This window comes from Orrella sp. JC864 (assembly GCF_037026685.1).
Taxonomy (GTDB): domain Bacteria; phylum Pseudomonadota; class Gammaproteobacteria; order Burkholderiales; family Burkholderiaceae_B; genus Orrella.
The window spans coordinates 1-112760 of the sequence record NZ_JBANET010000003.1; the positions used below are offsets into that span (position 1 = coordinate 1).

The window sequence follows — 112760 nt, forward strand, 5'->3', positions numbered from 1 at the left end:
AGCGATTTCCGTAAAAAAACCGTGCGGCCCAGCCGTAGCACCAGGACGACACGAAAGATGAAACGGCGGCGCCGGCGCCCTTGCGCCCGCGCCGCGAAGATCAGTAGGCAGCCGCGAACCGCAGGGCTGCCTCGTAGCCGAAGGGCCCAAGGCCCGCGATCACGCCCACCGCCTGGTCGGACAGGTAGGAGTGGTGGCGGAACGGCTCGCGCTTGTAGACGTTCGAGACGTGCACCTCGACGTAGGGGATGGCCACGCCCGCCAGCGCATCGCGCAGGGCCACGCTGGTATGCGTGTAGGCGCCGGCATTGATGATGATGAACTGCACCCCGTCGTGGCCGGCCCGCTGGATGCGGTCAACCAGTTCTCCTTCGTGGTTGGACTGGCCGGTTTCGACCGCAACGCCCAGCGTCCGCGCCAGCTCGGCCAGCCGCTCGTCGACCTGCGCGAGCGTCACGTTGCCGTAGACCTGCGGTTCGCGGGTGCCCAGGAGATTCAGGTTGGGCCCGTGCAGAACCAGGATGCGTTGCGCCATTTTGCCGGCAAAATTTGTGGACAGACCGCTTTTTTACGGCAAAAAGGCACTATTTGTCCATTAGCCCCGGCCGGCATAGGCCGACAGGGTGCGCGCGAGGTCATCGGGTTTGACTTGGCCCAAAATGCGCCGGTTTACCCGTCCATCTGCATCGAAAACGACGGTAAACGGCAGGCCGCCGGCGCTGTTGCCCAGGCTGCGGACAATATCAATACCCTGGTGCCCGGCCACCAGCAGGGGATAGCTTACCTGTACTTTTTCGGTAAAAGCGCGGATGTTCTCGGCAGTATCGATGCCGATGCCGACAAAACGCACTTGCGGGAATTTTTTTTGCAAGGCCTCCAGGTCGGGCATTTCCTTGACGCAGGGCGGGCACCAGGTGGCCCAGAAATTGACCAGCATGGGCTGTCCCGCGAAGCTGGACAGGGGCACCTGCCGCCCGGCCACGTCGGGCAGGGCCAGCTGCATGAACTGGCCGGCGTCGGCCTGCGCGGCGCCCTGCTGCCCTTGCGCGGGCGCGCTGCCGCCCGGGCCCTTGCGCGAGGACACGCGCCAGGCCATCCAGCCGCCGGCGGCCATGGCGGCCACCCCGGCGGCGCCGGAAAGAAAGACTCGTCGTTTCATGGGGCCATGATACCTGCTCCACTTACAATGCAGGCCGGAGGTTATCCATGCATCTGCACATACTGGGCATCTGCGGCACGTTCATGGGCGGGCTGGCCCTGATCGCCCGCGCGGCGGGCCACCGCGTCACGGGCTGCGACGCGGGCGTCTACCCGCCCATGAGCACCCAGCTGGCCGAACAAGGCATAGACCTGATCGAAGGCTTCGGGGCCGACCAGATGGCCCTGGCGCCCGACCTGTACGTGATCGGCAACGTGGTCTCGCGCGGCAACCCCCTGATGGAAGCCATCCTGGAGGCCGGCGCGCCCTATACCTCGGGACCGCAGTGGCTGGGCGAGCACGTGCTGCGGCAACGCCACGTGCTGGCGGTGGCCGGCACCCACGGCAAGACCACCACCGCCTCGATGCTGGCCTGGATCCTCGATCAGGCGGGCCTGGCGCCGGACTTCCTGATCGGCGGCGTGGCCCCGGGCCTGAAGGTGTCGGCCCGCCACGCGCGCCAGGCGCGCCATTTCGTGATCGAGGCCGACGAATACGACACGGCCTTCTTCGACAAGCGCTCCAAGTTCGTGCACTACCGGCCCCGCACGGCCATTTTGAACAATCTCGAATACGACCACGCCGACATCTTTCCCGACCTGGCCGCCATCGAAACCCAGTTCCATCACCTGGTGCGCACGGTGCCGGGCAGCGGGCTGCTGGTGCGTCCGCGCCAGAGCGCGGCGCTGGACCGCGTGCTGGCGCGCGGCTGCTGGTCGCAGCGGACCGAGTTCGGCGAGCAGGCCGCCTGGTCGGCCAGCGGCGGCGAGGACCGCTATACGGTGCTGCATGAAGGCCGGCCCGTGGGCGAGGTCGCCTGGGAACTGGCCGGCCAGCACAACCGGGACAACGCGCTGGCGGCCATCGCCGCGGCCAGCCACGTCGGCGTGCCCCCGGCCCAGGCGGCCCAGGCCCTGTCGCGCTTCGAGGGCGTCAAGCGGCGCCTGGAGCTGCGCGGGCAGGCCCGCGGGGTCAAGGTCTACGACGACTTCGCCCACCACCCCACCGCCATCCGCACGACGCTGGCGGGGCTGCGCAAGCGGGTGGGCCAGGATCGCATCATCGCGGTGCTCGAGCCGCGCTCGAACACCATGAAGCTGGGCACCATGGCCGCCCGGCTGCCCGAGGCGCTGGCGCAGGCCGACCTCGTGCTGTGCTTCGGGGCCCGCGAAGGCAGGCACGCGCTGGGCTGGGACCCCGCCCAGGTGCTGGCGCCGCTGGGCGCGCGGGCCAGCAGCCACGACGACCTGGACGAACTGGTGCGCAGCGTGGCCCGTCAGGCCCGGCCCGGCGACCACGTGCTGGTGATGAGCAACGGCGGCTTTGGCGGGGTGCACGGCAAGCTGCTGCAAGCCCTGGAACAGGAGCGTGGCCAGGGCCCGGAGCCCGGCGCGCAGCCCGCCGGGGCGTCCGCGCCATGATCCTGTACCTGCACGGCTTCGGCTCCTCGCCCGATTCCTACAAGGCCCGCCTGATGGCGCAGGCCATGCAGGCGCGCGGGCTGCAAGGATGCTGGCGCTGCCCGCAGCTGCCGGTCAGCCCGCGCGAGGCGGCCGGCCTGGCCTTGCGGCTGGCGCACGCGCTGCTGGCCCTGCCGCGTCCGGCGCACCTGCCCGAAGGCCCCGAGGCGCTGACCGTGGTCGGCTCCTCGCTGGGAGGCTACTACGCGGCCTGGCTGGCGCAGCAGACCGGCTGCAAGGCGGTGCTGCTCAACCCGGCCGTGCACGCGCCGCGCGAACTGGCGCGGCGCGTGGGGCCGCATCGCATGTATCATTCGGACGCCCCGTTCGTCTTCGAACCGCACTACGTGGACGAGCTGGCGGCGCTCGCCGTGCCGCCCCCGGGCGATGCGCGGCGCTTCTTGCTGCTGGCTGCCACCGGCGACGAGGTGCTGGATTGGCGCGAGATGCGCGATTTCTACCAGGGCTGCCGCCAGGTCATCATCGAAGGCAGCGACCACGGCCTGACCGGCTTCGAACGCTGGCTGCCCGAGGTGCTGGCCTTCGCGGGCGTGCCCGAACCCCCGGCGGCGGCGGCAGGCGCCGGCGCTCTCCCACTTTGATACGCCCGCGTGCCCGGCGGCGCGCGCGGCCTACCGACCTTTCAGACGATGTACCTGTTCTACGAAGAAGACGGCGGCTTCAAGGCCGGCCGCATCATGGCCGAAGCCGAAGCCAGCCTGCAGGTCGAGGCCGATTCGGGCAAGCGCAGCAAGATCAAGCGCGCCAACGCGCTGTTCACCTTCGAGTCGCCCGAGCCCGCGGCGCTGCTGGCCCAGGCCCAGGCCCTGGCCCAGACCGTGGACCTGCCCTTCCTGTGGGAATGCGCGCCGCAGGAGGAGTTCGACGCGCCCGCCCTGGCGCAGGACTATTTCGGCCATGCGCCCTCGGCGGTCGAGAAGGCCGGCCTGATCCTGGCCCTGCATGGCGCGCCGGTGTATTTCCACCGCCGCGGCCGCGGGCGCTACCGTCCGGCGCCGCCGGACGTGCTGGCCGCCGCGCTGGCCGCGCTGGAGAAAAAACGCCTGGCCGCCGAGCAGCAGCAGCGCTGGGTCGACGAGATGGCCGCCGGCCGGCTGCCCGACGAGATCGCCGCGGCGGCCGAGTCGCTGCTGGTGCGCCCGGACAAGAACGCCCTGACCTGGAAGGCGCTGGAGGCCGCCTGCGCGCAGCTGCAAAAATCCCCCGAGCGGCTGCTGCTTGAACTGGGCGCCTTTCCGCATGCGCTGGCCGTGCACAAGCGGCGTTTCCTGGCCACGCACTTTCCTCGCGGCACGGGCTTTGCGCCGGTCAAGCTGCCGGCCGTGGGCCAGGACCTGCCGCTGGCCGACGTGCAGGCCTACTCGGTGGACGACATCACCACCACCGAGATCGACGATGCGCTGTCGGTCGCGATGCTGCCCGAGGGCCGCATCCGCGTGGGCGTGCACGTGGCCGCGCCCGCGCTGGCCGTCACCCGCGACAGCGAGCTGGACAAGCTGGCGCGCGCGCGCATGTCCACGGTGTACATGCCCGGCGACAAGATCCCCATGCAGCCGGACGAGGTGATCCAGGCCTTTTCGCTGGATGCCGGACGTCCCGTGCCGGCGCTCTCGCTATACGTGACGGCCGATCCGCAGAGCGGCGAGATCTTCGCCTCGGAAACCCGCGTCGAGCGCATCGTGGTGCAGCAGAACCTGCGCCACAACGAATTGGACGACCAGGTGACCGAGGCGGCCCTGGCCGATCCGCAGGCCCCCCTGCCCCTTGCCGGCTGGCTGCGCCCGCTGTGGCAGCTGGCCCAGGCCCTGTCGGCCCAGCGCGACCTGGTGCGCGGCAAGCCCGAGAACAACAGCCGGGTGGAATACAGCTTCTACCTCGACGGCGATCCCGACGACCCGGAAACCCCGGTGCGGCTGGTGCCGCGCCAGCGCAACGCGCCGCTGGACCGCATGGTGGCCGAGTACATGATCCTGGCCAACCGCCAGTGGGGCGCGCTGCTGGACGAATGCGGCGTGCCGGGCATCTACCGCTCGCAGCAGGCCGGCCGGGTGCGCATGAGCACCCAGGCGCTGCCGCACGAGGCCATCGGCGTGCCGCAATACGCCTGGACCACCTCGCCCCTGCGCCGCTACGTCGACCTGGTGAACCAGCGCCAGCTGCTGGCCGCCGCCGAGCATGGCGTCTCGGCCCGCCTGGCCGCGCCCTACAAGCCGCGCGATGCGGACCTGTTCGCCATCATCGGCGCCTTCGACGCGCAATATGCCGCCTGGGCCGAGTTCCAGTCCAGCCTGGAGCGCTACTGGTGCCTGCGCTGGCTGCGCCAGCAGGGCGTCACCCGCACGGCCGCCCACGTGCTGCGCGAAGACCTGGTGCGCCTGGCCTGCGCGCCGCTGGTCACCCGGGTGGCAGGCCTGCCCGAGATGGAGCGCGGCCAGGAGATCACGCTGGACATCCTGGGCATGGACGAGCTGGCGCTGACGCTGGAGTGCCGCTGGGCGCCCTGAGGCGCGGGGCGCGCTCGGCCCATTAAAATGCGGGCGTGCCCTTTTCCCTGACCGACCTGCTCCTGTACCCGGCCCGCAAGGCGCGCTGGCTGGCCTCGCCGGCCCAGCGCAGGCTGCAGCTCGCCCTGGTGCTGTCGCTGGCGGCCCATACCGGCGTGCTATCGCTGCAAGGCGGCGCCGACGCGCCCCAGGCCCGCCAGGCCAGCCCGCTGGAAGTGGTGCTGGTCAACAGCCACACGCCGCATGCGCCGGCGCGCGCACAGGTGATCGCCCAGCAGCAGGTGGACGGCGGCGGCACCGATGCCCAGGGCCACGCGCAATCGCCCCTGCCGCACACCGGCGCGGCGGCCCAGACAGTGATCCTGCAGGCCCTGCGCGAACGGCAGCTGCAGCTCGAACAGGAACAGCAGCGGCTGCTGGTGCTGGCCGAAGGCGCGCCGCTGGATGCGGCCGAGCATCCCAAGGCCAGCCTGTGGGACCGCATGGGCGAGCCCGGCGACGATGCGCGCGAGCAGCCCGCCGTGCTGCAGAACGCCCAGATCGCCGCGCTGCGCGAGCGGATCCGCCAGTACAACGCGCAGCCGCGCAAGCACTTCTTCGCGCCCTCGGCCTCGGCCGCCCCGTATGCCCAATACGTGGACGACTGGCGCGTACGGGTCGAGACGGCCGGCACGCAGCACTTTCCGCCGCAGGCGCGCGGACGGATCTACGGTTCGCTGCGCGCCACGGTCGAGCTGCGCAGCGACGGCAGCGTGCTGGACGTGCGCATCGACCGCCCGTCGGAGCACGCGGTGCTGAACCAGGCGGTGCGCCGCATTGTCCAACTGGCCGCGCCCTTCCCGCCTTTTCCGCCGGAGATGTCGCGGCACACCGACGTGCTGTCGATCACCCGTACCTGGCATTTCACCAACGATACGCTCGATACCCAAGCGCCATGACCACAGCCTCGCCCGCCCGCCACGCCGTGATCGGCAATCCCATCGGCCATAGCCGCTCGCCGCGCATCCACACGCTGTTCGGCCAGCAGACCGGCGTGGCCGTACGCTACGAGGCGCTGCTCGCGCCGCTGGACGGCTTCGAGGAAACGGTGCGGCGCTTTTTCGCCGAGGGCGGGCAAGGCGCCAACGTGACCGTGCCTTTCAAGCTGCAGGCCTATGCGCTGGCCCAGGCCGGCCTGAGCGCGCGCGCGCGCGAGGCCGGCGCCGTCAACACGCTGTGGATGCAGGACGGCCGGCTGCACGGCTGCAATACCGACGGCGTAGGCCTGGTGCAGGACCTGCGCCGCCTGGGCGCGGCGCTGCAAGGCGCGCACGTGCTGCTGGTGGGCGCAGGCGGCGCGGCGCGCGGCGCGCTCGGTCCGCTGGCGCAGGCCGGCTGCGCGGCCATCCACGTGGTCAACCGCACCGAGCCGCGCGCCCATGCCCTGCTGGCCGAGTGGCGGGGCGATGCCGGCCGTGCGCGGCTGAGCGCCGGCGCGCTGGCCAGCGCCGCCCGCCCGCAAGGCTGGGACGTGGTCGTCAATGCCACGGCCAGCGGCCTGGCCGACCGCGCGCCCGAGCTGCCCGCCGGGCTGTACCGCCCGGGCGCGCTGGCCTACGACATGATGTATGGCGCGCAGCCCACCGCCTTCATGCGCCAGGCCCAGGCCGAGGGCGCCGCCCGCACGGCCGACGGCCTGGGCATGCTGGTGGCCCAGGCGGCCGAGAGCTTCCGCATCTGGCACGGCGTGCTGCCCGATACCGCCGCCGTGCTGCAGGCGGTGCGCGACGACCTGGCGCAGGAGGCCGGCGCGGCGGGGGCGGCACGATGAGGCGCGCCGGCCGCAGCCCGGACCGCAGGCGCGTGTCCTGGTTCAGGGTAACCAGCGCCATCGTGATGGCGGCGCTGTCGGTGGCCATCCTCTACCAGCTCTGGTACCTGTGCCTGGTGTTCTGGTATGCCCACCAGAATCCCTCCATGACCTCGGTGATGCGGCAGGAGCTGACCCGCCTGCAAGCGCAAGACCCCGACGCGCGGCTGCGCCACGAGTGGGTGCCCTACGACCGCATCAGCAACAGCCTCAAGCGCGCGGTGGTGGCCGCCGAGGACGCCAACTTCACCGGCCACGGCGGCGTCGAATGGGAGGCCATCCGCAAGGCCTGGGAATACAACCAGCGCCAGGCCGAACGCGACAGCGCGCGCCGGCGCGGCGGCTCGACCATCACGCAGCAGCTGGCCAAGAACCTGTTCCTGTCCAGCGAGCGCAGCTACCTGCGCAAAGGCCAGGAGCTGGTGCTGGCCTACATGATCGAGCACGTCATGGACAAGCAACGCATCCTGGAGTTGTATCTGAACGTGGCCGAGTGGGGCATAGGGGTTTTTGGCGCCGAAGCCGCCGCCCGCCACTACTATGGGGTCGGGGCGGGCCAGCTGGGCAACGCACAGGCCGCAAGGCTGGCCGCGATGCTGCCCAATCCGCGCTACTACGATAGAAACCGCAACACGTCTTACCTGAACGCGCGCACCGGCACCTTGCAGCGGCGCATGTCCATGGTGGATATTCCTTGAACCAGGACGCCGTGCGGCCGCTGGCCGGCACGGATCCGCAAAAAACCGCAAAATAGCGGATTGCCTCCACGCTTTCGCACCTACCCATGCGCACTGCCCGACGTTATCTGGCACGCGAGATCTACCGCTCCAGCACGGTCGTGATACTGGCCCTGCTGGGCCTGTTCACGTTCTTCGCGCTGGTCGAGGAGCTCGACGGCATCGGCGAGAACTTCACGCTGCTCTCGCTGTTCTACCTCGAGGCCCTGGCCCTGCCCACGCGCCTGTACGACCTGCTGCCCATCGGGCTGCTGATCGGCGCGGTGCTGGCGCTGGCCGGCCTGGCCCAGCGCAACGAGCTGGTGATCCTGCGGGTCTCGGGCGTCAGCGGCCTGCGGCTCATGGGCATGCTGTGGCTGGTGACCCTGCCGCTGATGGCGCTGGCGCTGCTGCTGTCCGAGGTGGTCACGCCGGCGGCCGAGCTGCGCTCGGGCGAGGCCAACCTGCTGCTGCGCGGCAAGGCCGGCGGGGGCGTGATGGCCAGCGGCTACTGGTTCAAGGAGCCGGTCGAGGGCGGCGGCTCGCGCATCATCAACGTCAGGCGGCTGCTGGCCAGCGGCAACGTGGCCGAGGTCACGCTTTACGAATTCGACCCGGGCCAGCAGCTGCGCGCGCTGTCCACCGCCAAGACCGGACACTTCGGCGCCGGCATCTTCACGCTGGAAGAAGTCACCGAGCACCGCATCAGCGAAGAGGCCTCGCAGGCCCTGGCCGACGCCACCGCGCCGCAGCAGCCGCTGATGGTGCTGCGCGAGCTGCCCAGCCGCGACCTGCGCACCACGCTCACGCCCGAGCGCCTGCTGGCGCGCGTGCTCACGCCCGAGCGCATGTCGCTGCTGAGCCTGTGGGACTACATCGACTACCTGCACGCCAACCAGCTGCAGGCCGACCGCCAGGTGGTGGCCATGTGGCGCAAGCTGGTCTATCCCTTCACCCTGCTGGTGATGATGACCATCGCCGCGCCCATCAGCTTCATGCAGACCCGGCGCGGGGGGGTGGGCGCCAAGGTGTTCGTCGGCATCCTGCTGGGCGTGGGCTTCTTCATGATCAACCAGCTGGCCCTGAACGTGGGCCTGCTGGGCCGCTGGCCGCCCTGGGTCACGGCCATCGTCCCCAACGCCGGCGCTTTGCTGCTGGCCCTGGGCTCGCTCCTTGTCATGGAGAACCGCCACGCGGTCTCGGGCTTCGCCCAGCACCGCTGGCCCTGGAGAAAAGCAAGCGTATGAGCAGTACCGACATCTGGATGATCGGCGACGTGCAGGGATGCTGCGCCTCGCTCGATGCCTTGTTGAATCATCCGGAGATCGCCGCCAATCCCGACGCCAGATTCTGGTTCGCCGGCGATCTGATCAACCGCGGGCCGCAATCGCTGCAAGCCCTGCGCCGGATCATCGGCCTGGGCGAGCGCGCGGTGTCGGTGCTGGGCAACCACGACCTGCATCTGCTGGCCGCCGCCGCCGGCGTGCGCAAGCCCAGCAAGAACGATACGCTGGACGAGATCCTGCAGGCCCCCGACCGCGACGCGCTGATCGACTGGCTCCGCTTTCGGCCGCTGGCGCATTTCGAGCACGGCCACCTGATGGTGCATGCCGGCGTGCTGGCCAAGTGGGACGTGGCCAAGACCCTGTCGCTGGCCGGCGAAGTCCAGGAGGCCTTGCGCGGCGCCAACTGGCAAAAACGCCTGCAGAAAATGTACGGCAACGAGCCGGTGGCCTGGAACGACGAATTCAAGGGCGGCAAGCGCCTGCGCGTGATCATCAACGCGCTGACGCGCATGCGGCTGTGCAACGCGCGCGGCCACATGGACTTCTCGGCCAAGCATGCCCCGGGCGAATGGCCCGACGGCCTGATGCCCTGGTTCGACGTGCCGCGCCGCGCCACGCGCGAGGTGACCGTGGTGTTCGGCCATTGGTCCACGCTGGGCCTGCAGCTGCGCCCGGACGTCATCTGCCTGGATACCGGCTGCGTCTGGGGCGGCACGCTGACCGCCGTGCGCCTGCGGGACCGGCAGGTGGTGCAGGTCCAGTGCGAGGCCGCGCTGGCGCCCGAAGAAGGCTGATCCGGCCGTTCAGCCCCGCGCCGCGATGGCCTGCGCCTGGGCCAGCAGGCGGCGCGCCTCCTGCACGTGCAGGTGCTCGACCAGCACGCCATCGACCACCACCACGCCCTGGCCCGCCCCGGCCTGCCAGGCCGCGAGCTGCTTGCGCGCCTGCGCGAGCTCGGGCTCGGTGGGGCCGAACGCCGCATTGGCCGCGGCGATCTGCGCGGGATGGATCACCGTCTTGCCATCGAAGCCCAGATCGCGTCCCTGGCGGCACGCCGCCGCCAGTCCGGCCTGGTCCTGCAGGACCAGGTGTACGCCGTCCAGGGCCGCCAGGCCATGCGCGCGCGCAGCCATGACCGTCAGGGACAGCGCCGCCAGGCACGCCAACCGGTCCGGCGTATGGCGGGCCTGCATGTCCTTGACGAGGTCGGAGGTGCCCATGACCAGGCATTCGAGGCGCGGATGACCGCCCGCGATCGCATCCAGCCGCAGGATGGCCAGCGGCGTCTCGATCATGGCCCACAGCGGCAGGCCGGCAGGCCCTCCCGCCGCATCCAGGGCGCCGGCGGCCTGCGCCAGCTGCGCCGCGTCCTGCACCTTGGGCAGCAGCACCGCATCGGCCCCGGCGCGGGCCACGGCGGCCAGGTCGTCCGGCCCCCAGGGGGTGTGCCAGCCGTTGACGCGCACGATGCGCTCGCGCCCGCCCCAATCGCCCTGCAAGGCCTGCATCACCTGCTCGCGCGCCTGCGCCTTGGCCTGGGGGGCCACGGCGTCTTCCAGGTCGAGGATGACGGCGTCGGCGGGCAGGCCGCGCGCCTTCTGGAGCGCGCGGGCATTGGCGCCGGCCACGTAGAGGACCGAACGGCGCGGCCGGGCGCGGCGCTGCTGGCGGGAATCGAAAGAGTCGGAATGGATCATGGCGGGAACGACAGGACAGGGTGGATGGAGGGCCCGCCGGCCTCAGGATACGGGCGGGACGTCCTGCCCCGCAGCCGGCGCGTGGGCAGGCTCGCGGATCTCGGCCAGGATGGCCCGGTGGGCCTGGGCCGAGAGGGCGCCGCGGTCCAGCACCTTGCCTTGGTCATCATGGCGCTGCAGGGGCGGCAGGAACACGGCCTCGACCGCCAGGCCGGTGGTGCGAAACACCTTCCAGGCGTTGCCCATCAAGGTTTGCTCGCCCACGAAGGCGGCATAGTCGCTGCGCTGGCCGCGATACAGGAAGCGCAGGGCCACTGGCTGGATCATCACCTCGACATGGCGCGCCGGCTCGAACAGGCTGCTGTGAAAGGGCCGCAGGTCAAAGCCCGGCGAGGTCGTGCCCTCTGGAAACAGGCCCACCGCTTCGCCGCGGGCAAAGCGTTCGCGCATGGCCTGGCTGGCCGTCTGCACGGCCTGGCGCTGCTTGCGGTCGATGAACACCGTGCCGGCCCCGGCCACCAGCCAGCCGATGACGGGCCAGCGGCGGATCTCGGCCTTGGCCACGAAGGAGGTGGCGCGCACGCTGTTGAGCACGTAGATGTCCAGCCAGGAGACATGGTTGGCGATCCACAGCACCGGCGCGTCCAGGCAGGGCTGGCCGCGCACCAGCACCTTGACGCCGATGACCGCCATCAGCGTGCGCGACCAGGTGCGGTTCGCCCAGGCGCGCGTCTTCACGCCCAGGAAAGGAAACACCGTGGCGATGATGAGCAGGCCCAGCACGACCATCACCGCGACGATGGCCAGCCGGACGATATAGCGCAGCAGGCTCACGCCGCTTCCCAGACGATGCGCCCGCCCACGACCGTCTTGCGCACGCGGCCGGGCAGGTCCATGCCGGCGAAGGGGGTGTGGCAGCTTTGGCTGAGCAGGGACTCGCGCCCGACAGTCCAGCGCGCATGCAGGTCGACCAGGCAGAAATCGGCCGGCGCGCCCGCCTCCAGGCGGCCGCAGGGCGGCAGGGCCGGCGCGCCGGCGGCCAGGATGGCGGCCGGCGCGCTGGTCACGCGCGCCAGGGCCTGCGCATAGGACAGCCCGGCCTCTTCGGCCCACTTGAGCGTGAGCGAGAGCAGCAGCTCCAGGCCCGTGGCGCCGGCTTCGGCCTCGGCAAAGGGCAGCAGCTTGCCGTCGTCGTCCACCGGGGTGTGGTCCGAGCAGATGGCGTCGATGGTGCCGTCCAGCAGGGCGGCGCGCAGCGCGTCGCGGTCGCGCTGGCCGCGCAAGGGCGGCTCGAGCCGGTAGTTGCTGTCGTAGTAGCCGATGTCCACGTCCGTCAGGTGCACGTGGTTGGCCGAGACGTCGCAGGTGACCGGCAGCCCTTCGCGCTTGGCCGCGCGCACCAGGTCGATGCCGGCGGCGCTGGACAGCCGGCACAGGTGCAGCCGGGCCCCGCTGGCGCGCTGCAGCTCGAACAGGGTATGCAGCGCGATGGTCTCGGCCTGCACCGGCACGCCGGCCAGGCCCAGGCGCGAGGCATAGGCGCCGCTGGCGGCCACGCCGCCGCGCGCCAGCCACGGGTCCTGCGGACGCAGCCACAGCACGTAGCCGAAGGTCTTGGCGTATTGCATGGTGCGCAGCAGCACGCTGCTGTCCTGGACCGGCTGGTCGGCCTGCGAGAAGGCCACGCAGCCGGCCTCGGTCAGCTCGGCCATCTCGGTGATCACCTCGCCCTTCAGGCCCACCGTCATCGCGCCCAGCGGGTACAGGTGGGCCTGGTTGAGCTGGCGGGCGCGATGCTTGAGCATCTCGACCAGGCCCGGCTCGTCCAGCGGCGGATCGGTGTCCGGCGGCAGCACCAGGCTGGTCACGCCCCCGGCCAGGGCCGCGCGCATTTCGGATTCGAGCGTGGCGCGGTATTCGAAGCCCGGCTCGCGCAGCCGCGCCGCCAGATCGACCAGGCCCGGCAGCACCGCCAGGCCCTCGGCATCGATGACGCGGTCCGGCGCGAACCCCTGGGGCGCCTGGCCGACCGCCACCACGCGCGCGCCGGCCACGTACAGATCGGCGCCCTGGTCCAGGCCCCTGGCCGGGTCGATCAGCCGGCCGCCCTTGATGTGCAATTTCATGTATGTGTCCTACGGAGATTGGCGCCGGCCGTCAGGCGCTTGCGCCGGCCACGATGCTCATCACCGCCATGCGCACCGCGATGCCGAAGGTGACCTGGTTGAGGATCACCGCCTGCTTGCCGTCGGCCACCGCCGAATCGATCTCGACGCCGCGGTTCATGGGCCCCGGGTGCATGACGATGGCATCGGGCTTGGCCCGGGCCAGCTTCTCGTTGGTCAGGCCGTAGTGCTTGAAGTACTCGTGGGCCGAGGGCAGCAGCGCGCCGCGCATGCGTTCGCTTTGCAGGCGCAGCATGATGACCACGTCCACGTCCTTGAGGCCTTCGTGCATGTCGGTGAAGACGCGCACGCCCATCTGCTCGAGCCCGCCGGGCAGCAGCGTGAGCGGGCCCACGGCGCGCACCTCGGCCACGCCCAGCGTGGTCAGCGCGTGGATGTCCGAGCGCGCCACCCGCGAATGCAGGATGTCGCCGACGATGGCCACCGTCAGGTTGGAGAAGTCTTTCTTGAAGTGCCGGATGGTGTACATGTCCAGCAGCGCCTGCGTGGGGTGCGCATGGCGGCCGTCGCCGGCGTTGACCACGTGCACGTGCGGCGCGACATGGCGGGCGATCAGGTGCGGCGCGCCGCTGGCCTGGTGGCGCACCACGAACAGGTCGGCCTGCATGGCCGACAGGTTGGCGATGGTGTCCAGCAGCGATTCGCCCTTGGCGGCCGAGGAGACGTTGATGTTCAGGTTGAAGACGTCGGCCGACAGGCGCTTGGCCGCGATCTCGAAGGTGGTGCGGGTGCGCGTGGAATTCTCGAAGAACAGGTTGAAGACGCTTTTGCCGCGCAGCAGCGGGACTTTCTTGACGTCGCGCTCGGCCAGCGGCACGAAGGTCTGCGCGGTGTCCAGGATGTGCGTGATCACGTCGCGCGGCAGGCCTTCGGTGGTCAGCAGGTGGGTCAGCTCGCCATGCCGGTTGAGCTGAGGATTATTCATCTTCGTTTTCCTTTTCGAGCGCAAGTTCGAAACCGCCGTCTTCGCGGCGCGACAGCACCAGGCTGCCCTGGGGCGCGGGCACCACGCGCGCGCCCACGGCGCCGGCCGCGATGGGCAGCTCGCGCCCGCCCCGGTCCAGCAGCACCGCCAGGCGGATGGACGCCGGGCGGCCGTAATCGAACAGTTCGTTCATGGCCGCGCGGATGGTCCGGCCGGTATAGAGCACGTCATCGACCAGGACCAGGTGCGCATCGGCGACGTCGAAGGGAATGTCGGAGGGCTGGACCTGCGAGTGCAGCCCGATGCGGTCGAAGTCGTCGCGGTAGAAGCTGATGTCCAGCGTCCCGGGCCGGCCGGGCAGGTCCAGGTCGCGCTGCAGCCGCTCGGCCAGCCAGGCGCCGCCCGAGTGGATGCCCACCAGCCGCACGGCCTGCCGGGGCAGGTCTTGCAGCATGCGGCGCACGGCCGCGAGCAGGGATTGGTAGAGGGTTTCGGCGTCGGGCAGCGAAGCCGGCGTGTATTCGGGCGGGGAGTTCGAGGACATGGTCAGTGAGCAGGCGCGGGCAGCGCATCCAGGTATCTTTGCAGAATGATAGCCGCTGCGACCGCGTCATCGTCGGCATGCGTGCCCAGTTTGTCCTGCGCCTGCAGGCTCGATCCCCGCTCGTCGACCAGCACTACCGGCAGGCCGTAGCGGCCGGCCAGCTGGTTGGCAAAGCGCCGGCCCTTCAGGCTGGCATGCTGCTCGCCGCCGTCGGGGGCCAGCGGCAGCCCCACCACCAGCCGCGCCGGCTGCCAGGCCTGCAGCAGCTGCCCGATGCGCGCAAAGCGGCCCTGGCGCGTGGGCGCCAGGATGATCTCCAGCGCGCGCGCCTGGCGCGTGACCGTGTTGCCCAGCGCCACGCCCAGCTTGCGCGTGCCGTAGTCGAAGGCCAGCAAGGTGGCCTGTCCCAGTGCGGCATCGCCGTCCTGCGTGCCGTCGCCCGGCTGGCCGAGCACGGTGACGCCGGCGCCGGCCCCGACCCGGGGCAGCGGCGCCGGCAGGCTGGGCTCAGGCATGCCCGGCGCCTCCGGCCAGCATGACGGGGTCGATGCCCAGCAGCTTGAGCGCCGCCGGATAGCGTTGCTCGGGCTCGACCTCGAAGATAATGGCGGTGTCCGCCGCCATGCTCAGCCAGGCGTTCTGCGAGAGCTCGCTTTCTAGCTGGCCGGCGCCCCAGCCCGCATAGCCCAGCGTGACCAGCAGGCGCGGCGGGCCCTTGCCGTCGGCCACCGCCTGCAGCACGTCGCGCGAGGTGGTCAGCGCCAGCTCGCCCAGCTTGATGCTGGAGGTGTAGTCGCCCGCCGGCGCATGCAGCACGAAACCCCGGTCGGTCTGCACCGGGCCGCCGAAGAACACCGGGGTGTCCTTGACCGGCGCGATCTCGAGCTTCATGTCGATGCGCTCGAACAGCGTGGCCAGCGTCAGGTCGGTGGGCCGGTTGATGACCAGGCCCAGCGCGCCGCGCTCGGTATGCTCGCAGACGTAGATGAGCGAACCGGCCAGGGCGCCCTCGACCATGCCGGGCATGGCCAGCAGGAACTGGTTGGACAGGTCGATGCCGCGCGCCCGGGTACCTTCGGGGCTGTTGTCCTTGTCATCTGTCATGGCTGGCCTCTCGAAAACAGGAGAAAACGGGATGCCCGGCGCCGCGCCGGGCCTGTGTCCCGCGGCTCAGATTTCCATCATCTCGAAATCTTCCTTGCGGGCGCCGCACTCGGGACAGACCCAGTTCGGCGGCACGTCTTCCCAGCGGGTACCGGGCGCGATGCCTTCTTCGGGCAGGCCGGCCTCTTCTTCATAGACCCACCCACAAATCAGACACATCCAGGTTTTCATCGGTTCTCTCGGAAATCAAAAAAAGCCCCCACGCTACGCCTTCGGCTTGCTGCCCCCCAAGGGGGCGCTTTTGCCTTGGGGCGGCCCGGCGGCAAAAAAGCCCCCACGCTGCGCCTTCGGCTTGCTCCCCCCGTGGGCACTTTTTGCCTTGGGGCGGCCAGGCCCGGGCGCCCGGGCCGCCGGACATGGCCAGGCTCGGGACAGGGGGCGTGCATCCCCTACAATGGGGTCAATCTTACCGAAACCCAACCCGGGCTGCCCGCCGGGCGGCCCTTCTTGCACATACGGACGCCAAGAACGTGGCAGATCCCCTTCTTCCCCCCCTGGTCCTGCTGTTCGGGCCCGTCGACCCGACCGGCGCCGACGGCCTGCCCGGCGATGCGGTCACCTGTGCGGCGCTGGGCGCGCACGGCCTGGCCGTGCCCACCGCCCTGACGGTGCAGGACAGCGCCAACGTGGAGGACGTCACCGCCCTGACGCCCGACCAGATCGACGACCAGGCCCGCTGCCTGCTCGAGGACATGGCCGTGCAGGCCATCAAGGTGGGCGCGCTGCACACGCCCGAGGCCGTCAGCGCGGTGGCGCAGATCGCCGCCGACTACAGCCACCTGCCGCTGGTGCTGCACCTGGGCGGCCAGGGCCGCCCGCCGGCCGGCGCGGCCGACCACGAACAGGCCGAGGACGTGCTGGGCGCCTGCTTCGAACTGCTGCTGCCCCAGGCCGACGTGGTGGTGGTCGAGCACACCCGGCTGGCGGGCTGGCACGCCGAAGGCCTGCTCGAAACCAACGAGCCCAGCGACGCCTACCTGGCGCTGCTGGCCGCCGGGGCCGACTGGGTGCTGACCCTGGGCCACGCGCTGCAGGCCGGGCACCGCAACACGCTGCTTAGCGGCCCGGACCAGCAGACCGCCACCTGGCCGTGGCAGGCCCCGGCCGAACGCACCGGCGATTCGGGCGGCGTGCTGGCCGCGGCGCTGGCCGCCTGGCTGGCGCACGGGCTGCCCATGCCCCAGGCTGCCGAGCGGGCCATCGCCTACGCCGACGCCGCGCTGGGCGCGGCCTTCCGGCCCGGAATGGGGCTGCACATCGCCCGCCGCATGATCCATCCCGATACAGCAGGAGGACGCGCATGAACGCCTCCCCGCCTTCCCCGCAGGGCCCGGCACGGCCCGGCGCCGGCCTGCGTTTTCCCCGCGGGCTTTACGGCATCACCCCCGAATGGGACGACACCGGCAGGCTGCTGCAGGCCATCCGCGCCGCCGCGCGCGGCGGCATGACGGCGCTGCAGCTGCGCCGCAAGACGGTCTCGCTGCCCTTCAAGCACCTGCAGGCCCGCGAAGTGCGCGACCTGTGCGCCGAGCTGGGCCTGGTCTTCATCCTGAACGACCATTGGCGCCTGGCCCAGGAACTGGGCGCGGACGGCGTGCACCTGGGACGCGACGACGGCGACCTGGCCGCCGTGCGCCAGAACCTCGGCCCGCAGATGCTGATCGGCGCCTCGTGCTATGGCGACCTGCAGCGCGCCCGCCAGGCGCTGGCCGACGGCGCCGACTACCTGGCCTTCGGCGCGATGTTCCCGTCCTCGTCCAAGCCGCAGGCCACGCCCGCGTCCCTGGACGTGCTGGGCCAGGCCAGGGCGCTGGTCCAGGAGCAGCCCGCCCCGCGTCCCGGCATCGTCGCCATCGGCGGCATCACGCCCGAGAACGCCGGCCAGGTGCTGCGCGCCGGGGCCGACAGCCTGGCGATGATCAGCGGACTGTTCGATGCGCCCGACATCGAGGCCGCGGCGCGCCGCTGCACGGCGCTGCTGTCCGGCCCCCAGGCGCCCTGAACCGCCCATCCCGCCCGCCGCGGCCCATGACGGGGCCGCGGCGGATTTTCCTACCCGCCGGCGCCGCGCCGGCCCACCGCAACGCAAGCAAGCCATGTCCCGCAACGAAGAACTTTTCCAGCGCGCCAACCGCAGCATCCCCGGCGGCGTGAACTCCCCCGTGCGCGCCTTCCGCTCCGTGGGCGGCACGCCGCGCTTCGTGGCGCGCGCCCAGGGGCCGTACATCTGGGATGCGGACGAGCGCCGCTACATCGACTACGTGGGCTCCTGGGGCCCGGCCATCCTGGGCCATGCGCATCCCGAAGTGGTGCGCGCGGTGCAGGAGGCGGCCGTGGGCGGCCTGTCCTTCGGCGCGCCCACCGAGGCGGAGGTGCAGATCGCCGAGCTGCTGATCGAGCGCCTGCCTTCGCTGGAGCAGGTGCGGCTGGTCAGCTCGGGCACCGAGGCGACCATGAGCGCGATCCGCCTGGCGCGCGGCGCCACTGGCCGCAACAAGATCGTCAAGTTCGAGGGCTGCTACCACGGCCATGCCGACAGCCTGCTGGTCAAGGCCGGATCGGGCCTGCTGACCTTCGGCAATCCGACCTCGGCCGGGGTGCCGGCCGAGTTCGTCAGCCACACCCTGGTGCTGGACTACAACGACAAGGCCGGCGTGCAAGCCGCCTTCGCCCAGCACGGCCGGGACATCGCCTGCGTGATCGTCGAACCGGTGGCCGGCAACATGAACCTGGTGCGCCCCCTGCCCGGCTTCCTGCAGGCCTTGCGCGAGCTGTGCACGCGGCACGGCGCGCTGCTGATCTTCGACGAGGTGATGACCGGTTTTCGGGTCGGTCCGCGCGGCGTGCAGGGCCTGACCGGCGTGACGCCGGACCTGACCACGCTGGCCAAGGTGATCGGCGGCGGCATGCCGGTCGGCGCCTTCGGCGGACGCGCCGACGTGATGGCCCACGTAGCGCCGCTGGGCGGCGTCTACCAGGCCGGCACGCTTTCGGGCAACCCGGTGGCGGTGGCCGCCGGCCTGGCCACGCTGCGGCTGATCGGCGAGCCCGGCTTCTACGAGCGCCTGTCGGCGCAGACCGAGCGGCTGGCCCGCGGCCTGCAGGCCAGCGCCCGCCGGGCCGGCGTGACCTTCTGCGCCGATGCGCTGGGCGGAATGTTCGGCCTTTATTTCAGCGCCAAGGTGCCCACCACCCTGGCCGAGGTCTCGGCCGGCGACATCGCGGCCTTCAAGCGATTCTTCCATGCCATGCTGGACGAGGGCGTGCATTTCGCGCCATCGGCGTTCGAGGCCGGATTCGTATCGGCCACGCATGACGATGCGGTGATCGATGCCACGGTCGAGGCGGCTGACAGGGTGTTTGGCAAGATGGCCAAGGAGGGGTGATCGCGGCGCCGCCTTCCGCTTGGGAAAGCTTGCTGTCTGACGGCCCTCCCCCTGCTTGGGGAGACCGATCTGCCTGGTTTTCCTTGCCCTGTTTGTAAAACGACCGCTGCCTGACCGCCGGCAAGGCCGGGCGGGGCGGCGGGCGATTCCCGGCGCCGGGCGCGGCGCGACCGGCCTCGGCGGACGTGTCCAAGCAGACCCAAGCGGACGCATTCCAACGAGCGCATGCCCAACGCCCCGCCGCCAGCTAGCCTAATGCGCCATCGTCGATTTCGACGCGGTCTCGACCCAACTGCTTGGCCCGGTAAAGGGCACGGTCGGCGCGATCGATGGCGGCGGAGAAATTCTCGCCGGGTTCGTAATGGGCCACCCCCACGCTGATGGTCAGCCACAACGACTGGTCGGCGATCGGCAGCGGCACGGTGCGCAGGTGGCTGCGCAGGTTCTCGGCCAGCGTGCGGGCGTCCTCCAGCGTGGTGGCCGGCAGGATCAGCACGAACTCCTCGCCGCCCCAACGGGCGCACAGCTCGTCGCCCTTCAGGCGCGCGGCCAGGGCCTGCGCGATCTCGACCAGCACCCGGTCGCCGGCCTCGTGGCCGTAGCGGTCGTTGACGCTCTTGAAATGGTCCACGTCGATCATGGCGATGGCATAGGCGCTGCCGCCGGCGGCCACCATGGCGGTTTCCTCGCGCAAGCGTTCCATCACCATGCGGCGGTTGTACAGGCCGGTCAGCGGATCGCGATGCGAGGCCTCGCGCAGCGCCTCGTTAAGGTCGCGCATCATCTCCTGGTAGCGGTCGGAAATGCGCGCAACCTTGCCGATGCGCTTGAGCTGGCGCTCGAAGCGCTCGTTGATGCTGAGCTCGCGCTCGCGCGCCATGGCCTGGTAGGCGTCCGAGATATAGGTAATCCGCTCGATGCGCGCCATCTGCTGGTGCGAGCGCTGCCACAGGCCATCGAGCGCTTCGCGCAACGGATGGCCCTGGTATTGGGGATCGGCCAGCAGGCGCTGGATGCGCGCGTCTAGCTCGTCCTCGTCCGATTTCATGACCGGCTCACGATCTCGAAAGGAAAGCTGCAGTCTTCCTTGAACTCCTCGGCCAGCTCGCCCACGCGCTCGTTGCGGCTGTCGTAGGACCATTGCAGCGTGACCGCGCGGCCCTGCCCATGGGCCTCCTCGAGCAGATCCAGGATGTCCATCATGGCCTTGACGCTGCTGGTGTTCAGGTACAGCAGTTCCAGGTCCAGGTGCAGCGGGCGGTCCTGGGTACGCAGGAATTCGTCGACCCACGCGATCACCGGGCCGAACAGTTCGAAGGAGTTCTCGGGATACGAGTCGCCTTGCATCTGCAGCAGGCCGCGCTGGAAATCGGCCTGGACGCCGGGCGTGGACTGCGTGGCGGAAATGGTCAGGTCTTTCATGTATGTCGTGCGAAGGGTTGGGATCAGATCACCACGCTCAGGCTGAAGAAGGCGCTTTGGCCCGAGGTATGGCTGAGCGTGGCGTTCATGGGCGCGCTGGCGCGGCGCGCGATATCGATCAGCCCCAGGCCCGCGCCGCTGGGCGCGTCGGGATCGCGCGGCTTGCGCAGCTGCTCCTTGTACAGGGCCTTGAGCTGGGTCTTGTCCAGCGCGGCCAGTTCCTCCACGCGCTTGAGCAGGACCTGCCCGTCCTCCGATTCGATGCGGTTGCCCGCCGACACCACATAGCGCCCCTGCTCGTCGCGCGCGATGACCACCGTGGCGCTGGCGTCCGCGTCGGTATAGCCGCGCGTGGCGGCATAGTGGCGGATGTTCTGCGTCATCTCGATATAGGCCGAGAACACGTCGGTGGCCGCGCGCGGCTGGGCCGCCTCGGTATCCAGGTAACGCCGCAGGGCGTTGCCGATTTCCTCGATCAGGCTGCGTGAAATCGGGCCATTGAAGCACAGGAGCGTGCGGTCCATATTGAACCGCTCGCGCAGCGCGTACAACTCGGGGGCGTTCATGATGCGTTTCCCTGTTCAGTCGAAGCGGAAAGCCAATATCGTAATGTCGTCGCGTTGCGGATTGCCGCCCTGGTAGCGTTGCAGCGTCGCCGCGAAGGCGCCGGACTGCTCGGACAAGGGCATTTTCGCGCACTCTTGCAACATTTGTGTAAACCGCGTGTTGCCAAAACCGTAGCCATGCTCGCCGCCGGCCTGGTCCAGGAAGCCGTCGGTGCTCAGGTAGAAGGTCCAGCCCGGGGTCAACGCCGCCTCGAGGTTCCGGACCTCGGGCGCGCGGCGGTCGAACAGCGCGCGCCGTCCGCCCTTGAACTCGCGCACCTGCTCGCCGTTGCTGGCATACAGCGAGATCTTGGCGCCGGCAAAGCGCAGCCGCGCGCCCTGGCGGTCGACGTAGACCAGCCCGGCGTCCAGGTTGGTGGCCAGGGCCGGCGGCAGCTGGGCATCGGCCACCATGGCGCGCAGGGCCTGGTCGGTGCGCTGCAGGATGGCCGCCGGATCGCTGCAGCCGCATTCGGAGATGGCCCCGTCGATGGCCGCCCGCGCCAGCATGGTCATCAGCGCGCCCGGCACGCCGTGCCCGGCGCAATCGATGACGCCCAGCAGGCAATTGGCGCCGTCGGCGCGGAACACGTAGAAGTCGCCGCCCACCACGTCGCGCGGCTTCCAGAGAACGAAGTGCCGCTCGCCCAGCGACTGGGTCAGCTGGCGGTCCGGCAAGATGGCGCGCTGGATCAGGCTGGCGTAGTCGATCGAATCGCCGATCTTCTTGTGCGCCACGGCCATCTCGGCATTGGCCTGCTCCAGCTTGTAGGTGCGTTCGCGGACCTTGGCCTCGAGCTCGGCCGTGTGGCTGCGCACCTTTTCGGCCATCAGGCCAAAGGCGCGGGTCAGCTCGCCGATCTCGTCCCTGCCCCGGTCCGACAGCGTGACCTCGTACCGGCCCTGCGCGATAGCGCGCGCCGATTGCTGCAGCCGGCGCAGCGGCGCCAGCACCAGCCGCTCGACCAGGTAGCCGAAACCGAGCAGCAGCGCGCCCAACAGCAGCAGCAGCGTGAGCAGCGCGGGCAGGATCCACTCCATGTCCAGGATCCTGGCGGCGCGCAAGTCCAGCGCGGTCACCACGTACCAGGACAGCTCGGGCACGTAGGCCAGCGCCACCAGGTGCGGCCGGCCCTCCATGACGGCGTTGAAAGCCTGCACCTGGCCGGCCTGGCCGCGCGCGCGCAGCAGCGCTTGCTGCAGGGCCTGGCGCCCGCTTGCATCGTCGATCAGGTCGGCCATGCGGCTGTCGCTGGTGGAAGGCCCGATGGCCGAGTTGAAGGCGATGCGCTGCGGATCCCGGTGCGCCTGGATGGCGCCGTTGCCGTCCAGGATCACAGGCATGATGCCCGGCTCGGCCGCGCCCAGGAACGCGTCCAGGAACCCGGCCAGGTCCAGGCTCGCACCGGCCGTGCCCAGCGGCGTGTCGCCGTCCTTGATGAGCACGTTCATCCAGATGCGGGTGATCCCCAGCGCGCGATCGGTGCTGACGTTCAGCGTATGATCGCCGCCCCGCTGCAAGGTGACGTAGAACCAGGCGTCCTTGGGGTTGCCCGGCTCCAGCCGGTAGCGGGGCGCGTCCGAGTAGGGCTTGGCCGTATCGTTGTAGTAGTAGTCGCCGCTGCCGGCGCTGACCAGGAAATAGGCGTGGTCGGCCAGGTCGCCGCGATAGCGCTCGGCCTCGCGAAAGAACTGGGCGCGCTTTTCGGGATCGCCCTCGTCGCGCATCCACTGCAGCGTGACCTCGGAGTTGGCCAGGCGCCGCGACAACGCCAGCTCGCGCGAGAGCGGGCCCTGGATGCGCTCGAGATTGAGCTGGGTGACGTTGCGGGCATAGCTGGCGCCGAAATGCTGGCGCACCCCGTCGACGGCGAGCCAGCCGGCCAACCCGGCCGGAATCAGGGCGAACAGGCAGGCAAGGACGAGCGCCAGCAGCGACTTGCCTCGCAATCCCAGATGGGCCATGGACGAACTATTCCCAAAAAGTACCGGAGCCGAAAGGGCCAAGGGGCTGGCATCGCCGCAAGGGCATGCGCATGCACGCGCGAGGCCCGGCACCTCGCTGCGTGCACCGGCGAAAGCGCGGCCGGGCGTGTAGTGTAGTGCCCCCGGCCCGCGCGCAGGCCGGCGCCGGCGATATCGCAGGGAAAAGCCGCCGCCCGGGCGGCGAAAGGATGTGCTAGTCCTGGGCCGGCGCCCGGCCTTCCCAGGCGTCGTGCAGCAGCCGGCGCAGGCGCTCGGGCTGCAGCGGCGCGGGATTCCAGTACGGCCGAGCCAGGGTCAGGTCCGCCGCCCGCTGCAGGTCGGCTTGGCGCAGGCCCAGTTCGCGCAGCGAACCCGGCGCGCCCAGCCCGCCGGCCAGGGCATGCAGCGCGGCAGGGGCCTGCGCGCCGGGCACGTCCAGCGCCTGCCCGATACGCTGCATGGCCAGGGGCGCGGCCAAGGCGTTGTACGCCAGGGCATGCGGCAGCACGACCGCATGCGTCTGCGCATGCGGCAGCCCGAAGCTGCCGCCCAGGGTATGGCACAGCTTGTGGTGCAAGGCCATGCCCACGCCGCCCAGCACCATGCCGGCCAGCCAGGCGCCTTGCAGGCAATCGGCCCGCGCGTGCAGGTCCGCCGGCGCGGCCGCCAGCCGCGCCAGGCCGCCTGCCAGGGCGCGGATCGCAGATTGCGCCATGATGTCCATGACCGGGTTGCCGTCGCGCGCATACAGCCCCTCGGCCGCATGGGCGATGGCGTTCAGGCCGCTGGCCACGGCCACCGGCACGGGCAGCGCCAGCGTCAGCGCCGGATCGTAGATGACCAGGCGCGGCACCACCCGCTCGTCCGAGCCGGTCTGCTTGCCGTCCGGGCCGGTGATGCCGTAGATGGCCGTCATCTCCGAGCCGGAATAGGTGGTCGGCACCGCCGCCACCGTCAAGGGGTGCCGCAGCGCCATCGCCTTGGCCAGGCCGATGGGCGAGCCGCCGCCCAGCGCCACGGCGCAGTCGGCGCCCGCCTGGCGCGCGGCGCGCGCCGCATCGTCGGCCACCTCGGCCGGCACGTGCATCTGCGCCTGGTCGTACACGCCGGCGGCCAGCGGCCCCAGCTCCCGGGCCAGCGCCAGCGCGGCGCCACGCTGGCGCGCGGTGCACACCAGCAAGGCCCGGCGCACGCCCAGCCGTTCGAGCTCCTGCGCCAGCGTGCGCAGCGCCCCGTTGCCGAACACCACGCGCGCGCTGCGGCCGGTATAGACGAAGTCGCGCATGCGAGTCCGCTCAGTTGACCTGCGCGCCGGACCTGGCCACCAGTTCGGACCACTTGGCGATCTCGGCCTGGTTAAAGCGCGCGACATCGCGCGTGGCCTCGTCGCCGGGCTCCACGCCTTGCTGCAGAAGGCGCCGGCGGATCTGCTCGTCCGCCAGCGTGGCGGCCGCCGCCTCGCGCAGCGCGGCCAGGACGGGCTCGGGGGTGGCGCGCGGCGCATACAGCATGAACCAGGCCACCAGGTCGAAATCGCTGCCGGTCTGCTCGGCGATGGAGGGCAGCTCGGGCGCGGCAACGCTGCGGCGCGCGCTGGAGACGCCCAGGGCGCGCATCTTGCCCGCCTGCACGTGCGGCATGACGGCGGCCGGATGGTAGAACATGAACTGCACCTGTCCCGACATGACGTCCGACACCGCCATGCCCCCTTCCTTGTAGGGCACGTGCAGCATTTCCCCGCCCAGCCTGGCCTTGAGCAGTTCGCCGGCCAGGTGGCCCGAGGTGCCGCTGCCGGCCGAGGCGAAGGCCACGCCCTGCTTGCTAGCCGCGGCCCGGGCCAGTTCCTCCAGCGACGTGATGGCCGATTGCCCGCCGACCACCAGGATGGTGGGCGTCTGGCCCACGAAGGCCACCGGCGCGAAATCGGCCATCGGGTCATAGCCGGGGTTGCGGTACAGCGCCTGGTTGATGGCATGGGTGCCCACCGTTCCCATTACCAGCGTATAGCCGTCGGCGGGCGCGCGCGCCACCAGGGCCGTGCCGATGGTGCCGCCTCCTCCGGCGCGGTTCTCGACGATCACCGTCTGGCCCAGGGCCTGGCCCATGCGTTCGGCGACGATGCGCGAGATGGTGTCGGTGGTCGTGCCCGGCCCGAAAGGCACGATCATCCTCACCGGACGCTCCGGGAAATCGGCAGCCGGCGCCCCGGCGGCTTGCGCGCCCAGCGCGGCAAGGCCCAGGCTGGCGGCCAGCGCCAAGCGGCGCAGGGTGACGGTCAGGCGTGAAGGGGTATCGCGGTGCATGGATGTCTCCTCAAAGTTTCTGGTTCTTGTCTTGTGTTCCGGCGCCGGGCGCCGGCCGGTCAATGGCCGGGGGCCGGCTCGAAACCCTCGGGCAGCTCGCCGTCGTAACGCACCGAACGGCTGGCCTGGTAGGACAGGGCAAAGCCGATCGAGGACTGCAGTTCCTCGCTCAAGTGCGCGATCAGGCCGGCGGTGCGCGCCAGGATAGGCACGCCCTTGAGCGCCTGCAGCGGAAAGCCGATGCCCAGCAGCACGGCCGGGATCGCCGCCGAGACGTTCAGCCGCAGGTCCTTGCCCAGCGCCGGGGCAATGGCGCGCTCGAGCGCCTCGGCGATGCGCACGTAGCGCAGGTCGATGCCCTGCTCCGCGGCCACCTCGAACAGCCTGGCCACCCGTGGATCACGGGCCTTGTGCTGGGGATGGCCATAGCCCGGGATCGCGCGCCCGGCCGCCACGTACTCGCCCAGCACCGCGGCCGCGGCCGCGTCCAGGTCCTGCCCGGCCGCGCGCGCCTGGACCTGATGGAACAGCTGCCCGGCGTTCTCCGAGGCGCCCAGGATCACCGAGCCGCAGCCCAGGATGCCGGCCGCCACCGCGCCTTGCAGCACTTCCGGCGAAGCCGCCAGCGTCATGCGGCTGGCTTGCACGCTGGGCACCAGGCCATGCTCTGCAATCGCCACCAGCGTGGCATCGAGCACCGCCACGGCGGCCGGCGAAGCCCGCCGGCCGGTCAGCAGGAAGTGAAAGTATTCGGTGAAGGACAGGTGTCCGATCAGGTCGCGGCACAGGTCCGCGCCGCGCACCACGATGGTGTCGGCGTTGGATGTGCAGATGGCGGTATGCGGTTGCGTGGCTTTGCCGATCTTCATCGGGCAGGTCTCCTCGGTGGTGTCTGGCGGGCGGGCTTAGCGCGCGGGGCGGCGCGCGGCCACGGCAGCCCGGATCTCGTCGTTGTGCTCGCCCAGTTCCGGGGGCGGGCGCACGCTGGTGGCACGCTGGCCGTCGAAGCTCAGCGGCGAGCGCACGGTGCGCCAGCGGCCGCGGCGCGGGTGCTCGCCCTCGACTTCGAGCTGCAGGTGGCGCGCCTGCGGGTCCTGCAGCGCCTCGCTGGCGTCGTACATGGGCGCGTGCGGCACGTCCTGCGCCTGCAGGCGTTCGCACCAGTCCGGGCGGGTGCGCCGCGAAAACGCCTCGCCCAGCAGGCCGATCAGCGCCTCCTGGTTGTCGATGCGGCCCTCGCGGCTGGCAAAGCGCGGATCGTCCAGCAGGCCCGGCTGCTCGATGGCCCGCGCCAGCCCGAGCCAGAACTTCTCGGGCGAGGACATGTGCAGCGCGATCCACTTGCCGTCGGCGCACCGCAGCACGTACGACTGCGAAACGCTGGGCCGGCTGTAGGGGCCCATGATCTCGCCTTCGGACAGATAGTGGGTGAAGGCGTCCAGGTTGAAATGGCACATGGCCTCGAGCATGGAAACCTCCACGCAGCGGCCCTGCCCGGTGCGGGCGCGCTCGACCAGCGCGCCCAGGATGCCGTAGGCGGCATAAAAGCCGGTCAGCGCATCGGCGATGGCCGGCCCCACCACGCGCGGGTTCTCGGGATTGACAAGCAGGTTCAGAAAACCGCTGGCCGCCTGCGCCACGGTGTCGTAGGCCGGCCGCCCGGCCGCCGGCCCGCTCTGGCCGAAGCCGCTGATGGCGCAATACACCAGGCGCGGGTTGAGCTCGCGCAGGCGCTGGGCGCCGGCGCCCAGCCGCTGGGCCGCGCCGGGCCGGAAATTCTGGATGTAGACGTCGGCATCGCGCACCAGCGCATCGAAGACCTCGGCGTCGGCCGGATCCTTGGTGTTCAGTTCGATGCTGCGCTTGTTGCGGTTGTAGGTCTGGTAGTGCGGGCTGTACAGGCCGCCCTTGAAGGCGCGGAACGGATCGCCCGTGCCCGGCTGCTCGATCTTGATGACGTCGGCGCCCAGATCGGCCAGCAGCACGCCGGCGGCCGGCCCCGTGATGAAGGTGCCTTGCTCGATGACGGTGATTCCCTCCAGCACTTTGGCCATCCCTGCCTCCTTGTTCTGATGCGGACGTAAGCCTAGTGCCTCGCGGTCAAAGACGGAAATGATAAATTTCTCAAAAAACCATCGATGTCATCGATTATTGGAGGCATGCATGGAGACGCGCCACCTGCGCTACTTCCTTGCCCTGGCGGGCTCGCTGAACTTCACGCGCGCGGCCGAACGGGTGCACGTGACGCAATCGACGCTGTCGCACCAGATCCGGCAAATGGAAGAGGCGCTGGGCCAGCCGCTGTTCGAGCGGGTCGGCAAGCGCGTGCTGATGACCGCCGCCGGGCAGGCGCTGCTGCCCTATGCGCGCCGCGCGCTGCAGGAGATCGACCAGGGCCTGGCCGAGCTCAAGCAGGGCCGCCAGGCGCTGACTGGCGAAGTCCGGATAGGCGCCACGCATACCTTCAACCAGGACTTCATCCCGCAGTGCGTGGCGGGCTTCCTGCAGCAGCATCCCACCGTGCGGGTCACCATCGAGGAGCTGGCCGCGGACGCCATCGCCCAAGGGCTGCAGGGCGGCACGCTGGACTTCGGCGTGGCCTACCGGCCCGAGACGCCCGGCGACCTGGTCTTCGAGCCGCTGCTGCACGAAGAGCTGATGCTGGCGGTGGGCGCGCACCATCCCCTGGCGCGCCGCCGGCGCCTGCGCATGGTCGAACTGCACCGCGAGCCGCTGGTGCTCCTGCCGGCCAGCTTTGCCACGCGCAGGATGCTGGACGAGTGCTTTCGCGCTGCCGGGGCCGAGCCGCTGGTCGTGGCCGAAATGAATACCGTGGCGGCCATGGCCGCGCTGGCGCTGCGCGCGCCCATCGGGGCCATCGTGGCGCCCAGCGCCGTGCGGTCGCAGGCCGGGCTCAAGCTGGTCCCGCTGGAGAACCCCACTCCCCTGCGCACGCCGGGGCTGCTGTTCAAGGCCTCGCGCGAGCGGACCCGGCCGGCCATCGCGTTCGCGGCGCTGCTGCGCCGCCTGGCCGTGCCGGCGATCGCGCGCCGCGGCGCACGGCCCGGGCGCGCTCAGACCCCCAGGTAGCGCGACCACAGGCCGCGGTCGGCGGCCAGTTCGCCGGAGCTGCCCTGCCAGGCGGTCCGGCCGCGCTCCAGGATGACGTGGCGGTCGGCCAGCGCCACCAGCCGCTCGACGTACTTGTCCACCACCAGGATGGTCTGGCCCTGGGCGCGCAAGGCCGCCAGGCATTGCCAGATCTCCTCGCGCACCTTGGGCGCCAGGCCTTCGGTGGCCTCGTCCAGGATCAGCAGCCTGGGGTTGGTGACCAGGGCCCGGCCGATGGCCAGCATCTGCTGCTCGCCGCCCGAGAGCTGGCAGCCCAGGTGGCGCGAGCGCTCGGCCAGGCGCGGGAACAGCGCGAAAACACGCCCGGGCGTCCAGGGTTCGCCGGCCTGCGGATTGCGGCGGGCCGCAAAGGCCGTCAGGTGCTCGCGCACGGTCAGGTTGGGGAAGCACTGCCGGCCCTCGGGCACCACCGCCATGCCGGCCCGGGCGATGCGGTCGGCGGACCAGCCGCCGATGTCGCGCCCGGCGAACCAGACGTGCCCGCGTGCCGGCGGCAGCACGCCCAGCAGGGTGCGCAGCAAGGTGGTCTTGCCCATGCCGTTGCGGCCCAGCAGCGCCAGCACCTCGCCGCCGCGCACGTCCAGGTCCACGCCGAACAGTACCTGCCCGGCGCCGTAGCCGGCCTCGATGCCGCGCGCCTGCAGCAGCGTCGTCATGCCAAGGCCCCCGTCTCGCCCAGGTAGGCCTGCTGCACCTGCGGGTCGGCCCGTATCTGGTCCGGCGTGCCGGTGGCGACGATGCGCCCGGACACCAGCACCGAAATGCGGTCGGCCAGGCTGAAGACCGCCTGCATGTCGTGTTCGACCAGCAGCATGCCCATGCGCGGGCGCATGGCCGAGATCAGCGCGGTCAGCCGCACGGTTTCTTCCGGGCCCATGCCGGCCATGGGCTCGTCCAGCAGCAGCACGCGCGGCCGGCTGGCCAGCGCCAGGGCGAACTCGAGCTTGCGCTGCTCGCCGTGCGGCAAGGTCTGGGCGGGCCGCTCCATCAGGCCGGCATCGAGCTCGCATTCGCGCGCCAGGCTGTCGGCGGCCTGGCGCAGGCCCTGGTCGGCCGCGCGCCGGCGCAGCACGCCGGCGCGCCCGGGCCGGCTTGCCTGCAAGGCCAGCATCAGGTTCTCGCGCACCGAAAGGCCGTGGAAAAGATTGCTGATCTGGAACGAGCGCGACAGCCCGGCGGCCACGCGCGCGGCCTGCCCGCGGCCGCTCAGGTCGCGCCCCATCAGGCGCAGCCGTCCGGCATCGGGCGCCAGCTGCCCCGAGAGCAGGTGGATCAGCGTGGACTTGCCCGCGCCGTTCGGTCCGATCAGCGCGTGGATCTCGCCGGGCATGACCGTCAGGCTGACGTGGTCGGTGGCCAGCAGCGCCCCGAAACGGCGCACCAGACCCTCGGCCTGCAGCAAGGGAGCCGGCCCGTTCATCGCGTCTCTCCGGCCTGCCTGCGGCGCCACGGCACGGGCAGCGCCGCCACGCCTTGCGGCGCCCACAGCACCACGGCCAGCAGCAGCAGGCCCAGCGGCAGGTGCCAATAATCGGTCCATTGGCGCAGGAACTCTTCGAGCGTCAGGATGATGGCCGCGCCGGCCACCCCGCCATAGCGCAGGCCGATGCCGCCCACGATCACCATGATCAGCAGGTTGGCCGATTGCGTCCAGTGCATCAGCCCCGGCGAGACGAACAGGTTGTGGTTGGCCAGCATACCGCCGGCCAGCCCCGCCAGGCAGCCCGACAGTACAAAGGCGGCCAGCTTCAAGCGATAGACCGGATAGCCCAGCGCCAGCATGCGCGATTCGTTGACGCGGATGCCGCGCAGCGCGGCGCCGTAGTGCGAATCGACCAGCCGGCCATGCGCCAGCATGCACAGCGCGAACACGGCAAGCACCACGTAGTAGAAAGTGGTGTCCTGGCCCAGGTCCAGGCCGAACAGCTGCGCCGGGGCATACAGGTTCAGGCCGTCCTCGCCGCCGTATTGGCGCAGCGAGATGAACACGTAGTAGAGCATCTGCGCAAAAGCCAGCGTGATCATGATGAAGTAGACCCCGTGGGTGCGCAGCGAGATGGCCCCGATCAGCAGCGCCAGCAGCCCCGCCAGCGCCGCGGCCGCGGGCCAGGCCAGCGCGGCCTGCGAAACGCCCGCCTGCGCCAGGATGCCGACCGCATAGGCGCCGGCGCCGAAGAAAGCGGCATGGCCCAGCGCCACCATGCCGCCATAGCCCAGGATGAAGTTCAGGCTGACGGCGGCCAGCGCGTAGATGAGCACGCGGCGCACGAAGGAGACGTAGAACTCCCAGCCGGCCAGCGGCGCCAGCAGCGGAAAAGCCGCCAATGCCAGCAGCGCGAGCAGCGGGAACCATGGGCGCCGCATCAGCGCCCCCTGGCCGGGAACAGGCCCGCCGGACGCAGCACCAGCACCGCCGCCATCAGCACGTAGATGGACACCGCCGCCAGGGTGGGCCCGACGCTGGCGGCGACGGAAGGCGAGAAGAGCTCGCGCAGCAGCGTGGGCAGGAAGGCCCGCCCGGCCGTATCGACCATGCCGACCAGCAGCGCGCCGACAAAGGCGCCGCGCACCGAACCGATGCCGCCGATGACGATGCACACCAGCACCAGGATGAGGATCTCCTCACCCATGCCGGCCTGCACCGCCGTCACCGGGCCCAGCAGCGCGCCGGCCAGCGCCGAGAGCATGGCGCCCAGCACGAATACGCCGGCAAACAGCACGGGCACGCGCACGCCCATCAGCATGGCCATCTGGCGGTTGGACGCACCGGCCCGCACCAGCACGCCGGCGCGCGTATGCGAGACGAACCCGTACAGGCCCAGCGCCAGCAGCAGCCCGACGGCGATGATGAGCAGCCGGTAGGCCGGATACATCAGGTCGGGCAGCAGGCGCACCGGCCCGGACAGGGCGGCGGGCAGGCTGTACATCATGGAGGCCGGCCCCCATATCATCTTGATCAGGTCGTTGGCGATCAGCACCACGGCGAAGGTCGCCAGCACCTGCGCCAGGTGGTCGCGGCCATAGAGCCGGCGCATCAGCAGCTTTTCGAGCACCAGCCCGGCCAGGCCCGCCACCAGCGCGGCCATCGCCACGGCCGCCAGGAACGAGCCCGAGCGCTGCATGGTCTCGGCGGCCACGTAGGCGCCGGCCATGTAGAGCGAACCATGCGCCAGGTTCAGCACGTCCATGATGCCGAACACCAGCGTCAGGCCCGCGGCGATCAGAAACAGCATCAGGCCGAACTGCAGGCCGTTGAGGAACTGCTCGAACAGCAGGGTGGCGCTCACCGGACTGCCCTCCTGCCGCCGCGCGGCATCCTCGCCGGGACGGGAAACGCCGCCGGCGCGCCGGCGGCCAGGCGCGTCACAGCTTGCATAATCCCGCGTACACGTCCTGGTAGGTCTCGTAGACCTTGCCCACCAGCTTGTTGGTGATGCGGCCCTGCTCGTCCTTGACCACCTCGCGCACGTAGTAATCCTGGATCGGATAGTTGTTGTTGCCGTAGCGGAAAGGCCCGCGCACCGATTCGAAATCGGCTTGCTTGAGCGCCGCGCGCACGGCCTCGCGGTCGCGGGCGCCGCCGGCCTGGCGCACCGCCGCGTCCATGGCCATGATGGCGTCGTAGGCCTGGGCGGCGTACATCGAGGGATTGCGCCCGCCGTATTCGGCGCGGAAAGCCTCGACAAAACGCCGGTTGGCCGGCACGTCCAGGTCGTGCGCCCACTGCGAGGTGTTGAGCATGCCGACCATGGGATCGCCCACGGCCTGGATCACGTCCTCGTCGGCCGAAAAGCCCGGGCCGATGAGCGTGATCGACTGGTTCAGCCCGGCGGCCACGAACTGCTTGACGAAGTTGATGCCCATGCCGCCGGGCAGGAAGATGTAGACCGCGTCGGGCGCGGCCGCGCGGATCTGCGCCAGCTCGGCGGCATAGTCGATCTGGCCCAGGCGGGTATAGAGCTCCTGCGCCACGGGCGCCTCGTAGCCTTGCTTGAAGCCGGTCAGCGCGTCCTTGCCGGCCGGGTAGTCCGGGGCGATGATGAAGGGCTTCTTGTGGCCGCGGTCGGCCGCCACCTTGCCGGCGGCCGAGTGGATGGCGTCGTTCTGGTAGGCCAGGCCGAACCAGTAGGCATTGCACTGCGCGCCGGCCAGCTGGCTGGGGCCCGGGTTGTTGGACAGGAACGGCACCTTGGCCGCGAACAGCGCCGGCCCCACGGCCAGCGCCACGTTCGAGCCGATCGGGCCGGTGAAGAAATCGATGCGCTCGCGCTGCAGATAGCGGTTGACCAGCTGGCGCGCCTGGTCGGGGCTGCCGCCCATGTCGGTCTGCAGGAACTGGGCTGGCTGCCCGCCCAGCTTGCCGCCCAGCTGCTTGATGGCGAGGTTGAAGCCGTCGCGGGCCTCGGCGCCCAGCGCCGAGAACGGGCCGGACAGGTCGTTGGCGATGCCGACCTTGATCGTGTCCTGCGCGGCCGCGCACAAGGGCAGCAGCAAGGCAAGGACGGCAGCAGGCTTGATGAAACGCATGGTCTTTCCGCTCCCTTGGGGACAATTCTTGTAAAGGCGTGGCCGCGCGGGCCCGCTGCGCGCGGGCCCCTGGCCGGCGCAACACACGCGCGGCACAGTACCCGACATTGCCGCCGGACTCAAGCCGCCGGCGCGCCCCCGCCGCCCCGGCACGCGCCTTCCAGGAAGCGCCAGAGCGCGGGCGCCTCGGTATAGGCGACGTTAAAACGCAGCCAGTCCACGTCGCGCTCCTGGGCATCGAAGTAGGAGCCGGGCGCCAGCCAGATGCCGTCGCGCAGCGCCGCCTCGGCCAGCCGGTTGGCGCCCTGCCCGGCCGGACCGGGGGCCCGGGCCCACAGGAACAGGCCGGCCTGCGGCTGGGCCAGCACTTGCATGCCCAGCGCCTGCATGCGCGCGGCCGCCTGGCCGTGGGCCAGCATCAGCCGCTCGCGCACCCGCTCGGTGTGGGCGCGGTACTGGCCTTCGCGCACCACGTGGTGCACCAGCCGCTCGATCACCTCCGAGGAAGTCAGCCCCACCGCCATCTTGGTGCGCACCAGGTCGCGCACCAGGTCGCGCTGCGCCGCCACGTAGCCCACCCGCATGGACGGGCTGATGCTCTTGGAATAGCCGCCCACGTAGATAACGCGGTTGCCGCCGTCCAGCGCGGCCAGCGCCGGCGCGGGGCCGGACAGCAAGGGCCGCGAGATGTCGTCCTCGACCACCCACAGGCGATGGTGCTCGGCCAGCTGCAGCAGCCGGAAGGCCTGGGCCATGCCCAGCGTCGTGCCGGTGGGATTGTGCAGCACCGTGTTGACGAACAGCGCGCGCGGGCGGCTGTCCTGGGCGGCCTGCGCCAGCGCGGCCAGGTCTACGCCCTGCGCGCCGCGCGGCACGGCGACGATGCGCATGCCGGCCAGGCGCAGCATCTGCAGCAGATTGGTATAGCAGGGCGATTCGACCAGCACCGCGTCGCCGGGCTTGAGCAGCGTGCGCACCACCAGGTCCAGGCCCTGCGTGGCCCCCTGGGTCATCAGCACCTGGTCGGGCTCGACCTGCATGCCCAGTTCGGCCAAGGCGCCGGCCACCTGCTCGCGCAGCGGCGCATAGCCATAGGGATGGCCGTAGCCGCCGACCTGCACCGCCGGCACGCGCGACTGGTGCCGCAAGGCCTGGTGCAGGCCGGTTTCGTTGACCCACTCGGGCGGCAGCCAGCCGCAGCCGGCCTTGATGGGGATGGAGTGGTCGGCGAAGATGTCCGACAGCAGCCAGCCCGCGCCCAGCTGCGGCGGCTGCCACGATTGCGGCACGCCGCGCCCGGGTGGCCGCCCGCGCGCGGCCACCCGGTAGCCCGAGCCGCGGCGCGCGTCCAGCCAGCCCTGGGCCACCAGCCGGCCGTAGGCGCTGGCCACCGTGAAGGTGCTGATGCCGTAGGCCCGCGCGAACTCGCGCACCGAGGGCAGGGCCATGCCCGGGCCCAGGGCGTGGCTCTCGATGGCGCGCACGACCGCATCCACCGCCTGCTCGACCAGGGTGGGCGCGCCGGCATCGCGGCGGGGCTGGAATTCGATCATGGTTGCCTGTACAGCAATGGCCAGGCGGCCTATACAGTTTGGGAAATATCCACAAATTGTATATTCCCGGCCGACAGTACCCGCCGCAGAATGGCCGTTCGCGCGTAAATCCCTCCGGAGCGCCGGCGCCCCCTCGCGCGCCCGCCGCCCCGGTCCGACCATGGCGCCATCGAACGCCAAGGAGACCTTCCGATGAATGCCCCCGTCAAGCTGCCGGACCTGTCGCATCTGTGGATGCCGTTCACGGCCAACAAACAATTCAAGGCCCAGCCCCGCCTGCTGGCCAGCGCCAAAGGCATGTACTACACGTCCGTAGACGGCCGCCAGATCCTGGACGGCACGGCCGGCCTGTGGTGCGTGAACGCCGGCCACGGCCGCGAGGAAATCGTGCAGGCCATCGCCCGCCAGGCCGCCCACCTGGACTACGCCCCGGGCTTTCAGCTCGGCCATCCCGACGCCTTCGACGCGGCCGGCGCGGTGGCCGGGCTGATGCCCGAGGGCCTGGACCGCATCTTCTTCACCAATTCGGGCTCCGAGTCGGTCGACACCGCCCTGAAGATCGCCCTGGCCTACCACCGCGCCCGCGGCGAAGGCCAGCGCACCCGCCTGATCGGCCGCGAGCGGGGCTACCACGGCGTGGGCTTTGGCGGCATCTCGGTCGGCGGCATCTCGCCCAACCGCAAGGCCTTCTCCGGCGCGCTGCTGCCGGCCGTGGACCACCTGCCGCACACCCACAACCTGGAGCACAACGCCTATACCCGCGGGCAGCCGCAATGGGGCGCGCACCTGGCCGACGAACTGGAGCGCCTGGTCGCCCTGCACGATCCCTCGACCATCGCCGCGGTCATCGTCGAGCCCATGGCCGGCTCGACCGGCGTGCTGATCCCGCCCAAGGGCTACCTGGAGAAACTGCGCGAGATCACCCGGCGCCACGGCATCCTGCTGATCTTCGACGAGGTCATCACCGCTTTCGGCCGCCTGGGCGGGGCCACCGCCAGCGAAGTGCTGGGCGTCACGCCCGACCTGATCACCATGGCCAAGGGCGTGAGCAACGCCGCCGTGCCGGCCGGGGCCGTGGCGGTGCGCCGCGAGGTGCACGACGCCGTGGTGGGCGCCACCGGGGCGGGCATCGAGTTCTTCCACGGCTACACCTACTCGGCCCACCCGCTGGCCACCGCCGCCATCCTGGCGACCCTGGACATCTACCGGCGCGATGGCCTGTTCGAACGCGCCCGCGGCCTGGCGCCGGCCTTCGAGGAAGCGGCCCACGGCCTGAAGGGTTCGCCCCACGTCATCGACGTGCGCAACCTGGGCCTGGTGGCCGGCATCGAGCTGCAGCCGCGCGAAGGCGCCCCGGGCGCGCGCGCGGCCGAAGTGTTCCAGAAGTGTTTCGACCACGGCCTGATGGTGCGCTATACCGGCGACATCCTGGCGGTCTCGCCGCCCCTGATCGTCGAGCCCGACCAGATCGGGCAGATCTTCTCCACCATCGCCCAGGTCCTCAAGGAAGTGCAATAACCATGAAGCAGATCCCGCATTACATCGACGGCCGGCACGTGCCCGGCGCAAGCAGCCGCCATACCGAATGCTTCAACCCGGCGCTGGGCGAGGTGGCCGCGCAGGTTCCGCTGGCCAACGCCGAAGAGGTCGGCCGCGCCGTGGCCGCCGCCCAGCAGGCTTTCCCCGCCTGGAGCGAGACGCCGCCGCTCAAGCGCGCGCGCATCATGTTCCGCTTCAAGCAGCTGCTGGACGAGCACATCGACGAGCTGGCCGAGATCATCACCCGCGAGCACGGCAAGGTGCTCTCGGATGCGCGCGGCGAGGTCACGCGCGGCATCGAGGTGGTCGAGTTCGCCTGCGGCATCCCCAACCTGCTCAAGGGCCAGTACACCGACCAGATCGGCGGGGGCATCGACAATTGGAGCATGCGCCAGCCGCTGGGCGTGGTGGCGGGCATCACGCCGTTCAATTTCCCGATGATGGTGCCGTGCTGGATGTTCCCGGTGGCCATCGCCTGCGGCAACACCTTCGTGCTCAAGCCTTCCGAGCGCGATCCCTCGGCGGCGGTGCGGCTGGCCGAACTGCTGGCCGAGGCCGGCCTGCCGCCCGGCGTGTTCAACGTGGTGCACGGCGACAAGGGCGCGGTCGATGCGCTGATCGAGCATCCCGACGTGCAAGCCCTGTCCTTCGTGGGCTCCACGCCCATCGCCGAATACATCTACGCCGAGGGCACGCGCCGCGGCAAGCGCGTGCAGGCCCTGGGCGGGGCCAAGAACCACCTGGTGGTCATGCCCGACGCCGACCTGGACCAGGTCGTGGACGCGCTGATCGGCGCGGGCTACGGCTCGGCCGGCGAGCGCTGCATGGCGATCTCGGTAGCGGTGGCCGTGGGCGAGGTGGCCGACGAGCTGGTGGCGCGCCTGGCGCCGCGCGTCCAGGCGCTCAAGGTCATGAACGGCATGGAGCCGGCGGCCGAGATGGGCCCGCTGGTGACCGCGCAGCACCGCAAGAAGGTGCTGGGCTACATCGAGGACGGCATCGCCGCGGGCGCCACGCTGGTGGTCGACGGGCGCGAGCTCACGGTGCCGGGCCACGAAAAGGGCTTTTTCCTGGGCGGCACGCTGTTCGACCATGTGAAGCCGGCCATGAACATCTACCGCGAGGAGATCTTCGGGCCGGTGCTGGCGGTGGTGCGCGTGCCCGACCTGAAAAGCGCGGTCGAGCTGATCAACGCGCACGAGTTCGGCAACGGCGTGGCCTGCTTCACTTCCGACGGCGGCGTGGCCCGCGCCTTCTCGCGCCAGATCAAGGTGGGCATGGTGGGCATCAACGTGCCCATCCCCGTGCCGATGGCCTGGCATTCCTTCGGCGGCTGGAAGCGTTCGCTGTTCGGCGACCACCATGCCTACGGCGAGGAAGGCGTGCGCTTCTACACCCGCTACAAGAGCATCATGCAGCGCTGGCCCGACAGCATCGCCAAGGGCGCGGAGTTCACGATGCCGGTGGCCAAGTGAACACCCAGGCCGGCCCGCTGCGCCTGGAAGGCGAACGCGAGATCCTGTCGCATTCGCTGTGGCTGGCAACAGCCCGGCCAGCCGCGCCCTGGCCAGCCCTGGCGGGCGAGGCGGCCTGCGACGTGGCCATCGTGGGCGGCGGCTACACCGGCCTTTCCGCGGCGCTTCACCTGGCCGAGCGTGGCATCAGCGCCACGGTGCTGGAATCGCGCTCCATCGGCTGGGGCGCTTCCGGGCGCAACGGCGGCCAGGTGCTGCCAGGGCTGAAGGAAGACCCCGACGGCCTGGAGAAACTATTTGGCCGCGAGCTGGGCCAGCGGATGACGCGGCTGGCGGGCGGCGCGCCGGATGCGGTTTTTGCGCTGATCGGCAAGCACGGCATCGAATGCGACCCGGTACGGCAGGGCTGGCTGCAGCCGGCACACACGCCCCAGACGCTCGCCCTGTCGGCGCGGCGCGTGGCGCAATGGCAGGCGCGAGGCGCGCCGGTACAGTCCTTGTCGCGCGAGGCCATGGCCGCCAGGCTGGGCACGGACGCCTACCTGGGCGGCATGCTCGACCTGCGCGCCGGTTCGGTGCAGCCGCTGGACTATGCGCGCGGGCTGGCCAGCGCGGCGGCCAGGTTGGGCGCAAGCATCCACGAGCACACGCCTGTGCAGGGCTGGCGCAGGCAGGCAGGCCGCTTCCTGCTGGATACCCCCAATGGCCGGCTGCAGGCCGGGCAGATACTGCTGTGCACCAATGCCTATACCCCGCCCTGGGCCGGTGCGCTGCATCGCAGCGTCGTGCCGGTCTACTCGGTGCAGGTGGCCACCGACCCCCTGCCCGAACCGGTGCGCGAACGCGTCCTGCCCGGCCGCCAGGTGGTGTCGGACATGCGGCGGCTGCTCGTTTACTACCGCTACGATCCCCACGGGCGGCTGCTGATGGGAGGCCGGGGCGCCTATGGCGAAGGCGGCATCCGCCGCCAAATGGCATGGCTGCGCGCGCGCGCGATGCGGCTGTTCGGACACCACCTGGGCAAAGTGGCCTGGCAATACCAGTGGGGCGGATACGTGGCCATGACGCAGGACCACTTCCCCCACGTGCACCGGCTGGAACAAGGCGTGCATGCCGCCCTGGGCTACAACGGCCGGGGCGTGGCCATGGCGACGGAACTGGGCCGCCTGCTGGCGCAAGCCGCCGCCGGCGCCCACCCGGACGAAATGGACTTCCCCTTCAGCGAGATACGTACCCTGCCTCTGTTTGCCTTGCACCGGCCCATGGTCGGGCTGGCCATTGCCTGGAACGGACTGCTGGACCGGCTCGAATAGACGGCTCGGCCTGGCGCCGGCCGCCTTGCGCGCGGCCTTGATGCAGGCAAATCGACCCCCGGGCATCGACTGGCCCCGATGCCGGGGGTCGTTTCCTTAAGGGGGCAAGCCATTTCTTGCCGAGCCAGCTACTTTTAACCTCTTCCATAAAAAACCGATTGGATTTATCATCCAATTGAAATTGCTTGCTTCTTATTTCACAACGAGGATGCCGGCAGCATCACGGGCCGGACGTCCTCTCCTAATAGCCAAGGGGAAGAAGTCATGCGCACCAAACCGTGGTTCCCGGCCCTCGTTCTGGCCTCCGTCCTCGCCTCCCAGCCGGTGTCGGCCACGACCCAGCTCAATGCCAGCATCTGGTTCCCGGATACCCAGCCCCTGACCCGGGTAGGCTATCTGCAATGGGCCAAGAAGGTCGACGAGGCTTCAGGCGGCGATCTCAAGATCAACGTTTTCACAGGCACCTCGCTGCTGCCGGTCAACGCCCACCTGAGCGGACTGCGCGACGGCATCGCGCACATCACATACCACGCCGGCACGTATACGCCATCGGACCTGCCCGAGGACAACGTGCTGGCCATCCTGGGCATCGCGCTGGACGACCCTATCGTCACCACTTTCGCGGTCGCCGACTTCTACATGAACGACCCGGCCATGCAGGCCCTGTGGAAACGCCACCGCATCGTGTTCCTTGGCGCCTATGCCAGCGTGGCCTACAACCTCATCTGCCGCTCGGAAGTCACCGACATCGCCAGCATCAAGGGCAAGCGGCTGCGCACGCCCGGTCCTATCCATGCCGATTGGGCCCGCTCGGTGGGCGCCACCCCGGTCAACGTGCCGTCCAGCGAAATGTTCACCGGCCTGGACAAGGGACAAATCGATTGCGTGGTCATGGGCGCCAACGAACTGAAGACCCGCTCGCTCTGGGACGTGGCCAAGTTCGTCAACACCGCCAATCTCGGCCCGTACTTCTCGGGCTGGCAATGGGCGATGAACGGGGCGGCATGGGCCAAGCTCAGCGACGAACAGCGGCGGGTACTGCTCGATACCATCGCCGACGCGACCGTGGAAACCGAAATCGCCTATATGCAGGCCGGCGTCGAGGCGCTGCAGGAAGCGCCCGCGCACAAGGTCAAGGTATCCGAACCGGCCGAGGACCTGAAGCAATCGCTGACCGCCTTCGCGGCACAGGCCAGGGAGACCGCGATCAAGGAAGGACAGTCGCGTTTCCGGATCAGCGATCCCGAGGGATTGGTCTCGCGCTTCGAGGCCACGCTGCAAAAGTGGGAGACGCTGCTCGAGGGCGTGGACCGCACGGATGCGCCGGCGCTCAAGAAGATCCTGCGCGAGAACCTCTACGACCGGATAGACGCGGCCACCTACGGCCGCTGACTTCTTCCCCGGCGGCGGCGCGCCTGCCGGGTCCCTCTTTCGTTCGGCAGACCTGCGCGTCTGCGGCTTTCATTCGGCCTCATCCTGGAAGACGGCAATCATGCGTATAGGCGTAGAAGTAGGCGGCACGTTCACCGACCTGGTGGCAATCGACGACAGCGGCATTCGCGTGCTCAAGGTACCCAGCACGCCCCAGAACCCCGACGAAGGCGCGTTCAACGCCTTGCTGGCCAGCGAAATCCCGCTCGAGACGGTGCAGGACCTGGCCCATGGCTCCACCGTGGCGACCAACGCCGTACTCGAACGCAAGGGTTTCTTGACGGCTTTCGTGACTACCGAGGGTTTTCGCGACGTGCTGGCGCTGCAGCGCCATGGCCGTTCGAACATCTACGACCTGAAGTACCGCAAACCCGAGCCGGTCGTGCGGCGCAGCGACAGCTTCGAGGTAAGCGAACGCATCCTGGGCGACGGCACGATACTCACCCCGCTGGACATGGACCGCGTCCAGGCCAGCCTGATCCCGGCGTTGCGCGATGGCAGCTACCAGGCTGTCGCCATCTGCCTGTTGAATGCCTATGTCAATCCCGAGCACGAACGGCGCTTGCGCGACTGCATCGCCCGGCACCTGCCTGACCTGAACATCACCCTGTCGTCGGACATCACGCGCGAGTTCCGGGAGTACGAGCGCGCCTCCACCACGACACTGTCGGCCTACGTGCAGCCGGTGATGGACCGATACATCTCGCGCTTCGAGCAGCGACTGGCCGAGGCCGGCTTCAAGGGGCGATTCAGCGTGATGCAGTCCAATGGCGGCAAGCTGCCCGCCAGCGCCATGCGCGCCAACGCCGTCACCGCGCTGCTTTCGGGACCGGCCGCCGGGGTCATGGGCGCAGCCCGCCAGGCTGCGCGATCCGGCTACGAGAACCTGATTACCCTGGATATCGGCGGCACCTCCACCGACGTCTGCGTAGTGATCGGCGGCAAGCCGCAATTGACCAACGAGTTCACGATCGACGGGCTGCCGGTGCGCATCCCCCTGCTCGATATCAACACCGTGGGCGCGGGCGGCGGCAGCATCATCTGGGTGGACGACGGCGGCATGCTGCGCGTGGGGCCGGAGTCGGCCGGCGCCTCGCCAGGGCCCGCATGCTACGCCAGGGGAGGCACGCGCCCCACCATCACCGACGCGCACGTGGTGCGCGGCTCCATCCTGCCCGAGGCATTCCTGGGCGGCCGCATGCAGATCGATCCGGCACTGGCCCGCCAGGCGCTGCAGCCCATCGCCGAGCGGTTCGGCATGAGCCTGGAAGAAGCCGCCGACAGCGCCATCCAGCTGGCCAACGCCAACATCGTACGGGCCATCCAGGTGATCTCCACCCAGCGCGGCCACGACCCGCGCGAAAGCGTGATGGTGCCCTACGGCGGCGCAGGGCCTTTGCATGCCGCGCAGGTCGCACGCGACCTGGGCATCCAGACCATTTCGGTGCCGCCCAACTCGGGCGTGATCTCGGCCTATGGCCTGCTGGCCAGCGACTTCATACAGTTCGAGAGCCTGACGCGCCGCGCGCGGCTGGACGACAAGGCGCCCCAGGTCGTGCGCGAGGTATTCGCGGAAATGCGCGAGCGCGCCTTCGCGCGCGCCCGGGACATGCAGCTGGGCGACGCCTTGCACCTGAACTTCGTGGCGGACATGCGCTTCGTGGGACAGGCCTTCGAGGTGCCGGTGGAGCTGCCCCATGAGCAGCTTGGGTCGTTGACCACGGAACAGTTGCGCGAGCTGTTCGGCGCCATGCACCAGAAGCTGTTCTTTTTTGGCGCGCACAGCGACAAGCCTATCGAAATCGTCTCGTTCCGGCTCGGCCTGACCGCACCGCTCAAGGAACTGCCGGTACTGGCCGAGCCGCAGGGCGGTTCCGTGGCCGAACGCGAGATAGACCTCTACGACGGCCGGGCCTGGCACAAGGCCCGCCTGCTCAGCCGGTCCGCCATGCGGCCGGGAATGACCGTTCCGGGGCCGGCCCTGCTGGACGACCCGACCTCCACGCTGCTGGTGCCGCAGGGCTGGAGCGCCCGCCGCGACGCCGCCGACAACATCATCCTGACCATGCAGGAGCAATGACATGCGCACTTCTCTTGATGTCTCCCCACGGCCCGGCCTGGATCCTGTCGACTACGCGGTGATCAGCCAGGGACTGATCGCCGCTGCCCGGGAGATGGGCGTCAAGCTGATCCGATCGGCCTATTCGACCATCATCCGCGAGGCCGCGGACGCTTCGGCGGCGCTGTTCGACCGCCACGGCAACGTAGTGGCCCAGGCCGAACTGATCCCCATGCAGCTGGGCCCGATGTCGGAGATCTTTCGCGCCTGCGCCGCCCGGCATCCGGTCGACAAGCTGGCCGAAGGAGACTTCTATATCACCAACGACCCCTATTCCGGCGGCCAGCACCTGCAGGACGTGTTCATCTATTCGCCCATTTTCTTCGAGGGCCAGCTGGTGGGGTTTGCCGGCACGGTCGCGCACCACCTGGACCTGGGCGGCGGCAATCCCGGCCTGACTACCGAAGCGGTCGACCTGCATGCCGAAGGCTTCGTATTTCCCCCGTCCTGCTACAACTACCGCCGCGACTGGGAAGACGACGGACCGCTCAAGCGGCTGCTGGCGGCCAACATCCGCGTGCCGGCCCAGACCATCGGCGACTTCGATGCGCAATTCGCGGCCAACGTGGTGGGCGGCGAACGCATCCGCCAACTTTGCCAGAAGTATGGCGCGGCAACCATCGCACAGGCGATGGCCCAGCTCATCGACTATTCGGAAACCCGGTTTCGCGCCGCGCTGGCCGCCCTGCCCGACGGCGTCTACCACGGCGAGGACGCCATAGACGACGACGGCATCACGGACGCGCCGCTGGTGGTCAAGGCCAAGGTCACCGTGGACGGCGACACCATCGGCATCGATTTCGACGGCACCTGCCCGCAGGTTACCCGCAACCTTAATTGCCCGTTCTCGTCCACCATCTCGGCGGCCCTTACCGCCGTGAAATCGGCGCTGACCAGTCCCGATATCCCCTTTAACGAAGGCCTGAAGAAGCCGGTGAACATTACCGCGCCGCGCGGCTGCCTGCTCAATCCGGAATATCCGGCGCCGGTACGCGCCCGCATGGAAGCCGGCTATCGCGCTTTCAACGCCGTACTGAAGGCGCTGGCGCAGGTCGCGCCGCAGCAGATCATCGCCGGCGGAAACGACGCCACCCTGGTGACTTCCATCTCGCACCAGGACAAGGGCAAGTACAAGGTCTACCTGGAAGTCTATGGCGGCGGCTTTGGCGCCGCGACCGATACGGACGGCTGCGATGCGGTGGATTCGCCGCTGTCGAACTGCACCAACACCCCGGTGGAAGCCACGGACATGGATTTCAGCCACTTTCGCATCACCGGCTATGCGCTGCTGCCGGACTCCTGCGGCCATGGCCGCCAGCGGGGAGGGCTGGGCTTCATGCGCCGCTTCGAAATCCTGGCCGACGACGTGAACTTCGCCATCTACGCCGACCGCTTCCGCATCGCCCCTTACGGGCTTTTCGGGGGCACGCAGGGGCGTTGCGGCCGGGCCGAAGTGCTGCGCAAGGGCGAAATCATCCCTATTCGCAGCAAGGACGGCATGACGCTCATGAAAGGGGACGTGCTGACGATCTATACGGCGGGCGGCGGTGGCTACGGCCCCGCCTCGGAACGCTCGCCGCAAGCCGTGCTGGAAGACGTGCGCCAGGGCTATGTCACGCCCGAAACGGCTCGCCGCATGTACGGCGCAGCGGTATGAAACCTGCCCGCGCCGGCGCTGCGCGGCGCGGGCCCCGATTCGCGTAACGGAGGGAACCGCCATGCGCGCCTTCGAGTCCTTTACCCGTTGGCTGGCCAACGGCCTGGCCCTGATCGCCGCCGCCGCGCTGCTGCTGATGATGCTGCAAACCGCCGCGGACGTATTCATGAACAACGCGATGGGCCGGCCGATCGAGGGCAACCTGGAGATCATCTCGGTCTACCACATGGTGCTGGTGGTATTCCTGCCGCTGGCCATGGTCGAGCTGCGCCACGAACACATCAACGCCGACCTGCTGGTACGCACCTTTGCACCGGCGCTGCAGCGCGCCGTGTATGTGTTCGGCGCGCTGGTCAGCATGGCATTTTTCGGCGCGCTGGCCTGGCAGACCTGGCAGGATGCCGTGGCCGCCTGGCGCATCGACGAGGTGATGATGGGCTCGATCTACGTACCCATCTGGCCGGCCAAGTTCGCGCTGCCGCTGGGCTTTGCGGCAATCACGCTGGCAACGCTCCTGCACATGCTGCAGGCGCTGCGCGACCCCGATTTCAGCCCGACACCGGCCGACCCCTCGATCGACGGCCCGCCCCCGGCCTGAGGAGCCCGACATGGACAATGTGACCATCGGCTTCATCGGCCTGGCCGCCGCCCTGGCGCTGGTGGCGCTGCGCGTGCAAATCGGCGTGGCGCTGGGCGCGGCTTCCTTCGTGGGCATCGCCTGCATCCTCAACCTGCAGGCGGCCTGGGGGATCGTCACCGCCGTTCCCTTCAATTTCGTCGGGGATTGGAACCTGACCGCCATCCCCATGTTCCTGCTGATGGGGTACATCGCCAGCGGCAGCGGCCTGACCTCGGGCCTGTTTCGCGCCATGCGCATATTCCTGTCGCGGCTGCCCGGCGGCTTGGCCGTAGCCAGCGTGGGCGCCTGCGGCATGCTCTCGTCGGCGGCGGGCTCCAGCGTCGCAGTCTCGGCGGCCTTCGCCCGGATCGCGACGCCCGAGATGCTTCGCTATCGCTACGATCCTGGACTGGCCGCCGGCGTCATCGCCTCGGCCGGGACACTGGGCTCGATGATCCCGCCCAGCGTGCTCATGCTCCTGTATGCCTACGTAGCGGAAATCTCGGTGGCCAAGGTCTTCATGGCCGGTTTTCTTCCCGGGCTGCTCTCGGCGCTGGTGTTCGTGGCGATGATCATCATCCGCGTCAAGCTCAAGCCTTCGCTTGCGCCGCCGGTGACCGAGCACTTCAGCCGGGCGGAAAAGATCGCGGCCGCCAAGGAGATCTGGCCCCTGCCGGTGCTGATCGTCGGCGTGCTGGCCGGCATCTTCGTGGGGCTGTTCACCCCTACCGAGGCCGGGGCCGTCGGCGCCCTGCTGTCGATGCTGCTGGCGCTGTCGCGCCGCAGCATGAGCTGGGCAGTGATGAAGAAATCGGTCTTCCTGACCCTGAGCGGAACGGCCGGCATCTTCATGGTGGTGATCGGCACCGTCCTGCTCGGCCGCTTCATGGCCTTGAGCGGCGTGCCGGGCGCGATCTCGTCGTGGTTCATGGAGCTGGGCACGAGCCAGCTGGGCGTCATCCTCGCCGTGGCCCTGCTGTATCTGGTGCTGGGCTGCTTCCTGGACTCCATCGGCCTGCTGCTGCTGACCCTGCCCATCGTGCTGCCCCTGGCGCGGGAAACCGGCATCGACCTGATCTACTTCGGCATTATCCTGATCAAGCTGCTCGAACTGGGCCTGGTGACTCCGCCCGTGGGATTGAACGTCTATGTCACCAAGAGCGCGCTGGGCAACCTGGTTCCGCTGCCGACCATCTTTCGCGGCGTGGGGTGGTTCATTGCAGCCGACCTGTTCACCCTGTCCCTGCTGATCGCCTTTCCCTGGATAGCGCTTGCCTTGCCGGGCATGATGGAATAATACGATGCCACCCGGACCGCTTACCCCCATGGGAAAAAACCCCGCCTCGACCTCAGCCCCACGCTCCAAGACCGCGGCGCGCAAGCCCGCCGCCGCCGCCCCGGCCCCCGCCGCGCCGCTGCACGAGGGCATAGGCCAGAAACTGCGCCAGCGCCGCAAGGTAAGGCAATTCTCGCTAAGCGAGGTGGCAGCGCGGGCCAACATTTCCATCGGCCTGCTCAGCCAGATCGAACGGGGCCTGTCCGCTCCGTCCCTGCGCTCGCTGCGCCAGATCTGCCAGGCCCTGGAAATGCCGCTGGGCTGGCTGTTCGAGTCGGAGGATCCCCAGCGGGCCGGCGAGGAGCAAGTGGTGGTGCGCAAGCCACGCCGCCGGCGCATGGTGCTGGGCGCGGCGGGCATGACCAAGGAGATCCTGTCGCCCGACACCGTGCCGCAGCTGCAGCTCATGCGCATGATCATCCATCCGGAAGGCCGCTCGGGGGACAGCCCGAACCAGCATGCCACCGGCGCCAAGACCGGGACGGTGCTGGCCGGGCGGCTGGGCCTGGAAATCGACGGCCGGCGCTACCTGCTGGACCAAGGCGACTCCTTCGCGTTCCACGCCACGTCGCAGTACCGCTTCTGGTGCGAAGGCGACGTGGATTGCGACGTACTGTGGGCGGTGACGCCGGCGCTCTACTGAGCCGCGCAGGCGCAGGGCCGGCCGGCTGGCTGGCTATAATCGCCAGCTTCGGTTTTCTCCCATACAAAGGCCCAGCATGGCGGTCAATCTGAGCATCCCCCCCGAATCCGAAGTCCTTGCCGTGGCCGGCGTCGAGATCGGCGTGGCCGAAGCGGGCGTGCGCAAGGCCAACCGGCGCGACCTGACCGTGTTCAGGCTGGCCGAGGGCAGCACGGTGGCCGGCGTCTTCACGCGCAACCGCTTTCGCGCCGCGCCCGTGCAGGTCTGCCTGGAACACCTGGCCGCCGGCGCGCCCATCCGCGCGCTGGTGGTCAACACCGGCAACGCCAACGCCGGCACCGGCGCCCAGGGCCTGGCCGATGCGCGCGCGGTGTGCGCGGCGCTGGCCCGGCTGATGGGCCTGCAGGACGGGCAGGTGCTGCCTTTTTCCACCGGCGTCATCATGGAGCCGCTGCCCGTGGACCGCATCGCCGCCGGCCTGCCTGCCGCGCTGGAGAACCTGTCGCCCGATAACTGGGTGCAGGCCGCGCACGGCATCATGACGACCGACACCCTGCCCAAGATCCACTCGGCGCGCGTGGCGACCGGCGGCAAGACCGTCACGGTCACCGGCGTGAGCAAGGGCGCGGGCATGATCCGCCCGAACATGGCCACCATGCTGGGCTACCTGGCCACCGACGCCGGCATCGCCCAGCCGCTGCTGGCCGAACTGGCGCACGAACTGGCCGACGTGTCGTTCAACCGCATCACCGTCGACGGCGACACCTCCACCAACGATTCGTTCGTGCTCATCGCCACCGGCCAAAGCGGCGTGGCGATCGACAGCCGCTCGCATCCGGACTTTCCCGCCGTGCGCGAGGCGCTTGCCCGCGCGGCCACCGACCTGGCGCAAAAGATCGTGCGCGATGCCGAAGGCGCGACCAAGTTCATCACCATCCGCGTGCAAGAAGCCGGCAGCACCGAGGAAGCCCTGAAGGTGGCCTATGCGGTGGCGCACTCGCCGCTGGTCAAGACCGCCTTCTATGCCTCGGATCCCAACCTGGGCCGCATCCTGGCGGCGGTGGGCTATGCCGGCATCGAGGACCTGGACACCGCCGGCATCCGCCTGTGGCTGGACGACGTGCTGGTGGCCGAGGGCGGCGGGCGCAATCCCGCCTACCGCGAAGAGGACGGCCAGCGCGTGATGAAGCAGGCGGAGATCCTCGTGCGCATCGCGCTGGGCCGCGGCCAGGCGTGCGACACCGTCTACACCTGCGACTTCTCGCACGACTACGTCAGCATCAACGCCGACTACCGTTCCTGAACCCCGGCCGGGCCGCGACCGCCGCGGCCCGGCGCTTGCGCCCGACCTGCCGTGACCGACTCCACCTCCCCCGACATCAAGGCCCTCATCGCCCAGGCCTCGCGCGTGCTCGCGCAGCTCGAAGCCTGGCTGCCGCCCGCCCCGCCCCGGATCGACTGGAGCGCCCATGCCTACCGCTGGCGCCGGCGCGGCTCGCGCGGCTGGCTGGACGCGGTGGGGCACGTGGCCAGCATCAACCTGGACGACCTGCAGCACATCGAGCGGCAAAAAGAGATCATCGAGCGCAACACCCTGCACTTCCTGCACGGCAAGCCGGCCAACAACGTGCTGATGACCGGCGCGCGCGGCACCGGCAAGAGCTCGCTGGTCAAGGCCATGCTGGCCGCGCACGGCAAGGACGGCCTGCGCCTGATCGAGGTCGACAAGGCGGACCTGGGCGACCTGCCCGAGATCGTCGAGCTGGTGGCCGGCCGCCCCGAGCGCTACCTGGTGTTCTGCGACGACCTGTCCTTCGAGGAAGGCGAGGCCGGCTACAAGGCGCTCAAGTCGGTGCTGGACGGCTCGGTGGCCTCGGCCGGCGAGAACGTGCTGATCTACGCCACGTCCAACCGCCGCCACCTCATGCCCGAATACATGAGCGAGAACCTGCAGGCGCGCCACCAGCCCGATGGCGAGATCCATCCGGGCGAGACCGTCGAGGAGAAGATCTCGCTGTCCGAGCGCTTCGGCCTGTGGCTCTCGTTCTATCCCTTCAAGCAGGACGATTACCTGGACATCGTGCGCTACTGGCTGGGCCAGCTGGGCTGCCCGCCCGAGGCCATCGAGGCCAGCCGCGCCGAGGCGCTGCAATGGGCCCTGGAGCGCGGCTCGCGCTCGGGCCGGGTGGCCAAGCAGTTCGCACGCGACTGGGCGGCGCGCCATGGCTGAGAAGATCGTCGACGTGGCGGTGGGGCTGATCCTGCGCGCCGACGGCCAGCTGCTGCTGGGCGACCGGCCCACCGACAAGTCCTGGCCGGGCTGGTGGGAGCTGCCCGGCGGCAAGATCGAGCCGGGCGAGACCGTCATGCAGGCGCTGGCGCGCGAGCTGGACGAGGAGCTGGGCATCCGCCTGACCGAGGCGCGGCCCTGGGTCACCTACGTGCACGCCTATCCCCACACCACGGTCAAGCTGTCCTTCTGCATCGTCACCGGCTGGGAAAACCAGCCGGTCGGCCGCGAAGGCCAGCAGCTGCGCTGGATCGCGCCGGCCCAGGCGCTGGCCATGGACAACCTGCTGCCGGCGGCCTATCCGCCGCTGCGCTGGCTGCTGCAGCCGGACCGCTACGGCATCACCGGGGTGGGCCAGGCGCAGCAGGCCGCGGCCTGGTTCGAACGGCTCGACCAGGCGCTGGCCCGCGGCCTGAAGCTGGTGCAGTTCCGCGAACCCGGCTGGCCCGGCGGCCCGGCCGACGAAGGCCTGCGCGCGCTGCTGCAGCAGGTGGTGGCGCGCTGCCATGCCCGCGGGGCCGGCGTGCTGCTCAACAGCGTGCATCCGCAGGCCTGGCTGTCCCTGGCCGACGGATTGCACCTGCGGGCGCAGGATGCGGCCCGGCTGGCCGAGCGCCCCGGGCTGCCCGAAGGCGCGTTGCTGGCGGTATCGGCGCACGATGCGGCGGATCTGGAGCACGCACGCCGGCTCAAGGCCGACTTCGCCGTGCTCGGCCCCGTGCTGCCCACCGACTCGCATCCGGAACGGCCCGCGCTGGGCTGGGACCGCTTCGCCCTGCTCAACGAGCAGGCCGGCCTGCCCGTACTGGCCCTGGGCGGCCAGTCCGAGGCCACCTTCGAGACCGCGCGCCGCCATGGCGCGCACGGCATCGCCGGCATCCGCGGGCTGATCTGAACAAAGCCGGCCCGCGCCGGTCCAAGCCCGCGCGCGCCGCCGTGCAACGGGCTGAAATCCCTATTCACCTCCCATGACCGATAGGCACGGCCGGCTGGGGCGATAATGCATCGCGCGCGGCGGGGAACCCGTCCCCGACTGCACCGCCGGCCCGCTCCTGCGCCCGTCCCTCCTGTGCGAGACTCTTCACACCCATGCGTCCACGCTCCAACCGCTCCCGCCGCGCCTTGATCGTGCTCAGCCTGCTGCTGGCCGGCCTGGCCATCTGGTACCTGTTCCTGCGCGGGCCCGCCACGCCGACGCCGCCGCCCGGCGGCCGCGGCCCCTCGTCCTGGGCCGGCCCGGTACCGGTACGCACCGTCGAGGCGACCCGGCAGGCGCTGACCGAGCGGGTGCGCGCCATCGGCACGGTCACGCCGCTGAACACCGTCACCGTGCGCAGCCGCGTGGCCGGCGAGCTGGTCGAAGTGCTGTTCGAGGAAGGCCAGCCGGTGCAGGCCGGCCAGCTGCTGGCGCGCATCGATCCGCGCGCCTACCAGGTGCAGCTGGACCAGGCGCTGGGCCAGCAGCAGCAGAACCTGGCGCTGCTGCGCAACGCCGAGCTCGATCTCAAGCGCTACCAGACCCTGTTCAAGCAGGACTCCATCGCCCGCCAGCAGCTCGATAGCCAGCAGGCGCTGGTGCGCCAGTACCAGGGCACGATCAAGATCGACCAGGCCCAGGTGGACGACGCGCGCCTGCAGCTGTCCTATACCCGCATCACCGCGCCCATCTCCGGACGCATCGGCCTGCGCCAGGTCGACGCCGGCAACCTGGTGACCGCCAACGAAACCGAAGGCCTGGCGGTGATCACCCAGACGCGCCCGATCTCGGTGGTGTTCGCCGTGCCCGAAGTGCAGCTGGCCAAGCTGCTGCCGCAGGTGCGGGCCGGCCGCACGCTGGCCGTGGAGGCCTGGAGCCGCGACGACGGCACCCTGCTGGCCACCGGCAGGCTGGCCACGCTGGATAACCGCATCGACACGGCCACCGGCACCTTGCGCCTGCGGGCCGAATTCGACAACCAGGACGAATCGCTGTTTCCCAACCAGTTCGTCAACGTGCGGCTGCAGCTGCGCACGATCGAGGATGCGCTGACCATTCCCTCGGACGCGGTGCAGTACGGCAATCGCGGCCCCTACGTCTATGTGGTGCAGCCCGGCGAAAAGCCCGTGGTCAACGTGCGGCTGCTTACCCTGGGCCCGGCCGACGGCGGGCAGGTGGCGGTCGAATCGGGCCTGCAAGCAGGCGAACAGGTGGTGCTCGAAGGCATCGACCGCCTGACCGAAGGCCGGCAGGTGCAGCCCGTGGCCGCCACGCAGGACGGCGCGCCCGATAGCGGCGTGACCGCGGCCGGCGTGTCGGGCCCCGCGGGCGCCTCGGGCGTGCCCGGCGCGCCGGGGTCCCCGGCACCCGGCAGGCAGCCCCGCCCATGAACTTTTCCGGCATCTTCATCCGCAGGCCCGTCGCCACCACGCTGCTGATGGTGGCGCTGCTGATCTCGGGCCTGATGGCCTGGCGCCTGCTGCCGGTGGCGGCCCTGCCGCAGGTGGACTATCCCATCATCCAGGTCTTCACCTATTACCCGGGGGCCAGCCCGCAGGTGACCACCAGCGCCATCACGGCGCCGCTGGAGCGCCGGCTGGGCCAGATCCCCGGCCTGCAGCAGATGTCCTCCACCAGCTCGGGCGGCGCCTCGGTGATCACGCTGCAGTTCCAGCTGGACCTGGACATGGCCATCGCCGAGCAGGAAGTGCAGGCGGCCATCAGCGCCGCCAACAGCCTGCTGCCCAACGACCTGCCCACCCCGCCGGTCTATCGCAAGGTCAACCCGGCCGACTCGCCCATCATGACGCTGGCGGTCACCTCGGCCACGCTGCCGCTGCCCCAGGTGTACGACCTGATCGACACCCGCATGGCGCAGCGCCTGGCGCAGGTCTCGGGCGTGGGCATGGTCAGCCTGGCCGGCGGCCAGCGGCCTGCCTTCCGGGTGCAGGCCAATCCCGGCGCGCTGGCCGCGCACGGGCTGACGCTCGAGGACGTGCGCAGCGCCATCGCCGCGGCCAACGTCAACCAGCCCACCGGCAGCTTCGACGGGCCGCTGCGCACGGTCATGATGAACGCCAACGACCAGCTGCGGTCGGTAGAGGACTACCGCAACCTGATCCTGCGCTGGCAGGACGGCGCGCCGCTGCGCCTGGGCGAGGTGGCCAGCATCGAGAACGGCGCCGAGGACAGCCGCCTGGCCGCCTGGTCGGGCGAGCTGCCCGCGGTGCTGGTCAACATCCAGCGCCAGCCCGGCGCCAACGTCATCGAAGTGGTCGACCGGGTGCAGGCCCTGCTGCCGCAGATCACCGCGGGCCTGCCGGCGGCCGTGCAGGTGCAGGTGCTGACCGACCGCACGCAGAGCATCCGCGCCTCGGTGCGCGACGTGCAGCACGAACTGCTCTTCGCCGTCTGCCTGGTGGTGCTGGTCACTTTCCTGTTCCTGCGCAACCTGCCGGCCACCATCATCCCCAGCATCGCCGTGCCCCTGTCGCTGGTGGGCACCTTCGGGGTGATGTACCTGGCGGGCTTCTCGGTCAATAACCTGACCCTGATGGCGCTGACCATCGCCACCGGCTTCGTGGTGGACGATGCCATCGTCATGCTGGAGAACATCGCGCGCCACCGCGAGATGGGCGCCACGCGCATGCAGGCCGCGCTCAAGGGCGCCGCGCAGATCGGCTTCACGCTGGTCTCGCTGACCCTGTCGCTGGTGGCGGTGCTGATCCCGCTGCTGTTCATGGGCGACGTGGTCGGGCGCCTGTTCCACGAATTCGCCGTCACGCTGGCCGTGGCCATCCTGATCTCGCTGGGCGTGTCGCTGACGCTCACGCCCATGATGTGCGCGCGCATGCTGCCCGAAACCCTGCACGAGGAAAAGCGCAAGCAGGGCCTGCTCGACCGGGTGATCGCCCGCTACGACCTGGCGCTGCAATGGGTGCTGAACCACCAGCGCCTGACGCTGCTGGCCACGGTGGCCACCATCGCGGCGACCGCGCTGCTGTACCTGGCCGTGCCCAAGGGCTTTTTCCCGGTGCAGGACAGCGGCGTGATCCAGGCCGTCACCGAGGCCCCGCAATCGGTCTCCTTCCCGGCCATGGCCGAGCGCCAGCAGGCGCTGGCCCAGCGCATCCTGCAGGATCCTGACGTGGCCAGCCTGTCGTCCTTCATCGGCGTGGACGGCACCAACGCCACGCTCAACAGCGGGCGCATGCTGATCAACCTGGTGCCGCACGGCCAGCGCACCGGCACCTTGCAGCAGACCATGGCCAGGCTGGCCGAGCGCACCCGCGACGTGCCCGGCATCGTGCTCTATACCCAGCCGGTGCAGGAGCTGACCATCGAGGACCGCGTCAGCCGCACGCAATACCAGTTCACCCTGACCTCGCCCGACACCGAGCTGCTGGCCGAATGGAACGCCAGGCTGGTCGAGCACCTGTCCACGCTGCCCGAACTGAGCGAGGTGGCCAGCGACCTGCAGCAGCAGGGCCAGCAGGCCTATATCGACGTGGACCGCGATGCGGCCGCCCGGCTGGGCGTGAGCATGTCCGACATCGACAACGCACTGTACAGCGCCTATGCGCAGCGCCAGATCGCCACCCTGTTCACGCAGTCCAACCAGTATCGCGTGGTGCTGGAGCTGGCGCCGCAGTACGCGCGCGAACCCGGCGACCTGCAGCGGCTGCACGTCAACACCGCCTCGGGCACGCCGGTGCCGCTGACCGCGCTGGCCACCGTGCGCGAGCTGCCGGCGCCGCTGGCGATCAGCCACGTCGGCCAGTTCCCCGCGGCCACGCTGTCGTTCAACCTCTCGCCCGGCACCTCGCTGGGCCAGGCGGTGGCGGCCATCGAGCGCGCCCAGGCGGAACTGGGCATGCCGGCAGCCATCGAAAGCCGCTTCCAGGGCGCGGCCGAGGCCTTTCGCGCCTCGCTCTCGAACACGCTGTGGCTGATCCTGGCGGCCGTGATCACCATGTACATCGTGCTGGGCATCCTGTACGAAAGCGCGATCCATCCGGTCACCATCCTCTCGACGCTGCCCTCGGCCGCCGTGGGCGCGCTGCTGGCGCTGCTGCTGACCGGCGGGCAGCTGGACCTGATCGCCGTCATCGGCATCATCCTGCTGATCGGTCTGGTCAAGAAGAACGGCATCATGATGATCGACTTCGCGCTGGAGGCCGAGCGCCGCGAGGGCCTGTCCCCGCGCCAAGCCATCCACCGGGCCGCGCTGCAGCGCTTTCGGCCCATCCTGATGACCACCCTGGCGGCGCTGTTCGGCGCGATCCCGCTGATGCTCAGCTCGGGCTCGGGCGCCGAGCTGCGCCAGCCGCTGGGGCTGGTGATGGTGGGCGGGCTGGCGGTCAGCCAGGTGCTGACGGTGTTCACCACGCCGGTGGTCTACCTGTTCTTCGACCGCCTGGGCAAGCGCCTGCGCCGCCGGCCCGCGCAGGCTGACGCGGCGGGCGGCCCGGCATGAACCTGTCGCGGCCCTTCGTGCGCCGGCCGGTGGCCAGCCTGCTGCTGGCGCTGGCCATCATGCTGCTGGGCGCGCTGTCCTGGCGGCTGCTGCCCGTCTCGCCGCTGCCCGAGGTCGACTTCCCCGCGATCATCGTGCGCGCCAACCTGCCCGGCGCCGACCCCGAGACCATGGCCTCGACGGTGGCCGCGCCGCTGGAACGGGCCATGGGCAGCATCGCCGGCATCACGCAGCTGGTGTCCTCGAGCAGCACCGGCTCGACCATGCTGCTGCTGACCTTCGACCTGGACCGCGACATCAACGACGCGGCGCGCGACGTGCAGGCGGCCATCAACGCGGCCCAGGGCACCCTGCCCTCGGGCATGCCCTCTGCGCCCAGCTACGACAAGATCAACCCGTCGCAAGCGCCCATCCTGGCCCTGGCGCTGAGCTCGCGCGACCTCTCGCCGGGCCAGCTCTACGACGCGGCCTCCACCATCCTGGCGCAGAAGCTGGCCCAGGTGGCCGGCGTGGGCGACGTGACGGTGGACGGCGCCTCGCTGCCGGCCGTGCGCGTGCAGCTCAACCCCAACGCCCTGGCCCACTACGGCATCGCGCTGGACGAGGTGCGCAACGCCATCACGGCGGCCAATCCGCTGCGCCCGCGCGGCGACCTCATGGGACCTGAGCTGCACTGGCAGATCCAGACGTCCGAACAGATGCGCCGGGCCGACCAGTACCGCGACCTGATCATCCGCCACCAGGACGGCGCCGCGGTGCGGCTGGGCGACGTGGCCATCGTCAGCGATTCGGTCGAGAACCGCTATTCCAGCGGCTTTCACAACCAGCGCCAGGCGGTCACCATCCTGGTCAGCCGCCAGCCTGGCGCCAACATCGTGCAGACCATCGACGCGATCAACGCGCAACTGCCCACGCTGGGGGCGCTGGCGCCGGCGGCGGCCGAGCTGACCGTGGTCATGGACCGCTCGCCGGTGATCCGCGCCACGCTGCGCGAGGCCCAGCTGACCCTGCTGATCGCCTCGGGCCTGGTGGTGCTGGTGGTGCTGGGCTTTCTGGGCAGCCTGCGCGCGGCGCTCATTCCCAGCCTGGCGATACCGGTCTCGCTGATCGGCACCTTCGCCATCATGTACCTGTACGGCTTTTCGCTGAACAACCTGTCGCTGATGGCTTTGATCGTGGCCGCCGGCCTGGTGGTGGACGACGCCATCGTGGTGATGGAGAACATCCAGCGCCACATCGAGAAAGGCATGCCGCCCATGCGCGCGGCCATGCGCGGCGCCGGCGAGGTCGGCTTCACGCTGCTGGCCATGAACCTGGCGCTGATCGTGGTGTTCGTCTCCATCCTGTTCATGGGCGGGCTGGTCGAGCGCCTGTTCCGCGAGTTCTCGATCACGCTGGCCGCCGCCATGCTGGTCTCGCTGCTGGTCTCGCTCACGCTCACGCCCAGCCTGTGCGCCCGGCTGCTGCCGGCGCGCGGCGCCCGCCAGCCCGGCCGGCTGCAGCGCATCAGCGAAGACCTGTTCCGGAAACTGCTGCGCGGCTATTCGAGCACGCTGCGCGCCAGCCTGCGGCACACGCCCTGGGTGCTGGCCGCGCTGCTGGCCGTGCTGGCGCTGAACGTGCACCTGTACATCGCCATCCCCAAGGGCTTCATGCCCGACCAGGACACCGGCCAGCTGCGCGGCTTCGTGCGCGGCGACGACGGCGCCTCGTACCAGTCCATGCAGCCCAAGCTGGAAGCGTTTCGCCAGGTGCTGCTGGCCGACCCGGCGGTGCAGGACGTGATAGGCACCAGCGGCGGGGACCGCGGCATCAGCAATGCCACCCTGTACGTGCGCCTGAAGCCGCGCAGCGAGCGCAGCGAATCGGCCAACGAGGTCATCAACCGCATCCGCGCCGCCCAGCCGCCGCTGCCGGCCGGCCGGCTGTTCCTGAGCGTGGACCAGGACCTGAACCCGCCGCGCATGCAGGGCAGCGCCGGCAGCTATGAACTCACCCTGCTGTCCAGCGACCTGGGGCTGCTGCGCCAGTGGGAAAGGCGCGTGGCCGAGGCCCTGCAGAACGTGCCCGAGATCACCGACGTGGACGGCGGGCCGGGCGAAGGCACGCAGCAATTGACCCTGCGCATCGACCGGCAGGCGGCCAAGCAGCTGGGCGTGGACATGGACACCGTGACGCAGGTGCTGAACAATTCCTTCAGCCAGCGGCAGGTCGCCACGCTGTACAGCGCCTTGAACCAGTACCGCGTGGTGATGGAGGTCGAGCCGCAATACACGCAATCGCCGCGCGTGCTGGACCAGCTGCTGATCCAGACCGCCGACGGCGCGCAAGTGCCGCTCTCGGCCATCGCCAGCTACAGCTACAGCCAGGCGGCCGACCGCGTGCGCCACACGCGCCAGTTCGCCTCGACCAGCGTATCGTATTCGCTGGCGCCGGGCGTCTCGCTGGACCAGGCGCTGGCCGCGGTCGACCGCGCCCTGGAGCAGCTCATGCTGCCCACCGACATCCAGGTGGAAAGCGGCGGCATGGCCTCGACCTTCCAGGCCGCCTCGCAGGACCAGCCCCTGCTTTTGCTGATGGTGCTGGTCGCGGTGTACCTGGTGCTGGGCATGCTCTATGAGAGCCTGCTGCATCCGGTCACCATCCTCTCGACCCTGCCCTCGGCCGGCGTGGGCGCGCTGCTGACGCTGCGCGCCACCGACACCCAGTTCACGCTGATCGCGCTGCTGGGCCTGTTCCTGCTGATCGGCATCGTCATGAAGAACGCCATCATGATGATCGACTTCGCGCTGGAGGCGCAGCGCAAGCGCGGCCTGTCGCCGGCGCAAGCCATCTATCACGCGGCGCGCCTGCGGCTGCGGCCGATCCTGATGACCAACCTGGCCGGCCTGCTGGGCGCTGTGCCGCTGGTGCTCAGCGTGGGCGACGGCGCCGAGATGCGCCAGCCGCTGGGCCTGGCCATCGTCGGCGGCCTGGCCGTCAGCCAGCTGCTTACGCTCTACACCACGCCGGCCATGTACCTTTTCCTGGACCGCCTGCGCCAGCGCCGGCAGGCGCGCCGCGCGGCGCGGACCGCCGCCCAGCCCCAAGGCTCTGCCCCATGACCCTGATTGCCGTTTTTGCCTCTTACGCGCAACGCCCCCTCAACCCGCCTGGCCGGGCCGCCGCCCTGTCCCGCGCCCTGTCCCGCGCCCGGGGCCGGCGGCCTGCCCTGGCCGCGCTGCTGGCCGCACTGGCGCTGGCCGGCTGCGCCGTGGGGCCTGACTACCAGCGCCCCCAGGCCCCGGTGCCGGCCGCCTTCAAGCAGCAGGACGGCTGGCGCACCGCACAGCCCGGCAGCGTGCCGTCCGATCCGCGCTGGTGGCGCCGCTATGGCGACGAAAACCTGAACCGGCTGGTCGACGAGATCGACATCTCCAACCAGAACCTGGCGCAGGCCGAGGCGCGCTACCGGCAGGCCCTGGCGCTGCTGCGCGGCGCGCAGGCCGGCCATGCGCCGACGCTGGGCGCCAATGTCTCGGCCACCCGCAGCGGCAGCGGCGGGGGCGGCAACGGCGGCAGCGACTATGACCTGGGCGGACGCGGCGGCGGCAGCAGCGGCACCCGCTACGAAGCCAGCCTGTCGGCCAGCTGGATGCCGGACATCTGGGGACGCGTGCGCCGCCAGGTCGAGGCCGGCCGCGCCGATGCCCAGGCCAGCGCCGCCGACCTGGCCGCGGCGCGGCTGGCCGCGCAATCCGAACTGGCCCTGGCCTATATCCGGCTGCGCGTATTCGACCGCCAGCAGATCCTGCTGGGCCAGACGGTAAAGGCCTACGAACGCTCGCTGACCCTGACCCGCAACCAGTACGAAGCCGGCCTGGCGGCCCGCGCCGACGTGGTGCTGGCCGAAACGCAGCTCGAACAGGTGCGGGTGCAGCTGCGCGACATCGACTGGCAGCGCGCCCAGCAGGAGAACGCCATTGCGGTGCTGGCCGGCCGCACGCCTTCGACCTTCTCGCTGCCGCCCGACGGCAGCCTGCCCACGCTGCCCGAGATCCCGCCCGTGCTGCCTGCCACGCTGCTGGAACGGCGCCCCGACGTCGCCTCGGCCGAACGCGCGGTGGCCGCCGCCAACGCGCGCATCGGCGTCGCCACGGCCGCCTGGTTTCCCGACCTGACCTTGAGCGTGTCCGGCGGCCTGCAGTCCGGCAGCTTCTCGGACTTCATCTCGGCCCCCTACCGCGTCTGGTCGCTGGGGCCGGCGCTGGCGGCCACGCTGTTCGACGGCGGCCTGCGCCGGGCCAACCTGGACCAGGCCGACGCCGCCTACGACGAGCAGGTGGCCCGCTATCGCCAGACGGTGCTGGACGCGCTGCGCGAAACCGAGGACGCGCTGGTGCTGCTGCGCGTGCTGCGCATCGAGATCGCGCAGCAGCGCCGCGTGGTGGCCCTGGCCGAGGAAAACGAGAACCTGGTCACCAACCGCTACCGCGAGGGGCTGGTGTCCTTCCTGGAAGTGGCCACGGCGCAGAACACCACCTTGCAGGCGCGCCGCAGCCTGCTGGACCTGCTAGGCACCCAGCTGCAGGCCACCGTGCAGCTGACGGCGGCGCTAGGCGGCGGCTGGGACGGCGACCTGTCGCCGGCGGTGACCGAGACGCACGGCCAGGATGGCTAGCTGCTGCACAGCGCCATCGTGAACGGGACGTCGCGCCCCACCTGCTGGGGCTTGAGCTCGCCGTCCTGGATCGAGAAGCGGATCCAGATCATGTACTTGTTGGCGCTGATCTCGGGAAACAGGCCTTGCGAGCCGTCCACCCAGACGCGCAGCAGCTGGTGCACGCGTCCGGCCAGCATTTCCTGGTAGGCGCCTTGCGGGGCCACGCATTCGATGCGCCGCCCGCCCTCGCGCAGCAGCTGCAGCACGATGTTCAGGGCCTCGCTCAGCGGCCGCAAGGGCGCGATCCAGCGCTGCAAGTCGGCCTGGCGCACCGACTCGGGCTTGCTTTGCCACGCAAAATAGGACGGCATGTCGACCTGGGTGGCGCCGCCGGGCACCGCCAGGCGCCCGCGCAGGCTGACCAGCCATTCGTTCTCGCGCAGGTTCTGGCCGATCTTGCCCTGCGCGGCCAGGGCCGCGGCGGCGCGCTCGATCTCGGCCAAGGTGGCCTGCAAGGCCTGCTGGGCCACTTCGGGATGGTCGCGCAAGGCGGCCAGCGTGGCGCGCTGGCGTTCGAGTTCTTGCAGGATGGCGCCCTTGAGGTCGGTGCGCTCGCATGCATCGAGCAGGTCGAACATGGCCGAGACCGCCGCCTGGTGCATGCGCGCATCGCCCGCCTGAGCAAAGAAGAACAGCCTGTCGAACAGATATTCCAGCCGCAGCAGCGACCGGATTCGTTCGTTGAAAGGATATTCGTAAAGAATCACGCTCGATACGGGCCCGTCGGGAACCGGCCCTGGGCCGGCGGTTTCAGGGGTTGCCGGCCCAGGCAGTCACATGGCGGTCCGGCGCGAAGTGGCGGCAAGCTGGCAATAACGCTCATGCAGGGCACGCACGCGCAGTTCGAGCTGCGCGGCATGGGTGTGGCCGTCGTTGACGATCACGTCGTCGGCAACGGCCAGACGCTCCTGCCGGCCAGCTTGCGCTGCCATGATACGCCGGATGGTCTCGGTAGTCAGCCCGCTGCGCCGCCGTACCCGCTCGACCTGGGTCTGGGGGTCGCAATCGACCACGCAGATGCGGTCCACCCGTTCGCGCCAGCGCCCCGACTCCACGAGCAGGGGCACGACGAAGACCAGGTACAGCCCCTGGGCCTGGCGGGCCTGGCGCAGGGTTTCTTGCGCGATCAAGGGATGCAGGATGGCCTCGAGCGCGCGGCGGGCCTGGGGATCGGCGAAGGCCGCCTCGCGCATGGCGGCCCGGTCCAGCGCGCCGTCGGGCGCCACGATGCCCGGGCCGAAGCGCTCGGCCAGCGCGGGCATGGCCGCCCCGCCCGGGGCGGTCAGCGCGTGGGCGATGCGGTCGGTATCGACCTGCGCCGCCCCCCAGCCCTGCAGCAGGTCGGCCACGCGGGTCTTGCCCGAGCCGATGCCGCCGGTCAGGCCGATGGCCAGGCGGGTATCGCCATGCCAGGTAGAGGGCTCAGCCATGCAGCGCCGGCGCATGGCCGCCCAGGAACAGCATGAGCATGCCGCCGGCCGCCAGGTAGGGGCCGAAGGGCAGCGCCTGCCCGCGCGACGCACGGCCCGTGGCCACCAGGGCCACGCCCACCACGATGCCGGCCAGCGAGGCGCCCAGCAAAAGCCAGGGCAGGGCCGCCGCGCCCAGCCAGGCGCCCAGCGCGGCCAGCAGCTTGAAGTCGCCATGGCCCATGCCCTCGCGCCCCGTGGCCAGGCGAAAGCCGTGGAACACCAGCCACAGGAACAGGTAGCCGCCGGCCGCGCCCAGCACGGCATCGTGCAGGCCCGTCAGCCCGTGGCCGCTGGCGTTGAGCAGCAGGCCGGCCCACAGCAGCGGCAGCGTCAGGCAGTCGGGCAGCAGGCCCGTGTGCAGGTCGATGGCCGCCAGCAGCAGCAGGACGGCCAGGAAGGCCATCAGGATCCATCCCAGCCAGCCTGCCCCGAAAACGTAGGCGCACAGGCCGAACAGCACGCCGCAGGCGGTTTCGGTCAGCGGGTAGCGCCACGAGATGGCCGCGCGGCAATAGGCGCAGCGCCGGCCCAGCATCAGCCAGCCGAGCACGGGCGCCTGCTGGCGCAGCGGCAGCCTGACCTGGCAATCGGGACAGGCGCTGGGGTCGCGCAGGCGGATCTGGGCGTCCGAGAGCGCCGCGTTGGGCAGGGCCAGCGGCTGGCCGGCGGACTGGCCCAGCCATTCGCGGCACTGCTCGGCCCAGGCGCGCTCCATCAGCAGCGGGATGCGATAGGCGAGCTTGGTCAGCCAGCCGCCGGCCAGCAGGCCCGCCAGCACGGCCAGCGCGGCGGCCGCCAGCGAACCGGGCTGGCCCAGGCCTTGCAGGGCCGTCATGCCGGGGCCCGGCCCGCGGGGAGGCGGACACGGGCGGTATGGGCGGCGTGCACGGGCATGCAAGGTCTCCTGCAAGACGGTCTGCCGGGATGATAGCAGTGCATCCGCAGGGGCAAATGCGTAGAATGGGCGCGCATATCGCTGAAAAACGTCGAAAAAAACGGACTGTTTCCATGCCGAGCCCGACCGCCGCACCCCGTGTTTCCCGTTTCCGCCTGCTGCCGCGCGGCGCGGCGGCCATCGTGCTGGCGGCGCTGAGCACGGCCTGCGCGCAGCAAAGCCGCGCGCCGGGCTACTACAACCCGCCCCCCGAAAGCAGCATCACCGATGCGCAGTCGCAATACCAGGACAGCCGCGGCCGTTCGCTGGTGCGCGCGCCCTCGCAGCTGCAACTGGAGCTGGACCGCAACCCGCCGCCGGCCGCCCTGGCCGCGGCCCCGGCCGAACCCTCGGGCCCGCCTTCGGGCGGCGCGCCCGCCGATGCGCGAGCCGAGCCGGCCGGCGAGCCGGCGCCCATCAACCCCATGGCCGCCCGCGTCATCCCGGCCCCGCGCACCTTCATGGGAACGGTGCCGTGCTTTACGCCCGAGCTGGCCTGCACCGCCCAGCGCGTGACGCTGACGCTCTCGCCCAATGGCCGTTGGCGCGCCCGCGCCACGCCGCTGGACGGCGCCGGGCAGGCCGCCCGCCAGCCGGTGGCCGAGCAAGGCTGCTGGCGCGGCATCCCCGAACGCCCGGCCCGGGTGATCCTGCAAGAGGCCGACGGCACCGTGCGCGCCGAATTCGTGATGCCCGCCAGCAACCAGCTGCGCGTGCGCTCGGTAGGCGGACAAGCCCCCACCCTGGACTACAACCTCGGCCGCCAGCCCGACCTGGACGGCATCGACGAACTGGGTGCGGCGCCCGCCCCGGCCTGCGACTGAGCGGACCACGGACGGCCGCTACGGCCGTGCGGCTTGGCCTGCGGCCGGCGCGCCGTCGGGACCGGGCTGCGGATCGGCCTGGGGCTCGGCCAGCCGCAAGGGCGCGTGGCCGCCGCCATAGAGCCAGCGCGCCAGTTCGGCGGCGTTGCGCACGCCGGTCTTGCGAAAGATGCGGGCCCGATGCGTCTCGACGGTGCGCATCGAAATGCCCAGGTCCAGGGCGATGACCTTGTTGGCACGGCCGGCGGCCACGTAGGGCAGCACTTCCCGCTCGCGCGGGGTCAGGGGGCGTGCCGGGGCGTCAGAGGGAAAATAGCGGAAAGTCATGCACAGCTCCGTCAGGACGACGGCGGCAGTGTGACAGTAAGCAAATGTCTCGGGAAGCTGTCAGTTTTTACAGAACGTCAGCCTGATATCAGCTGCACATCAGCTTTTCGTCGGCCGAAACGGCCGCGGCAAGGCCGCGCCGCCCGCTACAGTTCGAGATTGTCGATCAGCCGGGTCGTGCCCAGCTTGGCCGCGGCCAGCACCACCAGCGGTTCGCCGCCGCGCACCTGGTCCGGATCGGCGGTGCGCAGGTCGCGCTGGCGCCGCACCGATACGTAGTCCACCTGCCAGCCGCGCCCGGCCAGGCGCTCGATGGCCTCGCGCTCCAGGCGCGCGGTGTCGTGCTGCCCGCCGCGCAGGCTGTCCTGCACCTGGCGCAAGGTGGCGTACAGCTGCGGCGCCTCGGCACGCTCCTCGGGCGAGAGATAGACGTTGCGCGAGGAAAGCGCCAGGCCGTCCTCGTCGCGCACGGTCTCGTGCGCCAGGATCTCGACCGGCAGCTGGAACTGGCGGCACATGGCGCGCACGATCATCAGCTGCTGGTAGTCCTTCTTGCCGAACACCGCCACGCGCGGCTGCACACAGGAGAACAGCTTGAGCACCACCGTGCACACGCCCACGAAGAACCCGGGGCGGAACTCGCCTTCCAGGATGTCGGCCAGGTCGGCCGGGGGCTGCACGCGGTAGTTCTGCGGCTCGGGATACATCTCCTTGTCGTCCGGGGCAAAAACGACATAGACGGCGCGCTGGGCCTCCAGCTTCTGGCAGTCGGCCTCCAGCGAACGCGGATAGCGCTCGAAATCCTCGCCCGGCCCGAACTGCAGGCGGTTCACGAAGATGCTGGCCACCACCGGGTCGCCGTGCTGGCGCGCCATGTTCATCAGGGCCAGGTGGCCGGCATGCAGCTTGCCCATGGTGGGCACCATCGCCACGCGGTTCTGGCCGCGCAGCTGGTCACGCAGGTCGTCGATGGTATGGATGAGTTTCAATGGTGTCTCCTCAGGGAACCGCACGGGGCTCCTCGGCTTGCTGGTGTCGGCACCGCTCAGTGGGCCAGCGCCGTATACGCCAGGCGCACGTAGATGGGGGCGTAGGGCTCGGCCTGCGTGATCTCGAGCAGCGACTCGCGGGCCAGTTCGAGCATGGCCAGAAAGTGCACCACCACCACCGCCGCGGGCTCGCCCTCGTCGATGCGCTCGAGGAACAGGTCGCTGAACTCCATGAAGCGCACCGAGCCCAGCCGGCGCAGGATGTGCGTCATGTGGTCGCGCACCGAGAGCTGCTCGCGCGTGATGTGGTGGTGCGCGTTGAGCCGGGCGCGCTTCATGATGTCGGCCCAGGCCGCGCGCAGGTCGTCGACGTTCACGTCCGGCAGGATGCGCTCGGCCGTCAGGTCGGCGTGGGCCTGCGCGCGCAGGAAGTCGCGCCCCAGCTGCGGCAGCGCATCGAGCTTCTTGGCCGCCAGCTTCATCTGCTCGTATTCGAGCAGGCGGCGCACCAGCTCGGCGCGCGGGTCCTCGGGCTCTTCGCCGGTATCGGACTTGCGCACCGGCAGCAGCATGCGCGACTTGATCTCGATCAGCATGGCCGCCATCAGCAGGTATTCGGCGGCCAGCTCCAGGTTGTGCTCGCGGATCTGCTCGACGTAGGACAGGTACTGGCGGGTGACCTCCGCCATGGGGATGTCCAGCACGTTGAAGTTCTGCTTGCGGATGAGATAGAGCAGCAGGTCCAGCGGCCCCTCGAAGGTTTCGAGAAAGACCTCCAGCGCATCGGGCGGGATGTACAGGTCCTGCGGCAGCGCGAACAGCGGCTCGCCGTACAGGCGGGCCAGCGCCACGCTGTCGATCACGTCGGGCGTGCTGTCCTCGGCGGGCTGCACCAGGGCAGCCAGTTCATCGCCCGGCAGGGAAACCGCCATCGGCCCGGATCCGCTCAATCGTTCTGGTAGACGTAGGGGCGCTGGGGCACGCGCGCGGCGCGATAGCCTTCCTGCAGCTCCGGGTCGATGTTCTTGTCCCACAGGCGGGCGCGGCCCTCGCGCTGGCGCTGCTCGACATCGGGATGCTGCGCCTTGTATTCCTGCAGGAACTGGGTGATCTCGGATTGATAGCCGGCCATGATGCCTACGAACAGAGGGTGTAAGAAAAAGTAGGCAGCCAGTTTACTTCAGTCCGGCCGGCGCCGGCCTCGTTACAATCGGGCCATGACAGCCCTGCCCTCTCTCGCCGGCCCGGCCGGCGGCCGCATGATCCCTTTCATCGTCGGCTGCGCGCTGTTCATGCAGATGCTGGACGCCACCGTGGTGGCCACGGCGCTGCCGGCCATGGCCGCCGCCCTGGGCTCGACGCCGGTGCGGCTGAACGTGGCCATCACCTCCTACCTGCTGGCCGTGGCCGTGTTCGTGCCGGTCAGCGGCTGGGCGGCCGACCGCTACGGCGCCCGGCGCGTGTTCCTATGGGCCATCGCGCTGTTCACGCTCGCCTCGGTGGCCTGCGCCTTCTCGCAAAGCGTGCCGCAGCTGATCGCGGCCCGGGTGGCCCAGGGCATGGCCGGGGCCATGATGGTGCCGGTCGGCCGGGTCATCCTGCTGCGCACCGTGCCCAAGCACGAGCTGCTGCGCGCCATGGCCTTCCTGAGCATTCCGGCCCTGCTCGGGCCGGTGATCGGCCCGCCCCTGGGCGGCTTTCTGGTCACCTATGCGTCCTGGCACTGGATCTTCCTGATCAACATCCCCATCGGCGTGCTGGGCATCTTCCTGGTGCTGCGCCATGTGCAGGAGATCCGCGACGCCTCGCGCCCGCGCCTGGACTTGTACGGCTTCGTGCTCAGCGCGGTCAGCCTGGCGGCCCTGGTCACCGCCTTCGAGGCGCTGGGCCACGGTTCGCTGCCGGGCCCGGCCGTGCTGGCGCTGCTGGCCGCCGGGCTGCTGTGCGGCGCCCTGTACGTGCGCCATGCGCGCCGCGCCGAGCAGCCTATCATCGACCTGTCGCTGATGCGCCTGCCCTCGTTTTCCATCTCCACGCTGGGGGGCAACCTGTGCCGCTTCGCGGTCGGCGGCACGCCTTTCCTGCTGGTCATGCTGCTGCAGGTGGGCTTTGGCATGACGCCCTTTGCCGCCGGGCTGGTCACCTTCGCCGGCGCGGCCGGCGCGCTGATGATGAAGTTCGCCGCCCCACCGCTGCTGCGCGCCCTGGGCTATCGCCGCGTGCTGCTGGGCAATGCCCTGCTGACCGGCGCCTTCATCATGGCCTGCGCGCTGTTCACCCCCGACACGCCGGCCTGGCTGATGATCGCCGTGCTGCTGGCCGGCGGCTTCTTCCGCTCGCTGCAGTTCACCGCGGTCAACACGCTGGCCTACGCCGACGTGGCCCCCGAGCGCATGAGCGCGGCCAGCACCTTCTCGGCCATGGCCCAGCAACTGGGCATCAGCCTGGGCGTGGGCGTGGCCGCGGTCACGCTCAATCTTTCCATGGCCTGGCGCGGCGCCACGCAGCTGCAGGTGCGCGACGTGCTGGCCGGCTTCATCGTGATCGGGCTGGCATGCATGCTCTCGGCGCTGTCCTTTCGCCGGCTGCCGGCCGATGCGGGGGCGTCGCTGCAGGCGCGCCCGGGCAAGGAGGATTGACCGCCGGGACGGTATGCTGCGCAAAGGCACGCGGGCCGCGGCACAAGGAGATGGAGACACGCGATGGCGCAAGACAAGTACATCCTCGCCCTGGACCAGGGCACGACCAGTTCCCGCGCGATGGTGCTGGACCGCCAAGGCGCGGTGCGCGGCCTGGGCCAGCAGGAGTTCCGCCAGCACTATCCGCAGCCGGGCTGGGTCGAGCACGATCCCCAGGATATCTGGCGCTCGCAGCTGGAGACGGCCCGCGTGGCGCTGCGCAATGCCGGCATCGCGGCGGCCGACGTCGCCGCGCTGGGCATCACCAACCAGCGCGAGACCACGCTGCTGTGGGAGCGCGCCAGCGGGCGGGCCATCGGGCCGGCCATCGTCTGGCAGGACCGGCGCAGCGCCGGTATCTGCGACCGCCTGCGCGAACAGGGACACGAGACGCTGTTTCGCGAGCGCGCGGGCCTGCAGCTCGATGCCTATTTCTCGGGCACCAAGCTGGCCTGGATGCTCGAGCACATCCCGGGCGCGCGCAAGCAGGCCGAGCGCGGCGAACTGGCCTTTGGCACGGTCGACAGCTGGCTGGTCTGGCAACTGACCGGCGGCGCGGTGCACAGCATGGACATCAGCAACGCCTCGCGCACGCTGATGCTGGACCTGCGCCGCGGCCACTGGAGCGACGAACTGCTGCAGGTGCTGGACATCCCGCGCGCGCTGCTGCCGCAAATCTCGCCCAGCAGCGCGGTGATCGGCAAGACGCTGCCCGAACTGTTCGGCGGGGCCATTCCCATCGCCGGCGTGGCCGGCGACCAGCAGGCCGCCACCTTCGGCCAGGCCTGCTTCGAGCCGGGCATGGCCAAGAACACCTACGGCACGGGCTGCTTCATGCTGCTGAACGTGGGCGATGCGCCGGTGGCCTCGGCCCATCGCCTGCTCTCGACGGTGGGCTGGACGCTCGATGACGGACGCACCGACTACATGCTCGAAGGCAGCGTGTTCGTGGCCGGCGCGGCCATCCAGTGGCTGCGCGACGGCCTGAAGCTGATCGAGCGCGCCGACCAAGTGCAGGCGCTGGCGGCCAGCGTGGCCGACACCGGCGACGTCTACCTGGTGCCGGCCTTCACCGGGCTGGGCGCGCCGCACTGGGATCCCTATGCGCGCGGCACGCTGGTGGGCCTGACGCGCGGCACCACGCGCGCGCACATCGCCCGCGCCGCCCTCGAATCGATCGCCCTGCAAAGCGCCGACCTGATGCAGGCCATGCGCGCCGACAGCTCCTGCGAGCTGTCCGAGCTGCGCGTGGACGGCGGCGCGGCGCGCAACGACCTGCTCATGCAGATGCAGGCCGACCTGCTGGGCGTGCCGGTGGTGCGCCCGCGCAATGCCGAATCCACCGCCCTGGGCGCGGCCCGGCTGGCGGGCCTGGCGGTCGGCTACTGGTCGGGCCTGGACGAGATCGCCAGCCAATGGCAGCTGGAGCGGCGCTTCGAGCCCGCCTGGTCGCAGGACCGGCGCCAGGCCCGGATGGCGCGCTGGCACCAGGCGGTGGCCCTGTCGCGCGACTGGGCCAGGCCCGGCCCCTAGGCCGTCTGCGGTATGCTTGCCGCCGCGCATAACAAAGACCAAGCATTCCGCCTCGGGATGTCAGCGCCCTTTCCGTCCCTGGAGACCCCCATGTCCTTGTCCCGCCTCGTCCAGCGCCTGCGCCACGCCGCGCTGTGCGCCGCCGTCGGCCTGATGGCCGCCGTGCCCGCCGCCCATGCCCAATCCGATGCCGACGCCGGCGCCTTCCCGGCCAAGCCGCTGCGCTTTATCGTGCCCTACCCGCCCGGCGGCCCGCTGGACCTGATGGCCCGCGCCCTGGGCGAGAAGGTGCGCGCCTCGCTGGGACAGCCGGTCATCATCGAGAACCGCGCCGGCGCGGGCGGCAACATCGGCGCCGACGTGGCCGCCAAGGCCGCGCCCGACGGCTACACCCTGGTCATGGGCGCGGTGGCCACGCACGCCATCAACCCCTGGCTGTACGCCTCGCTGCCCTACGATCCCATCAAGGACTTCGCGCCCATCACCCTGGTGGCCGCGGTACCCAACGTGCTGGTGATGAACAAGGAGTTCGCCCAGGCCAACGGCATCGCCAGCGTGGCCGACCTGATCGCCTACGGCAAGCGGCATCCCGGCCGCCTGAACTACGGCTCGGGCGGCAACGGCAGCGCCGGCCACCTGGCCGGCGAGCTGCTCAAGGCCCGCGCCGGCCTGGACGCGCTGCACGTGCCCTACCAGGGCGCCGCCCCCGCGCAGCTGGCGCTGCTTTCTGGCCAATCGGACTTCATGTTCGACAACCTGGCGGCCGCCGCCCCGCTGATCCGCGACGGCAAGGTCCAGGCGCTGGCCGTCACCACGCTGGCGCGCTCGTCGCTGCTGGCGGACGTGCCGACCATCGACGAATCGGGCGTGCCGGGCTTTGACCTGGGCACCTGGTTCGGCGTCTTCGCCACCGGCGGCACGCCCGAACCCGTCGTGCAAAAACTCAACCAGGCCTATGTGCAGGCGCTGCGCCAGCCCGACATCGTCGATCGCTTGCGCGTCATGGGTTCGCAAGCCCAGCCGCTTTCGGCCCAGGACTTCGCGCGCATGGTCGCGGCCGAGAAGGAAAAATACCGCGAGATCGTCAAGCTCTCGGGCGCCAGCATCAACTGAAGCGCCGCGCCGGCCGCCGGCCGGCGCACGCAACCCTTGCGGGCACCATGGCCCGTCCCAACATGTACTTGGATCACCTGGTCATCAACGTCGGCTACGACATGGACGCGGCAGCCGCCTGCTTCCAGGCGCTGGGCTTTACGCTTACGCCCCGGGGCCACCATTCGCTGGGCTCGATCAACCACCTGATGGTCTTTCCGGACCGCTACCTGGAGCTGATCGGACTGCCGGCCAGCGGCCCCGTGCGCCAGGAGATCGCCGACAGCCCGCTGGGCATCGACGGCCTGGTGCTGCGCTCGAACGACGCCCAGGCCAGCGCCGACGCGCTGGCGCGGGCCGGCTTCGCGCCGCAGGGGCCCCAGCGCCTGAGCCGCCCGGTGCAGCTGGCAACGGGCCAGGAGCAGGCCGTATTCATGACGGTGCGCCTGCCCGGACAATTCGCCGCGGGACGCGTCTATTACTGCCAGCACCTGACGCCTCACCTGCTTTGGCGGCAATCCTGGATGCGCCATGACAACGGCGTGGGCACCCTGACCGGCCTGGTGGCCTGCTCGGCCGATCCCGCGGCCGAGGCGGCCCGCTACGCGCGGCTGCCGCAAACGCCGCAGCCCCCGGACGCCGCGCCCTTCGCCCTGCACTGGCTGGCGCACGAGCAGGCGCCGGCCGGGCTGGGCGGGCTGGCCGCCCGCCAGCCGGCGCGCCCCGAGCGCTACGCGGCCATCATGCTGTCCTGCGCCGACCTGGACCGCATGCAGGCGCTGGCGCGCGAGGCCGGCCTGGCGACGACGCGCCAGGGCGGGCGCCTGACCGTGGCCCTGCCCCGTTACGACACCCTGCTGGTCTTTCATTCCTGAATCCGCGCGGCGCCCCCCCGCGAATCGGCCCGCCCTGCGCGTCGGTGCCGACGCGGGCCGTCCCCGGGGACGGCGCGTCGCCCGGGCCTAGGGGCCCGCCCGACAGGCCTAGGCCCGCTCCTGCAGCCAGGGGCTGCAGGCCGAGGCCTGGTCGGCGATGCGCAGCAGCGCCATATCCTGCCCCGGTCGGCCGACCAGTTGCGCCCCCAGCGGCAGGCCGCCCGGGCCGGCCTGCAGGGGCAGCGCCACGGTGGGCAGATGCAGCAGGGTCCACAGCGCGCCAAAGCGCGGCGATCCCGAATTGGCCAGGCCCTCTTCGGCCTGGCCGTCGGCGGCCGGATAGACCAGCGCATCCACGTCCTCGAACAGCTCGCCGGCCTGGCTGCGGGCTGCTGCCGCGCGCTGCTGCATGGCCAGATAGTCCTCGAACGCGATGGCACTGCCGCCGGCCATGCGCTCGCGCAGGCGCGGGCTGAGCAGCGACGGCGCGCTCAGGCGCTCGTGCGCCAGGGCCTGGCGGGCGTCGTAGGCCACCATCCGGCCCTGGTCGGCCACCAGCGCCTCGTACTGCGCGGGCAGCACGCGCTCGGCCACGGAAAACCCGGCCGCCTCCAGGCGGCGGGCCCAGGCGCGCAAGGCTTGCACCGCTTCGGGACTGGCGTGCTCCCATTGCGCCGACAGGCAGATGCCCAGGCGGATGCGGCTATCGGCCGGGGCCGGCGCAAAACGCCGGCCGTGGATGCCCAGCACGAAGGCGGCGGCATCGGCCGCGCTGCGCGCCAGCACGCCCACCGTATCCTGCCAGGGGCTGAGCACCCCCACGCCGGCCGTGGAAACCAGGCCGAAGCTGGGCTTGTAGCCCACCACGCCGCAATACACCGCCGGCCGGGTAATCGAACCGGTGGTCTGCGTGCCCCAGGCCGCCAGCGCCATGCCGTCGGCCACCGCGGCGGCCGAGCCGCTGGACGAGCCGCCGGGCGTATGCGCCAGGTTCAGCGGATTGCGGGCAGGGCCCGGCGTCTGGGTGGCGAATTCGCCCGTGGCCACCTTGCCCAGCAGCACCGCGCCCTGTTCCTGCGACAGGGCCACGCAGGCCGCGTCGCGTCCGGTGGCGTGGCCGGCATAGATCGGCGAGCCGTAAGTGGTTGGATACTCGGCCGTCTCGATGACGTCCTTGACCGCATAGGGTATGCCCCTCAGCAGCCCGCGCCTGCGGCCGGCATCGACCGCGTCGGCCTGCGCGCGCACGCGCTCGGGATTGCAGGCCAGGAAGGCCTGCACCTGCGGGTTGCGCGCGGCGATGCGTTCCAGGCACTGCTCGGCCAGCTCGCGCGCGCGCAGCGCGCCTGTCTCCATCCGGTACAGCGCCTGGGCGATGCCGGGCAGCTTTTTGGCTTGGTCCATGACGCTTATTCGATGCTGATGCCGGCGTCCCGGATCACCTTGGCCCACTTGTCATGCTCGGCCTGCACGAAGCGCGCGAACTCCTGCTGGCTGCCCTGGTTGGGCTCGGCGCCCTGGCGGCGGATCTGCTCCTGCACTTCGGGCTTGGCCAGCAGGCTGGCGGTCTCCTGGTGCAGGCGCTCGACGATGGGCGCAGGCACCCCGGCCGGCGCGAACAGCGCGAACCAGCCATCCACCGAATAGCCCGGCAGGCCCGCCTGCGCGATGGTGGGCACCTCGGGCAGCAGCGGCGAACGCTCGGTCGAGGTCACGCCCAGGGCCACCAGCTTGCCCGACTGGATATGCGGCAGGCACACCGGCAGGTTGCAGAACATCACCTGCACGCGGTTGCTCATCAGGTCGGGCAGCGGCTCGCTGCCGCCCTTGTAGGGGATGTGCACCATGTCCGTGCCCGACAGCGTCTTGAACAGTTCGGCCGACAAGTGCTGGCTGCCGCCCGCGCCGCCCGAGGCATAGCTGTACGAATTGGCCTTGAGTTCGTCGATCAGCTCGGCCACGCTGCGCGCCTTGACCTGGGGATTGACCACCAGCACGTTGGCCACCGATGCGACGTTGGCCACCGGCACGAAGTCCTTGAGCGGATCGAACTTCAGGTTCTTGTACAGGCTGGGATTGATCGCGTTGGTGCTGGCCGCGCCCATCAGCAGCGTATAGCCGTCCGGCGTGCTGTTGGCCACGTAGCCCGCGCCGATGTTGCCGCCCGCGCCGGCCTTGTTTTCCACCACCACCGACTGGCCCAGCGACTCGGCCAGGCCCGAGGCGACGGTGCGCGCCAGCTGGTCGGTCAGGCTGCCCGGGCCGAAGGGCACGACCATGCGGATGGGCTTGTCGGGATAGCCGTCGGCCTGGGCATGCGCGGCGGGCAGCAAGGCGGACAAGGCCAGGCTGGCCGTGGTGGCGGCTGCCGCGAGGGCGGCCAGGCGGCGTTTCTGGATATTCATGGAGGATCCCCTGTTGTGGACGGATGCCGGACGGTCCCGGCCTGCAGGGTCATCTTAGGGAGCGTCCATTGATATATCCAATATAAAATTCTGACTATCTTGATACGATTATCGACCTAATAGGACCCGCGATGGCGCTCTACTCCCGCCAGTTGCTGGCTTTCATGGCGGTGGCGCAGGAACTGCACTTCGGCCGCGCCGCGCAGCGGCTGCACATGAGCCAGCCGCCGCTGAGCCAGCAGGTGCGCCTGTTCGAGGAAAGAGTGGGCGTGCCGCTGCTCGAGCGCTCGACCCGTGCAGTGCGCCTGACCGCCGCCGGGGCGGCGCTGCGCGACGCCATGCTGCGCATGATGGACGACGGCGAGGCGGCGCTGGCGGCCGCGCGCCGCGTGGCCGCCGGCGAAACCGGCCTGCTGCGCATCGGCTTTACGCCCACCGCGGCCTACCGCCTGATCCCCGCGGCGATCGGCGCCTATCGCGAGCGCCATCCGCAGGTGCACCTGTCCATGACGGAAGGCAACACCGCCGAGCTGCACGCGCTGCTGCGGCAGGAGCGGCTGGACGTGGCCATCCTGCGGCCGGGGGACGACATGCAGGACGAGACGCTGCACAAGGAGCCGATAGACAGCGAACCGCTGGTGGCGGCCCTGCCCGCCGGCCACCGGCTGGCGGGCCGGCGCGCGGTGCGCATCGAGCAGCTGGCCGAGCTGCCGCTGGTGGGCTTCGCGCGCCAAAGCTCGGCCTACTTCCATGCCTTGCTGGCCGAGCTGTTTTCCCGCAACGGCCTGACGCCGCGCTATGCCATGGAAAGCCTGCTGCCCACGCTGCTGGCCCTGGTCGAGGCCGGCATCGGCGCGGCGGTGGTACCGGCCTCGGTCGGCGAGCTGCGCCCGCGCGGGGTGAAGTACCTGCCGCTCAAGGCCCGCGTGCTGCTGCGTTCGACCTTGTACCTGGCCTATCGCCGCGATTGCGGCAATCCGGCCGTGCCGGCCCTGCGCGAGGCGCTGCGGCAGAAGGCCTCGGCCTGAGCCGCAGGGCGCGGGCGCGGCGGCATATGCCGGCCGCCGCGCTCGGCGCACACGCCCTCGGCGCCCCGGCGCGAGGGTACGCCGGGGTGTCCCGCTCAGTGCAGGATCTGGCTCAGAAAGAGCTTGGTGCGGTCGTTCTGGGGATTGTCGAAGAACTCGTCGGGGGTGTTCTGTTCGATGATCTCGCCCCGGTCCATGAAGATCACGCGGTCGGCCACCTTGCGCGCGAAGCCCATTTCGTGGGTCACGCACAGCATGGTCATGCCGGTTTCCTCGGCCAGCGTCACCATCACGTCCAGCACTTCCTTGACCATTTCGGGGTCGAGCGCCGAAGTGGGCTCGTCGAACAGCATGATCTTGGGGTCCATGCACAGCGAGCGGGCGATCGCCACGCGCTGCTGCTGGCCGCCCGAGAGCTGGCCGGGGAACTTGTTGGCCTGCTCGGGGATGCGCACGCGCTCGAGGTACTTCATGGCCGTGGCCTCGGCCTCGGCGCGCGGCTTCTTGAGCACCCAGACCGGCCCCAGCGTCAGGTTCTCCAGCACGGTCAGGTGCGGAAAGAGATTGAAATGCTGGAACACCATGCCCACGTCGCGGCGGATGGCCTCGATCTGCTTCAGATCGCTGGTCAACTCGGTGCCGTCGACGATGATCTGGCCCCGCTGGTGCTCTTCGAGGCGGTTGATGCAGCGGATCATCGTGGACTTGCCCGAGCCCGAGGGCCCGCAGATCACGATGCGCTCGCCGCGCGCCACGTCCAGGTTGATGTTGCGCAGCACGTGGAACTGCCCGTACCACTTGTTGACGTCCTGCAGTCGAATGATGGCGTCGGCCATGCTTTTCTTCCTTAAATCGGCAAGCCCGGGCGCGCGCAGGGCGCGGCCCGCGGCGGAATCATCGTTTATGGCCCGTGGCCAGTCGCCGTTCCAGCGCCTGGCTGTACTTGGACATGCAATAGCAGAAGACGAAGTAGATCAGCGAAATGAAGACGTAGGCCTCCACCCCGAAGCCGCGCCAGGCGGGATCCGACAAGGCCACCTTGGCCGCCAGCGTCAGGTCGAAGATCCCGATGATGACCACCAGCGAGGTGTCCTTGAACAGCACGATGAAGATCCCCACCAGCGGCGGAATGACGATCTTGAGCGCCTGCGGCAGGATGATCAGCCGCATCTGCTGCCAGTAGCTCAGGCCCAGCGAATCGGCGCCTTCGTACTGGCCCTTGGGCATGGCCTGCAGGCCGCCGCGCACTGTCTCGGCAATGTAGGCGGCCGCGAACAGGATGATGGCGATCTGGGCGCGCAGCAGCTTGTCGAAAGTCATGCCGGTGGGCAGGAACAGCGGCAGCATCACCGAGGACATGAACAGCAGGCTGATCAGCGGCACGCCGCGGATCAGCTCGATGTAGACCACGCTCAGCGCCTTGATCGCCGGCATGCGCGAGCGCCGGCCCAGGGCCAGCAGCACGCCCAGCGGGAAGGCGAAGACGATGCCGAAGACCGACAGCATCAGCGTGACCGGCAGGCCGCCCCAGCGCGAGTTCTCGACGTAGGACAGGCCCAGGACGCCGCCCCACATCAGCACGGCGGCCCCGCCCATGCCCACCACCCAGACGGCCAGCAGGGACAGGTTCCAGAAGCGGCGCATGCCGCTCATGACCACGACGGCCACCAGCAGCACGCACGCCAGCATCGGCCGCCACTGCTCGTCGTAGGGATAGGTGCCGAACAGGATGAGCCGGTGTTTTTCGCGGATGAAGGCCCAGCAGGCGCCGCTGACCTGGCGGCATTCCTGCGCGGTCTGGGCGCCCACCGTGGCGCTGAGAAAAGCCCAGTCGATCAGGGCCGGCACGCTCATGAGCAGGAACCAGACGCTCAGCAGCGTAAGCAGCGCATTGACCGGGGTGGCGAACAGCTGCCCGCGCATCCAGGCCCAGGCGCCGGTCTGGTTCTTGGGCGGCGGCAGGCCGGCGGCGGTGTTTGCGGTGGAAGTATCGGCGGCAACCATCTCAACGCTCCACCAGCGCGATGCGCTTGTTGTACCAGTTCATGAACAGCGAGATCGACAGGCTCACGGTCAGGTAGGCGGCCATGATGATGAGCACGCCCTCGATGGCCTGGCCGGTCTGGTTCAGGGTCGTGTTGATGACCGATACGATGTCGGGATAGCCGATGGCCACGGCCAGCGAACTGTTCTTGGTCAGGTTCAGGTACTGGCTGGTCATGGGCGGGATGATCACGCGCAGGGCCTGCGGCAGGATGACCAGGCGCAGCACCAGGTTGCGGCGCAGGCCCAGCGAGCCGGCCGCCTCCCATTGGCCGTTGCTGACCGACTGGATGCCCGAGCGCACCACCTCGGCCACGAAGGCGGAGGTATAGATCACCAGGCCGGCCAGCAGCGCGGAGAACTCCGGCGAGAGCGTCATGCCGCCGGCGAAGTTAAAGCCGCGCAGCTCGGGCATCTGCAGCGTCAGGCTGGCGCCGCTGACCAGCCAGCCCAGCAGCGGCAGCAGCACGAACAGGCCCAGGCTCACGCGTCCCACCGGAAACAGGCGGCCGGTGGCTTCCTGGCGCTTGCGGGCCCAGTGTCCCAGCAAGATAGCGGCCAACAGCGCCAGGCCCAGACCCCACAGCATCCATTGCAGCGCCCCGCCCTCGAGGGTGGGCACGGTCAGGCCGCGGTTGGAAATGAACACGCCCGGCAGCGGGTTGGCGGCATCGCGCGGGCCGGCGGCGTTCTCGGTGATCAGCGCATACCAGAAGAACAGCTGCAGCAGCAGCGGTACGTTGCGCACGACCTCGATGTAGATGCTCGAGAGCTTGCCCACCAGCCAGTTCTTGGACAGGCGGGCGATGCCGATCAGCGTGCCCAGTATGGTGGCCAGGATGATGCCGACGATGGCCACGCGCAGCGTGTTCAGCAGGCCCACGATCACCGCGCGGCCATAGGTGTCGGCGGGCGAATAGGCGATCGCGGTCTCGCCGATCGCAAAGCCGGCCTCGCGCTCGAGAAAGCCGAAGCCGGTGGAAATGTTGCGCGCCGACAGGTTGTGCAGGGTGTTGGAGACGAGGTACCAGGCCACGAATCCGACGGTCGCCAGGGCAATGGCCTGGTAGATGAGCGAACGCACGCCCGGGTCGTTCCAGGACAATCGTCGTCGCGGCGGGGCAGCCGCAGGCTGCCGGGAGGATGTTTGGTTCATGGATGCCAACCGGAGAAACTTCGCGGCCTCGTGGGCTCGCGGGCAGGCGCCCGGCGCGCGCCGTCAGGGCGGCGCCGGGCCCGGATTAACGCAGCGGCCGCGGGGTTGCCGCGGCCGCCGAAAAAACCACTGGGCGGGGGCCCCGCGCCGCGGCGCCGGCAAGGCAGCCGGGATGCGGCGCGGGCATGGGCTCGCGCCCGCTTAGCGAACCGGCCAGCCGTACATCAGGCCGCCGTCCTTCCAGGGCTTGTTCAGGCCGCGCTCGAGCTTCATGGCGCTGTCCTGGCCCAGGTTGCGCTCGAAGCTCTCGCCGTAGTTACCGACCGCCTTGATGACGTTATAGGCCCACTTGTCGTCCACGCCCAGGTTCTTGCCCATGCCCGGGGTCACGCCCAGGATGCGCTGGATGTTGGGGTTGGAGCTCTTGAGCATCTCGTCGACGTTCTGCGAAGTGATGCCGTACTCTTCGGCCTCGAGCATGGCGTTCAGGGTCCAGCGCACCACGTTGAACCACTGCTCGTCGCCCTGGCGCACCATGGGGCCCAGCGGCTCCTTGGAGAAATCCTCGGGCAGGATCACATAGTTGTCGGGATTCTCGAGCGTGGTGCGGGTCGAGGCGAGCTGGGATTTGTCGGTGGTGAAGGCGTCGCAGCGGCCGGCCGAGAAGGCGCGCACGATCTCGTCGTATTTCTCGATCACCACGGGCTTGAACGCGATGTTCTGGCTGCGGAACCAGTCGGCCAGGTTCAGTTCGGTGGTGGTGCCGGGCTGCACGCAGACGGTGGCGCCGTCCAGCTCCTTGGCGCTCTTCAAGCCCAGGTCCTTCTTGACCATGACGCCCTGGCTGTCATAGTAGTTCACGCCCGCGCCGATCAGGCCCAGCGTGGTGTCGCGGGTCAGGGTCACGGTGGTGTTGCGGGTCAGCACGTCGATCTCGCCCGACTGCAGGGCGGTAAAGCGCTGCTGCGTGTTCAGCGGGGTGACCTTGAACTTGGTGGCGTCGTTGAACATGGTCGCGGCGATGGCCTTGCACATCTCCACGTCCAGGCCCTGCCATTGGCCCTTGCTGTCGGCCAGCGAGAAACCCGGAATGCCGGTGGACACGCCGCATTGGACGAACCCTTTTTTCTTGACGGCATCGAAGGTGGCGCCGGCATGCGCGGCCGAGGAGGCGGCAAACAGGGCAACGCCCAATGCGGCAAGCTTGAATACTTTCATGGTGGATCTCCGGTGAAACGGGGGCGGGGCGTTGCAGGCGCGGTCGTCTTGAGCACCGTCACAGCAGCCTGCGAGCGATGGTATCGCTTTGCAACATGGATGACATGAGGGATATCCCTTGTTGCGGTGCAACAAACTAATGCGCTAGCGGCGTGCAAGGCCCGTGGCAACGGGCCCTTGCGGGGAGTTACTATGGCGCCTGACATCCCTGGCAGGCCCCGCACGTGCGGGGCCGGCACGCTGCGAGCGCCATGATCGAATTCCAGCACGTCTTCAAGTCCTACGGCCGCGGCCGCAATATCCTCGCCGACATCACCTTTCGCGTCTCGCCGGGCGAATTCATCTTCGTCTCGGGCCCTTCCGGCGCGGGCAAATCCACGCTGCTCAAGCTGGTGGGAGGCCTGGAGCCGCCCAGCCGCGGCGCCATCCAGGTCAACGGCCAGCGGCTGGACAAGCTTTCGGCGCGGGCGCGCCCCTACCTGCGCCGCGCCGTCGGCGTGATCCTGCAGGATACCCACCTGCTCTACGACCGCAGCGCCTTCCAGAACGTCATGCTGCCCCTGGCGGTGGCCGGCCTGCCCCACGCGCAGGCCAGCGCCCGGGCGCGCGCGGCCATGGACAAGGTGGGCCTGGCAGGCAAGGAAGACATGAATCCCATCGAGCTCTCGGGCGGCGAGCAGCAGCGCCTGGCCATCGCGCGGGCCATCGTCAACCGGCCGGCCATCCTGATCGCCGACGAACCCACCGCCAACCTGGACCGCGATACGGCGCGGCGCATCCTTAACGTGTTCCGCGACTTCAACCGGGTGGGCGTGACCATGCTGATCGCCTCGCACGACGAGGCGCTCATGGCCGAGCACGCCACGCGCATGCTGCGCGTCGAACCAGGCAGCTTCCGCGACTCGGCCGCCGGGAGGACGGCATGAAAAGCTGGATCCGCCAACACCACTATGCCCTGACGGTGACGCTGCGGCGCTTTGCCGCGCAGCCCTTCTCCACCCTGGCCAACATGCTGGTCATCGCCCTGGCCCTGGCCCTGCCGCTGCTGGGCGCGGCCATCCTGGTCTCGGCCGAGCCGGTGGCCCGCCAGGTCTCGGTCACGCCCGAGCTGACCGTATTCATGCAGGTGCAGGCCCCGGCCGGCAGCGCCCGCGAAACCGCCGACCGCATCCTGGCCGAACAGGGCGGCGAAGTGGCCGGCGTGCGGGTGATCCCCCGCGAGCAGGCCCTGGAAACCTTGCGCAACACGCCCGGCTGGCGCGCCTCGCTGGAGGTGCTGCCCGACAATCCGCTGCCCGATGCGGTGGTGGTCACCGTAAGCCCCGGCGAAGACCTGGCCGCGCGCGCGGCCACGCTGGCCGCCGGCTGGCGCACCTGGCCGCACGTGGACGTGGTGCAACTCGACAGCGCCTGGGTGCAGCGGCTCGAAGCGCTGCTGCGCTTCGGGCGCATCGGCCTGGTGCTGCTGGCAGCCAGCGTGGCGCTGGTGGTGCTGGCCACGGTCTTCAATACCGTGCGCATGCAGGCGCTGACCCAGCGCGAGGAGATCGCCGTGGCCCGGCTGGTGGGAGCGACCGAGTCGTTCGTGCGCCGTCCCTTCCTATACGTGGGCGCGCTCAGCTGCACCGCGGCATCGCTGGCGGCCATCGGGCTGGCGGCGCTGGCCTTGCAGCCGCTGAACGGCGCCCTGGCCACGCTGGCGCAAAGCTACGGCGCCGAATTCTCGCTGCGCCTGCCCGGCCCTGGCGTCCTGGCGGCCTGGGTGCTGGGCGTGGCGCTGCTGGGCGCGCTCTCGGCCCGCTGGTCGGTCACCCGCAACACCCGTTTCTGAAGGGCAGGGCCGCCATAGCGGCTGCCTTCCTCTCAGGAAGGCTTAAAAACACACAAATTAACGTTTTGTTCGATTAAATTACGTATCTTTGTGGGCGCCCCCGCCGTGCGCGCAGGGCGCCTATCGCCGCGGAGGTTCCGGCGGCCCACCAGCCCCATCCCGCCCATGCCCTACCAGGAAGCACTCGCCACCCGCACCTACTTCGATACCGCCTTCGACCTGCCCGCGGTCAAGGTGCTGCCCACCGAGTACTACGTCTCCAAGGACGACATCATGATTTCCACCGTGCTGGGCTCGTGCGTGTCGGCGTGCATACGGGACAACCAGTCGGGGTGGGCCGGCATGAACCACTTCATGCTGCCCGAGGGCGACCCGGCTTCGCCCTCGTCGGCGACCATGCGCTATGGCGCCTATGCGATGGAGACGCTGATCAACGAGTTGCTCAAGGCCGGCGCTTCGCGCGCGCGCCTGGAGGCCAAGGTGTTCGGCGGCGGGGCGGTGCTCGACGCCATGCGCGAGACCAACATCGGCGAGCGCAACGCGGCCTTCGTGATCAACTACCTGCGGCTCGAGAAGATCCCGGTGGTGGCCCAGGACCTGGGCGGGCCGCATGCGCGCCGCATCAACTACTTCGCGCGCACCGGGCAGGTGCTGGTGCGCAAGCTGATTTCGCAGCACCGTGCCGAATCGGTCATCGCGCGGCGCGAGCTGGCCGTCGCGCGCACGGTGCAGGCGGCGGCCGAAGGCAAGGGCTAGCGGCTACGCCGCCTTGCCCATGTGCAGGCTCACCACCTTGCCATGATAGGCCTGCAGCAGTTCCTCGCGCCGCGCCGCGGCCTTGCGCAGGCTGGCTTCCTTCACGTGGCCGTATCCGCGGATGTGCTCGGGCACGCTGGCCAGGGCCACGGCCGTCTCCAGGTTGGCCCGTCCCAGCTTGGGCAGCATGTCCAGCACAGTCTGGCGGTACTCGTCGATCAGCGCCCTCTCGGCGCGGCGCTCGGCGGTATGGCCGAAGGGATCGAGCACCGTGCCGCGCAGAAAGCGCAGCCGCGCCAGCACGCCGAACACGCGCAGCATGCCCGGGCCATAGCGCCGCTTGAGCAGGTGTCCCTGCGCGTCGCGCTTGGCCAGCAGGGGCGGGGCCAGATGGAAACTGAGCCGCCAATCGCCCTCGAACTGCGCCTGCACCTTGCGCAGGAACTCGCCGTCGCTGTATAGGCGCGCCACCTCGTATTCGTCCTTGTAGGCCATCAGCTTGAAGTAGTAGCGCGCCACCGCCTCGGCCAGCCGCGTGGTGCCGCAGGCGGCCTGCTCGGCACGCGCCACCTCGTCCACCAGCTCGGTGTAGCGGCGCGCATAGGCCGCGTTCTGGTAGCGCGCCAGGAAGGCGGCGCGGTGCGCGCGCACCCGCTCCCACTCGCTGGCCGGGCGCTTGAGCTCGACCACCTCGGCCAGCGCGTCGCCGGCCTGCGCCGGCGCCAGCATGGCATGCACGCCGGCCGGGTCATGGGCCAGCCGCCGGCCCCAGGCGAAGGCGGCCAGGTTGTTGGCAACCTGCTGGCCGTTGAGCGCAATGGCCCGCTCGAGCGCCTCGCGGCCCAGCGGCAGCCAGCCTTTCTGGTAGGCATAGCCCAGCATCAGCGGATTGGCGTAGATCGCATCGCCCAGCAGGCCCACCGCCAGCGCGGCGGCGTCCAGGTAATCGACGCGGTCGGCGCCGCAGGCGGTCTCCAGGTCGCGGCGCAGGTCGCCGCCGGGCAGCGTCCAATCCGGGTTGCGGATGAACGCGGCGGTCGGCGCCACGTCGGTATTGACCAGCACGCGGGTGCGGCCGGCGGCCATGCGCGCCAGCGCGTCGGCGCTGGTGCCCACCACCAGGTCGCCGCACAGCACCAGGTCGGCCTGGCCCATGGCCACGCGGGTATTAAGCATTTCCTGGCCGGCGCCGCCCAGCACCACGTGCGAATAAACGGCCCCGCCCTTTTGCGCCAGCCCGGCCATGTCCAGCACCGAACAGCCCTTGCCTTCCAGGTGCGCGGCCATGCCCAGCAGCTGGCCGATGGTGACCACGCCGGTGCCGCCCACCCCGGCAATGAAGATGCCGTAGCCGCGGCCCGGCTCGGGCAGCACGGGCGCGGGCAGGTCGTCGGCGCCCGCCTGCTGCTGCACCCCCTTGGGCTTGCGCAGCTTGCCGCCTTCGACCGTCACGAAGCTGGGGCAAAAGCCCTTCAGGCAGGAATAGTCCTTGTTGCAGCTGGACTGGTTGATGGCGCGCTTGCGCCCCAGCTCGGTCTCCAGCGGCTCGACCGACAGGCAGTGCGATTTCTCCGAGCAGTCGCCGCAGCCCTCGCATACGCGCTCGTTGATGACCACGCGCCGCGCCGGGTCGGGATAGGCGCCGCGCTTGCGGCGGCGGCGCTTCTCGGTGGCGCAGGTCTGGTCGTAGATGAGCACCGACACGCCCGGATAGGCGGCCAGGTCCTTTTGCACCTGGTCCAGCTCGTCGCGGTGGCGCACCGGCACGCCCGGCGCCATGCCGGCCACGTCCCGGTATTTTTCCGGCTCGTCGGTGACCACCTCGATGCGCGCGATGCCCTCGGCGGCCAGCTGCTGCGTGATCATGGGCACGGTGATCGGCCCGTCCACCGGCTGCCCCCCGGTCATGGCCACCGCGTCGTTGAACAGGATCTTGTAGGTGATGGGCACGTTGGCGGCCACCGCCGCGCGGATGGCCAGCAGGCCCGAGTGGTAGTAGGTGCCGTCGCCCAGGTTGGCGAACACGTGCGGCTCGGAGGTAAACGGCGCCTGCCCCAGCCACGGCACCCCTTCGCCGCCCATTTGCGTGAAGACGTGCGTGCTGCGGTCCATCCAGGTGACCATGTAGTGGCAGCCGATGCCGGCCAGCCCGCGCGAGCCCTCCGGCACGCGGGTCGAGGTGTTGTGCGGACAGCCCGAACAGAACCAGGGCTTGCGCTCGGTGACCACGCGCGGGCGCGCCAGCATGCGCTCGTGCGCCTCGATGGCCTGCAGCCGCGCGGCGATGCCGCGGCGCACGTCCTCGGGCAGCGCCATGCGCAGCAGGCGCGCGCCCACCACCTTGGCCACCATGGCCGGGGAGAATTCGTAGTGGGCCGGCAGCAGCCAGTTGCCCTGCGGCACGGCCCACTCGCCGCCGTCCTTGTCGTCGAACTTGCCCACCACGCGCGGGATCTTGCGGCCCGTGCCGATCCAGCCGAACAGTTCTTCCTTGACCTGGTATTCGAGGATCTGGCGTTTTTCCTCGACGACGATGATCTCGTCCAGCCCCTCGGCGAACGCCTGCAGGCCGGTGGCCTCCAGCGGCCAGACCATGCCCACCTTGAAGTGGCGCAGGCCGATGCGCTGGCAGGCGGCCTCGTCCAGCCCCAGGTCGATCAGCGCCTGGCGCGTGTCCAGGAAGGCCTTGCCCGAGCTGATGATGCCCAGCCGGGCCTGCCCGGCGGGCACGTGCCACATCTGCCGGTTCAGCCCGTTGGCGCGCGCATAGGCCAGCGCGGCGTACAGCTTGTAGTCCAGCAGGCGCGCCTCCTGCTGCAGCGGCGTGTCGGGCAGGCGGATGTTCAGGCCGTCCTCGGGCAGCTGGAAATCCCTTGGCAGCTCGATGGCCACCCGGAACGGATCGACCTCGACCGAGGCCGAGACCTCGACGATGTCGGTGATGGTCTTCAGGCCCACCCACACGCCGGCGTAGCGGCTCATGGCCCAGCCGTGGATGCCGTAGTCCAGCACCTCCTGCACGCTGGCCGGGAACAGCACCGGGATCATGCAGGCCTTGAGGATGTGGTCGCTCTGGTGCGGCAGCGTGGACGACTTGGCCGGATGGTCGTCGCCCGCCACCACCAGCACGCCGCCGTGGCGCGAGGTGCCGGCCGCGTTGGCGTGCTTGAAGACGTCGCCGCTGCGGTCCACGCCCGGGCCCTTGCCGTACCACATGCCGAACACGCCGTCGTACCGGGCGCCGGGAAACAGGTTGACCTGCTGCGAGCCCCACACGGCCGTGGCGGCCAGGTCTTCGTTCACGCCCGGCTGGAAGACCACGTGATGGTCCTTCAGGTACTTGGCGGCCTTCCACATGTTCTGGTCCACCCCGCCCAGCGGCGAGCCGCGGTAGCCCGAGACGAAGCCGGCGGTGTTCAGCCCGGCCTGCTGGTCGCGGATGCGCTGGTTGATGGGCAGGCGGACCAGGGCGTGGATGCCGCTCATCCAGGCGCGGCCCTGCTGCAGGGTATAGCGGTCGTCCAGCTGGACGGAATCCAGGGCGGCCCGCTGCGCGGGCGTAAGGGGGGCGTTCATTTGTCTCGGCTCCGTGGGTATTGGATGCCCGCTCCGGACTGCGCGGCCCGCGTGCTCTTGTGGAGCCGTGGCCAGCGGGGAACGGGCGCGGTCTGCGCCAGCTTGTTATGGCTACGTTTTACCCGCCCCGGGCGCCGGACGCAATAAGGGGGACGCCCAGCCTGGCGGGCAAGGCCCGATCGGCGATAATCGCCCCATCATGGATTTCGCCCACCGCATCATCGCCTGGCAGGCCGCCCACGGCCGCCACGGCCTGCCCTGGCAGGGCACCCGCGACCCCTATCGGATCTGGCTGTCCGAGATCATGCTGCAGCAGACCCAGGTGGCCACGGTCATTCCCTATTACCACCGCTTCCTCGAACGCTTTCCCGACATGGCCGCGCTGGCGGCCGCCAGCCAGGAGGAAGTCATGCCCTACTGGGCCGGCCTGGGCTACTACGCGCGCGCGCGCAACCTGCACCGCTGCGCGCAGGCGGTGATGCGCCACTGGCAGGGCAGCTTCCCGCGCGAGCCGCAGGACATCGCCAGCCTGCCGGGCATCGGCCGCTCCACCGCCGCGGCCATCAGCGCCTTCGCCCACGACACCCGGGCAGCGATCCTGGACGGCAACGTCAAGCGCGTGCTGGCCCGGCATTTCGGCATCGAAGGCGACCCGATGCGCCGCGAGACCGAGCGCCTGCTGTGGACGCTGGCCGAAGACCTGCTGCCCGGCACGGGCGCGCGCGACGCCGCCATGCCCGCCTATACGCAAGGCATGATGGACCTGGGCGCCACCGTCTGTACCCGCGGCAAGCCGGCCTGCCAGCGGTGCCCGCTGGCCGACGGCTGCCTCGCCCGGCGCGACGGCCGGCAGGCCGAGCTGCCCACCCCCAAGGCGCGCAAGGCCGTGCCCGAGCGCGAAACCCAGATGCTGATGCTCGAGCACGACGGCCGGCTGCTGATGCGGCGCCGGCCGGCCACCGGCATCTGGGGCGGCCTGTGGAGCCTGCCCGAGTTCGCCGGCGATGCCCAGGCGGCCGCGCGCGAGCTGGGCGCCGACCTCGTCCAGGCCCAGGCGCTGGCCCCTTTTGCCCACGTCTTCACGCATTTCCGCCTGCACATCCGGCCCTGGCATGCCCGGGCCGCGCACCTGGCGCTGGCCGAGCCCTCTGACGAACACGCTTGGGTGCAGATCGGCCAGCTGAAGGAGCTGGCCCTGCCCGCGCCGGTGCAAAAGCTGCTGGACGGCTACTACGGCACGGCGGCGCAGGCCAGCCTGATCCCGCCGCGCTAGCGCCGCCGGACAAGCCGCGCGACCTACTCGCGCACCGCCCGGTGCCGGCTGATGCTCATCAGCATGCCGCAGGCGATGCCCACGGTCAGCAGGGCCGTGCCGCCGTAGCTCATGAAGGGCAGCGGCACCCCCACCACCGGCAGGATGCCCGTCACCATGCCGATGTTCACGAACACGTAGACGAAGATCACCATCGTCAGCGAGCCGGCCAGCAGCCGGCCGAACTGCGTGCCGGCGCGCATGGCGATGGTCAGCCCGCGCAGCAGCAGCAGGCCGTACAGCACCAGCAGCAGCACGCCGCCATACAGGCCGAACTCCTCGGCGTAGACCGCGAAGATGAAATCGGTGGTGCGCTCGGGGATGAAATCCAGGTGGGTCTGCGTGCCCTGCATGTACCCCTTGCCGTACAGCCCGCCCGAGCCGACCGCGATGGTCGACTGGATGGTATGGAACCCCTTGCCCAGCGGATCGGCGTTCGGGTCCAGCAGGGTGCACACGCGATGCTTCTGGTATTCGTGCAGCACCACCCAGTCGGTCTCGGGCTGGCACAGCGGCTCTTCGTACACGACGATGGCGGTGACGGCGGCCACGCCGATGACGGTGACCGGCACCAGCAGCTTGAACGACAGGCCGGCGAAATAGATCACGAAAAAGCCCGCGCCAAAGACCAGCAGCCCCGTGCCCAGGTCCGGCTGCTTGATGATGAGAATGAAGGGCACGGCCAGCAGCACGGCCGCCACCAGGAAATCCGGCACCCGCACCGAGCCCTCGTGGCGCTGGAAATACCAGGCCAGCATCATCGGCACCGAGATCTTGAGCATCTCGGAAGGCTGCAGCCGCACGAAACCCAGGTCCAGCCAGCGCGTGGCGCCCTTGGAGGTGACGCCGAAGAACTCCACCCCCAGCAGCAGCAGCACGCCGGCCAGGTAGAACGGCAGGGCCAGCTTGAGCAGCATGTGCGGCGGCACCAGCGCGATGGCCCACATCACGAAGAAGGCCAGCACGAAATTGCGCGCCTGCTCGGCAAAGCGCCAGTCGGTGCCGCCCACCGCCGAATGCATGATGGTCAGGCCCAGGCCGGCGAACAGCGCGAGCAGCAAAAGCAGCGGCCAATCGAAGGCCGTGAAGACCCGGACGACGTAGTAGGCCAGCCTTTTCATGGCGCGATGCTGCCTGCGGTGACGCGCGCGGCATTGACCACGCCGGGCGCGCGCGGCACGGGCGCCGGATCGGCTGGCGGCGGCCGGTCGGTATCGGTGGCCGGCGGCGGCACGTCGGACATGGCCGGGGCGGGAGCGGGCTCGGACGGCCGGCCCTGGGCCTGGCGGATCTGCTCGGGGTCGGCCGGATTGCGCGAGAGCCAGTAGTCGTACACCTTGCGGGCCACCGGCGCGGCCACGCTGCCGCCCCAGCCGCCGTTCTCGACGATGAGCGCGATGGCGATGCTGGGTTTTTCGGCCGGCGCGAAGGACATGAACAGCGCGTGGTCGCGCAGGCGCTCGTCGATTTCGTTGGCGCGGTACTGGCCGCCGCGCAGGCTGTAGACCTGGGCGGTGCCAGTCTTGCCAGCCACGTTGTACGGCGCGCCCAGGAAGGCCCGCCGGGCGGTGCCGACCTTGACCACGTCGTTCAGGGCCCGCTTGATCAGGTCCACGTTCTCCTGCTTGAGCGGGATGCGGTAGGAGGGCTCGGACACGGTGGGCTCGATCGACCCGTTCAGGGGATCCTGCACGCCGCGCACCAGGTGCGGCTTCATGTAGACGCCGTCGTTGGCCAGCACCGCGGTGGCCTGCGCCAGCTGCAGCAGCGTGAAGGAGTTGTATCCCTGCCCCACCGCCACCGAGATGGTCTCGCCCGCGTACCAGCGCTGCTGCTCGCGGTCCTTGTAGGCGCTGCGCTTCCATTCGCGCGAGGGCAGGATGCCGCGGCGTTCGCCCTCCAGGTCGATGCCGGTGAGCTGGCCGAAGCCAAAGGGCTTCATGAAGTCGTGCAGCGCATCCACGCCGATCTCCGGACCCAGGGAATAGAAGTAGGTATCGGACGAAACCACCAGCGCCCGGTTCATGTCCGTCATGCCGTAGGCCACCGAGCCCGCGTTGCGAAAGCGCTGGCCGCCGAACTCGTAATAGCCCGGGTCGTAGAAGCGTTCGTGGGCGCGGCGCTTGCCCAGCTCCAGCGCGGCCAGGGCAACGAAAGGCTTGTAGGTGGAACCGATCGGATAGGTGCCGTACAGCGGCCGGTTGATCAGCGGATGGTCGGGCGACTCGTTCAGCAGCTTCCAGTTCTCGACGTCGATGCCGTCGATGAACAGGTTGGGATCGAAGGACGGCTGCGAGACGAAGGCCAGCACGTCGCCGGTGGCCGGCTCGATGGCCACCAGGGCCCCGCGCTGGCCGGCGAAGGCTTCCTCGGCCACGCGCTGCAGGCCCAGGTCCAGCGACAGCACCAGGTTGGCGCCGGGCTGCGGGTCGATGCGGCGCAGGGTGCGCACCGGACGGCCGCGCGCGGTGACCTCGACCTCCTCCAGGCCGGTGCGCCCGTGCAGCACGTGCTCCCAGGTCTTTTCCAGCCCCTTCTTGCCGATCACGTCGGTGCCGCGGTAGTTGCCCAGCTGCCCCGAGGCCTCCAGCGTCTCCAGGTCGCTTTCCGAGATGCGGCCGATGTAGCCGACCACATGCGCGGCCACCGGCCCCTGGGGATACTCGCGCACCCAGCGCGCCTTGAGCTCGACGCCCGGGAAGCGGAAGGCGTGCGCGGCGAACCACGAGGCCTCGGTCTCGTTCAGGTTGTTGCGCAGCACCACGCTGGCGTAGCGGCTGGATTCGGCCACCCGCCGGCGAAAGCGCCGCTCGTCGGCCGGACTGATGTGCACCAGCTGCGGCAAGGTCTTGAACAGCTCGTCCAGCGGCCCGGCCTGGGCCGGCACGACCTCCAGCGTATAGGTGCGGTAGTTGCGCGCCAGCACCTCGCCGTTGCGGTCGACGATCTCGCCGCGCCGCGGCGGGATCGGCACGACCGCGATGCGGTTGCGGTCGGCGCGCGCGGCCAGGCCCTCGTGGCGCTCGACCTGCAGCTGCCACAGGCGCCAGCTCAGCAGGCCGAAGCAGGCGAACACCAGGCCCACGGCCACCCAGGCCCGAAGCCTGAATCGCTGTCGTTGCTGCTGGCCGGTCTTCTTGAATTCGAACATGGCGCGGGGCCGAAAGAACGTCTGGGGTTGCCGATCGTTGCGGTGGGCGGCGCGGCCCTCAGGCCTGGGACGCCTCGGTGTCTTCGGAATGCCGCTGCGGCAGCTGCAGCAGCCAGCCCACCACCGGCCACAGCGCGGCGGTGATCAGCGGCGAGAGCAGCCACTGCCATCCGGGCCAGCCGCCGCTGAGCCACGCGTGCAGCAGCAGGCCGACCAGGCTGGCGCCCAGGAAGACCGGCAGCAGGTGCAGCGCCTGGCCCAGCAGGTCGAAGCGCTGCAGGCGCCGGTGCAGATTGTAGGCGCCATAGGCGAGCAGCACGTAGGTTAGCGCATGCTCGCCCAGCAGGCGCGCATCGTGCACGTCCATCAGCAGCCCGAAGCAAAAGGCCGTCAGCATGCCGATGCGGCGCGGCTCGTGCACGCACCAGAACGCCAGCACCAGCAGCAGCATGTCGGGCGCGGCCGGCCAGAGCCGCCAGGGCAGCAGCGACATCAGCCACACGAACAGCACCGAGCCCCACACAAAAAAACCGTGGGCCGGGCGCACCAGCGGGTCGGGCTCGACCGAGGTCGGGCGCGGCACGGGGGGCTGGCTGGCGCGCGAACGGGTCGCGGCCGGGTCAATCGGCTTGCGTCGTTCCAGCGGCATGGAAGGTCTCGCGAGGTTGAAGCGGCGGTTGGACCGGCTGATCGCCGGCAGGTTCAGGCGCCTGCACGACATTTTGCTCGTCGGTCTGCAGCACGAGGAAGTGGCGATAGCGCTCGGGGTGGGCCAGCGGCTCGGCCAGCGCCCGGGCAAAGCCCGAGGCCGTGTCGCGCTCGACCGTCTCGATGCGGGCCACCGGCAGGCCGGCCGGAAACAGCCCGCCCACGCCGCTGGTGACCAGCGTATCGCCCTCGCGCACGTCGGCATCGGCGGTCAGGTAGCGCACCTCGACCTTGCCCTGCACGTGGCCGCCGAAGGCGATCAGGCGCAGGCCGTTGCGCAGCAGCTGCACCGGGATGGAGACCTGCTCGTCGGTCAGCATCGCGGCCTCGGCCGTCATGGGCGTGACGCGCACGATCTGGCCCACCACCCCGCCCTCGTCGATGACCGGCATGCCCGGGGCCAGGCCGCTGGAGCTGCCCTTGTTGAACACCAGCCGCCGGTTGAAGGCGCTGGGCGGCTCGTACAGGACTTCCACCACCACGGCCTTTTGCGCGGCGGTGTCGGCGACTCCCAGCAGGCGGCGCAGCTGGGCGTTCTCGGCGGCCAGCTGCGCGGCATGGGTGGCCACCTGCGCCAGCTCGATGCGCTGGCGCTGCAGCGATTCGTTCTCGGTGCGCACCAGCGCGGCGGCATTGAACCAGTCGTTGACCTGGCGCACCGCGTCGCGCGGAAACAGCACGGCGCGCTGGAAGGGGTACAGGCCGATCGACACCATCTGGCGCACCGGCTCGAGCATGCGCAGCTGGGAATCGGCCACCAGCAGCCCCAGGCACAGGGCGGCCAGCACCAGCAGCCGCAGCTCCGCGGAGGGGCCTCGCCGAAACAGCCTGAGAGCGTGATGTCGCATCGGGAGAAAAACCAGGCGAAGGGGCGGGCGGCGTCGCCGGCCCCGCCGCCGGCGCTACCGCGGCGGCCCGGGACTACTCGTTGATGAAGATGGCGCCGAGTTTTTCCAGATGCTCGAGCGCGTCGCCGCAGCCGCGCACCACGCAGGTCAGCGGGTCTTCGGCCACGACCACGGGCAGGCCGGTCTCTTCCTGCAGCAGGCGGTCCAGGTCGCGCAGCAGCGCGCCCCCGCCCGTCAGGGCGATGCCCTTGTCGGTGATGTCCGCGCCCAGTTCGGGCGGCGTGTTCTCCAGGGCGATCTTGACGGCCGAGACGATCTGGTTGAGCGGGTCGGTCAGGGACTCGAGGATTTCGTTGGACGAGACCGTGAAACTGCGCGGCACGCCCTCGGCCAGGTTGCGGCCCTTGACCTCGATCTCGCGCACCTCGGAGCCGGGAAAGGCCGAACCGATCTCTTTCTTGATGAGTTCGGCGGTGGGCTCGCCGATGAGCATGCCGTAGTTGCGGCGGATGTAGTTGACGATGGCCTCGTCGAACTTGTCGCCGCCCACGCGCACCGAACCCTTGTACACCATGCCGCCCAGCGAGATGACGGCGACCTCGGTGGTGCCGCCGCCGATGTCCACGACCATGGAGCCGCTGGCGTCCGAGACGTTCAGGCCCGCGCCGATGGCCGCGGCCATGGGCTCCTCGATGAGAAAGACCTGGCTGGCGCCGGCGCCCAGCGCCGACTCGCGGATGGCGCGGCGCTCGACCTGGGTGGAGCCGCAGGGCACGCACACGATGATGCGCGGGCTGGGGGCCAGCATGTTGCGCGGGTGCACCATGCGGATGAACTGCTTGAGCATCTGCTCGGTGACGGTGAAGTCGGCGATCACGCCGTCCTTCATGGGGCGGATGGCCTCGATGTTGCCGGGCACGCGGCCCAGCATCTGCTTGGCTTCGTGGCCGACGGCCTGGATGATCTTCTTGCCGTGGGGGCCGCCTTCGTGGCGGATGGCGACGACGGAGGGCTCGTCCAGCACGATGCCCTTGCCGCGGACATAGATGAGCGTGTTGGCCGTACCGAGGTCGATGGCCATGTCGCTGGAAAAATAACTGCGCAGAAATCCGAACATGGGAGCTCAGCTGTCCTAGGAATGGGGGGACCGAAAGAAATGTCTCGCTGGCCGCGGCGGCCCGGCGGACGGCGCCTGGCGCGCCAGGGACCGAACGGCCCTGCCCGGCGCCCGCAGCAGGCACGCGCGCCCGCACCGCCGGCCGCGATCAAACAATGAATGATAACTTATAATTTTTGTTAAATACCGCGATAAATACCGCGAAGATACTGGCTATTCCCGATTTGGCGCCCCGCCCTTCCCCACCCCCTTCTTCCGTTTTCCTGGCAATCCCCATGGTGCTCGACGAACAAGACGTGGCCCGCATCGCCCGGCTGGCCCGCATAGAACTCACCCCCGAAAAGCTGCAGCGCGCCCGGGGCGAGCTGAACGACCTGTTCGGCCTGATCGAAAAACTCCAGGCGGTGGACACCGCCGGCGTGGAGCCGCTGGCCCACCCCTTGTCGGTGCACGAAGAGGTGGTCCTGCGCCTGCGCGAGGACGCGGTCACCGAGCCGGCCGGCTCGGCCGAGCGCCGCGCCGCGCTGATGGCCAACGCGCCCGCCGCCCAGGACGGCCTGTTCCTGGTTCCCAAGGTCATCGAATAACCATGCCCACCCCTGCCCTGCATACCCGTTTCGACGGCATCGCCGGCCTGCGCGCCGCGCTCGACGCGCGCGAGGTCAGCGCCGTCGAGCTGGCCCAAAGCGCCCTGGACGCCATCGCCGAGCGCGCCGAGCTCAATGCCTTCCTGCACGTCGCCCCCGAGCTGACCCTGGCCCAGGCCCGCGAGGCCGACGCCCGCATCGCCGCCGGCCAGGCCGGCCCGCTTACCGGCGTGCCCATCGCCCACAAGGACGTGTTCGTCACGCGCGGCTGGCGCACCACGGCCGGCAGCAAGATGCTGGCCGGCTACGTCAGCCCTTTCGACGCCACCGTGGTCGAGCGCCTGCAGGCCGCCGGCGCCGTCTCGCTGGGCAAGCTCAACTGCGACGAGTTCGCCATGGGCTCGGGCAACGAGAACTCGGCCTTCGGCCCCGTGCTCAACCCCTGGGACCACCGCGCCGTGCCGGGCGGCTCCTCGGGCGGCTCGGCCGCGGCCGTGGCCGCGGGCCTGGTGCCGGCGGCCACCGGCACCGATACCGGCGGCTCGGTGCGCCAGCCCGCCGCCCTGTGCGGGGTCAGCGGCATCAAGCCCACCTACGGCTCGGTGTCGCGCTTCGGCATGGTGGCCTTCGGCTCCAGCCTGGACCAGGCCGGCCCGCTGGCCGCCAGCGCGCAGGACCTTTTGCCGGTGCTCGAAGCCATGGCCGGCTTTGACGAGCGCGACGCCACCAGCCACCAGGGCCACGCCGGCGTGCGCGAAACCTACGAGGCCGCCTGGGCCGGGCAGCAGGCCGCCGGCGCGCGCCCGCTGGCGGGGCTGCGCATCGGCGTGCCGGCCGAATATTTCGGCGCGGGCCTGGCCGAGGACGTGGCCCGGGCCGTCGAGGCCGCCCTGGCCGAATTCGAGAAGCTGGGCGCGGTGCGCGTGCCCATTTCGCTGCCGCGCACGGACCTGGCCATCCCGGCCTACTACGTGATCGCGCCGGCCGAGGCCTCCAGCAACCTGAGCCGCTACGACGGCGTGCGCTACGGCCACCGCGCGGCCAGCTACCGGGACCTGGCCGAGATGACCAGCCGCTCGCGCGCCGAGGGCTTCGGCCCCGAAGTGCAGCGCCGCATCCTGGTGGGCACCTACGTGCTCTCGCACGGCTACTACGACGCCTATTACCTGCAGGCCCAGCGCCTGCGCCGCATGATCGCCGACGACTTCCAGCGCGCCTTTGGCCAGTGCGACGTCATCATGGGCCCGGTCACCCCCACCGTGGCCAAGGACCTGGGCGAGAACCGCGACGATCCGACCGCCGACTGGCTGGCCGACATCTACACGCTGGGCGTGAGCCTGGCGGGCCTGCCCGCCATGTCCGTGCCCTGCGGCTTCGGCCAGGGCCCGGTCAACGGCAGGCGGCCGGTGGGCCTGCAGATCGTGGGCAACTATTTCCAGGAAGGCCGGCTGCTGGCCATCGCCCAGTGCTACCAGCAGGCCACCGACTGGCATCAACAGAAACCGGAAGCGCGATAAATGGCTTGGGAAATCGTCATCGGCCTGGAAACGCACGTGCAGCTTTCCACCGCCTCCAAAATCTTCTCGGGCAGCAGCACCCGCTTTGGCGCCGCGCCCAATACCCAGGCCAACCTGGTGGACCTGGCGCTGCCCGGCAGCCTGCCGGTCATGAACCGCGGCGCGGTCGAGCGCGCCATCCGCTTCGGCCTGGCGGTGGGCGCCACCATCGCGCCGCGCTCGGTCTTCGCGCGCAAGAACTACTTCTACCCCGACCTGCCCAAGAACTACCAGATCAGCCAGTACGAGATCCCAGTGGTGCAGGGCGGCTCGCTGAGCTTTTTCGTCGGCGAACAGGAGCACACCGTCAACCTGACCCGCGCGCACCTGGAAGAGGACGCCGGCAAGTCGCTGCACGAGAACGGCCTGACCGGCCCGCATGGCGAGCCGGCCAGCGGCATCGACCTGAACCGCGCCGGCACGCCGCTGCTGGAAATCGTCTCCGAGCCGGAAATGCGCTCGGCCGCCGAGGCCGTGGCCTACGCGCGCGCGCTGCACAGCCTGGTGGTGTGGCTGGGCATCTGCGACGGCAACATGCAGGAAGGTTCGTTCCGCGTCGACGCCAACGTATCGGTGCGCCCGGCCGGCCAGCAGGAATTCGGCACCCGCGCCGAGATCAAGAACGTCAACTCCTTCCGCTTCCTTGAACGCGCCATCCTGTTCGAGGCGCGCCGCCAGATCGAGCTGATCGAGGACGGCGGCACGGTGGTGCAGGAAACCCGGCTGTACGACGCCGAACGCGACCAGACGCGCAGCATGCGCAGCAAGGAAGACGCGCACGATTACCGCTACTTCCCCGACCCCGACCTGCCGCCGCTGGTCATCGCGCCGGACTGGATCGAGCAGGTGCGCGCCGGCATGCCCGAGCTGCCGGCCGCGCTGCGCGCGCGCCTGCAGGCCGACTACGGCCTGCCCGCCTACGACGCGGCGCAGCTGACCGCCAGCCGCGAGCTGGCGGCCTACTTCGAGGCGGTGGTGCAGGCGCTGCCGGCCGGACAGGCCAAGCAGGCGGCCAACTGGGTAATGGGCGAGGTGGCAGCGGCGCTGAACCGCGAGGAGCGCGAGATCGCCGACTGCCCGGTGCCGGCCCCGGCGCTGGCGGCGCTGATCGCCCGCATCGCCGACGGCACCATCTCGACCAAGATCGCCCGCGAGGTATTTTCCGGCATGTGGGCGGGCGAGCACGGCGGCAGCGCCGACGCCATCATCGAGGCGCGCGGCCTGCGCCAGATCAGCGACAGCGGCGCCATCGGCGCCATGATCGACCAGGTGCTGGCGGCCAATCCGGCCATCGTCGAGGAATACCGCGCGGGCAAGCAGAAGGCCTTCAATTCGCTGGTCGGCCAGATCATGAAGGCCGCCCGCGGCAAGGCCAACCCGCAGCAGGTCAACGAACTGCTCAAGGCCAGGCTGGACGGCTAGACGATGCCGTAGCGGTCGCGATAGGCCAGCACGGCCTGGCGATGCGCCGCGAACTGCGCATCGTCCTGCAGCAGGGCCAGGATGTCGTCCAGCGAGGCGATGCTGACCACCGGGATGCCGAAGGTCTGGCTGACGTCCTGCACCGCCGAATGCGGCGAGAGCGCGCCGTCGGGGCCGGCGCGCTCCATGCGGTCCATGGCGATGAGCACGGCGGCCGGCTGCGCCCCGGCCGCGCGGATGATGTCCACGGACTCGCGCACCGAGGTGCCTGCCGTGATCACGTCGTCGATGATCACCACGCGCCCGGCCAGCGGGGCGCCGACCAGGTGGCCGCCCTCGCCGTGGTCCTTGGCTTCCTTGCGGTTGTAGGCAAAGGGCACGTCGCGGCCTTGCAGCGCCGGCGCGGCCGCCAGCGCCATCGAGGCGGCCGTGGCCAGGCCGATGCCCTTGTAGGCCGGGCCGAACAGCATGTCGAAGGCGATGCCCGAATCGATCAGCGCCTGGGCGTAGAACTGCGCCAGCCGGCCCACCGAGCGGCCGTTGTTGAACAGGCCGGCATTGAAGAAATAGGGGCTGGTGCGGCCCGACTTGGTCACGAAGCTGCCAAAGCGCAGCACGCCTTCCTGCAGGGCGAAACGGACAAAATCGGTGCGAAAGGACGTGCTCATGGAATCGAAGGGGCCGACGGCGAGGAAAGAAACAAGGGAATGGACAAACGCGCAATTATCAGGGATACCGGGCAAGCCCGCCAGCCGCGCCAGTGTACCGGGCGGCACAGGACGCCCCCCGCGATCGCCGCGCCACTACACGCCGCCGTCAAAGCCCTGCTGGCGCCAGGCCTCGAACACGGTGACGGCCACGGCGTTGGACAGGTTCAGGCTGCGCTGGCCCGCGCGCATGGGCAGGCGCAGGCGCTGCTCGGGCGCGAACAGGGCATGGTGCGCCTCGGACAGGCCCGCCGATTCGCAGCCGAACACAAAAACGTCGCCCGGCAGGAAGGCTGCCTGCGGCAGCAGCCTGCCGGCATGCGTGGTCATGGCGTGGCAGCGCCCGGCCGGCGCGCCGGTAGCCGCCAGCGCCAGCGGCAGGCTGTCATGTACCTGGACCGGCTGCCACTCGTGGTAGTCCAGCCCCGCGCGGCGCAGCTTGGCGTCTTCCAGCTCGAAGCCCAGCGGGCGCACCAGGTGCAGCTGGGCGCCCGTATTGGCGCACAGCCGGATGACATTGCCCGTGTTGGGCGGGATTTCGGGATGGACGAGGATGACGTGGAACACGGCTGGCGCACCGAAGCAAACACGCTATTTTGCCAAATCGGCCGGCCCGCCCGGGGCCGGGGTGCGCGCCGCCGCCAGTACGACGACGCGGGCCGCGCCGGCCTCGCGCAGCGCCTGGGCCGCCGCCACGGCGGTGGCCCCGGTGGTCACGACATCATCGACCAGCGCAACCTTGCGGCCCCGCACCGCGGGGGCGGCGCGGTAGGCGTCCCGGGCGGCCAGCTGCCGCTGCCGCCGGCCCAGGCGCGTCTGCTTGGCGCGGGGCTCGCGCACGCGCCGCAGCCAGGCGCCGCGCACCGGCCAATGCAGCTCGCCCGATAGGCGCCGGGCGATCTCGGCCGCCGGATTGAAGCCGCGGCGCAGCAGCGAAGCGCGGCTGGCCGGCACGGGGACCAGCCACCAGTCCGGCTGCGCGGCCCAGGGCGCCTGGCGCACGCGCCGGGCCAGCAGCCCCGCCAGGGCCCCGGCGGCCGAGAGCTGCAGCCGGTTCTTCAGGCGCAGGACGAGCTGGTCGGCCGGCGGCCGGTATTCGAAACCCGAGACCAGGGCCTCGAAAGGCGCCTGGGCCAAGGGGCAGCCGCAGCCGGCCGGGCCGGCTTGCGCCTGGGGGCCTGCCGCCGCGCCGGTGCGCATGGCGGCAAAAGCCGGCAGGTCGCAGCGCGGGCAGCGCCGCATCCCCTCCAGGCTGGCGCTGGCGTCGCGCGCGCATTCGCCGCACAGGCGGGCGCCGCGCGCCGCGCCCCGGCACAAAGGGCAGTCGGTGGCCAGGCAGGCCCGCAGGAATGCCGCGCCTTGGCGCAGCCCCTGCGCCAAGGCGCGGCGCCAGGGCGGCGCGTGCGGCCCGCACAGCTGGGGCGGGCGCCGTGGCGGGTCGGAACCGGGGCGGGCGGGCGCGCCGCAGGGGCGGGAACCGGCGCACTGGGGGTCATGGGCCATAATGCTTCCTTGCGCTGCAATGCCAGCGGCCATCACACACCCAAAGCGGGCCCGCCGGGCCCGCGTCGCGACAAAAATGCCGTCCTCGGAAATCCCTCACTTGCCGCTCGTGCCTGCCCACGTGCGGCGCCAGTTCGCCCGCCGCGGCGACCTGGCCGATGCGCAATTCTTCTATGGCGAAATCGCCCGCCGCATGATCGAGCGGCTGCGCTATATCCGGCTGGCCCCGCAGGCCATGCTCGACGCGGGCTGCGGGGCCGGCGATGCCCTGCCCTTGCTGCAGGCGCGCTATCCCGACGCCGCCTACCTGGGCCTGGATCACAGCCCCGCCGTGCTGGCGCATGCGCGGCGCCGTTTCCGGCCCGGCGGCCCGATGGCATGGCTCAAGCGGCTGGCCCCGCGCAAGGCGGCGGTCGATTTCATCGAGGGCGACCTGGCCGACACGGGCCTGCCGCCCGAGTCGCAAGACCTGGTGTGGTCCAACCTGGCCCTGCACTGGCATCCCGCCCCTCACGCCGCACTGGCCGAATGGCGCCGCGTGCTCAAGGTAGGCGGCCTGGCCATGTTTTCATGGCTGGGGCCGGATACGCTGAAGGAATTGCGGCAGGCCGTGCTGGCTGCCGGCCTGGACACGTCCACGCCCCAGTTCGTGGACATGCACGATTTCGGCGACCTGCTGATCGAAAACGGCTATGCCGACCCGGTGATGGACCAGGAAACCATCACGCTGACCTACCGCGAGCCCGAACGGCTGCTCAAGGACGTATGGGCGCTGGGGGGCAATGCGGTGGCGGGCCGGCGCGCAGCGCTGGCCACCCCGCGCTGGCGCGCCCGCCTGCTGCAAGCGCTGCACGCGCAACGGCGCGCCGACGGACTGATCGCGCTGACCATGGAAGTGGCCTATGGCCACGCCTGGCGCGCCGGCGCGCACCGCGCCGCGCCGGGCGAAACGCGCCTTTCGGTCAACGCGATCAAGCGCGCCCGGTAAGGCGCCGGCCTTTCCGCCGGGCCGCCCCAGGAACCCGCACGGCGCCCCGAGGCGCCGCAGCCGCGCCGCACCTCAATGCAGGGGCCCGGCCAGCGCGTCCGGCGTGGCCAGCTTCTGCACCGGATGCAGCGGCTCGGACGTCGCGCGGATGCGCCGGCGCGTAGCCACCTGCTCGGGCGAGGTGTGCCGCTGCGCGGCCTCGCGTCCGCCATGGAAGGCATGGGTCATGGTCTCGACCACGGCGGGCAGGTCGCGCAGGCGGTTGTATTGCGTACGCATCCAGCGGGCGTCGTTGCCGTGCTTTTGCACGTCCTCGCGCAGGGCCTGCATGAGGTCGGCGGTGCCCAGCTCGTCGGCCACCGGCATCAGCTGCTCGAAGGTCTGGCGCAAATGGTCGGCCAGGCGCAGGCGCTCGCCCGCGGGCGTGACGTAGTTGCCGTGCATGCCGAACCGGCAGGCCTGGAAATGGTTGTTGCGATAGGCCAGCCAGGCGCCTTCGCCCGGATCGGGGCGGCGCATTACCCACACGGCCAGCGCCTGCGCGAACGCGGCCAGCTGGCAAGCCTTCTCGACGGTCAGCGGGGTATCGCATACGCGCAGCTCGACCGTGCCGAAATCGGGCTTGGGCCGCACGTCCCAGTACAGGTCCTTGATGCTCTCGGCCAGGCCCAGGCTGCGCAGCTGCGCCACGTGCGCCTCGAAGCCGTACCAATCGCGGATCTCGGCGGGCATGTTGCCGGCCAGCGGGAAGCTGCTGACCGAGTGCAGCCGGCAGCACGAGAACAGCGTGTCCACGCCCTCGTAGTAGGGCGAGGAGGCCGACATGGCGATGAAGTGCGGCACATAGGGCGTCAGCCGGCGCGTCAGGCCGATGGCGTGGTCGCCCGAGCCCACGCCCACGTGGATGTGCTGGCCGAACACGGTGAACTGGCGCGCCAGGTAGCCGTACATCTCGGCCAGGTAGCGGAAACGCGGCGTATCGGAGATGGCGCGGTCCTGCCAGCGCATGAAGGGATGCGCGCCGCCGCCGGTCACGCGCACGCCGCAGGCTTCGGCGGCCGCGCACAGCGCATCGCGCATCTCGCGCATCTCGACCAGCAGGCCGGCGGGATGGTCATGCACCGAGGAGTTCAGCTCGATCATGGCCTGGGTGATTTCGGGCTTGACGCGCTCGGCGATGGACAGGCCGGCCATCTGGGCCAGCAGGTCTTCGGCGGCGCCGGCCAGGTCGAAGCTGCGCGGGTCGATCAGCTGCAGCTCCAGTTCTATGCCTAGGGTGTTGGGGGTCGACGAAACGAACGGGATCTGTTCCATTTCGGTCTCCGTAGAAGGGGTTGGACGCGCGGCCAGGCATGGACCCGGGCGTCTTTGGTGTTGCGTTCACGTCACTGCGAAACAAGTTTATCGGAGGTTTGATGGCAAAAAGATTGACAAACGTGACATTTCCACGGCAGTCGATGCCAGATGATGATTTTTCTCCGCAAGTGCGCGTAAGCGGCCGCTAACGCGCCAGCATCGGCGCGGGCCAGAGGGCAGCAAAGGACGCCAGGCCGCATCCAGCAAGGCTTGCCAGGATGGCAGGGAAAACACTGATTAGGGTTATTCAGGAGGCCCGGGCTGGGCCGGCGCCCCGCGCGGCCCGGCTACTTGCGCCAGAAGCCCGGGGTGAACAGCACCAGCACCGTAAACAGCTCCAGCCGGCCGATCAGCATGGCGAAGGTACAGATCCAGGTCTGGAAATCGGTCAGCACGCCGAAGTTTCCGGCCGGGCCCACGGCGCCCAGGCCGGGGCCGATGTTGGTGAAGGTGGCCAGGACCGCGGAAAAGCCCGTCAGCGGCTCCTGCCCGGACAGCAGCATGAGGGCCGTGAGCAGGCCCAGCAGCAGCAGGTAGACCAGCAGGAAGATCAGCACCGACACCAGGATGCTCGGGGCCACCGAGCGCGCGCCGATGCGCACCGGCGTGACCGCATGAGGATGCAGCATCGCCACCATCTGCTGGCGCACCTGCTTGACCAGGATGACCGCGCGGATCATCTTGATGCCCCCGCCCGTGGAGCCGGCCGAGGTCGCGAACATCCCCAGCAACAGCATCAGGAAAGGCGCGAACAGCGGCCACTGGCCGTAGTCGGTATTGGCGTAGCCGGTGGTGGTGGCCACCGAGACGGTGTTGAAGGCGCCGTAGCGCAGGGCCTCCAGGGGGCTGGCGTAGACGCCTTGCCAGTACAGATAGGCGCTGATCACCAGCACGCCGGCCAGCACCACCGACAGGTAGGGGACGGCTTCCGGGCAGCGGCCATAGGGGCCGAGGCTGCGCTGGCGCAAGGCGTTGAAATGGGTGGCGAAATTGATGCCGGCCAGCAGCATGAACACGATGGCCACGCCCTCGACGGCGGGCGAATCGAAGGCGATGAAGCCATCGTCGGAGGTGGAAAAGCCCCCCAGCCCCATGGTGGTGGACATATGCGCCCAGGCCTCGTACCAGCTCAGGCCCACCGCCCGGTAGGCCAGCAGGCAGGCGATGGACATGCCGAAATAGATGGCATAAAGCGCCTTGGCGGTGCTGGCGATGCGCGGGGTCAGGCGCTCGTCCTTCATGGGGCCGGGCGTCTCGGCGCGAAACACCTGGTGCCCGCCCACGCCCAGCAGCGGCAGCACCGCCACGGCCATCACCAGGATCCCCATGCCGCCGACCCAGATCAGCGTGGTGCGCCAGATGTTGATGGACGGCGGCAGGTCCTGCAGCCCCGAAAGCACCGTGGCCCCGGTGGTGGTCAGGCCCGACATGGCCTCGAAATAGGCGTCGGTGAAGGACAGCGGCAGGCCGGCTCGCCCGAAATAGATCAGCAGCGGCACCGTGGCCAGGGCCGGCAGGGCCACCCACACCAGCGACACCAGCAGGAAGCCGTCGCGCGGGCGCAATTCGCGGCGAAAGCGCCAGGTGCCCAGCCACATGGCCAGGCCCGCCGCCAGCGCGATCAGGAAGCCGTCCACGAAGGCATCGAGCGCCGCGTCGGCCGCCAGCAGCGAGGCCGCCAGCGGAAACAGCATCGTCGAGGCGAACAGCGCCATGACGAAGCCCAGGGTATGCAGGATGGCGAAAAAACGGCCCATGGCGCGGTCGCGGTCAGAAGAAGGAAGCCGAGACCTGGAAAAGCTTCTCCACGCGGGCCATCTGGGCGCGGCTGGGCACGAACACGATGACGTGGTCGTCCGATTCGATCATCGTGTCGGGCTCGGCCATGATGATCTCTTCGCCGCGCACCAGCGTGACGATGGCCGCGCCGCGCGGCAGGCGGATGTCGCTGACGCGCCGCCCCACCACCCTGGAGGTGGCGCGGTCGCCGTGGGCCACGGCCTCCAGGGCCTCGGCCGCGCCCTGGCGCAGGCGGTGCGCGGCCACCACGTCGCCGCGGCGCACGTGGCGCAGCAGCTCGCTCATGGTGGCCTGCGAGGGCGAGACCGCGATGTCGATGTGGCTGCCCTGCATCAGCTCGCCATAGGCGTGCCGGTTGATCAGGGCGATCACCTTGCGCGCGCCCAGCCGCTTGGCCAGCAGCGAGGACATGATGTTGTCCTCGTCGTCGCTGGTCAGGGCCAGCCAGGTATCCATGTCCTCGATGTTCTCGCGCGCCAGCAGGGCCTCGTCGGTGCCGTTGCCGTGCAGCACCAGCACGTTGCCCGGCAGCTCGGCGGCCAGGAACTCGCAGCGGGCCTGGTCGCGCTCGATGATGCGCACGCTGTAGTTGTCCTGGGCCAGCTGGCGCGCCAGCCGCATGCCGATGTTGCCGCCGCCGGCGATCATCACCCGGCGCACCGATTTCTCGGCCTCGTGCAGCTGGCGCACCGCGCGGCGCGCATGGCGCGTATCGCCCACGATCAGCGCCTCGTCGCCCGGCAGGATGGTGCCGCCGTCCGACAGCGGCAGCGTGCGCCCGCCGCGCAGCACGTCCACCACCCGGGCATTGACCTCGGGGAACACCTGCCCGAGCATGGCCAGCGGCTTGCCCGCCAGCGGGCTGCGCTGGCCCACCTTGACGGCCAGCACGCTGACGCGGCCCTCGGCGAACTCGACCACCTGCAGCGCCTCGGGAAACTCGATCAGGCTTTGCAGGTAGGTGGTGACGCTGCGCTCGGGGCTGATCAGCGAATCCACGCAAAAGCCTTCCTCGCCCAGCAGCTCGGGCATCTCGGGATAGTCGGCCGAACGGATGCGGGCGATCCGGCGCGGCACGTTGAAGATCTGCCGGGCGATCTTGCAGGTGACCAGGTTGGCGGTGTCCTGCGTGGCGCAGGCGATCAGCATGTCGGCGTCGTGCGCCCCGGCCGCGTTCAGGATGGAAGGCTGGCTGCCGTCGCCCAGCACGGTGCGCAGGTCCAGGCGCTCCTGCAGGTAGGCCAGGCGGTCGGCATGAAGGTCGATGACGGTGATGTCGTTCTGCTCGGACACCAGGTTCTCGGCCACGCTGGTGCCCACGCGGCCCGCGCCGACGATGATGATCTTCATACGGCGCGCTTGCGCGAGGACTCGATACCCAGTTGCTTGAGCTTGCGGTAGAGGTGGGTGCGCTCCAGCCCGGTCTTCTCGGAGACCCGCGTCATGCTGTGGTTCTCGCGGCCCAGGTGGTACTCGAAATAGATGCGCTCGAAGGCGTCGCGCGCCTCGCGCAGCGGCAGGTCCAGCGAGACGCCGCCCAGCTGGCCGGTGGCGGCCGTGGTCGCGGCCGGCAGCACCGCGGCCTGGCCGTCGGCGCCGGCCGCCACCGAACGCGTCTCGGCGCCCGCGGCAGGCGCCACGCCCGCTCCCGGCGCGCCGGCCAGGGCGGGCGCGGGGGCCGCGGCGGCGGCTGGCACGGCCGGCGGCGTGATCCGGGTGCGGGTCAGGCCGGCCGCCACGGTCTTGAGCAGGCGCTGCAGGGTGATGGGTTTTTCCAGGAAATCGATGGCGCCGATGCGCGTGGCCTCGACCGCCGTATCGATGGTGGCATGGCCGCTCATCATGATGACCGGCATGTCCAGCAGGCCCTGCGAGCCCCACTCCTTGAGCAGGCTGACGCCGTCGGTGTCGGGCATCCAGATGTCCAGCAGCACCAGGTCGGGCCGGCTGCGCAGCCTGGCCTCGCGGGCCTGGGCCGCGTTCTCGGCCAGTTCTATCGTATGGCCTTCGTCGTACAGGATCTCGGACAGCAATTCGCGAATGCCGATTTCGTCGTCAACTACAAGAATACGAGCCATAGCTAATCACCTGTTGCTTCGTCGCATTATCCCTGTTCCGGTGTCTTGGCGTCCACCGGTTCGGATTGGCCGGCCAGCCGGGTCAGCAGTATGGACACGCGGGCTCCCCCCTCGCGCCGATTGGCAAGATCGATACGGCCGCCATGCTCGTCGACGATCTTCTTGACGATCGCCAATCCCAGGCCCGTACCGTGAGACTTGGTGGTGACATAAGGCTCGAAAGCGCGCTGCAGCACCTGCGGCGCAAAACCCCGGCCGGTGTCCGACACCGTAAAGCGTACCGCAGGATGCTCGCTGCCGTCAGGCTGGCGGGCCGCGGTCAGCTTGGTGCTTACGCGCACCAGGCCTGCGTCCTGCTGCTCGGCGACGGCGTCGCGGGCGTTGGCCAGCAGATTATGGATGATCTGCCGCAGTTGCGTCGGATCGCCCTCGATGGGCGGCAGGTCCGGGTCCAGGTCGACCTGCAGGCGCAGCGCGTGGCCGCCCTGGTCGCGCGCCACGCCCTCGACCGGATCCCAGCCGTACAGCGCCAGCACCTCGTCCACCAGGTGGTTGAAGTCGATGCGCGTGAGCGCGGCCGGCGGCTTGCGCGCATATTCGCGAAAATCGTCGACCATCTGCTTGAGCGAGGCGACCTGGTTGATGATGGTGTTGGTGGCCCGAGCCAGTATCTGGGCTTGCGGCGGCTGCAGGTGCTCGGCCAGCTTGACGGCCAGGCGCTCGGCCGAGAGCTGGATGGGCGTGAGCGGATTCTTGATCTCGTGGGCCAGGCGGCGCGCCACTTCGCCCCAGGCCACCGTACGGTTGGCCGATATCACCTCGGTGATGTCGTCGAAAACCACCAGGTAGCCGGTGCCGCGGCCGTCCACGGTCAGGTGCGTGCCGCGCGCCAGCAGGGTGACGGCGGGCGGGCCGCCCGGCCCGGCCGGCCCGGCATGGGGCAGGCTGATTTCCAGCTGCTGCTGCCAGTGGGTGCGCTCCGAGCCCACGGCCTCGTGCGTGTCGAAGGCCTGGCGGATGATCTGCGCGAATTCGAGCAGGCCCTCGACCGTCTCCAGCGGGCGGCCGATCACCGAGCGCAGGTCCGACTGCAGGATGGTCTGCGCGCCGCGGTTGATGGTGGTCACGCGGAAAGCCTCGTCGAAGGTCAGCACCCCCGAGGACAGGTTGGCCAGCACGCTTTCCAGGTAGACGTTCGAGCGCTCGAGCTGCTGCCGGTTGCTCTCGACCATGCGGCGCGCCTCGTCCAGCTGGCGCGTCATGGCATTGAACGAGCGCGTGAGCTGGCCGACCTCGTCGCGCATCGGCGGCTCGGGCAGGGGCCGGAAATCGCCCACGCTGACGGCCTGGGTGCCGGCCGCCAGCGACAGCAGCGGACGCACCAGGCGCTTGGACAGGTACAGGGCCACGGCGATGGCGCCGAACGTGGCCAGGATCAGCGCCAGCGTCAGCGTGATGCCGTAGAGCTTGCGCAGGCCCAGGCGCGAGAGCGCCAGTTCCTGGTAGTCGCGAAAGCCCTGCTGCACCCGGTTGGCGTTCTGGGCGATCTGCTCGGGCACCGGCTGGATCAGCTGCAGCCAGCGCGGCTCGGCGCCGCCGCCCAGCAGGGTTTCGAAACGCTCGGCGGTGGCGATGGGCACCACCACGCGCAGGTGCAGGCCCGGCTCCTCGCCCGGGCCGGTCACGTCGTCGGCCTCGGCGGCGGTGTAGCCGCGCGAGATGCGCAGCTGGTTCAGCACCGAGGCCGGCGGCACCTCGGGCAGCAGCTGTCCGAAGTTGGCCGTGGAAAAGGCCACCATGCGGCCGCTGCCGGTAAAGACCATCGCCTCGGTGATGCCGTTGGCCTCGCGCAGGCGGGTGAGCATCAGCGGCATGGACGAATCGGGGGTGTTGCCCAGCTCGATGGCCAGGGCCCTGCCCTTGGCATCCAGGTCGGCCAGCAGCGAGTCCAGCGCCGCGCGGCCCAGGTTCAGGCCCGCCTCCAGCGAGTTGTCCACCCGCACGTTGAACCAGGACTCGATCGAGCGCGACAGGAACTGCACCGACAGCGTATAGATGAGCGCGCCCGGCAACACGCCGATCAAGGCGAAAGCCAGCGCGAAACGGGCGGTCAGGCGCGCGCCGAACTGGCGCCGGCGCAGCTGGCGCACCAGCCGCACCGTCAGCGCCACCACCCACATGCCCATGGCCCCGGCCAGCACGCCGTTCAGGATCAGCAGCACGTCGTAGTACTGGGCAAAGCGCGAGGCATTGGCGGTGGACCAGGCCAGCAGGCACAGCAAGGCGATGCCGGACAGCGCCCCGACGATCAGCGCGATGCGCAGCAGCAGCCTCATTGCTGGGCTCCGGCGCGCACGGAGAAGCTGAAATCGGCCCAGTTGGTGGCCGGCGACCACGAACTGCTGTTCAGCGCATTGACCTGGAACGGCCGGGCCAGCTGCGAGGTATCCAGGCGCAGGCGGAACTGGCCCTGGTACTCGGTATCGGGCTCGAAGCGGTCGATGGGCGCGACCGCCCAGCCGCGCACGTTGCTGACCGTGGCCATGGCCTCGGCCAGCGTGGCCACCGGCAGGGACAGCTCTTCGCCGCCCACGCGCCATTGCCGCGTCAGCGCGTTGTAGACGATGCGGCGGGTCATCTGGGCGTTGACCACCTCTTCGTCGAACCAGTACCAGCGCGAGCGGGTAATGACCACGTCGGCCGTGAAATAAAGGGTCAGGCCGCGCTCGGCGGCATCGCGCAGCTGGTCGTTCAGGTCGAAATGCACGTCCGCGTCGATGTGCAGCATGCCATCGCGCACCACCGGGTCGATGCGCGTGACGCGGGGATCGGCCTGCGCGCCCGCCCCGGCCAGCAGCAGCAGCAGCGCCAGCGCGGTCAGCCACGCCAGAACCTGCCGGCGGCTCTTGGAGGCGGTCATGGGCGTAGGCGGGATAGGCGTGCGGTCATAGCTGCGTATTCTTGGCGATTCAGCAACACTTGGCAAACAGGGCGTAGAAGAAGCCGTCCTGGCGCGCGGCCAGCGGCGCGCCAGGCGCCGAGGGCAGCAGCTGCCCGGGCGCGGGCAGCCGCCGCGCCTCGGGATGGCGGGCGGCAAAGGCGCTGGCCTGGACCTCGTTCTCGATCGGGAAGAGGGAGCAGGTCGCATAGAGCAGGCGCCCGCCCGGCGCGACGGTGCGCCACAGGGCGTCGGCAATGCGCGCCTGCAGCGCGGCGGTGCGCGGCAGGTCGGCCGGGCGGCGCAGCCAGCGGATGTCCGGATGGCGCCGCACGATGCCCGAGGCGGTGCAGGGCACGTCGGCCAGCACCGCGTCGAAAGGCTCGCCGTCCCACCAGGCTTGCAAGTCGGCCGCGTCGGCCGCGCGCAGGCCGACCTGCGGGCCGTCCAGGCCCAGGCGCGCCAGGTTCTGCGAGACCCTGCCCAGGCGCTGCGGATCCTGGTCCAGCGCCAGCAGGCGCAGGTCGGCCAGTTCGAGCAGGTGGGCGGTCTTGCCGCCAGGCGCCGAGCAGGCATCGAGCACCCGCATGCCGTCGCGCACCTGCAGCAGCGGCGCGGCCCGCTGGGCGCCGGCATCCTGCACCGACCACCAGCCCTGGGCAAAGCCCGGCAGCTGGGCCACCGGCCGCGGCTCGGCCAGCACCAGACCCTGCTGCAGGACCGGCTCGCTCTGGATGCCGGCCTGCGCCAGGGCCTGCGCCACCTGCGCGCGGCTGGCGCGGCGGGGATTGACGCGCAGGGTCATGGCCGGCGCCTCGTCGGCGGCGGCCAGCAGCGCCTGCCACTGCGCCGGATAATCCTGCCGCAGGCGCTCGATCCACCATTGCGGCGCATTCCAATGCGCCTCGCCGTCGGCGGGCAAGGCCGCCAGCAGCCCGGCCCGCTCGCGCAGCAGGCGCCGCAGCACGGCGTTGAGCAGGCCCTTGTAGGGGCGCAGCCGGGCCTGTCCGGCCGCCGCCTGCACCGCCTGGTCCACCAGGGTGTGGGGCGCATAGCGCGGCTGGGCCTCGGACAGCAGCGCCAGGCTGGCCAGCAGCAACGCGTCCAGCAAGGGATTGGGCGGCTGGCGCGGCACCAGCGCCTGGCGCAGCGCCCGCGCGCGCCCCAGCGTGCGCAGCACCTGGAAGGAAAGCGCCTGGGCGCCCGGGCGCAGGGCATCGGGCACGGCGGACAGCGCATCGGTCAGCGAGCGCCCGGCCAGCACGGCCTGCACGCAGCGCGAGGCGGCCAGCAGCAGGTCGGCAAGCGGCGGCGCAGCGGCCGGGGCGACGGGAGGGGACGGGGTCATGGCGGGCATTGTAGGCCGGGGCGGCCACCGCGCCGGCCCGGCGGCCGGGAGCGCCGGCGCCCACACGCCGTTACATCCGGTTATGACAAGGCGCCCGGAAGCGGCGTAGCCTGTCCCAAAAAATCGCGGAAGGTTTTCCCATGCGGCGCGGTCCGAAAATACTGCTCTGGACGGTTTCAGGCCTGGTCCTGCTGGTGGCCGCGGCCGTCCTGTTCATAGCCCTGTTCAATTGGAACCTGGCCAAGCCCACGCTCAATGAAAAGGTCTCCGAGGCGCTGGGCCGCCCCTTCGCCATCAACGGCGACCTGCAGGTGCGCTGGACGCGCGAGCCCGAGCTGGGCGGCTGGCGGGCCTGGGTACCCTGGCCGCATTTCTATGCCCACGACATCACGCTGGACAACGCCGACTGGGGCAAGTCCCCGCGCATGGCCACGCTCGAACGCATCGATTTCCGCCTGGCTCCCCTGCCGCTGCTGGCGCAGACCATTTCCATCCCGCGCATCCACCTGATCGGCCCGCAGGCCGAGCTCGAACGGATGCAGGACGGGCGCGCCAACTGGGACCTGGAGCTGGCCAAGAACGAGGACGAGAACGAGCAGCCCTCCAACTGGAAACTGGACATCGGCACCATCAGCTTCGACCGCGCGCAGGTGGCGCTGCGCGATGCCACGCTGCGCACCGACATGACCGTGCAGGTCGAACCCCTGGGCGAGCCCATCGCCTTCAGCGACATCATGGCCATGGGCGGGCAGGAAGGCGGCGCGGGCCAGGGCGAGGCCGCAGGCCCGGACGGCCCGCCGCCCGGCCAGCCCGAGCCCTTTGCCTTTGCCTGGAAGGCCGAAGGCAGCTACCAAAAGCAAAAGCTCAGCGGCGAAGGCAAGATCGGCGGGCTGCTGGCCCTGCAGGCCAGCGACCGGCCCTTCCCGCTGCAGGCCGACGTGCGCGCCGGCTCGACCCGTATCGCGCTGGCCGGCACGCTGACCGATCCCCTGAACCTGGGCGCGCTGGACCTGAAGCTGCGCCTGTCCGGCGCCAGCATGTCGCAGCTGTACGGCCTGACCGGCGTCACCCTGCCCGACACCCCGCCCTACTACACCGACGGCCGCCTGCGCGCCAGCCTGAACGAGCCCGGTGGGGCGGTCTACAGCTACGAAGGCTTCACCGGCAAGGTCGGCGCCAGCGACCTGAGCGGCGACCTGCGCTACGTGGCCGCCAGCCCGCGCCCCAGCCTGAGCGGCAAGCTGCGCTCGAACCTGCTGCAGCTGGCCGACCTCGGCCCCCTGATCGGGGTGCAAAGCCACGGCGGACAATCCAAGCAAGCGCCGCAGGAGGAAACGGCCAAGGCCGCCCCGGGCGGCAAGGTGCTGCCGCGCGAGCAGTTCCGCACCGACCGCTGGGCCGCCATGGATGCGGACGTGACCCTGACGGGCAAGCGCATCGTGCACAGCGAGAAACTGCCGCTGTCGAACCTGGACGCGCACCTGGTCCTGAAGGAAGGCGTGCTGAGCCTGGAGCCACTGCGCTTTGGCATGGCCGGGGGCGCGCTGGACGCCAACATCCGCCTGGACGGCAGCCGCACGCCCATGCCCGGACGGGTGCAGCTGCGCGCGCGCAATCTCAAGCTCAAGGAGCTGTTCCCCGGCTTCGAGCCCATGCGCACCAGCCTGGGCGAGCTCAACGGCAATGCCGCCCTGACCGGCACGGGCAACTCGGTCGCGGCGCTGCTGGGCACGGCCAACGGCGAACTGAAGATATTGATGAACGATGGCGCGATCAGCCGCGGCCTGACCGAGATCGCCGGCCTGAACGTGGCCAACTACCTCGTCACCCAGCTCTTTGGCGACGACACGGTGCAGATCAATTGCGCCGCGGCGGACCTGCGCTTTCGCAAGGGGGTGGCCGAACCCGAGGTCTTCCTGTTCGACACCGAGAACGCGCTGGTGACCATCGACGGCCCCATCAACCTGCGCGACGAAACCCTGGACCTGGACGTGCGGCCCCACAGCAAGGGCTTTCGCATCTTTTCGCTGCGCTCGCCGCTGTACGTGCGCGGCACCTTCGCCGACCCCAAGGCCGGCGTGCAGGCCGGCCCGCTGGTGGCCCGCGGCGCCGGCATGATCGCCCTGGGCGCGCTGCTCACGCCGGTGGCCGGCGTGCTGGCGCTGGTGGCGCCTAGCGTGGGCGAGGAAAACGCCTGCGCGGGGCTGGTCGCCGACATGAAGAAAGCGCCCAAGGCGCGGTAAAGCGCCCTGCCCTTGGCATGTCCGCGGCATACCGCGGCGCGGCCAGGGGCGGTTCCGCCTGGTTCGCGTCGCTGAATCGCAAGTAGCCGTAAAATATAAGTTTTGTCTTCACAAACTGGATTTCCGAATGGCGACGAAGGGCACTCCCAATATAGCTATGGTTTCGTTGGGCTGCCCCAAGGCCCTGGTCGACTCCGAACGCATCCTGACCCAGCTGCGCACCGAGGGCTACCAGGTCGTGCCTTCCTACGAAGACGCCGACGTGGTGGTGGTCAATACCTGCGGCTTCATCGACAGCGCCAAGGCCGAATCGCTGGAGGCCATCGGCGAGGCCATCGCCGAGAACGGCCGCGTCATCGTCACCGGCTGCATGGGCGTGGACGAATCGGTGATCCGCTCGGTGCATCCCAGCGTGCTGGCCGTGACCGGGCCGCAGCAATACGAGCAGGTGGTGCGCGCCGTGCACGAGGCCGCGCCCGCGCCGGCCGCGCACGATCCCTACCTGGACCTGGTGCCGCCGCAAGGCATCAAGCTCACGCCGCGCCACTACGCCTACCTGAAGATCTCCGAGGGCTGCAACCACCGATGCAGCTTCTGCATCATCCCGTCGCTGCGCGGCGACCTGGTCAGCCGCCCGGTGGGCGAGGTGCTGGACGAGGCGCAGCGCCTGGTCAAGGCCGGCGTGAAGGAGCTGCTGGTGATCTCGCAGGACACCAGCGCCTACGGCGTGGACGTGAAGTTCCGCACCGGCTTCTGGAACGGGCGCCCGGTGCGCACGCGCATGACCGAGCTCTGTACGGCGCTGGCCGAGCTGGGCGTGTGGGTGCGCCTGCACTACGTGTATCCCTACCCGCACGTGGACGAGGTGATCCCGCTGATGGCCCAGGGCAAGCTGCTGCCCTACCTGGACATTCCCTTCCAGCACGCCAGCCCGCGCATCCTCAAGGCCATGAAGCGCCCGGCCTTCGAAGACCGCACGCTGGCGCGCATCAAGCAATGGCGCCAGGCCTGTCCGGACCTGGTGCTGCGCTCGACCTTCATCGTGGGCTTTCCGGGCGAGACCGAGGAAGACTTCCAGTACCTGCTGGACTGGCTCAGCGAGGCGCAGCTCGACCGCGTGGGCTGCTTCCAGTATTCGCCGGTCGACGGCGCGCCGGCCAATGCCTTGCCGGACGCGGTGCCCGAGGAAGTCAAGCAGGAGCGCTGGGACCGCTTCATGGCGCACCAGCAGGCCATCTCGGCCGCCCGGCTGCAGACCCGGGTGGGCCGGCAGGTCGAGGTGCTGGTCGACGAGGTGAACGAGGACGGCGCCATCGGCCGCTCCTGGGCCGATGCGCCGGAGATCGACGGGCGCGTCTATGTCGGCAGCGACGCGCCGCTGGTCCCCGGCGAGATCGTGCGCGTGGAAGTCACCGACGCGGACGAATACGACCTGTGGGGCGACGCCATCGGCCGCTAGCCCGCGTCAGTTGCGCGCCAGGAAATCCGACAGGTCGTCGGCGTGCTCTTCCTCGACCGCCAGGATCTGCTCCAGCAGGCGGCGGGTGGTCGGATCCTTGTCGCCGATGTATTCGACCATCTGCCGGTAGCTGTCGATGGCGATGCGCTCGGCGATCAGGTCTTCCTTGATCATCTCCTGCAGCGTGCCGGCTTCCACGTACTGGGCATGGCTGCGGCGCGACAGGCCGTCGGGATTCATGTCCGGCTCGCCGCCCAGCTGCACGATACGCTCGGCGATCTGGTCGGCATGCTCCTGCTCCTGGTTGGCGTGCTCCAGGAATTCGGCGGCCACCGGCTCGGCGTTCAGGCCCGTGGCCATGAAGTAATGGCGCTTGTAGCGCAGCACACAGACCAGCTCGGTGGCCAGCGCGCCGTTGAGCATCCCGATCACTTCGTTGCGGTCGGCGCGGTAGCCCTCGGTGACCGCGCCCGATTCGATATCCTGGCGGGCCTTCTGGCGGATGCCTTCGACGTCCAGCTGAAAGCCCTGCTGCAGGCCGGCCTGCTCGGCGATATGCGATTTCATGGGGTCTTCTCCTTTCCCGCCTGCGGCGCGGCGCCCGAGGATGGCGCCGGGCAAAACGGATCGGCCCAGTGTATCGGCGCGCTGCTAACGGCTTGTGTCCCGAGTGCGCGCGCATGTGTCCAAACGTGTAGCGCGCGGGCACGGTCCCTGCCGACGCGCGGCCGATTGCTTATAGTTGACGCTTTCGCGCCCGCGGCGGCTGCGCGGCGCGCCAGGCGGGCCGCCTGGCCGCTTGCGCGCCGCCGGCCCCTGACGAATCATTTGTTCACGACTCTCATGAAACGTAAATCGCTGTGCATCTACTGCGGCTCCAATCCCGGCCGCCAACCCGTGTACGAACAAGCCGCGCGCGAACTGGGCACGCACATGGCCCGGCGCGGCATCGAGCTGGTCTATGGCGGCGCCAGCGTGGGCATCATGGGCGTCATCGCCGATGCCGTGCTGCAGGCCGGCGGGCGCGTCACCGGCGTGATTCCCGAATCGCTGGTGCGCAAGGAGCTGGCGCACCAGGGGCTCACCGCCCTGCACGTGACCGGCTCCATGCACGAGCGCAAGCGCATGATGGCCGACCTGTCCGACGGTTTCGTGGCCCTGCCCGGCGGGGCGGGCACCCTGGAGGAACTGTTCGAGATCTGGACCTGGGCGCAGCTCGGACACCACGACAAGCCCTGCGCGGTCTACAACGTGGCCGGCTACTACGACCTGCTGGCGCGCTTTCTGGACCACACCGTGGCCGAGCAGTTCGTCAAGCCCGAGCATCGCCAGATGCTGGTGGTCGAGCACGAGCCGCAGGCGCTGCTGGAGCGGCTCGAAGCCTACGAGGCGCCGCGCGTGACCAAATGGATAGGCCGCGGCCAGACTTGAGCATGCGCGCGCCGGAGCACGCCGCGCGCCAGGACCGGGATGGGCGGCGCCCGGGGGCCGGGAGCAGCCGCTACGCGCTGGTCGCCCTGGATTTCGACGGCACCCTGGCCGATACGCTGCCCTGGTTCGAGGGCATCGTCGGGGACGTCTGCGCGCGCTACGGGCTGCGCGTGCCCGACGCGGCGGCGCGCCAGGCCATGCGCCACAGCGATGCGCGGGAAATCTTCCGCCGGCTGGCGCTGCCCTTGTGGAAACTGCCCCAGGTAATGGCCTACCTGCGCCAGCGCATGGCCCAGGATGCCCCGCGCATCGAACTGTTCGACGGCATGGCCGCCGCGCTGCGCGCCATGCGCGGGCAGGGCGTGCAGCTGGCCCTGCTCAGCTCCAATTCGGCGGCCAACGTGCGGCGCGTGCTGGGCGAGGCGCTGTGGCCCTGCTTTGCGTACCAGGC

The 112760-nt window shown here is 70.2% G+C and carries 99 protein-coding genes and 1 pseudogene (1 of these 100 running past the window's edge); 46 read left to right on the plus strand and 54 right to left on the minus strand.

The features are described from left to right. Positions 1-100: 100 nt before the first annotated feature. Positions 101-535 (minus strand): type II 3-dehydroquinate dehydratase, encoded by a 435-nt coding sequence (gene aroQ / locus V8Z80_RS03360; RefSeq protein ID WP_155195972.1) that lies wholly within the window; start codon positions 533-535, stop codon positions 101-103. Positions 536-595: 60 nt separating this feature from the next. Next, positions 596-1159 carry a TlpA family protein disulfide reductase gene (locus tag V8Z80_RS03365; RefSeq protein ID WP_155195970.1) on the minus strand — a complete coding sequence of 188 codons (564 nt, stop codon included), beginning with the start codon at positions 1157-1159 and terminating at the stop codon, positions 596-598. Positions 1160-1206: 47 nt separating this feature from the next. Here V8Z80_RS03365 and mpl point away from each other — a divergent pair, with 47 nt between their 5' ends. From mpl to V8Z80_RS03405, 8 genes are all read left to right on the plus strand, one after another. Further along, a complete protein-coding gene (gene mpl / locus V8Z80_RS03370; protein WP_336061005.1) occupies positions 1207-2619 on the plus strand; it encodes a UDP-N-acetylmuramate:L-alanyl-gamma-D-glutamyl-meso-diaminopimelate ligase in 1413 nt (470 codons plus the stop codon). After that, on the plus strand, positions 2616-3260 hold the full coding sequence (locus V8Z80_RS03375; RefSeq protein ID WP_336061006.1) for a YqiA/YcfP family alpha/beta fold hydrolase: 645 nt from the start codon (positions 2616-2618) through the stop codon (positions 3258-3260). Before mpl ends, V8Z80_RS03375 begins: the two co-directional genes overlap by 4 nt. A gap of 48 nt (positions 3261-3308) precedes the next feature. Next, positions 3309-5183 carry a ribonuclease catalytic domain-containing protein gene (locus tag V8Z80_RS03380; protein ID WP_336061007.1) on the plus strand — a complete coding sequence of 625 codons (1875 nt, stop codon included), beginning with the start codon at positions 3309-3311 and terminating at the stop codon, positions 5181-5183. Positions 5184-5218: 35 nt separating this feature from the next. Beyond that, positions 5219-6121, plus strand: a complete 903-nt coding sequence (locus V8Z80_RS03385; protein WP_336061008.1) for an energy transducer TonB — start codon at positions 5219-5221, stop codon at positions 6119-6121. After that, the gene (gene aroE, locus V8Z80_RS03390; protein WP_336061009.1) at positions 6118-6993 is read left to right on the plus strand and encodes a shikimate dehydrogenase; all 876 of its coding nucleotides are present in this window, start codon (positions 6118-6120) and stop codon (positions 6991-6993) included. The genes V8Z80_RS03385 and aroE overlap by 4 nt, the downstream gene beginning before the upstream one ends. Beyond that, the gene (gene mtgA, locus V8Z80_RS03395) at positions 6990-7730 is read left to right on the plus strand and encodes a monofunctional biosynthetic peptidoglycan transglycosylase (protein ID WP_336061010.1); all 741 of its coding nucleotides are present in this window, start codon (positions 6990-6992) and stop codon (positions 7728-7730) included. Before aroE ends, mtgA begins: the two co-directional genes overlap by 4 nt. Before the next feature lie 86 nt (positions 7731-7816). Beyond that, positions 7817-8995: an LPS export ABC transporter permease LptG gene (lptG, locus tag V8Z80_RS03400; protein WP_155195958.1), complete on the plus strand. Its 1179-nt coding sequence runs from the start codon at positions 7817-7819 to the stop codon at positions 8993-8995. Then, complete coding sequence (locus V8Z80_RS03405) at positions 8992-9828, plus strand: symmetrical bis(5'-nucleosyl)-tetraphosphatase (RefSeq protein ID WP_155195956.1); 837 nt, start codon at positions 8992-8994, stop codon at positions 9826-9828. Before lptG ends, V8Z80_RS03405 begins: the two co-directional genes overlap by 4 nt. 9 nt (positions 9829-9837) lie before the next feature. On the opposite strand, the gene V8Z80_RS03410 is transcribed toward V8Z80_RS03405, so the two are convergent. The 8 genes from V8Z80_RS03410 to V8Z80_RS03445 all read right to left on the minus strand — a co-directional run bounded on the left by V8Z80_RS03410 (position 9838) and on the right by V8Z80_RS03445 (position 15721). After that, on the minus strand, positions 9838-10731 hold the full coding sequence (locus V8Z80_RS03410; RefSeq protein WP_155195955.1) for an HpcH/HpaI aldolase/citrate lyase family protein: 894 nt from the start codon (positions 10729-10731) through the stop codon (positions 9838-9840). A 42-nt stretch (positions 10732-10773) separates the two neighbouring features. Next, complete coding sequence (locus V8Z80_RS03415) at positions 10774-11565, minus strand: lysophospholipid acyltransferase family protein (RefSeq protein ID WP_336061011.1); 792 nt, start codon at positions 11563-11565, stop codon at positions 10774-10776. Then, positions 11562-12857, minus strand: coding sequence for a dihydroorotase (locus V8Z80_RS03420; RefSeq protein ID WP_336061012.1), 1296 nt, complete (start codon positions 12855-12857; stop codon positions 11562-11564). Before V8Z80_RS03420 ends, V8Z80_RS03415 begins: the two co-directional genes overlap by 4 nt. Before the next feature lie 31 nt (positions 12858-12888). Then, on the minus strand, positions 12889-13842 hold the full coding sequence (locus V8Z80_RS03425; RefSeq protein WP_155195951.1) for an aspartate carbamoyltransferase catalytic subunit: 954 nt from the start codon (positions 13840-13842) through the stop codon (positions 12889-12891). Then, positions 13835-14386, minus strand: coding sequence for a bifunctional pyr operon transcriptional regulator/uracil phosphoribosyltransferase PyrR (gene pyrR, locus V8Z80_RS03430; RefSeq protein WP_336061013.1), 552 nt, complete (start codon positions 14384-14386; stop codon positions 13835-13837). The genes V8Z80_RS03425 and pyrR overlap by 8 nt, the downstream gene beginning before the upstream one ends. Positions 14387-14388: 2 nt before the next feature. Beyond that, complete coding sequence (ruvX, locus tag V8Z80_RS03435) at positions 14389-14796, minus strand: Holliday junction resolvase RuvX (protein ID WP_155195994.1); 408 nt, start codon at positions 14794-14796, stop codon at positions 14389-14391. Positions 14797-14893: 97 nt separating this feature from the next. Further along, positions 14894-15490, minus strand: coding sequence for a YqgE/AlgH family protein (locus V8Z80_RS03440; RefSeq protein WP_155195947.1), 597 nt, complete (start codon positions 15488-15490; stop codon positions 14894-14896). 66 nt (positions 15491-15556) lie between these two features. Further along, positions 15557-15721: a rubredoxin gene (locus tag V8Z80_RS03445; RefSeq protein ID WP_155195945.1), complete on the minus strand. Its 165-nt coding sequence runs from the start codon at positions 15719-15721 to the stop codon at positions 15557-15559. A 299-nt stretch (positions 15722-16020) separates the two neighbouring features. Here V8Z80_RS03445 and V8Z80_RS03450 point away from each other — a divergent pair, with 299 nt between their 5' ends. The 3 genes from V8Z80_RS03450 (at position 16021) to hemL (ending at position 18936) form a co-directional block, all read left to right on the plus strand. Further along, positions 16021-16854 (plus strand): bifunctional hydroxymethylpyrimidine kinase/phosphomethylpyrimidine kinase, encoded by an 834-nt coding sequence (locus V8Z80_RS03450; RefSeq protein WP_336061014.1) that lies wholly within the window; start codon positions 16021-16023, stop codon positions 16852-16854. Continuing rightward, positions 16851-17552: a thiamine phosphate synthase gene (thiE, locus tag V8Z80_RS03455; RefSeq protein ID WP_336061015.1), complete on the plus strand. Its 702-nt coding sequence runs from the start codon at positions 16851-16853 to the stop codon at positions 17550-17552. Before V8Z80_RS03450 ends, thiE begins: the two co-directional genes overlap by 4 nt. 94 nt (positions 17553-17646) lie before the next feature. Continuing rightward, on the plus strand, positions 17647-18936 hold the full coding sequence (hemL, locus tag V8Z80_RS03460; RefSeq protein WP_336061016.1) for a glutamate-1-semialdehyde 2,1-aminomutase: 1290 nt from the start codon (positions 17647-17649) through the stop codon (positions 18934-18936). 247 nt (positions 18937-19183) lie between these two features. Here the strand turns inward: hemL and siaD are convergent, their stop codons facing one another. The 8 genes from siaD to V8Z80_RS03500 form a co-directional block, all read right to left on the minus strand. Beyond that, positions 19184-19984, minus strand: a complete 801-nt coding sequence (gene siaD / locus V8Z80_RS03465; protein WP_336061017.1) for a biofilm regulation diguanylate cyclase SiaD — start codon at positions 19982-19984, stop codon at positions 19184-19186. After that, positions 19981-20358 (minus strand): biofilm regulation phosphoprotein SiaC, encoded by a 378-nt coding sequence (gene siaC, locus V8Z80_RS03470; protein WP_155195935.1) that lies wholly within the window; start codon positions 20356-20358, stop codon positions 19981-19983. Before siaC ends, siaD begins: the two co-directional genes overlap by 4 nt. Before the next feature lie 23 nt (positions 20359-20381). Then, positions 20382-20924: a biofilm regulation protein kinase SiaB gene (gene siaB / locus V8Z80_RS03475; protein WP_155195933.1), complete on the minus strand. Its 543-nt coding sequence runs from the start codon at positions 20922-20924 to the stop codon at positions 20382-20384. Positions 20925-20939: 15 nt separating this feature from the next. Then, positions 20940-22928, minus strand: a complete 1989-nt coding sequence (gene siaA / locus V8Z80_RS03480) for a biofilm regulation protein phosphatase SiaA (RefSeq protein WP_336061018.1) — start codon at positions 22926-22928, stop codon at positions 20940-20942. A 214-nt stretch (positions 22929-23142) separates the two neighbouring features. Next, positions 23143-24213, minus strand: coding sequence for a maleylacetate reductase (locus V8Z80_RS03485; protein WP_336061019.1), 1071 nt, complete (start codon positions 24211-24213; stop codon positions 23143-23145). A gap of 10 nt (positions 24214-24223) precedes the next feature. Continuing rightward, positions 24224-25231 (minus strand): tripartite tricarboxylate transporter substrate-binding protein, encoded by a 1008-nt coding sequence (locus tag V8Z80_RS03490; protein WP_155195927.1) that lies wholly within the window; start codon positions 25229-25231, stop codon positions 24224-24226. A 59-nt stretch (positions 25232-25290) separates the two neighbouring features. Then, entirely contained in the window at positions 25291-26100 is an 810-nt protein-coding gene (locus V8Z80_RS03495) for a citryl-CoA lyase (RefSeq protein WP_336061020.1), read from the minus strand. Between the two features lie 36 nt (positions 26101-26136). Beyond that, positions 26137-27285 carry a CaiB/BaiF CoA transferase family protein gene (locus tag V8Z80_RS03500; protein WP_336061021.1) on the minus strand — a complete coding sequence of 383 codons (1149 nt, stop codon included), beginning with the start codon at positions 27283-27285 and terminating at the stop codon, positions 26137-26139. A 109-nt stretch (positions 27286-27394) separates the two neighbouring features. On the opposite strand from V8Z80_RS03500, the gene V8Z80_RS03505 reads away from it, so the two are divergent. Beyond that, entirely contained in the window at positions 27395-28321 is a 927-nt protein-coding gene (locus tag V8Z80_RS03505) for a LysR substrate-binding domain-containing protein (RefSeq protein WP_155195921.1), read from the plus strand. Here V8Z80_RS03505 and V8Z80_RS03510 read toward each other — a convergent pair. From V8Z80_RS03510 to V8Z80_RS03535, 6 genes are all read right to left on the minus strand, one after another. After that, positions 28306-29019, minus strand: coding sequence for an ABC transporter ATP-binding protein (locus V8Z80_RS03510; protein ID WP_155195920.1), 714 nt, complete (start codon positions 29017-29019; stop codon positions 28306-28308). The genes V8Z80_RS03505 and V8Z80_RS03510 overlap by 16 nt on opposite strands. Beyond that, positions 29016-29783 (minus strand): ABC transporter ATP-binding protein, encoded by a 768-nt coding sequence (locus V8Z80_RS03515; protein ID WP_336061022.1) that lies wholly within the window; start codon positions 29781-29783, stop codon positions 29016-29018. The genes V8Z80_RS03510 and V8Z80_RS03515 overlap by 4 nt, the downstream gene beginning before the upstream one ends. Then, positions 29780-30727: a branched-chain amino acid ABC transporter permease gene (locus V8Z80_RS03520; RefSeq protein WP_336061023.1), complete on the minus strand. Its 948-nt coding sequence runs from the start codon at positions 30725-30727 to the stop codon at positions 29780-29782. The genes V8Z80_RS03515 and V8Z80_RS03520 overlap by 4 nt, the downstream gene beginning before the upstream one ends. Then, complete coding sequence (locus V8Z80_RS03525; protein WP_336061024.1) at positions 30727-31650, minus strand: branched-chain amino acid ABC transporter permease; 924 nt, start codon at positions 31648-31650, stop codon at positions 30727-30729. Before V8Z80_RS03525 ends, V8Z80_RS03520 begins: the two co-directional genes overlap by 1 nt. 76 nt (positions 31651-31726) lie before the next feature. Beyond that, the gene (locus V8Z80_RS03530) at positions 31727-32890 is read right to left on the minus strand and encodes an ABC transporter substrate-binding protein (RefSeq protein ID WP_155195914.1); all 1164 of its coding nucleotides are present in this window, start codon (positions 32888-32890) and stop codon (positions 31727-31729) included. A 119-nt stretch (positions 32891-33009) separates the two neighbouring features. Beyond that, complete coding sequence (locus tag V8Z80_RS03535) at positions 33010-34443, minus strand: aminotransferase-like domain-containing protein (RefSeq protein ID WP_336061025.1); 1434 nt, start codon at positions 34441-34443, stop codon at positions 33010-33012. A 192-nt stretch (positions 34444-34635) separates the two neighbouring features. Between V8Z80_RS03535 and V8Z80_RS03540 the strand changes: the two genes are divergently transcribed. The 16 genes from V8Z80_RS03540 to V8Z80_RS03615 all read left to right on the plus strand — a co-directional run bounded on the left by V8Z80_RS03540 (position 34636) and on the right by V8Z80_RS03615 (position 58978). Beyond that, positions 34636-35961 (plus strand): aspartate aminotransferase family protein, encoded by a 1326-nt coding sequence (locus V8Z80_RS03540; RefSeq protein ID WP_336061026.1) that lies wholly within the window; start codon positions 34636-34638, stop codon positions 35959-35961. A 2-nt stretch (positions 35962-35963) separates the two neighbouring features. Beyond that, the gene (locus V8Z80_RS03545) at positions 35964-37457 is read left to right on the plus strand and encodes a CoA-acylating methylmalonate-semialdehyde dehydrogenase (protein ID WP_155195910.1); all 1494 of its coding nucleotides are present in this window, start codon (positions 35964-35966) and stop codon (positions 37455-37457) included. Next, the gene (locus V8Z80_RS03550; protein WP_336061027.1) at positions 37454-38770 is read left to right on the plus strand and encodes an NAD(P)/FAD-dependent oxidoreductase; all 1317 of its coding nucleotides are present in this window, start codon (positions 37454-37456) and stop codon (positions 38768-38770) included. Before V8Z80_RS03545 ends, V8Z80_RS03550 begins: the two co-directional genes overlap by 4 nt. A gap of 264 nt (positions 38771-39034) precedes the next feature. After that, the gene (locus V8Z80_RS03555) at positions 39035-40162 is read left to right on the plus strand and encodes a C4-dicarboxylate TRAP transporter substrate-binding protein (RefSeq protein ID WP_155195908.1); all 1128 of its coding nucleotides are present in this window, start codon (positions 39035-39037) and stop codon (positions 40160-40162) included. 100 nt (positions 40163-40262) lie between these two features. Further along, on the plus strand, positions 40263-42281 hold the full coding sequence (locus V8Z80_RS03560) for a hydantoinase/oxoprolinase family protein (RefSeq protein ID WP_336061028.1): 2019 nt from the start codon (positions 40263-40265) through the stop codon (positions 42279-42281). A 1-nt stretch (position 42282) separates the two neighbouring features. Then, positions 42283-43977 carry a hydantoinase B/oxoprolinase family protein gene (locus V8Z80_RS03565; protein WP_336061029.1) on the plus strand — a complete coding sequence of 565 codons (1695 nt, stop codon included), beginning with the start codon at positions 42283-42285 and terminating at the stop codon, positions 43975-43977. 61 nt (positions 43978-44038) lie between these two features. Continuing rightward, positions 44039-44575 carry a TRAP transporter small permease gene (locus V8Z80_RS03570; protein ID WP_155195902.1) on the plus strand — a complete coding sequence of 179 codons (537 nt, stop codon included), beginning with the start codon at positions 44039-44041 and terminating at the stop codon, positions 44573-44575. Between the two features lie 10 nt (positions 44576-44585). Continuing rightward, positions 44586-45893, plus strand: a complete 1308-nt coding sequence (locus tag V8Z80_RS03575) for a TRAP transporter large permease (RefSeq protein WP_336061030.1) — start codon at positions 44586-44588, stop codon at positions 45891-45893. Between the two features lie 28 nt (positions 45894-45921). Further along, positions 45922-46575, plus strand: coding sequence for a helix-turn-helix domain-containing protein (locus V8Z80_RS03580; RefSeq protein WP_155197425.1), 654 nt, complete (start codon positions 45922-45924; stop codon positions 46573-46575). A gap of 76 nt (positions 46576-46651) precedes the next feature. Continuing rightward, positions 46652-47878, plus strand: a complete 1227-nt coding sequence (gene argJ, locus V8Z80_RS03585) for a bifunctional glutamate N-acetyltransferase/amino-acid acetyltransferase ArgJ (RefSeq protein ID WP_336061031.1) — start codon at positions 46652-46654, stop codon at positions 47876-47878. A 51-nt stretch (positions 47879-47929) separates the two neighbouring features. Continuing rightward, complete coding sequence (locus tag V8Z80_RS03590; protein WP_336061032.1) at positions 47930-48805, plus strand: ATP-binding protein; 876 nt, start codon at positions 47930-47932, stop codon at positions 48803-48805. Then, entirely contained in the window at positions 48798-49760 is a 963-nt protein-coding gene (locus tag V8Z80_RS03595) for a Nudix family hydrolase (protein WP_155194615.1), read from the plus strand. Before V8Z80_RS03590 ends, V8Z80_RS03595 begins: the two co-directional genes overlap by 8 nt. 194 nt (positions 49761-49954) lie before the next feature. Then, a complete protein-coding gene (locus tag V8Z80_RS03600; RefSeq protein ID WP_336061033.1) occupies positions 49955-51232 on the plus strand; it encodes an MdtA/MuxA family multidrug efflux RND transporter periplasmic adaptor subunit in 1278 nt (425 codons plus the stop codon). Further along, complete coding sequence (locus V8Z80_RS03605; RefSeq protein WP_155194618.1) at positions 51229-54318, plus strand: multidrug efflux RND transporter permease subunit; 3090 nt, start codon at positions 51229-51231, stop codon at positions 54316-54318. Before V8Z80_RS03600 ends, V8Z80_RS03605 begins: the two co-directional genes overlap by 4 nt. Next, complete coding sequence (locus tag V8Z80_RS03610; protein WP_336061034.1) at positions 54315-57422, plus strand: efflux RND transporter permease subunit; 3108 nt, start codon at positions 54315-54317, stop codon at positions 57420-57422. The genes V8Z80_RS03605 and V8Z80_RS03610 overlap by 4 nt, the downstream gene beginning before the upstream one ends. Beyond that, positions 57419-58978, plus strand: a complete 1560-nt coding sequence (locus tag V8Z80_RS03615; protein WP_336061035.1) for an efflux transporter outer membrane subunit — start codon at positions 57419-57421, stop codon at positions 58976-58978. Before V8Z80_RS03610 ends, V8Z80_RS03615 begins: the two co-directional genes overlap by 4 nt. On the opposite strand, the gene zapD is transcribed toward V8Z80_RS03615, so the two are convergent. From zapD to V8Z80_RS03630, 3 genes are all read right to left on the minus strand, one after another. Then, positions 58975-59727, minus strand: a complete 753-nt coding sequence (gene zapD, locus V8Z80_RS03620; protein ID WP_336061036.1) for a cell division protein ZapD — start codon at positions 59725-59727, stop codon at positions 58975-58977. The genes V8Z80_RS03615 and zapD overlap by 4 nt on opposite strands. A gap of 66 nt (positions 59728-59793) precedes the next feature. Continuing rightward, positions 59794-60450, minus strand: coding sequence for a dephospho-CoA kinase (coaE, locus tag V8Z80_RS03625; protein ID WP_155194627.1), 657 nt, complete (start codon positions 60448-60450; stop codon positions 59794-59796). Further along, on the minus strand, positions 60443-61327 hold the full coding sequence (locus tag V8Z80_RS03630; protein WP_155194628.1) for a prepilin peptidase: 885 nt from the start codon (positions 61325-61327) through the stop codon (positions 60443-60445). The genes coaE and V8Z80_RS03630 overlap by 8 nt, the downstream gene beginning before the upstream one ends. A gap of 173 nt (positions 61328-61500) precedes the next feature. Here V8Z80_RS03630 and V8Z80_RS03635 point away from each other — a divergent pair, with 173 nt between their 5' ends. Continuing rightward, a complete protein-coding gene (locus tag V8Z80_RS03635; RefSeq protein WP_336061037.1) occupies positions 61501-62250 on the plus strand; it encodes a hypothetical protein in 750 nt (249 codons plus the stop codon). Positions 62251-62268: 18 nt separating this feature from the next. Here the strand turns inward: V8Z80_RS03635 and V8Z80_RS03640 are convergent, their stop codons facing one another. The 4 genes from V8Z80_RS03640 to V8Z80_RS03655 all read right to left on the minus strand — a co-directional run bounded on the left by V8Z80_RS03640 (position 62269) and on the right by V8Z80_RS03655 (position 64698). Then, positions 62269-62577: a response regulator transcription factor gene (locus V8Z80_RS03640; protein WP_155194630.1), complete on the minus strand. Its 309-nt coding sequence runs from the start codon at positions 62575-62577 to the stop codon at positions 62269-62271. 146 nt (positions 62578-62723) lie between these two features. Then, a complete protein-coding gene (panC, locus tag V8Z80_RS03645) occupies positions 62724-63566 on the minus strand; it encodes a pantoate--beta-alanine ligase (RefSeq protein WP_155194632.1) in 843 nt (280 codons plus the stop codon). Between the two features lie 56 nt (positions 63567-63622). Continuing rightward, on the minus strand, positions 63623-64498 hold the full coding sequence (locus tag V8Z80_RS03650) for a segregation and condensation protein A (RefSeq protein ID WP_155194634.1): 876 nt from the start codon (positions 64496-64498) through the stop codon (positions 63623-63625). 14 nt (positions 64499-64512) lie between these two features. Then, positions 64513-64698 (minus strand): DUF3460 family protein, encoded by a 186-nt coding sequence (locus tag V8Z80_RS03655; RefSeq protein ID WP_155194636.1) that lies wholly within the window; start codon positions 64696-64698, stop codon positions 64513-64515. Positions 64699-64825: 127 nt separating this feature from the next. Here V8Z80_RS03655 and V8Z80_RS03660 point away from each other — a divergent pair, with 127 nt between their 5' ends. The 4 genes from V8Z80_RS03660 to V8Z80_RS03675 all read left to right on the plus strand — a co-directional run bounded on the left by V8Z80_RS03660 (position 64826) and on the right by V8Z80_RS03675 (position 69744). Next, entirely contained in the window at positions 64826-66205 is a 1380-nt protein-coding gene (locus V8Z80_RS03660; protein ID WP_442951931.1) for a DHA2 family efflux MFS transporter permease subunit, read from the plus strand. Between the two features lie 63 nt (positions 66206-66268). Beyond that, positions 66269-67777 carry a glycerol kinase GlpK gene (glpK, locus tag V8Z80_RS03665; protein ID WP_155194640.1) on the plus strand — a complete coding sequence of 503 codons (1509 nt, stop codon included), beginning with the start codon at positions 66269-66271 and terminating at the stop codon, positions 67775-67777. Positions 67778-67867: 90 nt separating this feature from the next. Next, positions 67868-68890, plus strand: a complete 1023-nt coding sequence (locus V8Z80_RS03670; protein WP_155194642.1) for a tripartite tricarboxylate transporter substrate binding protein — start codon at positions 67868-67870, stop codon at positions 68888-68890. Positions 68891-68937: 47 nt separating this feature from the next. Next, on the plus strand, positions 68938-69744 hold the full coding sequence (locus V8Z80_RS03675; RefSeq protein ID WP_336061041.1) for a VOC family protein: 807 nt from the start codon (positions 68938-68940) through the stop codon (positions 69742-69744). 108 nt (positions 69745-69852) lie between these two features. Here V8Z80_RS03675 and V8Z80_RS03680 read toward each other — a convergent pair whose 3' ends face one another. After that, positions 69853-71148, minus strand: a complete 1296-nt coding sequence (locus tag V8Z80_RS03680; protein WP_336061042.1) for an amidase — start codon at positions 71146-71148, stop codon at positions 69853-69855. 5 nt (positions 71149-71153) lie between these two features. Further along, positions 71154-72149 carry a Bug family tripartite tricarboxylate transporter substrate binding protein gene (locus V8Z80_RS03685; RefSeq protein ID WP_336061043.1) on the minus strand — a complete coding sequence of 332 codons (996 nt, stop codon included), beginning with the start codon at positions 72147-72149 and terminating at the stop codon, positions 71154-71156. A 131-nt stretch (positions 72150-72280) separates the two neighbouring features. Between V8Z80_RS03685 and V8Z80_RS03690 the strand changes: the two genes are divergently transcribed. Beyond that, complete coding sequence (locus tag V8Z80_RS03690) at positions 72281-73177, plus strand: LysR family transcriptional regulator (RefSeq protein WP_155194651.1); 897 nt, start codon at positions 72281-72283, stop codon at positions 73175-73177. A 95-nt stretch (positions 73178-73272) separates the two neighbouring features. On the opposite strand, the gene V8Z80_RS03695 is transcribed toward V8Z80_RS03690, so the two are convergent. From V8Z80_RS03695 to V8Z80_RS03710, 4 genes are all read right to left on the minus strand, one after another. Beyond that, entirely contained in the window at positions 73273-74013 is a 741-nt protein-coding gene (locus V8Z80_RS03695; protein WP_155194653.1) for an amino acid ABC transporter ATP-binding protein, read from the minus strand. A 58-nt stretch (positions 74014-74071) separates the two neighbouring features. Further along, positions 74072-75181: an amino acid ABC transporter permease gene (locus V8Z80_RS03700; protein WP_155194655.1), complete on the minus strand. Its 1110-nt coding sequence runs from the start codon at positions 75179-75181 to the stop codon at positions 74072-74074. A gap of 1 nt (position 75182) precedes the next feature. Then, positions 75183-76376: an amino acid ABC transporter permease gene (locus V8Z80_RS03705; RefSeq protein ID WP_155194657.1), complete on the minus strand. Its 1194-nt coding sequence runs from the start codon at positions 76374-76376 to the stop codon at positions 75183-75185. A gap of 201 nt (positions 76377-76577) precedes the next feature. Further along, the gene (locus V8Z80_RS03710; protein ID WP_155194659.1) at positions 76578-77594 is read right to left on the minus strand and encodes an amino acid ABC transporter substrate-binding protein; all 1017 of its coding nucleotides are present in this window, start codon (positions 77592-77594) and stop codon (positions 76578-76580) included. Positions 77595-77845: 251 nt separating this feature from the next. On the opposite strand from V8Z80_RS03710, the gene V8Z80_RS03715 reads away from it, so the two are divergent. The 3 genes from V8Z80_RS03715 to cheD all read left to right on the plus strand — a co-directional run bounded on the left by V8Z80_RS03715 (position 77846) and on the right by cheD (position 80181). Then, positions 77846-78520: an ATP-binding cassette domain-containing protein gene (locus V8Z80_RS03715; RefSeq protein ID WP_155194661.1), complete on the plus strand. Its 675-nt coding sequence runs from the start codon at positions 77846-77848 to the stop codon at positions 78518-78520. After that, a complete protein-coding gene (locus V8Z80_RS03720) occupies positions 78517-79425 on the plus strand; it encodes a cell division protein FtsX (protein ID WP_155194663.1) in 909 nt (302 codons plus the stop codon). The genes V8Z80_RS03715 and V8Z80_RS03720 overlap by 4 nt, the downstream gene beginning before the upstream one ends. A gap of 165 nt (positions 79426-79590) precedes the next feature. Next, positions 79591-80181, plus strand: coding sequence for a chemoreceptor glutamine deamidase CheD (gene cheD, locus V8Z80_RS03725; RefSeq protein WP_155194665.1), 591 nt, complete (start codon positions 79591-79593; stop codon positions 80179-80181). A 3-nt stretch (positions 80182-80184) separates the two neighbouring features. On the opposite strand, the gene V8Z80_RS03730 is transcribed toward cheD, so the two are convergent. Further along, a complete protein-coding gene (locus V8Z80_RS03730) occupies positions 80185-83757 on the minus strand; it encodes an indolepyruvate ferredoxin oxidoreductase family protein (RefSeq protein WP_336061045.1) in 3573 nt (1190 codons plus the stop codon). 199 nt (positions 83758-83956) lie between these two features. On the opposite strand from V8Z80_RS03730, the gene mutY reads away from it, so the two are divergent. Then, on the plus strand, positions 83957-85030 hold the full coding sequence (gene mutY / locus V8Z80_RS03735) for an A/G-specific adenine glycosylase (protein ID WP_336061046.1): 1074 nt from the start codon (positions 83957-83959) through the stop codon (positions 85028-85030). Positions 85031-85053: 23 nt separating this feature from the next. Here the strand turns inward: mutY and rodA are convergent, their stop codons facing one another. From rodA to V8Z80_RS03760, 5 genes are all read right to left on the minus strand, one after another. Then, positions 85054-86190, minus strand: coding sequence for a rod shape-determining protein RodA (gene rodA, locus V8Z80_RS03740; protein WP_336061047.1), 1137 nt, complete (start codon positions 86188-86190; stop codon positions 85054-85056). Next, complete coding sequence (mrdA, locus tag V8Z80_RS03745; RefSeq protein WP_336061048.1) at positions 86187-88220, minus strand: penicillin-binding protein 2; 2034 nt, start codon at positions 88218-88220, stop codon at positions 86187-86189. Before mrdA ends, rodA begins: the two co-directional genes overlap by 4 nt. Positions 88221-88278: 58 nt before the next feature. Beyond that, a complete protein-coding gene (mreD, locus tag V8Z80_RS03750; protein ID WP_442951937.1) occupies positions 88279-88863 on the minus strand; it encodes a rod shape-determining protein MreD in 585 nt (194 codons plus the stop codon). Next, complete coding sequence (mreC, locus tag V8Z80_RS03755; protein ID WP_336061049.1) at positions 88841-89776, minus strand: rod shape-determining protein MreC; 936 nt, start codon at positions 89774-89776, stop codon at positions 88841-88843. The genes mreD and mreC overlap by 23 nt, the downstream gene beginning before the upstream one ends. Before the next feature lie 73 nt (positions 89777-89849). After that, a complete protein-coding gene (locus V8Z80_RS03760) occupies positions 89850-90893 on the minus strand; it encodes a rod shape-determining protein (protein WP_155194678.1) in 1044 nt (347 codons plus the stop codon). Between the two features lie 275 nt (positions 90894-91168). Between V8Z80_RS03760 and gatC the strand changes: the two genes are divergently transcribed. Genes gatC through gatB form a run of 3 tightly spaced genes read left to right on the plus strand, consistent with a single transcriptional unit; the run spans position 91169 to position 94458 of the window. After that, positions 91169-91480, plus strand: a complete 312-nt coding sequence (gene gatC, locus V8Z80_RS03765) for an Asp-tRNA(Asn)/Glu-tRNA(Gln) amidotransferase subunit GatC (protein WP_336061050.1) — start codon at positions 91169-91171, stop codon at positions 91478-91480. Between the two features lie 2 nt (positions 91481-91482). Beyond that, positions 91483-92997: an Asp-tRNA(Asn)/Glu-tRNA(Gln) amidotransferase subunit GatA gene (gatA, locus tag V8Z80_RS03770; protein ID WP_336061051.1), complete on the plus strand. Its 1515-nt coding sequence runs from the start codon at positions 91483-91485 to the stop codon at positions 92995-92997. Beyond that, complete coding sequence (gene gatB, locus V8Z80_RS03775) at positions 92998-94458, plus strand: Asp-tRNA(Asn)/Glu-tRNA(Gln) amidotransferase subunit GatB (RefSeq protein WP_155194685.1); 1461 nt, start codon at positions 92998-93000, stop codon at positions 94456-94458. Here gatB and pyrE read toward each other — a convergent pair. From pyrE to V8Z80_RS03790, 3 genes are all read right to left on the minus strand, one after another. Next, the gene (gene pyrE, locus V8Z80_RS03780; protein ID WP_336061052.1) at positions 94455-95126 is read right to left on the minus strand and encodes an orotate phosphoribosyltransferase; all 672 of its coding nucleotides are present in this window, start codon (positions 95124-95126) and stop codon (positions 94455-94457) included. The two genes, gatB and pyrE, sit on opposite strands and share 4 nt — an antisense overlap. 135 nt (positions 95127-95261) lie before the next feature. Next, positions 95262-95732, minus strand: coding sequence for a tRNA (cytidine(34)-2'-O)-methyltransferase (locus V8Z80_RS03785; protein ID WP_336061053.1), 471 nt, complete (start codon positions 95730-95732; stop codon positions 95262-95264). 24 nt (positions 95733-95756) lie between these two features. Next, a complete protein-coding gene (locus V8Z80_RS03790; RefSeq protein ID WP_155194689.1) occupies positions 95757-96668 on the minus strand; it encodes a ComF family protein in 912 nt (303 codons plus the stop codon). Between the two features lie 76 nt (positions 96669-96744). Between V8Z80_RS03790 and V8Z80_RS03795 the strand changes: the two genes are divergently transcribed. Beyond that, on the plus strand, positions 96745-97656 hold the full coding sequence (locus tag V8Z80_RS03795; protein ID WP_155194691.1) for a methyltransferase domain-containing protein: 912 nt from the start codon (positions 96745-96747) through the stop codon (positions 97654-97656). 72 nt (positions 97657-97728) lie between these two features. On the opposite strand, the gene V8Z80_RS03800 is transcribed toward V8Z80_RS03795, so the two are convergent. The 7 genes and pseudogenes from V8Z80_RS03800 to rsmB form a co-directional block, all read right to left on the minus strand. Further along, positions 97729-98970: a YbdK family carboxylate-amine ligase gene (locus V8Z80_RS03800; protein WP_336061054.1), complete on the minus strand. Its 1242-nt coding sequence runs from the start codon at positions 98968-98970 to the stop codon at positions 97729-97731. Between the two features lie 329 nt (positions 98971-99299). Next, positions 99300-100769 carry a TrkH family potassium uptake protein gene (locus V8Z80_RS03805; RefSeq protein WP_155194695.1) on the minus strand — a complete coding sequence of 490 codons (1470 nt, stop codon included), beginning with the start codon at positions 100767-100769 and terminating at the stop codon, positions 99300-99302. 13 nt (positions 100770-100782) lie between these two features. Beyond that, the gene (trkA, locus tag V8Z80_RS03810) at positions 100783-102162 is read right to left on the minus strand and encodes a Trk system potassium transporter TrkA (RefSeq protein ID WP_336061055.1); all 1380 of its coding nucleotides are present in this window, start codon (positions 102160-102162) and stop codon (positions 100783-100785) included. Beyond that, positions 102159-102890 carry a response regulator gene (locus tag V8Z80_RS03815; protein WP_155194697.1) on the minus strand — a complete coding sequence of 244 codons (732 nt, stop codon included), beginning with the start codon at positions 102888-102890 and terminating at the stop codon, positions 102159-102161. Before V8Z80_RS03815 ends, trkA begins: the two co-directional genes overlap by 4 nt. Next, positions 102868-105226 (minus strand): annotated as a pseudogene (locus tag V8Z80_RS03820) (ATP-binding protein). Before V8Z80_RS03820 ends, V8Z80_RS03815 begins: the two are co-directional and overlap by 23 nt. Further along, positions 105223-105810 carry a DUF4390 domain-containing protein gene (locus tag V8Z80_RS03825; protein WP_336061057.1) on the minus strand — a complete coding sequence of 196 codons (588 nt, stop codon included), beginning with the start codon at positions 105808-105810 and terminating at the stop codon, positions 105223-105225. The pseudogene V8Z80_RS03820 and the gene V8Z80_RS03825 overlap by 4 nt, the downstream one beginning before the upstream one ends. A 49-nt stretch (positions 105811-105859) precedes the next feature. Beyond that, a complete protein-coding gene (gene rsmB, locus V8Z80_RS03830; RefSeq protein ID WP_336061058.1) occupies positions 105860-107176 on the minus strand; it encodes a 16S rRNA (cytosine(967)-C(5))-methyltransferase RsmB in 1317 nt (438 codons plus the stop codon). A gap of 140 nt (positions 107177-107316) precedes the next feature. On the opposite strand from rsmB, the gene V8Z80_RS03835 reads away from it, so the two are divergent. Together V8Z80_RS03835 and rimO are read left to right on the plus strand one after the other, a co-directional pair. Then, a complete protein-coding gene (locus tag V8Z80_RS03835) occupies positions 107317-109419 on the plus strand; it encodes an AsmA family protein (protein ID WP_336061059.1) in 2103 nt (700 codons plus the stop codon). 127 nt (positions 109420-109546) lie between these two features. Then, positions 109547-110878 (plus strand): 30S ribosomal protein S12 methylthiotransferase RimO, encoded by a 1332-nt coding sequence (gene rimO, locus V8Z80_RS03840; RefSeq protein WP_155194707.1) that lies wholly within the window; start codon positions 109547-109549, stop codon positions 110876-110878. A gap of 6 nt (positions 110879-110884) precedes the next feature. Here rimO and V8Z80_RS03845 read toward each other — a convergent pair whose 3' ends face one another. Beyond that, entirely contained in the window at positions 110885-111445 is a 561-nt protein-coding gene (locus tag V8Z80_RS03845) for a ferritin-like domain-containing protein (RefSeq protein ID WP_336061060.1), read from the minus strand. Positions 111446-111721: 276 nt separating this feature from the next. On the opposite strand from V8Z80_RS03845, the gene V8Z80_RS03850 reads away from it, so the two are divergent. Continuing rightward, on the plus strand, positions 111722-112309 hold the full coding sequence (locus V8Z80_RS03850) for a TIGR00730 family Rossman fold protein (protein ID WP_155194711.1): 588 nt from the start codon (positions 111722-111724) through the stop codon (positions 112307-112309). Between the two features lie 2 nt (positions 112310-112311). Continuing rightward, positions 112312-112760 carry the 5' portion of an HAD hydrolase-like protein gene (locus V8Z80_RS03855; RefSeq protein ID WP_336061195.1) on the plus strand. Its footprint extends 253 nt past the window's final position, so 449 of the gene's 702 nt are visible here — the first part of the coding sequence; the start codon lies at positions 112312-112314; its stop codon lies off the right edge, out of view.

Bases quoted from the DNA above. Each gene is read 5' to 3' on its own strand.
- V8Z80_RS03715 (WP_155194661.1), top strand. From the start codon at position 77,846: ATGATCGAATTCCAGCACGTCTTCAAGTCCTACGGCCGCGGCCGCAAT.
- V8Z80_RS03570 (WP_155195902.1), top strand. From the start codon at position 44,039: ATGCGCGCCTTCGAGTCCTTTACCCGTTGGCTGGCCAACGGCCTGGCC.
- V8Z80_RS03730 (WP_336061045.1), bottom strand. From the start codon at position 83,757: ATGAACGCCCCCCTTACGCCCGCGCAGCGGGCCGCCCTGGATTCCGTC.
- V8Z80_RS03375 (WP_336061006.1), top strand. From the start codon at position 2,616: ATGATCCTGTACCTGCACGGCTTCGGCTCCTCGCCCGATTCCTACAAG.
- pyrE (WP_336061052.1), bottom strand. From the start codon at position 95,126: ATGAGCACGTCCTTTCGCACCGATTTTGTCCGTTTCGCCCTGCAGGAA.
- V8Z80_RS03695 (WP_155194653.1), bottom strand. From the start codon at position 74,013: ATGGCCGACGCCATCATTCGACTGCAGGACGTCAACAAGTGGTACGGG.
- V8Z80_RS03760 (WP_155194678.1), bottom strand. From the start codon at position 90,893: ATGTTCGGATTTCTGCGCAGTTATTTTTCCAGCGACATGGCCATCGAC.
- aroQ (WP_155195972.1), bottom strand. From the start codon at position 535: ATGGCGCAACGCATCCTGGTTCTGCACGGGCCCAACCTGAATCTCCTG.
- V8Z80_RS03805 (WP_155194695.1), bottom strand. From the start codon at position 100,769: ATGGGCCGTTTTTTCGCCATCCTGCATACCCTGGGCTTCGTCATGGCG.
- V8Z80_RS03835 (WP_336061059.1), top strand. From the start codon at position 107,317: ATGCGGCGCGGTCCGAAAATACTGCTCTGGACGGTTTCAGGCCTGGTC.
- thiE (WP_336061015.1), top strand. From the start codon at position 16,851: ATGAACGCCTCCCCGCCTTCCCCGCAGGGCCCGGCACGGCCCGGCGCC.
- rodA (WP_336061047.1), bottom strand. From the start codon at position 86,190: ATGAAAAGGCTGGCCTACTACGTCGTCCGGGTCTTCACGGCCTTCGAT.
- V8Z80_RS03520 (WP_336061023.1), bottom strand. From the start codon at position 30,727: ATGCGGCGCCCATGGTTCCCGCTGCTCGCGCTGCTGGCATTGGCGGCT.
- V8Z80_RS03530 (WP_155195914.1), bottom strand. From the start codon at position 32,890: ATGCGTTTCATCAAGCCTGCTGCCGTCCTTGCCTTGCTGCTGCCCTTG.
- V8Z80_RS03720 (WP_155194663.1), top strand. From the start codon at position 78,517: ATGAAAAGCTGGATCCGCCAACACCACTATGCCCTGACGGTGACGCTG.
- mpl (WP_336061005.1), top strand. From the start codon at position 1,207: ATGCATCTGCACATACTGGGCATCTGCGGCACGTTCATGGGCGGGCTG.
- V8Z80_RS03420 (WP_336061012.1), bottom strand. From the start codon at position 12,857: ATGAAATTGCACATCAAGGGCGGCCGGCTGATCGACCCGGCCAGGGGC.
- V8Z80_RS03600 (WP_336061033.1), top strand. From the start codon at position 49,955: ATGCGTCCACGCTCCAACCGCTCCCGCCGCGCCTTGATCGTGCTCAGC.
- V8Z80_RS03700 (WP_155194655.1), bottom strand. From the start codon at position 75,181: ATGGTTGCCGCCGATACTTCCACCGCAAACACCGCCGCCGGCCTGCCG.
- siaB (WP_155195933.1), bottom strand. From the start codon at position 20,924: ATGAACGCCCCCGAGTTGTACGCGCTGCGCGAGCGGTTCAATATGGAC.
- V8Z80_RS03845 (WP_336061060.1), bottom strand. From the start codon at position 111,445: ATGAAATCGCATATCGCCGAGCAGGCCGGCCTGCAGCAGGGCTTTCAG.
- V8Z80_RS03575 (WP_336061030.1), top strand. From the start codon at position 44,586: ATGGACAATGTGACCATCGGCTTCATCGGCCTGGCCGCCGCCCTGGCG.
- V8Z80_RS03660 (WP_442951931.1), top strand. From the start codon at position 64,826: ATGATCCCTTTCATCGTCGGCTGCGCGCTGTTCATGCAGATGCTGGAC.
- gatC (WP_336061050.1), top strand. From the start codon at position 91,169: ATGGTGCTCGACGAACAAGACGTGGCCCGCATCGCCCGGCTGGCCCGC.
- V8Z80_RS03545 (WP_155195910.1), top strand. From the start codon at position 35,964: ATGAAGCAGATCCCGCATTACATCGACGGCCGGCACGTGCCCGGCGCA.
- V8Z80_RS03580 (WP_155197425.1), top strand. From the start codon at position 45,922: ATGGGAAAAAACCCCGCCTCGACCTCAGCCCCACGCTCCAAGACCGCG.
- V8Z80_RS03685 (WP_336061043.1), bottom strand. From the start codon at position 72,149: ATGAATATCCAGAAACGCCGCCTGGCCGCCCTCGCGGCAGCCGCCACC.
- coaE (WP_155194627.1), bottom strand. From the start codon at position 60,450: ATGGCTGAGCCCTCTACCTGGCATGGCGATACCCGCCTGGCCATCGGC.
- V8Z80_RS03535 (WP_336061025.1), bottom strand. From the start codon at position 34,443: ATGATCGAATTCCAGCCCCGCCGCGATGCCGGCGCGCCCACCCTGGTC.
- rsmB (WP_336061058.1), bottom strand. From the start codon at position 107,176: ATGACCCCGTCCCCTCCCGTCGCCCCGGCCGCTGCGCCGCCGCTTGCC.
- V8Z80_RS03790 (WP_155194689.1), bottom strand. From the start codon at position 96,668: ATGGCCCATGACCCCCAGTGCGCCGGTTCCCGCCCCTGCGGCGCGCCC.
- siaA (WP_336061018.1), bottom strand. From the start codon at position 22,928: ATGGCCCATCTGGGATTGCGAGGCAAGTCGCTGCTGGCGCTCGTCCTT.
- hemL (WP_336061016.1), top strand. From the start codon at position 17,647: ATGTCCCGCAACGAAGAACTTTTCCAGCGCGCCAACCGCAGCATCCCC.
- siaD (WP_336061017.1), bottom strand. From the start codon at position 19,984: ATGAAATCGGACGAGGACGAGCTAGACGCGCGCATCCAGCGCCTGCTG.
- V8Z80_RS03440 (WP_155195947.1), bottom strand. From the start codon at position 15,490: ATGACAGATGACAAGGACAACAGCCCCGAAGGTACCCGGGCGCGCGGC.
- V8Z80_RS03640 (WP_155194630.1), bottom strand. From the start codon at position 62,577: ATGACTTTCCGCTATTTTCCCTCTGACGCCCCGGCACGCCCCCTGACC.
- V8Z80_RS03650 (WP_155194634.1), bottom strand. From the start codon at position 64,498: ATGGCGGTTTCCCTGCCGGGCGATGAACTGGCTGCCCTGGTGCAGCCC.
- V8Z80_RS03500 (WP_336061021.1), bottom strand. From the start codon at position 27,285: ATGGCCAAAGTGCTGGAGGGAATCACCGTCATCGAGCAAGGCACCTTC.
- V8Z80_RS03365 (WP_155195970.1), bottom strand. From the start codon at position 1,159: ATGAAACGACGAGTCTTTCTTTCCGGCGCCGCCGGGGTGGCCGCCATG.
- V8Z80_RS03410 (WP_155195955.1), bottom strand. From the start codon at position 10,731: ATGATCCATTCCGACTCTTTCGATTCCCGCCAGCAGCGCCGCGCCCGG.
- mutY (WP_336061046.1), top strand. From the start codon at position 83,957: ATGGATTTCGCCCACCGCATCATCGCCTGGCAGGCCGCCCACGGCCGC.
- V8Z80_RS03680 (WP_336061042.1), bottom strand. From the start codon at position 71,148: ATGGACCAAGCCAAAAAGCTGCCCGGCATCGCCCAGGCGCTGTACCGG.
- V8Z80_RS03445 (WP_155195945.1), bottom strand. From the start codon at position 15,721: ATGAAAACCTGGATGTGTCTGATTTGTGGGTGGGTCTATGAAGAAGAG.
- V8Z80_RS03565 (WP_336061029.1), top strand. From the start codon at position 42,283: ATGCGCACTTCTCTTGATGTCTCCCCACGGCCCGGCCTGGATCCTGTC.
- V8Z80_RS03795 (WP_155194691.1), top strand. From the start codon at position 96,745: ATGCCGTCCTCGGAAATCCCTCACTTGCCGCTCGTGCCTGCCCACGTG.
- V8Z80_RS03540 (WP_336061026.1), top strand. From the start codon at position 34,636: ATGAATGCCCCCGTCAAGCTGCCGGACCTGTCGCATCTGTGGATGCCG.
- V8Z80_RS03490 (WP_155195927.1), bottom strand. From the start codon at position 25,231: ATGCACCGCGATACCCCTTCACGCCTGACCGTCACCCTGCGCCGCTTG.
- V8Z80_RS03405 (WP_155195956.1), top strand. From the start codon at position 8,992: ATGAGCAGTACCGACATCTGGATGATCGGCGACGTGCAGGGATGCTGC.
- V8Z80_RS03425 (WP_155195951.1), bottom strand. From the start codon at position 13,842: ATGAATAATCCTCAGCTCAACCGGCATGGCGAGCTGACCCACCTGCTG.
- lptG (WP_155195958.1), top strand. From the start codon at position 7,817: ATGCGCACTGCCCGACGTTATCTGGCACGCGAGATCTACCGCTCCAGC.
- mtgA (WP_336061010.1), top strand. From the start codon at position 6,990: ATGAGGCGCGCCGGCCGCAGCCCGGACCGCAGGCGCGTGTCCTGGTTC.
- V8Z80_RS03675 (WP_336061041.1), top strand. From the start codon at position 68,938: ATGGCCCGTCCCAACATGTACTTGGATCACCTGGTCATCAACGTCGGC.
- gatB (WP_155194685.1), top strand. From the start codon at position 92,998: ATGGCTTGGGAAATCGTCATCGGCCTGGAAACGCACGTGCAGCTTTCC.
- siaC (WP_155195935.1), bottom strand. From the start codon at position 20,358: ATGAAAGACCTGACCATTTCCGCCACGCAGTCCACGCCCGGCGTCCAG.
- V8Z80_RS03485 (WP_336061019.1), bottom strand. From the start codon at position 24,213: ATGCGCGACTTCGTCTATACCGGCCGCAGCGCGCGCGTGGTGTTCGGC.
- V8Z80_RS03555 (WP_155195908.1), top strand. From the start codon at position 39,035: ATGCGCACCAAACCGTGGTTCCCGGCCCTCGTTCTGGCCTCCGTCCTC.
- pyrR (WP_336061013.1), bottom strand. From the start codon at position 14,386: ATGTCCTCGAACTCCCCGCCCGAATACACGCCGGCTTCGCTGCCCGAC.
- V8Z80_RS03705 (WP_155194657.1), bottom strand. From the start codon at position 76,376: ATGAACCAAACATCCTCCCGGCAGCCTGCGGCTGCCCCGCCGCGACGA.
- V8Z80_RS03710 (WP_155194659.1), bottom strand. From the start codon at position 77,594: ATGAAAGTATTCAAGCTTGCCGCATTGGGCGTTGCCCTGTTTGCCGCC.
- V8Z80_RS03610 (WP_336061034.1), top strand. From the start codon at position 54,315: ATGAACCTGTCGCGGCCCTTCGTGCGCCGGCCGGTGGCCAGCCTGCTG.
- V8Z80_RS03515 (WP_336061022.1), bottom strand. From the start codon at position 29,783: ATGAACGGGCCGGCTCCCTTGCTGCAGGCCGAGGGTCTGGTGCGCCGT.
- V8Z80_RS03605 (WP_155194618.1), top strand. From the start codon at position 51,229: ATGAACTTTTCCGGCATCTTCATCCGCAGGCCCGTCGCCACCACGCTG.
- cheD (WP_155194665.1), top strand. From the start codon at position 79,591: ATGCCCTACCAGGAAGCACTCGCCACCCGCACCTACTTCGATACCGCC.
- V8Z80_RS03505 (WP_155195921.1), top strand. From the start codon at position 27,395: ATGGAGACGCGCCACCTGCGCTACTTCCTTGCCCTGGCGGGCTCGCTG.
- mrdA (WP_336061048.1), bottom strand. From the start codon at position 88,220: ATGTTCGAATTCAAGAAGACCGGCCAGCAGCAACGACAGCGATTCAGG.
- V8Z80_RS03670 (WP_155194642.1), top strand. From the start codon at position 67,868: ATGTCCTTGTCCCGCCTCGTCCAGCGCCTGCGCCACGCCGCGCTGTGC.
- V8Z80_RS03380 (WP_336061007.1), top strand. From the start codon at position 3,309: ATGTACCTGTTCTACGAAGAAGACGGCGGCTTCAAGGCCGGCCGCATC.
- V8Z80_RS03495 (WP_336061020.1), bottom strand. From the start codon at position 26,100: ATGAAGATCGGCAAAGCCACGCAACCGCATACCGCCATCTGCACATCC.
- argJ (WP_336061031.1), top strand. From the start codon at position 46,652: ATGGCGGTCAATCTGAGCATCCCCCCCGAATCCGAAGTCCTTGCCGTG.
- mreC (WP_336061049.1), bottom strand. From the start codon at position 89,776: ATGCGACATCACGCTCTCAGGCTGTTTCGGCGAGGCCCCTCCGCGGAG.
- V8Z80_RS03800 (WP_336061054.1), bottom strand. From the start codon at position 98,970: ATGGAACAGATCCCGTTCGTTTCGTCGACCCCCAACACCCTAGGCATA.
- V8Z80_RS03510 (WP_155195920.1), bottom strand. From the start codon at position 29,019: ATGACGACGCTGCTGCAGGCGCGCGGCATCGAGGCCGGCTACGGCGCC.
- V8Z80_RS03850 (WP_155194711.1), top strand. From the start codon at position 111,722: ATGAAACGTAAATCGCTGTGCATCTACTGCGGCTCCAATCCCGGCCGC.
- rimO (WP_155194707.1), top strand. From the start codon at position 109,547: ATGGCGACGAAGGGCACTCCCAATATAGCTATGGTTTCGTTGGGCTGC.
- V8Z80_RS03630 (WP_155194628.1), bottom strand. From the start codon at position 61,327: ATGACGGCCCTGCAAGGCCTGGGCCAGCCCGGTTCGCTGGCGGCCGCC.
- V8Z80_RS03595 (WP_155194615.1), top strand. From the start codon at position 48,798: ATGGCTGAGAAGATCGTCGACGTGGCGGTGGGGCTGATCCTGCGCGCC.
- glpK (WP_155194640.1), top strand. From the start codon at position 66,269: ATGGCGCAAGACAAGTACATCCTCGCCCTGGACCAGGGCACGACCAGT.
- V8Z80_RS03825 (WP_336061057.1), bottom strand. From the start codon at position 105,810: ATGACCGCCTCCAAGAGCCGCCGGCAGGTTCTGGCGTGGCTGACCGCG.
- aroE (WP_336061009.1), top strand. From the start codon at position 6,118: ATGACCACAGCCTCGCCCGCCCGCCACGCCGTGATCGGCAATCCCATC.
- gatA (WP_336061051.1), top strand. From the start codon at position 91,483: ATGCCCACCCCTGCCCTGCATACCCGTTTCGACGGCATCGCCGGCCTG.
- V8Z80_RS03815 (WP_155194697.1), bottom strand. From the start codon at position 102,890: ATGGCTCGTATTCTTGTAGTTGACGACGAAATCGGCATTCGCGAATTG.
- V8Z80_RS03560 (WP_336061028.1), top strand. From the start codon at position 40,263: ATGCGTATAGGCGTAGAAGTAGGCGGCACGTTCACCGACCTGGTGGCA.
- V8Z80_RS03635 (WP_336061037.1), top strand. From the start codon at position 61,501: ATGCCGAGCCCGACCGCCGCACCCCGTGTTTCCCGTTTCCGCCTGCTG.
- V8Z80_RS03615 (WP_336061035.1), top strand. From the start codon at position 57,419: ATGACCCTGATTGCCGTTTTTGCCTCTTACGCGCAACGCCCCCTCAAC.
- V8Z80_RS03655 (WP_155194636.1), bottom strand. From the start codon at position 64,698: ATGGCCGGCTATCAATCCGAGATCACCCAGTTCCTGCAGGAATACAAG.
- trkA (WP_336061055.1), bottom strand. From the start codon at position 102,162: ATGAAGATCATCATCGTCGGCGCGGGCCGCGTGGGCACCAGCGTGGCC.
- V8Z80_RS03690 (WP_155194651.1), top strand. From the start codon at position 72,281: ATGGCGCTCTACTCCCGCCAGTTGCTGGCTTTCATGGCGGTGGCGCAG.